Here is a 112916-nt window from a genome sequence, read left to right as displayed (position 1 = left end):
CCCGATACCTCGCTGCTCGTCCTCGACGCGGCGATCGGACAGGGCGCGAAAGAGCAGGCCCAGCAGTTCGACGAGTCGATCGGCATCGACGGCGTCGTCATCACGAAGTTAGACGGGACGGCGAAAGGTGGCGGCGCGCTGACTGCCGTCGACCAGACCGATTCCTCGATCGCCTTCCTCGGGACCGGCGAGGAGGTCCAAGACGTCGAGCGCTTCGAGCCCGACGGCTTCATCTCGCGGCTGCTCGGCATGGGCGACCTCTCCCAACTGGCCGAGCGCGTCGAGCGCGCGATGGAGCAGACCGACATGGAGGAAGAGGACTGGGACCCCGAGGACATGCTGCAGGGCCAGTTCACCTTAAACGACATGCAAAAGCAGATGGAGGCGATGAACAACATGGGGCCGCTCGATCAGGTCATGGACATGATCCCCGGGCTCGGCGGCGGGATCAAGGACCAACTCCCCGAGGACGCCATGGACGTCACCCAAGAGCGGATGCAGACGTTTACGGTGATCATGGACTCGATGACCGAGGCCGAAAAGGAGTATCCGAAGGCCATCGGTGCGAACCAGATCCAACGCATCGCCCGCGGGTCGGGGACCGAGGAAGAACAGGTCCGCGAGCTGCTCCAGCAGTACAAGATGATGGAGCGCACGATGAAGCAGTTCCAGGGGATGGGTTCCGAACAGGAGATGCAGCGCATGATGCAGCAGATGCAACAGGGCGGCGGTGGCGGAGGCGGCGGCATGGGCGGTATGGGTCCGTTCGGGTGAGCTACCGCCCGTTTTCGACTCGAGGCATCGACCTCTCTTTCACCTCGAGCGCACAGTCCGGTCGCGCCGAGTGACACTCGCTGTGCCACTACGTTAATGCACCTCTAGACGTACCCTCGAGTAGGAATGAACCGTCGACAGTATCTCGCTCGGACCGGCGCGGCCGGCGCGAGCACCGGACTTCTCGCGGGACTCGCCGGCTGCCTCGACGACCTCGGCGGGTCGTCCGAGACGAACGACGCCGACACCGGCGACGCCGGCAGCCGGACCGGCGAACGCGCGCTCGATCGGGCCGCCGGCAGGCTGAACGAGGCCGCCCAACCGCTGGACGAACTCGGCGACCTCGAGGACCCCGAAACGGTCGAATTCGATCCCGAGGAACCGCGGACGGGGATCGCCGACGCCAGAGACCACCTCGAGACCGCCGAGTCCGAACTGGGCGACGACCGGCGGGCCGACATCGACACGCTCCGAGCGTACGCGGACGCCCTCGAGGGGCTGGTCGCCGTCACGGCGACGGTCACCGACGAAGGGATCTCCGCGGACATCGAGGAGGTCACCGCAGCGATCGAAAACGAGGGCGATATCGAGGGCGCGAGCGAGACCGTCGGCGAGCGCCACACCGAGATCGCCGACGCCCACGAGCGCTGGGACGAGGCGAACGCGACGATCCAGAACCTCGACGGCGACAGACTCAACGATCTGGCGGGCATCGATATCGCCGACTTGGAGACGGGAGCCGCCACTCTCGGCGATGTCGTCACCTCGCTCGAGACGCTCGCCGCGGCCTACGACGCGACGCTGGACCCCGACGAGGGGTACGGCGCGCTCGAGCAGGGGCGAGACGACTTCGAAAACGGCGCGTACGAGGACGCACAGGCGGCGTTCGAAACCGCCGACTCGACGTTCTCGACGGCACACCAGCAACTCGAGGACGGCACGGCGAACGCGCCCGACGGACTCACGGGCCATTTCGACACGGCGGAGTGTCAGACCCGACACCTGCGGGATGCAGCGTCGGCGTTCGCCGAGGCGGCGGGGGCCGCGACCGAGGGTGACGCGGTCACTGCGAAACGCCGGAAGGACGACGGCGAAACCGCTCTCGACGATGTCGGGAACTGTACGAGCTAATCGCTATCGAGGCTCCGCAGTATCGTCCCGAGGCGACGCTCGAGCCGAACTGGAACGGAGACCACCGATTCGAAACAGTCGACGAGAAACGCAGCCACGCGCAACCGATAACCCGAGCCGATTCAGGCGTCGACCGGCCGCCCGTCCTCCGTCGGCGGCGCGATGTGGTCGACGTACTCCTCGAGGGTGGGCTCCTCGACGCGGACCCGAACGGCGATCTCGCCGAGTTCGTCCGGCTTTCCGACCGAGAAGTTCACGTACTCCTCGAAGGCCGCCTGCTTTTTCAGCGCGAAGGTGAAGGTGTCGCCCTCGCGGTTGGCGAAGAACTCGCCGCGGGCGGTATCGAGGATCTCCTGTTTGTGGAGCAGTTCCGAGAAGTGATCGAGCGCGTGGGCTTCGCCCCTGACCTCGCCGAACTCCTCCTCGAGGTCGGCGTTGGGGAAGATGTTCGCCACGGCGTCGATCACGCGGTCCGTGACCTCGGTGTCGTAGACCGGGGCCGTGATTTCGACGTCGACGCGGTAGATCTCGCTCATGAGTCAGCATCCGCTTCGGCGGGTTTCCGTCCATCGGTTCCGTTCCGAACGATCGCGCGGATTCGCTCGTGGAAGGCCTCGAGCGAATCGGTGTTCTCGACGACGACGTCGGCGCGGTCCATCGCGTCGTCCATCCCGAAGCCGCGTTCGCGCTCGTCGCGAGCGGCCAGCCCCTCGCCGCCGTCGGCCTCGTTCGCGTCCCGGCCGCGCTCGTCGATCCGCTCGGCCCGGGTCTCGAAGGGAGCCTCGATACTGACCAGCGTGAACGCGTCGCCGAACCGCTCCTCGAAGACGTCGACCTCGGTGTCCGAGCGGATGCCGTCGACCAGCACCGTCTCGTGGGTCTCGAGGCGGTCCTCGATCATCGGCAGCGACCGCTCGGCGATCGCCGCCGGGCCGTTCTCCTCGCGCAGCGCCTGCGCGACCGTCCCGTGATCCTTCGCGGGGTCGAGCCCGCGGTCGGCCGTCTCCTGGCGGACGACGTCGCCCATCGTCACCACCGGGATCCCGTCCTCGCGTGCGACGGTGGCGGCCTCGCCCTTGCCGCTCCCGGGGAGTCCCACCGTTCCGATGACGTGCATCGAGTCCACGTACCGGCGAGACGTGCATAAACGCTGTGCTCGCCGTTCACCGTTTCCGAGTGGGCGTCGGGGATCGTCTCCCGCGTGTCTCGAGCACCGCTTCCGACGCGCTCGTCGTTTCCCTCTCCGTTGTCTCGCTGCAACGGTTTCGCAACGATTGTTGCGTGTCGCATTTCGGGTCGAACCGCCGCTCGAGACGGGATCTGCGGGACTGGAGCCCGCTCGAGGCGGCTCGCCTTACCTGTCGGCTATCGGTCGCCGCTCCGGTCGATTTCACGCGCCGAAACGGTGGTCGCGTCGGCAACGATTCGTGCAATCGTCGGAACTCGAGCCAATCCGAGTGAATTCGAACTGATCGCCGAAACGGACTCTCGGCGTTATGTGGTCGTCCGTTGCCGAGACAGGTGTCGCATCATGACAGACACGAATCTCAACAGGCGTCGATTCACGGCCGGGCTCGGTGCCGGGCTGGTCGCTGCGGTCGCGGGATGTATGGACCAAGGAAGCGACGAGTCGTCAGAGAACTCCGACGACGGAAACGGCGACGATCTCGGCTCCGATGGCGGTGGCGAGTCCGACGGCGGCGCGGGCGGCGACACCGACGGCGGAACCGGCAACGAGACGGACACCGAGTCCGATGACGGCATGGGTGAGACCGGCAACGAATCCGACGACGGAATGGGCGACGCGGGTAACGAGTCCGACAGCGAGACCGGCAACGAGACCGACAGCGAGACGAGCGATGGCACGGACACCGAATCGGACGACACTGACAACACCAGTAGCGACGAGGATTCGACCGTCGAGTTCTGACGGTCGGCAGTGACGGTCACGCTCAGGGGCACCTTCTTTTTTCAGCGCGTCTCACACAGCGGTGACTTCCGCCCGGAGTGGTGTCCTTCGATCGGTTCTGCAACCCGCTGCGAACCGTGACCGGAAATCCCAACCGCTTATGCCGTTCCGTCGTGGATTTCGACTCGAGGGCACGTAGCTCAGTCCGGAAAGAGCGTCGGACTTCTAATCCGACGGTCGTGGGTTCAAATCCCATCGTGCCCGCTCGCTGTCGCGAACACTCCGTGAGCGACAGCAGTACAATGAGATGGGATTTGAACGAGACGAGTCGCGCGCAGCGTCGCGAGCACGTCTCGTCGTTGTTCATAATCCCATCGCCGATTCCTTTCACTTCGAATATCGCCCGCGAAGAACAGTGCTGACCTCCAGTTCGACGAAAATGGCGATCCTCGGCAGATACAGATCGATACGATTTGCTTCCGACTGAAGTAGGATAGCTTCGAGAACGTCACGACGATCGCCAGCGAAGCCCTCGAAAAGTGGTCGAAGTCGGGGAACGATCCGACGGCACTGCGTGGGATCGAGTTGACCTAGAAGACTCCTGGCGGTGGGACCGAATCCGGATTCGTCGGTGCGATCGCAGATCACTGAAGCGGCCTGCATAGTGCAACGCTCTCGTTTTCGCTCTTTTCTGCAAGTTCGCTTGGACAATAGCCCCGCTTCGACAACTCTGCTTGTAGCCAGCGGCTCGAGTGCGGGGTCGGCACGGCCATCGCACCGCAACGCCTGCGGGGTCGTTTTGTGCTTCGCGCGAACTCCCCTTGACGGGTGTCTCCAAGGGGACAGCGCCAAAAAGTTATAGCGCTCCGCTTCCGCACGCAGATCTCCAGTTAAAGCATACGAAATGAAGGTCGGATCATCCCCTTCAACGTCGATAAATAGCGAGTTTCACAACTCCAATGTATTAGCAAAACAGATAGTATTGAGTGATAATGGTTCAACTGAATGATGGACGATGAATATTAAAGATCTCAAATCAATTATTGAGTCTGGTGAAGGAAAGAAGATAGAGTTTAAAAGTTCAGAAGTTATTCGGAATCCCGATTCCAAAAATCGATATAAGATAGCTAAGGAAACTGTAGCATTAGCAAATCGAAGTGGTGGATATCTCGTTTTTGGGATTGATGATGAGTCTAACGAGTTGGAAGAATTGAATATAATTGCAGACAAAGCCAGAGAAACAATATCGAGTGTGCTGTCTGATAAATGTAGCCCACCGATTGATTTTGAATGTAACTATTTTGACAAGGAACTTGATGATGAATACCAGGCATTTGTTATTGAAATTGATCCGAAAAAACAGATTCCTCATGCTGTAGTTGATAATTCTGGTGTAGATATTCGAAAGCGGGAATACAGAATCCGTGCTGGTGAGGATAGTCGACTGATTACAGATTCTGAACTCTATTCCTTATTCAGTGGGGAAACAGGACAAAAATTTGAAAGCGGTAGCGCGATCCACCTCCCGGTTAGTACTACTACACACAACATCGAATGTCCTGACCCTTATCCCGAAGGTTATCTCTCATTCAAAACATTCCTCTCCGAAGTATCGGATGAAGAATGGCGACAGATAATGAATGGTGGCGATAGAGAGTCTACAGAGTCTCGAATCCAACGGTTCATCTCAGAAATATTCCCGTTTGCAGCATTATATTCGATTCCAGTTGATTATTGGGTATATTGTGTCGAGGATGAATATGGTTCTGAAGATTTGAGTAAAATGTTCTCGTATTTTGATGAAATTGTGTTATCTGACATAGATCACGACCCAGATGATTTATTAAATGACCCAGATTTAGTCATGTCTGATATAGAAATAGACCCCTTCACAATCTTAGATCAAAACCCTCTCTATAGGAGTCTTCATGTCCCGGAAGGAACAGATCTTGAGATAACACGCATAGACCAATACAATACAGCATTAGAATTTGAAAAAGGGGATCTGATAGAAGGCCATTTTACCTTTTCAGGTTCTCCTGTCGAACCTAAACAAGGAATAGACGAATCACATCCTCTATCAGGCCTAGTTGAAGGGAATGATATCCTCTCCTGTCAACTATCCACTTGGATAGAATGTGAATATGGGTATCCTGATGTCGAGGACCCACATCTCCGAGAAAATAAAATATTTGTCGAGAGTATCCACGAAACGTTAGACCAGCAATGGGATTGGAGTCGGTGTATTTCTGAGGAACCTTCGATAGATCATCGAATCGAATATAAATTGGAAGAGATTGATAGAAAGGTGGCCGACATCTTACAAGACAATTAGCCGAAATTATTCCTCTCTCGGGGGTTGTACGTCGACATAATCCGTTTCCCGAATATGAACACAAGCCGCGACTCGTCGTGTGCATATCGATGAGAGGCGATCGAATGTGCAACTGACTTCTACAACTGTAATAAGAAAGCAGTTGTGAGTGCCTGCGACGACGTTCCGAAGTTCGTCCAAGCGTCCCGCCAAGTCCTCGAGCGCGACGACCTCACCTTCGAGCAACGACGGGAGATCGCTGCGACACTGTCGACGCGAACAGGATCGTTCGAAGTAAACCCAAACAGCAGCGTTGACACCGAGTAGCCAACTTCTGATCCAGAATTAGGTGTTGGTGACAGATATCGTTCTGTGACGGATGATACTCGAGAGTACATATTTAATAGTCAACTTCTGGAAAGTTATATGGTAACATGGAACGTGCTCGCGAGGTATGGTGACCTATGAGCGGTACTCGAATCTAAGTGACTTGCCACGCCGATACCGGAAACGAGCAAAATCGAAGATGTTCGATGATGAGACATTCGTACAGGCAATCGATACGAAAAGCGGTCGGATCCGCTCAAAACACAATCCGAAGCTTATCCTTACGGATAACCGTATTATCCGTCTCAAATCAGGAATGGTCCGTTCTGAGAGTGAAGATTACCAATTGGCTGAAATCACAAGTATCCAGTTCAACCGGGGAATGCGAACAAGCAAGATCAAACTACAGGGGTCCGCTATTGACGACGATTACAAGGTAACGAAGCGGCTTGGCCAACCCTTCACGAGTGCGGTCCGAGAGCAAATGGCTAATAAACAAACCCAATAGGAAAGCGGATAACTGGTTAGAAGATCGAATCTAGTTCCTGAGATACCTATTGAACGCCGGTTCTCCCTCGACCCGTGAGAGACGACCGTCTGCCGTCCGCCCTCGAGCGGTCGACTCCCTCCTTCGTCGCCGCGCACTCGAGAGCACAGAAGTATCACACGACGGACACCCGTCCCAGAATACCTTGTCATTTCGAAAGGTTCCGATACACTAATGTCGGCCACTAACGTTAAATAGAATGTCGGCAGAGCCGACCAATGGCATCACAGGGGATATGGGGGACACGGATCATCGCCACGCGACGATCACCATCCCTGCTGCCGACGTGTACACCCTTTCGATACCCGAAAGCTGCCCGGAAGCGACTGCTATCGCCTCGAGCGAGCCACCACCCCTCACTCGAGCGAAACCTCCTCGCCATTGACTGCCGGACGACACATTCAGGCCGACGATACAACCCGTTGCACCTCCTTTTGCCCGTATGGACGACACGGACCTCGGGTCGGCCGTCTACACCGGCCCCGCCGCGACGGCCGAACCGGAGACGTACTCCGAGCAGGCGCGCCGGCGCGCCGAAACCGAACGCGAGGCCATCGAGTGGGCCGTCGCCGAACTCGAGTCGCTGATCGCCGACGCCGACGTCGACCTCGAGCCGCTGCTCGAGTATGCGCGGCGGAGTCAGGAGAGCCTCCCCAGCCGGCATCTGCGAGCCTACGAGGCGATGGCCGAGACGCTCGACGTCGATCCGGACGTCTACGAGGTCTACGCGCTCGCGTACAGCGACCTCTGTGACGAACTGGCCGACGAACCGGCCGCCGATCCATCCCGCGGGTGTACGAACGCGCTCGTGTCGCCGCCGCGGACCGGCCGGGACGGCTCGCTCGTGCTCAAGAACCGCGACATCGCGGGGCGGGGTGCCCGGCCCAAATCGATCGTCGAACAGCCGCCGATCGACGACTACCACGGCTTTCTCACGGTCGACACCTGCGGCACGGTCATGCTCTACAAGGGCGTCAACGATCGGGGGCTGGTCGCGGCGAACACCTACATCGATGCGAACCGGGACGATATCGAACTCGAGGACCAGTACCGAAACGGCACGGTCATCCGGCGGGTACTCGAGGAGTGTGCCACCGTCGCGGACGCCCGGACGCTGCTCGAGTCGATCCCGACGCGACAGCTGATGGCCCAGACGCTGTTTTTGGCCGACGAAACCGATGCCGTCTTGCTCGAGGTAAACCCCCTCGAGGAGCGGATCGCGGTCGACGACGGGGACGCCGTCACCCGGACGAACCACTTCGTGCAGTCGCGGTCGGCCGAGACCGAGAGTTCGCGCCGCCGGCGGCGGCGAGCGGTAGACCTACTCGCGGACGGCGGCGACGAGATCGACCGCGAGTCCCTCTGGCGGTTCGCGGCGGATCACGCGAACGGCCCGGGCGATAAGTCGATCTGCCGGCATCCGGAACCGGAAACGGACGACTACGCCTTCGGCCAGCTCACGACCGCGAGCGCGGCGGTGTTCGAGGGCGGGTCGCCGACGGTCGAGGTCGCGATGGGCAACCCCTGCGAGACCGAGCCGACGCGGTGTTCGTTCGGCGACGAGGTTCCGATGGCGCTGCGGACTGGCGACCGGTGGCTCGAGCGGCTGCGATCGGACCGCGAGGTCCCGTCGAATCGCTGACCGAGCGGGGGCTCTCCGCGTCGGCGTCGCTCTGGACTAGCTTCGATGAGCTGACCGCTATTTCACCACGGAAATCTGGGAATCTCGTCGCTGATCGTCAGGCCCGGACGCGGCGCTGCTCGAGGTCGGCCTCGAGCTGATCGGCAGCCCGAAGTCGCAACTGCTTCGCGCGCCGCTCGGAGAGCCGATCGTCGGGCATGCGGTCGACGAGCGGATCGTACTCCGCGGGCGTAACGCCGAGTCCGCGCAGGTAGTTTCGAACCGCGGGGTTCTCGAGCCCGTCGCGGATGGCCGCGTCAGTGATCGACTCGACGGTCTCGAAGTCGGGGAGGGAGAGCGGTTCGCCGGCCGCGTTCGAATCGATGATCGCGTCCGACCGACTGGGCGAGTCCGACCCGCCGATGACCGTCCCGCAGTCGTCCGCGCGGGTGACGATCGACCGCACTTCTTCTGCGAGCCGGAGCACCTGACTCGGCAGAGCCGCGTCGGGCGATCGCCACTCGACCGTCGGCATCGCCTCTCGCAACCGGACCGGGTTCCACGCCGCCTCGTAGGGACTGAACTCGTCTTCGACAGTTCCCGGGGCGACGCCGCGCTCGAGCGCGCGCTCGCGAAACGAGTCGAAGTCGTCCTCGAGTCGCTGCTCCCACTCGGCGACGCTGTCGACGTAGGGCTGAAGCTGGCCCTGTTCGGGACAGGCCGCGTAACACGAGCGCCGGTAGAGGTACGGACGGGCGCACTCGAGGATGCGTTCGCCGCGGTGGTGGGCGGCGCTGGTGACCAGCGAGAATGCCGGATCGATCGCGGTCAGGGCGTTGAGTTGGTCGGCGACGTTCGACTGTTCGAAGTGGATATGCGTCCCGGCACAGACGCGGGCGTCGTCGAAGGCGGGCCCGACGATCCGCCGCTGGAGGTCGGTGCTCTCCTTCTCGCGGTAGGGGATGTCGTCGGGGGAGGCGTACAGCGGCGTCGCCAGCGGGACGAGTCGCTTGTCCTGCTCGCGTGCCGCGTCGACGACGCGACCGATCCGACCGCGGAACTCCTCGCGGAGCTCGGCCATCGACTGGCAGGGGGTTGTCTTGATCTCGAGCATCGGCTCGACGAACTCGGGATCGACCTGATCCGAAACGTCGAGCAGTGTGTCGGGCGGGACGAGATCGCCGTCGGTATCGACGACCCAGTACTCCACCTCGAGGCTTGTGTTCATGGATGTCTCTCTGGAGCGTGGCGAACGGCCCTCGAGCAAGCCGTCACTGGGCCGTGACTGGCGGACGGCGGTCGGCGACCGAACCCCAGACAGAGGGGCGGGGTCACCGGGTCGCCCGCCGGCAGTTCTCTCGTTGGATGTGATCGTAGGGCCGACCCGAGCGAATGAATTGAGCCTGCGTGCGCAGGTCGTGTGATCCGGTCACAGCGTGACTACGGCCGTCCGCTCGGATCACGGTACGTTCAGGTCCACTAACATCGATGTCACCCGGTTGCTCGAGGGTTGCTACTGGATTGATACTTCTGTGGTAACATCGTGTAACTACATGAGCGACGAAGCGACTGCGGACGATGCGTCAGTGATCGTTGTCGGCGGCGGCCCCGCCGGACTGAGTGCGGCTCTCTTCGCCCGGAAGAACGGACTCGAGACGACCGTTTTCGACACGGACGAGACGTGGATGCACAAGGCCCACCTGTTCAACTACCTCGGCATCGGCTCGGTCGGCGGCAGCGAGTTCATGGCCACGGCCCGCCAGCAGGTCGACGACTTCGGCGTCGACCGACGACAGGGCGAAGCCGTGACCGCCGTCAGCGAGGCCGGCGACGGCTTCGCGGTCGAGACCGAGGAGGACCAGTACGAGGCCGACTTCGTCGTCCTCGCGACGGGTGCGAACCGCGAACTCGCGGAGGACCTCGGCTGTGAGCTCGCCGAGGACGGCACCGTCGACGTCGGCGTCGAGATGGAGACCAGCGTCGAGGGCGCGTACGCGACCGGCGCGATGGTCCGTCCCGAGGAGTGGCAGGCCGCGATCGCCGTCGGCGACGGCGCCGCCGCAGCACTCAACATCCTCTCGGACATTAAGGGCGAACACTACCACGACTTCGACGTTCCCGCGGACGCCGAGCGCGTCTTCGGCGAACACGTCGCGGAGTAATCGCGGCGACGACCCGCGATCGAGCAGCGCCGACCCACCACCGATTCGATTCACCATGTCTAACGAACCCACCAACCCAGTCACGCCCGAACTGCCCGACAGCCCCGTCCACACGAGGGGGACCGACCACATCACCATCTGGGGGAGCAACGAGGCGGACACGATCGAGTTCTACCAGGATATCCTCGGGATGCCGCTGGTCCTTCGCCAGCCGAACCTCGACGATCCCTCCCAGACCCACCTCTTCTTCGACACGGGCGACGGGCGCATCCTGACGTTCTTCGTCAGCGACGACCGGCCGTCGAACCGCCGCGGGCAGCGCGGGGGCACCGGTGCCGTCCACCACCTCTGTTTCAGCATCGACCCCGACGAGTACGAGGACACGATGGAGGCGCTCGAGGAGGCGGGCCACCAGTACAACGTCTTCGACCGGGGGATCTTCCACTCGATCTACACCACGGACAACAACGGCCTCGTCATCGAACTCTCGACGGACAAGTACGAATTCCCCGACGAGCGACGCGGCGAAGTGCTTGCGAAGGCACAGGAACTCCGCGAGGCAGATGGGGCCGAGTACGCCAAGGACGAACACCTCCGCGGCGCGATCGAGGCGCTCGGCATCGAACTCGTCGAACACGATCTCCCCGAGGCCAGCGCCGGCGTCGGTGGTGTCGAATGAGCGCCGACGACCGCGTCGACGGCCCCCACCAGAACCAGCAACTCGTCACGGGCGGGACCGACCTCGCGGACGCCGAGGCGGCGCTCGTGCTCACCCACGGCCGCGGCGCGACCGCCCGCGGGATGATCCAGATGGCCGGCGAGATCCATCGGGACGGCGTCGCTCTCCTCGCCCCGCAGGCCGCTCGCCAGACGTGGTACCCGAACTCGTTTCTCGCGCCGGTCGAGCGCAACGAGCCCGGCCGTTCCTCGGGCCTGCAGGCGATCAGCGACGCGATCGCCGAGGCCAACGACGCCGGTATCCCGACCGAGCGGATCATGCTCGTCGGCTTCTCGCAGGGCGCGTGTCTCGCCAGCGAGTACCTCGCGCGAAACCCGCGGCGCTACGGCGGCCTCGCCGCCTTCTCCGGCGGGCTCATCGGCGAGGACCTCGACGACGACTATCCCGGCGACCTCGAGGAGACCCCGGTTTTCCTCGGCTGTAGCGACGTCGATCCGCACATCCCCGAGGAACGGGTCCACGATACGGCCGCCGTCCTCGAAGACATGAACGCCGACGTAACGAAGCGCCTCTACGAGGGGATGGGCCACGGCATCAACGAGGACGAAATGGAGTACGTCTCCGGCATGGTCGCCGAATTGGTGGACTGACCGCGACCTCCCACCGACTCAGCGCATTACCGTGACCGGGACGGGCGAGCGACGGACGATCGTTTCGGCGACGCTGCCGAGCAGGACCCTCGAGAGCCCCGACCGGCCGTGGCTTCCGATGACGATGTGATCGATGTCGTTGTCCTCTGCGAAGCGAACGACTTCGCGCGCGGGTTTCCCGACCGCGGTCTCGGTCCGAAAGTCGCGATCGGGATCGCTGATGATCGACGCGATTTCCTCGGGCAGTTCCGTCGAGACCTCCTCTTCGCGGTCCCGGAGCCACTCCTGTGCGGCCATGATCCCGGCTCCCGTCGACCCGTCCGCGGCCTCGATGACGCGCAACAACACGATCTCGTCGTCGGGATACGTCGTGAACGCGTGTTCGACCGCCTTCTGTGCGGGTTCCGAGCCGTCGTATGCGACGAGGATCGCCATACGTGTAACTAGTCTTTCACGACTATAAATCCGACCGGTAGTGAGCGGCCACTCACGACGGCTCGAGTCGATCGCGCCCCGTTAGTGGCGGAGAACCGGTTCCGATTGCTTCTGTTGCTCGGCGTGGATGTACCACAGGAATTCGTCGACCTGATCGCCGCTCGAGATGGTTAAGGAGAACGAGGCGGACCCGCTTGCAGACACCGCCAAGACCTGTCGGCGACGATAGTACGCGTATCCGATACTCGCGGCCCCGATGAGGAGGAAGAGGACGCCCGCATCACTCGTGTCCGAAAGGACGCCGGATAGTCCGATGAGCGCGGCGATGGAACCCAATATCAGGGCCGGGAGATTGAGTTTCGTCCCGTATTCGACCGAACTGATTTTCTCGAGGGGGATGTACTGGAAGTTGAACCCGCCCCCGACCTCGGTCTGTTGAATCAGTCGCTCGTCCGTGAGATACCACGTCGTAACTCCGAACCCGAACAGGGACTTGATCCAGTTCAGGAGACCCCGCGGACGGAACGAGAGTTGGTACGAAATCTCCTCGCTGTTCGTCATGTACCGTTGCACGCGGTCGGTACTCTGTGACATATCTCAGACTCGAACTGGTCAGTGAAGGAGATTGTGGCCGGTTTAGGTCGGGCTGGTCGGGAAAGCGGTACGCTTCGGCGATACGTCCCGGTTTCTCAATCGCCGTCTCGCCTCCATCGATGAGCGAATCACTCCGACCTTTTCGACTAGGCTTGCTCTCCGTTCGCTCCCGCTCGCGCAAAAACTTCGATGAAAAAGGCTGCTCGCTCGCGGTCGTTACTCTTCGAAGCCGTCCTCGAACCGGAACGTCCCAGTTCGAACTTTTTCCGCTCGGGTAGCTCACTCCGTTCGCTACCACTCGCGCAAAAACTTCGATGAAAAAGGCTGCTCGCTCGCGGTCGTTACTCCTCGAACCCGTCTTCGAACCGGAACGTTCCGTTCCGCTGGACGACCTCGCCGTCGACTTCGATGTACGAATCCTCACTCATGTCGACGATCATATCGACGTGGACCGCGGAGTCGTTGGCCTCGTTGCCCTCGCCGACGGTGTCGTCGTAGGCGCGGCCGACGGCCATGTGGACGGTATCGCCCATCTTCTCGTCGAACAGCATGTTGTAGGTGAACTGGTCGATGTCGCGGTTCATTCCGATGCCCAGTTCGCCGAGCCGGCGCGCGCCGTCGTCGGTGTTGAGGACTTCCGTGAGGACGTCCTCGTTTTTCACCGCCGAGTGGGAGACGACTTCGCCGCCCTCGAACTCGAGGTACACGTCCGTGATCTCCCGGCCCTGATGGTACAGCGGCATGTCGAACAGCACCTCGCCCTCGACGCTGTCGGGCTGTGGGGCGGTGAAGACCTCGCCGCCGGGGAGGTTGTGTTCGCCGTGGTCGTTGAGCGTCGGGTTGTTCTCGACGGACATCGTCACGTCCGTGGTGTCGCCGCTGACGATGCGGACCTCCTCGGCGGGGTCCATGATCTCGACCATGTTCTCCTGGTGTTCGCGCTGTGCGTCCCAGTCCTTGTTGACGGCGTCCCAGACGAAGTTCTCGTAGCCCTCCGTGCTCATCTCGGCGAGCTGGGCGTTGGCCGGCGCGGGGAACTGCGTGAGACACCAGCGCTTCGAGAGCCGGTCCTCGAGGATCGGGCGCTGGGCCTGCTGGTAGGCCGCGCTGGTCTCGGGGTCGACGTCGCTGGTCTGGGTGGCGTTGTCCGTCGCCCGAATGGCGATGTAGACATCCGTGTTCTGAATGAGCGCGAGTTCGTGTTCGGGGGTCTCGAACTCGCCATCGGACGACCGGAGGTACGCGCGCTGGCTGCGCTTTCCGGTCCGCTGGCTCGTGGTGACGGGATTCGCGCCGTGTTCGCCGATCACTTCGTGGAGCGCAACGACCAGGTCCTCGGCGACCGGGTGGGCGTCGACGACGACGTTGTCGCCCTCCTCGAGGTCGACCGAGTGGTTGGCGATGATCTGGGCGTGTTCGCGGATTCGCGGGTCCATGCCCCGGTATTGATCGGGGGAGGAAAAAACGGTTCGTAATGGAGAACCCGCCGACCGAGGGCGGGTCGGCGGTCGCCGACCCCGTCAGTCGGCGACCCACCCGTAGTCGTCGGCTTCGGCTGCGGAGTCGTCGCCGAATCCGTCAGTCGAGGCCGTGCCCTCGTCTTCGATCTCTTCACGGAAGAACGAGACCGTCGCAGCGGTCAGGACGAGCGACAGCGGGGCCGAGACACACAGCGCGAGCAGGAAGCCCGCGCCGCCGGCGCTTACGAGCAGGGAGAGCATCAGCGAGGCGGCGACCGCCGCGACGAGGTGCCAGAGCCCGAAGCTGAGGACCTGCCCGCCCGCCGTCGTGAGGTCGGCCGACCGGCGAAACGCCTCGAGCAGCGACGCGTCGGCCGCGACGAACAGGAACGGGACGGGATAGAAGACGTAGCTGAGGGCGATGATCACCGGAATCGCGAGCAGGATAAGCGGCGGCGCGAGCACGAACAGCGGGAAGACGAGCAGAAACGCGCCGGCGACGACGAGATTGTACAGGATGTATCGGGGCGCATAGGTCGCCACGCACGCGCCGACGGCGATCGGCTCGCCGCGGAGCCGCCGGTCGATTCCGCCGACGTACGCCGCCATCAGGATTCCCGAGAGCGTCACGTACGCGACGATCGCGAGTCCGATCCAGCCCAGCATTCCCATGCTGAGGGCCTCGAGGGGCATCTCGACGGTGCCGACGGCCGTCTCGATCGTCACGTCGGTGCCGCCGGCTCCGGTCGACCCGAACGAACCCGTCGAGCCGCCGGTCGGTTCCGGTTCGCCGGGTCCCCCGCCGAACGGCTCCCCGTACCCGGACCGCGTGGTCACTGCGGGCGGCTCCGGCGGGTCGGCCAACTGCCAGAGGGTCACGAGCGGCGTCGGAAAGGTGAACTCGAGGTTGATCGAGAACCCGTGCCCGGTCGGACCGAGCGCCCGCCGCACCTTCTCGAACTCGAGCACCGCGGCGAACAGGGGGACCGAGGCGAACAGCCAGAGATCGTCGAACCGATCGAGGACGCGGGAGACGTGGCGCGCGAACGGGTTCGAACGCTCGGCACCAGCGCCGTCGGCTGCCGGCGGCGGGTCGTCGTCCGGCGGCGATCCGAAACCGGGATCGGGAACCATACGTCGCCGTACTCATGACGCTCTATTGAACGTTTTCGTCTGTAGAGTTGTCGTCGCTCGAGGACGGCGATACTGGCCGCTCGGCGAGATGTCGATCGACCCCCGCCGCAGAGACGGCGGGCTCTTTTACCCTCGTGACGGTATCGATACGCGTGATCGACCTTCGCTCAGATACCGTGACGAAACCGGACGAGGCGATGCGCGAGGCCGCCGCGACCGCCGCGGTCGGCGACGATGTCTACGGCGAGGACCCGACGGTGAACGACCTCGAGGCCCGGATCGCCGACCGGCTGGGAACCGAGGCGGCGCTGTACTTCCCGACGGGGACGATGGCGAACCAGACCGCCGCGCGGGTACATACCGAGCGCGGACAGGAGGTGCTTGCCGACCGCCAGAGCCACGTCGTCAAGTACGAACTCGGCGGGCTGGCACAGCACGCGGGACTGCAGGTGCGGATGCTCGACGCCGACCGCGGGGTTCCCTCGCCCGAGCGGGTCGCGGCGGCGACCGTCGCGGAAGACCTGCACCGACCCGGGACTGGCCTGCTCTGTCTCGAGAACACGCACAACGCCCGCGGCGGGCTGGCGATCGATCCCGAGAGAATCGCCGCCGCGGCGACGGTGGCACGCGAGCGCGATGTCGCGGTCCACCTCGACGGCGCGCGCCTGTTCAACGCCGCGACGGCGCTCGAGGTTCCGGTCACGGACCTCACGGAGCCCGTCGACTCGGTCATGGTCTCGCTCTCGAAGGGATTGGGTGCGCCCGTCGGCTCGATGCTCGCGGGCAGCGAGGAGTTCATCGAGCGGGCCCGCCGCACGCGCAAGCTACTCGGCGGCGGGATGCGCCAAGCCGGGATTCTCGCGGGCCCCGCGCTCGAGGCCCTCGAGAACGTCGACGACCTCGAGACGGATCACGAAAACGCGCGCCTGTTGGCGGACGGAATCGACGGCGTCGACGGGTTCGACGCACAAGAGCCGGAGACGAACATCGTCCTCGCAGATGTTTCCGGAACGGGACTCGAGCCGGCGACGGTCGTCGAGCGACTCCGCGAGCGGGACGTGCTGGCGACCCAGTTCGGCCCGACGACGGTCCGGTTCTGTACGCACCGAGATGTCGCTCGCGAGGATATCGATGCGGCGCTCGAGCGACTCGAGGACGCGTTCGACTGACGGCTCGGTCGCTGGTTACCGGTCGCCGCGCATTCCGTCGCGGAACTCGAGGACGGTCCGGCGCACGAGGAGATAGCCGAAGAAGACGAGCGACAGCAGGATCACGACGACCGCGATGATGACGGGGTCGTCGGGGATGAGACCGATGATGGGATCCAGCATACGTCGCGGCTACACTGTCAGTGTGGTTAACCGTTTCGACCACGATCGGTCGCCCCCGTGCCGGCGTCTCACGACCGAAACGGTAACTAAAACCGGTCTTTCAGCTTGCGCTGACTATAACGTCGCCCGGCGTCTCGACTGCAATAGGCCTCGATCGCCTCCCCACCACCGATTCGAGGATCACCCTCGAGATCGAGGCCACCGTCCCCGACGATCACCCCTCCACCCACCCGATCGCGCGGCCGCTCGTGCCCGTTCCCGTCTGACAGTCTGGCTCGACGCGGGCGGCCGAAACCGATCGATACCGATCGCCGATCCGCCGGTCCCCGCTGGCGCTGCTGCTCGTTCCGTCGCTCTCTTCACACCGACTCGACACGTTCTCCTCGAGAGTCCCCGCCGAGCTACGCCGTCGGCACGTCGAACGCCTCGAGCACCGTCCCGTCCGGCTCGCGAATCTCGCCCTCGAGGGCCTCCTCGCCATCATCGCCCTCCTCGAGCACGGCAAAGCCCGGTCGATTGCCGCGCGGATCGGCGTGGCTGCCGGGATTGAGCAGGACGGTCTCGTCGGTCTCGACGACCGTCGGCCGGTGGGTGTGACCGGAGACGACGACGTCCGCCCCTCGCGAGCGGCCGAACATCGCGAGCCCCGTCTCGCCGCCGTCCCGCCGGTGCGTGACGGCGAACCGGACGCCGCCCGCCTCGACGACGCGAGCCGTCGGCAGGCGGTCCCGAACCGCCGCGCTGTCGGCGTTTCCGTGGACGGCAAACAGGCGGTCGCATTCCGATTGGAACGCCTCGAGCGCCGCCTCGCTCGTGAAATCGCCGGCGTGGATGACGGTGTCCGCTTCCCGGGCCGCGGTCAGCGCATCGCACTCGAGTTCGTGGTCCCGGCCGCTGTGCGTATCGGAGAAGATCGCGATCATAGTCGCCGTTTGCCTGCCACTGACAGGTTCCTTTCGGATGCGGTCGCCGCGGCCGTCCGGACCGGGGTCGGGAACGGTGCCGACCGGCCCCGGATCGGGTCCGAACCGGCTCTAGAACGGCTTACACTTTAGGACCGCCGGTTCGTAGTCCTCGTCGATGGCCAGTAGTACCTCCGTCGTCCTCGCCGCGCTGTTCGCGAACGGCGCGATCGCGATTCTGAAGTTCGGTGGCTTCGCGCTGACTGGGAGTCCCGCCATGCTGTCGGAGACGTATCACTCCATCTCGGACACGGGAAACCAGATCTTCCTGCTGATCGGGATCAAATACGGGGCACAGGAGGCGACCCGCGAACATCCGTTCGGCCACGGGAAAGCGCAGTTCTTCTACAGCCTCCTCGTGAGCGTCATGCTGTTCGGGATCGCCGGCTGGGAGAGCGCTCGCCACGGCTACAGTGCGCTGCAAGAGGGGGACGTCCACCGCGCCAGCGAGGATATCACGCTGCTTGGCGCACAGTTCGACCCGATCCTCGTCAACTACACCGTGTTGCTCGGCGCGATCGCCTTCGAGTCCTACGCGCTCTGGAAGGCCTATCAGGGAATCAGCCGCCAGATGGACGAGCACGGCTGGACGAGCCTCCGCGAGGCGTTCAGCAAGACCAGCGACGTGACGACCCTGACCGCGCTCACCGAGGACTCCATCGCGCTCGCCGGTGCGGGAATCGCCCTCTTCGGTGTCTACCTCTCCCGGACCACCGGAAACCCGATGTACGACGCCGGCTCCGCCCTGCTGATCGGGATCATGCTCATGGGATTCGCGATCGCGCTCGCCTGGGAGAACAAGCGACTCATCCTCGGTGAGAGCCTCTCGAAATCCGCCGAGGACGAACTGCGACGGATCGTCGCCGACGCTGACGGCGTGGCCGAACTCGTCGATTTCCGGACCGTCTACTTCGGGGCCGAGGAACTGCTTGTCACCGCGGACGTGGCGTTCGACCCCGGACTCGACACGGCGACGATCGACGACCGAATCACCGAGATCGAACGCGCGTTACGAGCCCACGACGATCAGGTACAGAAGGTCTACATCGAGCCCGAAACCTGATCGGCCGGATTCGGTTCTGATCGCACTACGTCGCCGAATCGCCGCTCTCCTCGTCCGTGTCGTCGTACCCCGCGACGACCGTCGTTCCCGGCGGCCGATCGTTCAAGACCGACGTGACCGTCGTCTCCCCCAAGTCCACCGTCGACTCGAGCGGCTCCCAGCCGTCGTCCGCGTCGACGGCGACCGCCACGTCCGTCGGACTCGCGCCGGGGGGAAGCCGGGACGGATCGTAGACGAGCGCGATCCGGACGGCTTCGATCGCCTTCAGTTCCTCGCACGCGACGAGGTCGACGGGATCGCCGAGGGCGTCGACCGGCGGTTCGCGCCCGCTTTTCGCGAGACCGAACGCGTCGGGAACGACGCCCGCCACGAGTTCGACGCGAGCCCCCGCCTGCTCGAGCGTGTATTCGGCGACGCTGCTGGAATCGTATCCCGGAATGGCCATACCGGGGGCAGGCACTCGAGACACATGTCCCTGTACCGCGCGTTCGCCGGCCGGTGGACCCCGCCGTCGCCGGCCAGTTTTTAAGGGCAGACCGAATCGAGACGAATCCTTTTATCGTAGCGCGAACCTATCATACGCTGTGTCCGAGACAGCCGGGTACATGCGCTTTTTCCCGTACGAGCAGCCGTACGAGAACCAGCGCGAGGCGATGGACCGCATCCACAACTCCCTCCATCGGGGGCAGAACGTCCTCTTCGAGGGGGCCTGCGGGACCGGCAAGACCCTCTCGTCGCTGGTCCCCGCGCTCGAGATCGCTCGCGAGCAGGACAAGACGGTCGTCATCACGACCAACGTCCACCAGCAGATGCGCCAGTTCGTCGCCGAAGCCCGCGCGATCACCCGCGAGGAGTCCATCCGCGCGGTCGTCTTCAAGGGGAAGTCCTCGATGTGTCACATCGATGTCGGCTACGAGGAGTGTCAGGCACTCCGCGATAATACGCGCGCCGTCGTCGACGCCGAGCAGGACCGCGACCAACTCGAGCGCCGCCAGCGCGAACTCCTCGCCGAGAGCCAAGACGGCGACGGCTCGGCGGCCGACGCTCGCTCGGCGGTGATGGACGAACTCGAGGACATCGAGGAGCGACTCGAGGAGTTAGAAGACCAGAACGTCTGTGACTACTACCGCAACAATCTCACGCAGGATACGGACGACTTCTTCGGCTGGCTCTTCGAGGACGTCCGCACGCCGGACGATATTTACGACTACGCCGAACAACAGCAGTTCTGCGGCTACGAACTCCTGAAAGAGGGGATCGAGGGCGTCGATCTGGTCGTCTGTAACTACCATCACCTGCTGGATTCGACCATTCGAGAGCAGTTCTTCCGGTGGCTCGGCCGCGATCCGGAGGACGTGATCGCCGTCTTCGACGAGGCCCACAACGTCGAGGACGCCGCCCGCGAGCACGCGACCCGGACCTGCTCCGAGCGGACCTTCGACTCCGCGCTCGACGAGTTGGCCGATACCGACGACCCGCGCTCGGAGGACGCCGCGAACGTCCTCTCGGCGTTTCACCGCGCGCTCGTCGAGACCTACGAGGACTCCTTTGGCTTCGGCGACCGCGAGTCGATCCCCGAGAACTGGTCCGACGTGCCGATCGCCAACGAGGACCGCAAGGACGACCTCACGCTCGAGTTCCTGCAACGGTACTCCGGCAGCGGGATCGACGACGACCTCGAGGCCGCGATGCAGCTGGGACAGGAACTCGACGAGCAGTACGAGGAAGCCTACCGCGAGGGTGAGACGGCGACGCGAACTGAGTGTCAGACCCTGCAGGCAGCCGGCTTCGTCAGCGCGTGGATGGCCGAGGGCTCGGCGGAGGGGCTCTACCCGGTCGTCTCCGTCACCCGGGACGCCGGCACCGACGAGATCTACGGGCGCGCGGAGCTGTACTCCTGTCTCCCGCGGCAGGTGACCGGCCAACTGTTCGACGAAATCTACGCGACCGTCCTCATGAGCGCGACTATCCAGCCGTTCGATGTCACCGAGAACGTGCTCGGACTCGAGGACGCGGTGACGATGGCCTACGGCCTCCAGTTCCCCGAGGAGAACCGCCGGACCTACGCCGTCGAAACGCCGCCGCTCTTCTCCTCGGATCGGGACGATCCCGCGGTTCAGGAGGACGTGACCGAGACGATTCACGACGCCGTCCGGATGACCCCGGGCAACACGCTCGCGTTCTTCCCCAACTACGGCGAGGCGAGTCGGTACGCCGACCGACTCGAGCGCCGCAGCGACCGGACGGTCTATCTGGACGAGCCGGGCGAGTCCGTCGAGGACCTCCGGAAACAGTTCGTCGCGGACGACGATGCGGTGCTCTGTACCTCGCTGTGGGGGACCCTCGCGGAGGGGGTGAGCTTCGACGGCGACGACGCCCACACGGTGCTGGTCGTCGGCGTCCCGTATCCGCATCTGGACGACCGCGCCGAGGCGGTCCAGGAGGCCTACGACGCGGCCTTCGACGGCACCGACACCGGCTGGCGCTACGCCGTCGAGATCCCGACGGTCCGCAAGACCAGACAGGCGCTGGGGCGGGTCATCCGCTCGCCGGAGGAGGTCGGCGTCCGTGCGCTCCTCGATCGGCGCTACTCGCGGTCGGCGAAGTCGGATCTGGGCAGGTACAGCGTCAACGGGACCTTCCCGCACGAGGAACGCGAGGAACTGATCGACATCGCGCCGGACAAACTCAAGTTCGCGATGCTCAACTTCTACGGCGGCCACGACGAGTACGACGGCGAACCGCCGGCACCGTAGGCTCGAGTTCGAATTCAGTCGTCGCCCGACGCTTTCTGCTGCTCCCACGCGTCGTAGCCGCCGGCCATGCTCGCGACCCGCTCGGCGTCGCCGTACTCCTCGATGAGCCGTGCGGCTTGGACCGAGGTCTGGCCGATGTAACAGTAGACGACCACGTCGTCGGCCCAGTCTCGGTCGACGACGGTCTCCTCGAGTTCGTCGACGGTGACGTGCTCGGCCTCGGGGAGGTGGCCCTCGGCGTAGTCCTCGTCGTCGCGGATGTCGATGAGGTCGAACTCCGCGTCGCGCTCGATTCGTTCGCGGACCGTCTCGGGGGTAAATTCTTCGACCATTATCGTTTCCGGAGGTAGATGCGGTAGACCGCGTCGCCGCTGCGCCAGACCCGCGCGTCGGCGTCGTCGCCGACGGCTCGCGGCACGTTCTCGGTACAGGGGACGTGATCGGTCTCTTGGACGAGCAGGTCGCCCGACTCGATCTGTTGGAGCCCCTTCTTGGCCTCGACCTGCGGGTACGGACAGACCTCGCCCATCATGTCCTGGACGAGGTCCGCCTCCTCGAGGAGTTCTTCGGCTTGGTCGTCGCTCAGTTCGTCCGGTGCGTCGGTAACGTCGTCGATGGATGGCATTGTCTCGTGTCTCTGTTGTCGCGGTTTGTAGTTGGCGAACGATTCGATCTCAGATCGCACAGCCGACTTCGCGGTAGATCCAGTGGGTCATCACGTAGACGCCGGCGACGATGCCGACCGCCGCGATGAAGGAGTGGACCGAGAGCTCCGCGATGCCGGAGTAGATGTTCCCGATGTTACAGCCGGGCGCGAGTCGCGATCCGGTGCCCATCATCAGGCCGCCGACGACGGCGTTCGGTAGCCGCCGGCGCTTCGGGACCCGAACCGAGAAGTCCCCGCTCCAGAGGGCGGCGAGGAACGCGCCGACGATGACGAACCCGATCATCACCATGTCGACGGTTACCCCGACACCCTGGCCCTGAAACAGGACCGAACCCCAGTAGTCGAACGAGCCCGCGTCGACGCCGACCTGCGAGAGGAGGTAACCGGTCCAGCGGGCCTCGGGACCCGTGACGCCGACGATCGAGACTTGGCTGAACCAGAGCACCGCGGCGGCGGTGATCCCGAGCGCGGCGGTGCGGGGGTCCCACGGCTGCTTGCTCGAGGCGATGGGATGTCGCCACGCCCGGGCAAGACCGCGGAAATACGTTGCCGTTCCGCGGACGAACCCGCGGAGGCCGACGACGGGCGCGAGCAGCGCCGTCGGGTTGAGTTGCGCCACGTCCGCCCGCTCGCTGAACTCGGCGGCGCTCGCCGAGCGCCCGACCAGCGTGGCGTAGACGAGGACGGCGGCGGTCGCGACCCCGAGCGCGAGGAGGCTCGCCGGGACCGACGTGAGTTCGAACAGGCTCGCTCCGGTCCCGAACGTGAGCCCCTTGAAGTACGTGCTCTCGAGCGTCGGGAAGGCGACGGTGAAGCCGGCGTAGCCGACGCCCATGAACAGCAGCGTGAGCCAGAACTGCAGGTACCCCTCGCCGGCGCGGTAGAGCGTGCCGCTGGCACAGCCGCCGGCGTAGGTCATCCCGACCCCGAAGATGAAGCCGCCGACGAGGCCCGTCAGCCCCCAGTCGGGCGTCCAGAATCCCTGATAGTAGCCGAATTGGTAGGCGATACCCCAGAAGACCATCGTCAGAAGCGTCGCGGCGAGCACGCCCTTCGTGACCCGGGAGTCCTTGTAAGCGAAGAAGTCCCGGAAGGCGTTGACGAAACAGAACCGCCCCTTCTGGAGAAAGGCTCCGAGGGCGATTCCGACGATCGCTGCGACGAGTAGCGTTGAGACCACACCGATGCCAAGGGCCTCGACGACTTAACCCGCGGCCAGCCGGACGACGCTACCCCGACCGTTGACGCGCTCGATCCCCGACGACGGCGGATCTGTCGCCAGAGCAAGCCGCTATTGCGGAACGACCGCTGTAGTCGGTCGCGGAGATAGCAGCGGTATTTGCAGCCGCCGAAACCGCGTCAGGCCCGGAGGTTTCGCCCCGCTGTCAGTACTCCCAGGACACGGGCGCTAGGCTGGCAGCGAGACGCGACTCACCGGCAGCTTGTACGTCCCGTCCCAGAACTCGAGTTCGCTGACCGTCCACCGGATCGGCTCGATCTCGCGGCTGGCCAGTCGCTTCGCGGTCTCGAGGTCGCCGCCGCGGGCGAGGGTCACGTGCGGGACGTAGTCGCTCCCCTCGAGTCCCTCGACGGTCTCGAAGGCCTCGGTGAGTTCGGCGTGAATCCCCTCGAGTCCGGGGCTCTCGACGGCGAGGTAGACGACCGGTGCCGAGCCCAGCGGCGGGTCGTCGAAGTAGTCGATGCCCGTGATTTCGGCTTCGACGGCGGGGGAGCCCTCGAGCGCGCGGTGGGCGCGGTGCTGGAGCTGTGCGACGTGGTCGGCCTCGCCGAGTCGCTTGAGCAGACACGAATGGTCCTCGCGGACGGTCTCGAATCCGATGAGGTCGGGATGGAGCCGGTTCGCGAGCTGGCGAACGCGACCGGGGACCGGAACGTTGACGCTGTACACTTCGGTCGGTATAGGGCCAGTATCGCTATCAGTCTGGTGGTCTCGCGAGCCGAACGGCCGCCGCGGCCCGTCTCAGAGCTGGTCGAGCAACCAGAGGACGATCAGGACGGCGATCGCGAGCTGGACGAGTATAAAGAACGGACCGAGCAGCCCCGCGATACTACCGATTATCGCCTCGAGCACCTCGAGGACGAGCAAAACGGCGATTAGACCGAGGACGATTTTCAGGAGCGTTTCGACCTCGAGTTCGCCGCGCGTATCGGACATACGTTCACGTACGGCTGACTGTTTGAAAAACACGTCGCTACCGCGGTCGGAAAGACCTATTTAGACGGCTACGGCATGTCATGGTAATGGACGTGAGGGGGTTGCGAGCCCTGATCTGCGTGCTCGTGGTGGTTGCGTGTTCGTTCGCGTTCGTTCCGGCCGCGACCGCTGGTGTGGCGGACAACGGTGTCCAGCGAGCGGCGCTACAGGCCGATTCGGGCGGTGAACAGACCGATACGAACGAAAGCCCGCAACTCGAGGACGCCGATGAGATCCACATCGACGTCTTCATCGCCGAGGACGGATCGGCGCGGGTGACCGTCGACTATCAGTTCCATCTCTACGGGGAGAACAGTTCCGCGCCGCAGTGGGAGCCGCTGTCTGAAAACATCTCCGACGACCCGGACCAGTACGTCGCCGCGGAGCGGACGAAGTGGAACGATACTCTCACCGACGGCATCAACGCGACTAATCGGGAGATGGAACTCTCGAACATGTCGATCACGACGGAGACGGACACCGCACCGCGGGAGGTCGGCCACGCGGTCGTCACCTTCGATTGGTCCGACTTCGCGCTGGTCGAACTGAACCGAATCGAGGCCGGGACCGCGCTGTCCGGACTCACGCTCGAGGAGGGGACGTCGCTGCAGTTCCGCTGGCCCGAGGGGTATTCTATCCACGAGAGCGAGGGGACACCGCAGGTACAACCGTCGCCGGACGACCGATCCAACAGTTCGGTCACGTGGACGGACGAGTTGAACACGCCCGACGGCGGGCCACAGGTCGTCCTGATCAAGAACGACACCGTGAACGCGGATCCGGCGACGACCGACGAGGGGCCGGCGATGCCGTGGGTAATCGTCGTCTTGGCCCTCGCGTTGCTCGCGACGGTCGGCGTCGCCGGCTGGTTGCTCGGGCGCGATCGCTCCGGCGGCGGGGCCGCCGGCGCCGAACCGCAGACCGCACGCCGGGCCGACGGCTCACCCGAACCCGAGCCGAACGGGGCCAACGGTCCCCCGACGGAACTGCTGAGCAACGAGGAGCGAGTCCTGCGCCTGCTCGAGGAACGCGGCGGTCGAATCAAACAACAGGCCGTCGTCTCGGAGCTGGGGTGGACCGAGGCCAAGACGAGTCAGGTCGTCGGCGAACTGCGCGAAAACGACGAGATCGAAGTGTTCCGGATCGGCCGGGAGAACGTGCTGTCGTTGCCCGACGAGGAGTAGGCCGGGATCCGATCGTCCCGTTTCCGTTGCTAGATCTCGATCACCATCTCCCCGGGAGCGACCGAACGCCGCGCTGACGACGGGAGCGCGCGATGTAGCAGGATTTAATACTGTGGCTTCGTAGGTTCATCACAATGAGCCAGTCCGTCGGCACCGTGGTCGCCGTTCCCGGTACCGACGGGTCCGTCGCTCGGCGGCGGCCGCGGCGACTCCGACCGGGCCTTTGAGCCCGCACTATACTACTCCCCTTGTTCCGGTTCGTTTCATCGTTCCCGAAACCCCAGTATTTTCGGCCAGCGACCGCTCTGCCGTTTATTTCCGAAACTAAAACCAGTGAACTTAAGACTCTCCTTTGGCTTCACTCGAGTACGACATGACACGCGTTGCACTCGCGTTCTCGGGCGGCCTGGACACGACGGTCTGTGTCCCGCTACTCGAGGAGGAATACGGATACGACGACGTAATCGGCGTCACGGTCGACGTCGGCCAGCCGGCAGAAGAGTTCGACGAAGCCGAAGAGACCGCCGACGCGCTCGGCCTTGACCACTACGTCGTCGACGCGCGGGAGGAATTCGCTCAACTCTGTCTCGAGAGCGTTCGCGCGAACGCGACCTATCAGGGCTACCCGCTGGGAACGGCGCTCGCCCGTCCCGTGATCGCGGAAGCGATCCTCGAGGTCGCCGAGGAACAGGACTGTACCGGTATCGCCCACGGCTGTACGGGCAAGGGCAACGACCAACTGCGCTTCGAGGCCGTCTGGCGCAGCTCGGATCTGGAAGTCATCGCCCCCGTGCGCGAACTCGGCCTGACCCGCGAGTGGGAACAGGAGTACGCCGCCGAGCGCGACCTGCCCGTCGAGGGCGGCAGCGGCGGCGACTGGTCGATCGACACCAACATCTGGAGCCGCTCGGTCGAGGGCGACGACCTCGAGGACCCGAACTACGTCCCGCCGACGGAGATCTACGAGTGGACCGACAACCCCTCGGACGAGACCGAGGAGATCGAAATCGCCTTCGAGAACGGCTACCCCGTCGCCGTCGACGGCGAGGAGTACGAGCCGGTCGCACTCATCGAGTACCTCAACGAACTCGCCGGCAGCTACGGCGTGGGTCGTACTGACATGATGGAAGACCGCATGCTCGGGCTGAAGGTCCGCGAGAACTACGAGCACCCCGGCGCGACGACGCTGCTCAACGCCCACGAGGCCCTCGAGGGCCTCGTCCTCACCCAAGAGGAGCGCCAGTTCAAACAACAGATCGACCAGCAGTGGTCCCAGAAGGGCTACGAGGGCCTGATCGACGCCCCGCTCGTCAGCGCGCTCGAGGGCTTCATCGACGAGACCCAGAAGCGCGTCACCGGCACCGTCACGATCCGCTTCGAAGGCGGGCAGGCCCGCCCGGTCGCCCGCGACAGCAAGTTCGCGGCCTACTCGGCCGAGCACGCCTCCTTCGACACGGAGACGGTCGGGAAGATCAAGCAGGAAGACGCCACCGGCGTCGCGAAGTACCACGGCTTCCAGCGCCGCCTCGCGAACGAGGCGATCGCCGCCAACGCCGACGAGGAAGTCGAACTCGCGACCGACGGCAGCGGCGACGAGGACGAGGCGTAACGATGACCGAGGAGAGTGCTCACGACGGGTCCGAACTCGAGTCGGACGTCGCTACCGACGGCGGTTCCGACGATGAGAGCGTTGTCCGCCGGGACCGTTTCAGCGGCGGCCCCGCCCGGAGCTTCCTCTCCTCGCTCGCAGCGGACGAACGGATCTTCGAGGCCGACCTCGAGGTCGACCGCGCACACACGGTCATGCTCGCCGAACAGGACATCATCGCGGACGATGTCGCGGGGCAGATCCTGACCGCCATCGACGCGATCGAGGTCGACGGCCACGACTCCCTGCCCGACGGCGAGGACGTCCACGAGGCCATCGAAACGGCCGTCATCGAGCGCATCGGCGCCGAGGGCGGCAAGATGCACACCGCGCGCTCGCGCAACGACGAGGTCGCGGCCTGCATCCGGTATCGCCTGCGCGACGACCTTCTCGAGGCCATCGAGACGACGCTCGCGCTGCGCGAGTCGCTGGCAGCCGTCGCCGACGAACACCGGGACACGATCATGCCCGGTTACACCCACCTCCAGCCCGCCCAGCCGACCACCGTGGCCCACTGGGCGCTGGCCTACGAGGGGGCCGTTCGCCGCGACACCGAGCGCCTGCTCGCGGCCTACGACCGGGTCAACGAGTCGCCGCTCGGCGGTGCCGCCTTCGCGGGCACGACGTTCGATATCGACCGCGAGCGCACCGCGGACCTGCTCGGCTTCGAGGGCGTCGTCGAGAACTCGATGGACGCCGCCTCGAGTCGGGACTTCCTGCTCGAGGCGACCCAAGCGCTGTCGACGCACGCGACGACGCTGTCGGGGCTCGCGGAGGACGTGATCATCTTCGCGAACCGCGGGTTCGTCGATCTGGCGGACGACTACTCCTCGACGTCGTCGATCATGCCCCAGAAGAAGAATCCCGACACGCTGGAACTCGTCCGCGCGGTCGCGGGCGATGCGGCGGGCGGGGTACAGGGACTGACGACGACGCTGAAGGGACTGCCCCGCGCGTACAACCGCGACTTACAGCGGGCGACGACCCACGCGTGGGAAACCGTCGACGCCGTGACGGAGGCGAGCGAGGTCGCGGCGGGCGCGGTCGCGACGGCCGACTGGAACGAGGAGGCGCTGGCCGCGGCGGCCGGCGAGGGCTTCTCGACGGCGACCGGCGTCGCGGACCTGCTCGCGGCGAACGGACTGCCGTTCCGCACCGCCCACGAACTCGTGGCGATCGCTGCGGAAAACGGGGCGGACTACGATGCGCTCGAGTCCGCCGCCCAGGAGGTACTCGGCGAGTCGGTCGAGGCCCACGTCGACCCCGCGGCCGTCGAGGACGCGCTCGACCCCGCGAAAAGCGTCGCGAGCCGCGACTCGCAGGGCGGTCCCGCGCCCGAGGCGGTCGCCGCCCAACTCGAGTCGGCCCGCGAGGCGCTCGCGGCCGACGAGGAAGCGCTCGCGAACACGACAAACGCGCTCGAGGCGGCCCACGAGACGCTCCGCTCGGTGGTGAACGGCTATGTCTGAGCCGGTGGCTCGAGCGGTCCGGCGATCCCCGCGAGGGGATAATATACCGACTTCATGATATGTCGAACTGATATAGCGGGATAGTAGGGTTCTCGGTCCGTTAGAGTCGAGTGCGGAAGTATAATTTTGCTGTTAAGTTCGAAGGCTTTAAGGGATCCCGGCACCCACGTGCGAGTACAATGACCGAATGCGTCGAGTGTGGGGCTGAGGTGTCCCTGCACGACGATCTGGAAGTCGGAGAGATCATCGACTGTACGACCTGCGGTGCCGAGCTCGAAGTCGTCGATACCGAGCCGCCGGTCCTCGAGCAGGCCCCCGAGCTGGAAGAGGACTGGGGTGAGTGACCTTGCAGACGGCTGGGATACTGCCGTCCCCCGCCGCGACGCTCCGCGGAGCGCGTAGCTCCGGGGCCCCCAATCAGAGGTGGCTCGCGTGAACGTAGGAATACTCTACTCACGGATTCGCAAGGACGAGAAGCTCCTGTTGAGCGAGCTTCGCGACCGCGATCACGAGGTCACGAAGATCGACGTCCGCAAGCAGACCTTCGACATCAGCGAGGTCCCCGCGGCGTTCGCGGACCTCGACATCGTCGTCGACCGCTGTCTCGCCACGAGCCGGAGCCTGTACGCCACGCAGTTCTTCGAGGCCTACGGCATCCCCGTGGTCAACAGCCACGAGACCGCGGACATCTGTGCGGACAAGGTGAAAAACAGCCTCGCGCTCGAGAAGGCGGGCGTGCCCACCCCCGCGACGAAGGTCGCCTTCACCAAGGAGACCGCGATGGAGGCCATCGAGGAGTTCGGCTATCCCTGTGTGCTCAAACCCGTCGTGGGCTCGTGGGGTCGCCTGATGGCCAAGATCGACTCCGAGTCGGCCGCCGAGGCCATCTTGGAGCACAAGGCGACGCTCGGCCACTACGAGCACAAGGTGTTCTACATCCAGGAGTTCGTCGAGAAGCCGGGCCGCGACATTCGCGTGCTCGCGGTCGACGGCGAGCCCATCGCCGCGATGGTCCGCTCGTCGGACCACTGGATCACGAACGCCGCCAAGGGTGCGGAGACGAACGTCTTCGACCTCGACGACGAGGCGATCGAACTCGTCGAGAAGGCCAGCGACGCCGTCGGCGGCGGCCTGCTCGGCGTGGACCTCATGGAAACTGCCGATTCGTACACCGTCCACGAGGTCAACCACACCGTCGAGTTCAAAGCGCTCGACGAGGCCGTCGAGACCGACATCGCCGGCACCGTCGTCGACTGGCTCGAGGCGAAAGCCAAAGCCGCGGATCCGGACCTCGAGGTGACCGCCTGATGGCGATCAGTACCGAGACTGGGGCCGACGCAAACGCCGAGACGGTCACTGCGACCGTCATCGGCGGTTCCGGATTCACGGGTGGCGAGTTGCTGCGATTGCTCGCCGGCCATCCGAACTTCGCGATCGCGGAGGTCACCAGCCGATCGAAGGCAGGCAAGAGCGTCGGGTCCGTCCACCCGCCGTTGCGCGGGTCGGACCTGCGCTTTACCGAACCCGACGACCTCGAGTCGGTCGATGTCCTGTTCGCGGCGACGCCACACGGCGTCTCCATGGGCCAGATCGACGAATTCTTCGAGGTCGCGGACACGGTCGTCGACCTCTCGGCGGACTTCCGCCTCGAGAGCGAGGCCCAGTACGAGGAGTGGTACGACGGTCACGAGGCACCCGAATACCTCGAGAAAGCCGAGTATGCGCTTCCCGAAATCAACCGGGAAAACCTCGAGGGTGCGGAACTCATCGCGGGCGGCGGCTGTAACGCCACCGCGACGATCCTCGGGCTCTACCCGCTGTTCGAACACGACATCCTCGAGGGCGGCGAGCAGATCGTCGTCGACGTGAAAGTCGGCTCCTCCGAAGGAGGCGCCGGCGGCGGCGAGGCCTCCTCGCATCCGGAACGGTCGGGCGTCGTTCGTCCCTACGCGCCGACCGGGCACCGCCACGAGGCCGAGATCGAGCAGTTCCTCGACACCTCGGTGGCGTTTACCTGCCACGCCGTAGATATGATCCGCGGTGCGAGCGCGACGAACCACGTCTTCCCGTCGGGACCGGTCTCGAAGGGCGACCTCTGGCAGGCCTACCGCGGCTGCTACGAGGACGAGCCGTTCGTCCGCATGGCCGCGGGCGGCTCCGGCGTCTACCGCTACCCCGAACCGAAAGCGGTCGCCGGCACGAACCTCGCCGAGGTCGGCTTCGAACTCGACCCGTCGAACAAGCGCGTCGTCGTCTTCTCGGCCATCGACAACATGATGAAAGGCTCCGCGGGACAGGCGGTCCACGCCGCAAACGTCGCGCTGGGTCTCGAGGAGACGGCCGGACTCGAGTTTACGGGGCTCCACCCCGTGGGGGCACCCTGAGATGACCACTGTGGTCAAGATCGGCGGCGCACGCGCCGTCGATCCCGAAGGCGCTCTCGCCGACGTGGCGAGCCTCGTCGAGGACGGCGAGGACGTCGTTCTGACTCACGGCGGCTCGACCGCCGTCGACGAGACACTCGAAGACCTCGGCGAGGAGCCGACCTACGTCGAGACCCCCGGTGGCGTCGTCGGGCGCTTCACCGACGAGCGCACGATGGACGTCTTCAAGATGGTGATGCCCGGCAAGCTCAACACCGATCTGGTCGAGAGCTTACAGAACGAGGGCGTCGACGCGGTCGGCCTCTCGGGCACCGACGGCAAACTGCTCGAGGGCAAGCGCAAGTCCGCCGTCCGCGTGAAAGAGGACGGCAAGAAGAAGATCAAGCGCGGCGACCACTCGGGCACGATCGAGTCCGTGAATGCGGACCTGCTCGAGACGGTCCTCGCGGGCGGCTACACGCCCGTCGTCTCCGTCCCGGTCCTCGGGAAGGAGAAGTCCGGCGGCTACACGGCGGTCAACGCCGACGCCGACCGCGCCGCGGCAGCGATCGCGGGCGCGCTCGAGGCCGATCTGGTCGTCCTCACGGATGTTTCGGGAATCTACGAGGACCCCGACGACGAGTCGACCAAGATCGATTCGGCCGCGACCCCCGAGGAGTTCGAGGCCGTCAAGACGGCCGCGGAAGGGTTCATGACGAAGAAGGTCATGGCCGCCGAGGAAGCACTCGAGGGCGGCGCGGCGTCAGTGATCGTCGCGACCGCCAACGCCGACGACCCGATCAGTAGCGCGCTCGCGGGCGAGGGCACGACCCTTGAGCCCGGCGTACTCGCGGACGAAACCGACGCGGAAACGGAGGCAGCAGAATGAGCGATCTCGACTTCGTCTCCGGCAGCAAGCCGATCGGACTCGAGCGCGGCGAAGGGCCGTACCTCTACACCGCCGACGGGACGGAGTACCTCGACGCGGGCGCGAGCTTCGCCTGCACGCCGCTGGGCCACTCCCATCCCGCCGTCGTCGATGCGGTACAGGAGCAAGTCGGCGAACTGACGTTCGTCGATTCCTCCTATCCGGTCCAGTCGCGCGAGGACGCCTACGCCTCGTTCGTCGCGTCGACGCCCGACGGCCTCGAGTCCGCCTGGTTCTGCAACTCCGGGACCGAGGCCAACGAGGCCGCCTTGAAGTTCGCCCGCTCGGCGACCGGCGAGTCGAAGATCGTCGCCGCGACCCGCTCGTTCCACGGGCGCACCATGGGCGCGCTCGCGGCCACCTGGAAGGACAAGTACAAGAAGCCCTACGAGCCCCTGGCCGGCGATGTCGAGTTCGTCCCCTACGGCGACGACGAGGAGCTCGCCGAGGCCGTCGACGACGAGACGGCGGCCGTCATCCTCGAGCCGATTCAGGGCGAAGGCGGGATCAACGTCCCGCCCGCGGGCTACCTCGAGACCGCCCGCGAGTGCACCGAGGAGGCCGGCGCGGCGCTGGTCTTCGACGAGGTCCAGACCGGCATGGGCCGCACGGGCTCGATGTGGGCCTGCCAGAACGCGGGCGTCACGCCCGACGTGCTGACGACGGCGAAAGGACTCGGCAACGGCCTGCCCGTCGGCGCGGTCGCGGTGCGGGACTGGATCGCCGACGGCGCGGCCTCGCACAACGCCACGTTCAGCGGCGGCCCCGTCGTCGCCGCGGCGGTCCACGCGACCGTCTCGACGCTGGTCGAGGAGGAGTGGCCCGCCCACGCCGCCGAGATGGGCGACTATCTCACGTCGGAACTCGAGTCCGCGCTGGGCGATTCGGTCCGCGAGGTCCGCGGCGACGGACTGCTCGTCGGCATCGAGTTGAAACGCGGCGCGAACCGCGTCGCCCGCGATCTGGCGATGAACGAGCAGGTACTGGCGCTGCCCGCGGGTCGGACCGTCCTGCGGCTGCTGCCGCCGCTCGTGATCGACGAGGCGGAGGCGGACCGTCTCGTGGACGCGCTGACCGCGGTCGTCGCACCCGATACCGAATCATGACCACGAGCTCGAGCGAACCGATGGACGTAACGGCCGCGGACGCCCGGGAGCTGCTGATCGATCTCGTTTCGATCCCCTCGCCCACCCGCGAGGAACGCGAGGCGGCCAAACGCCTCGTGGACTTCTTCGAGGCCCACGACCGGGAGGTCTGGATCGACGCGGTCGGGAACGTCCGCGCGCCGGCGGACGACGCCGTGTTGCTGACCTCGCACATCGACACCGTGCCGGGGGACATCCCCGTCGAGGTCGAGGAGACCGGCGACGACGAGGTCCTCTGGGGTCGCGGCAGCGTCGACGCGACTGGGCCGCTGGCCGCGATGGCGGCCGCCGCCGTCCGCACCGGCGTCTCCTTCGTCGGCGTCGTCGGCGAGGAAATCGACTCGAAAGGGTCGCGCTACCTGGTCGACGACCGCGAGCAGTCGCCGGCTGCCGTCGTCAACGGCGAGCCCTCGGGCGCCGACGGGATCACGCTCGGCTACCGCGGCCTGATCGCCGGCACCTACGTCGCGACCAGCGAGTCCGGCCACACGTCCCGGCCGGATCCGAACGCGATCCAACACGCCGTCCGCTGGTGGTCGGCCGTCGAGGAGTACTTCGAGGGCGACGAGTACGAACCGGTCTTCGAGCAGGTGACGACCAAGCCGGTCGACATCGAGGGTGGCGTCAGCGACGACGGCCTCTCCGTCGAGGCGACGATGGACGTCCAGTTGCGCGTGCCGCCGGCCCTCGACGTCGGAACCGTCCGCGAAGCCGCGGAGGCCGAACTCGAGGTCGGGACCGTGACCTGGAAGGACAAGGTCCCGCCGGTGATGATGAGTTCGCGAACCGAGGTCGCGCGGGCGTTTCGCGTCGCCATCCGGAAGGAAGGCGGCGACCCCCGCCTCGTGCGAAAGACCGGAACGAGCGACATGAACATCTACGCCGGGGCCTGGGACTGTCCGATGGTCACCTACGGGCCGGGCAACTCGGACCTCGATCACGCGCCCGACGAACGACTGCCGCTGTCGGAGTTCGACCAGTCGGTATCGGTCCTCGAGCGCGTCGCACGCACGCTCAGTGAGTAATCGAATTTTCAGACGAGTTATCAGACCATGACAACAGTAACGAACGAGACGCAGCCGAGACATTTCCTCGATGTCGATGACCTCTCCGAGGCAGAACTGCTCGCAGTGCTGGACAGAGCCGACGAGTACAAACGCGCCGTCGAAGCCGGCGAGGACCACGCCGATCTGTCCGGGCAGACCCTCGGGATGCTCTTCCAGAAAGCGAGTACCCGTACCCGGGTCTCCTTCGAGACCGGCATGACCCAACTCGGCGGGCACGCGATCTTCCTCGGGGAAGACGACATTCAACTCGGCCGGGGCGAACCGCTGAAAGACACCTCGCGTGCGCTCTCGCGGTACGTCGACGCCGTGATGGCCCGCGTGTTCAAACACGAGAACGTCGAGGTACTCGCGGAGTACTCCTCGGTACCGATCGTCAACGGGCTCACCGACGACGCCCACCCCTGCCAGACGCTCGCGGACCTGCTGACGATCCGCGAACACGAGGGCGGGTTCGAGGACGTGTCGGCGGTCTGGATCGGCGACGGCAACAACGTCGCCCAGTCCTTCGCGCTCGGCTGTGCGCTGACCGATATCGACCTGACGATCGCGACGCCTGAGGGGTACGAAGTCGACGGCGCGGTCCTCGAGCGGGCCCGCGAACTGGGCGGCGATCCGACGGTCACGACCGACCCCGTCGAGGCGGCCACCGACGCCGACGTCATCTACACGGACGTCTGGATCTCGATGGGACAGGAGGACGAACGCGACGTCCGCATGAACGACTTCGAGGGCTTCCAGGTCTGTTCGGACCTGCTCGAGCACGCCCCCGAGGCCTCGGTCATGCACTGTCTGCCGGCCCACCGCGGCGAGGAGATCACCGACGACGTTATCGAGGGCGAACGTTCGATCGTCTTCGATCAGGCGGAAAACCGACTCCACGCCCAGAAGGCGCTGTTGAGTTGGCTGCTCGAGTAATCGGCACAAGCGAGCACGAGATCACAGCGGAACCGATACTCGAGGCCGTCGCTTCTGACGGCGACAGTGTACGACTGGGTGACGTGACGGCGACCCGCTCGCTGCGACGGCCCACCGTCAAATCCACTCACTTTTTCCCCTTTGCGGCCTTCCCGACTGACAATGAGTCTCAGTCTCTCGGCCGACCAGCCGGAAGAACCCGCCGACGCCGACGACGGCGTCTGGCTCGAGTGCATCGACTGCGGCGAGACGTTCGCACCGTTCGACGACGTCCGCTACACCTGCGACGAGTGCGATAGCCTGCTCGAGGTCCGCTACGCCGACCTCCCCACCTTCGACGACTTCGAGGGACAGGGCGTCTGGCGGTACGCCGACGCGCTCCCCTTCGAGGCCGGCGTCTCGATTCAGGAGGGTGCGACGCCGCTGTACGAGGTGCCGTCCCTCGAGGACGAGATCGGCGTCGAGGCCCTGCGGATCAAACACGAGGGGATGAACCCCACGGGCTCGTTCAAGGACCGCGGGATGACCGTCGGCGTGCGGGTCGCGACGGAACTCGGTGTCGGCCGACTCGCCTGTGCGTCGACCGGAAACACCAGCGCCGCGCTGGCCGCCTACGGCTCCCGCGGCGGGATGCAGACGCTCGTCCTCCTCCCCGCCGGCAAGGTCGCCGCGGGGAAAATCGCGCAGGCGAGCCTCCACGGCGCACGCATTCTCGAGGTCGACGGCAACTTCGACGCCTGTCTCGACATCGTCCAGGAACTCGCGGGACAGGGCGAGGCCTACCTGCTGAACTCGCTGAACCCCTTCCGACTCGAGGGCCAGAAGACGATCGGCCTCGAGATCCTCGAGGGCTTCCTCGCGGACTACGATACCGTGCCGGACCGGATCGTGCTGCCGGTCGGCAACGCGGGCAACACGTCGGCGCTGTACAAGGCATTCCGCGAACTCGTGCAGGCCGGCGAACTCGCGGAAGACGACGTGCCGAAGCTGACCGGCGTGCAGGCCGAGGGGGCCGCGCCGATGGTCGAGGCCATCGAGAACGGCGCCGACGAGGTCCGCCGCTGGGAGGACGTCGAGACCCGCGCGACCGCGATCCGGATCGGGAACCCCGTTAACGCGCCGAAGGCCTTGCCCGGCATTCGCGAGACGGACGGCACAGCCGTCGCCGTTTCCGACGAGGAAATCACCGAGGCCCAACGCGATATCGCGGCCGAAGGGATCGGGGTCGAACCCGCTTCGGCGGCCTCGATCGCCGGCCTGCGGAAACTCCGCGACGAGGGGATCGTCACCGACGACGAGCACGTCGCCTGTCTCACCACCGGCCACCTGCTCAAGGATCCCGACGCCGCGGCCGCCGCCGGCAGCGAACCGGAACCCGTGCCGGCCGACACCGAGGGCGTGCTCGAGCACCTCGCGAGCGAGGAGTAATCGGCTCGGATCGATAGAGCCGACAGCCTTCTCGAGCAACCTTCGAAAACGTCGTTCGGCGTCTGCCCCGCGTCGGACGCGTCTGACGCCCGACTGACTGACCTTTTTCCGAACCTGTGTGGTAGTCTGTCTCGAGCCATGTCCGCCGAGCAACGAGGCCCCACTCCCGTCCGTTCCGTCGACGACCGGACCCGGAGCTCCCCGCACCTGACTCCCGGGTCGAACGACCGAACCAGCAGTCCCCTGCGACGACCCGCTGCCGGTTTGGATCGACGAGAACCGCCGCTTTCCTACCGAATCGAACGCACGCGACTCCTCGCCCGGATCGCCGCGCTCGAGTGTGCGTTAGAAACGAGCGAGCATCGCCGACAGACCGTCATCGATCGGTACGAACGGCTCTTGGCCGATCGGGACGACTCGTCCGAGTCGTCACCCGACATGTCGGACTCGCAGTCGCGGTCCCTGCTGGCGCAGTTGATCGATCGGTAGCCGCCCGCCCGTTCGCTTCGCCTTCCCGTTCCTTCCCGACTCCCAACAGTTTATATACTAAGGGGAGACAACTGAATATAGAGAACAATAGCCAATGGCAGATACCGATTCGTCTGCGATCTGCCCCGAGTGTGACGGCAGATTACGGAGGAGGGGTACCGAAACCGTCTGCGAAGAATGTGGACTTATCTCCGCCGAGGATGCGATCGATCACGGTCCCGAATGGCGGTCGTTCGAAGACGACGACACCGACCGGCGACGAACCGGTGCACCGCTCACTCGCTCGAGACACGACCGGGGACTCTCGACGGAAATCGGCTACGGCTCCGGTTCCGACTCGAGCTACAGTTCGCGGCTCACCGGTCGAAAACGCCGCCAGATCGCCAGGTTGCGTCGGGAGCACAATCGCGCTCGAATCTCGTCGAAAGCCGAACGGAATCAGGTCTACGGGTTCGCCGAAATCAGGCGGATCACCGCGTTGCTCTCGCTACCGGACTCCGCCAGAGAACAGGCCTGTGCTCTCTTCGAATCCGCCCAGTCCGAGGGGCTCTTTCAGGGCCGCTCGCTCGAAGGGTTCGCCGCCGCCGCGATCTACGCGATCTGTCGAACCCGATCGGTCGCCCGCACGAGCGAGGAGATCGCCGGGGTCGCTCGCGCCGACGCCGACGAACTCAGCGTCGCCTACGACGCTTTGAACCGCGATCTCGGTCTCCCGACGGGGCCGATCGACCCCACGCAGTACCTGCCGCGATACGCCTCGAAACTCGAGGTCGGAACCGCCGTCGAACGCCGCGCGAGCGAACACGTCGCCGATCTACTCGAGGCGGGGAAAGTCGTCGGCCGCAATCCAAGCGGCGTCGCCGCGGCCTGTCTCTACAAGGCCGCCGGTGAGCGCGAGGAGTGGCCGACGGTAACCCAAGCGAGGGCCGCCGATGTCGCCGACGTGGCAGCGGTGACGATTCGGTCGACCGTTACCGCACTGCGAGAACTCTGAGAGACGGTTCTGGGAACGCTCTCAGTCGCACGGGGTTGTGGATCGCTATCTATAGTGGGCCGCTTAGTGACTAATCGGTCTCCTTCGATTAGACTACAGACCAGTTCTCGCTTTCACAGTATCGTCTACGGAAACCTCAGTGCTCGTGGCTGAATTATCGGAAGATAGCACATCTCTGCAGGTGCTCGAACAGCATATTGTGGCTTGATCCATCCGGAATCGAATTCACGCTATCGTTACAAATTATAAAAATTTAAATTCTATCAAATACCGGTTGATAACGGAGACATGAATAAAAACCGACTTGCCGCCCTTTCCATCACGGTGCTCGTACTCGTCTCCACCGTCGGACTCAGTGGCGTTACCGTCGCAGAGAGCGATCACCATCGCCTCCAAGACGACCCCATCACCGAGTCCATTTCGAATCAGGAGACGAACGAAACGACTCACGGAACGTTCACCGGGACGGTCACTGACGAAGACGGTGACCCGATACCGGGAGCCACAATTTACTCAATCGGCACGTTTATCGTGGACGTGGATGCCGACGGAGCGTTCGAGATCGATCTCGCGCCCGGTGAGTACAACGTAACTGTCGCAACGGACAATTCCTCTCTCCACACCGATGAGACAGTAACGATCGAGGAAAACGAGACGACGAGACGAAACTTCACGCTCAATACCTCGGCTATCGACGAACCACCGACGGGAACGCTCACCGGCACGATCACCGACGAAGACGGTGATCCGATATCGAAAAGTAGAGTCAGTTCACCCGCTACGTTCGTCGTCAATCCGAACGACGACGGCGAGTTCGAGATTGACCTCGAGCCCGGCGAGTATAACATAACCGCAACAGCATATGAGATAGACCCCAGTATCGATGATACCGTAACCATCGAGGAAGGCGAGACGACGAGACGGAACTTTACGTTCAACACCTCAGCGACCAGCGAAACGCCGGCCAACGAGACTGTCAAGAGTAGCGTCAATACCGACAACGAAACGAATGATGAAACCGAAACTGATACCGATTCCGGCGATGAGAACGAGACCAGTGGGGATAGCGTTCCCGGATTCGGTGTGACGGCGACCCTCGTTGCAGTTCTCGGCGCGTGCTTGGTCTTGCGTCGGTCCTGACGACCGCCCAACCTTTTTTGCTACCGACAGCCATCGGCTGTGGCCGCGTTGTTCTCGAGTAAACCGACGACTCCCACCTGAGTGGGCACAGAGCAGCTACGTCGTTCGGAGCGTGTCCGTACTCGGCTCGTAGACCTCGCCTTTCTGTTTGAGCTTGTCGATCTCGTGTTCGGCCTTGGAGTGGTCCATCCCGATCTCCTCGGCCCGCTCCATGACGATATCGACTGGTGCGCCGTCGTCGTACTCCTCCTCGATATCGCCGATCAGCTGTTTGAGGTTCTTGATCCGATCGCGCTGGGACTTCGAGGTCCCGGCCTCGACGATGTCCGCGTCGAATTCGCCGGTCTCGGGATCGACCCCGACATCTTGCAGACACGAGCGCACGATCTCGATGACCCGCTCGGCGTCGCTCTGCTCGACCGTATCCGACAGCCGAACGCGGGCGCTCGCCTCCGAGAGTCGAACTAGCGCCTCGAGTTTTCGGGCCGTCACCGGCACCGCCGCGTCCTCGTCGGTCCCCTTCGATCGCAGATCGACGTAGAAGTCCCGGATCGCGTTGCGGGCCGCCTCGGTCATCCGCGGGTGGCAGTTCTGTTTCGAGTACGCGATGTACTTCCGCAGGAGCTCCGCGTCGATCTCCGGATCGACCTGATCGGTCATCTCGTCGATCTCGCCCTGACTGACCTCGAGTTGGTTCATCTCCTCGCGCTGGGTGGTCAACTCGCCAGCGTAGTTGGTCGTGATGATGTGTTCCGCGAGGTTGCGGTCTTTCTCCTCGTCGGGCGTGTCCGTGACCGTAAAGATCAGATCGAACCGCGAGATCAGCGCCGGCTCGAGGTCGATCTGCTCGCTGATCGGTTCGTACTGGTCGAAGCGGCCGTACTTAGGGTTTGCTGCGCCGAGCAGCGAACAGCGGGACTTGAGCGTGGCGTTGATCCCCGCCTTCGAGACCGAAATCTTCTGTTGCTCTAAGGCCTCGTGCATTGCCGATCTGTCCTCGGAGTTGTGGACGACCATTCCGTTCGCGACAAAATTGTGTGTTCCCTCGACGGTGAGGTCATATACTCGCGGCTCCGCCCGCCGCTCGATTTCTCCGAGCAGTTCTGCGATTCGCTGCCGTTTCGTCTCGAGCAGCCGGTCACAGACGGAGCGGACGGTATCGAAGTTTCCGATGTCGACGGTCCCGGTGAACCACCGTGAGACCGTCGACCCCGCGACATCCATCTCCGTTGCGACTTGCTGGAACGAAATTCCGTACGCTTCCAGTTGGTTCCGAAGTCCCTCCCACGTTTCGGCTGTCTCGTCGGTCTCGATTATCGACCGTGCTCGTTCCTGGACTGAATCGATGGTCTTTGCTCCGATTTCATCGGCAAGCCGTTGTTCGAGTACGTTTACTCTGGTATCGGTGTGATCTCGTGACGCTATCGATCGAACGTCCGCTACGCGACGCCACTTCACGTCGGCGTTGATGAGGTTCCGGAGCGGTTCAAGATCGACGGACGCCGGCGTGGCGAGCAGCTCCCGTAGCCGTCGTCGGATTCGTTCCCGAAGTTCGGTATCGCTTCCCCACTGAGTCGATAGATGCGACTGGGAGAACGAGAGTTCCGCCGCTAGCTCCTGCTGTGAGACGTGGTATCGCTCGCGGAGTTCCTCGAGGCGCGCCCAAGACGTCTTGGACGCGAGTTCGTCGTACTGTTCGTTCGCAGTCGATTTCCTGTCTTCGAACGTCTCGAGAATCCGTTCCGAAAGCCGCAGTGATGCGTTCGCATCGCCGTTCTCGAAGTTACAGTAGGTGGAGTCGTTGTCGAGACCGCATTCGGATTGATGGAGACGAAGTGCACCGCGTGCCTGTTCGAACAACTCTCCACATTCCGGGAGTACGTCTAAGATCGTCCGGGTCCCGGTCGTTCGTTCGCTTGCTCGTTCCAGCGCGTGCTGTTTGCGCTCGAGAGTGAATCCGATATGCCGTTCGAAGGCCTCTAACGATCGATCGGACGTGATTGCGAGGACGAACAGATCCCGATTGTCTTCGTATGTTCGCGTTTGGATCTGACTCGAGATACCGAACTCGAGCAGGAGCATTTTCGTCCCGAGTAACAGCTCGTAGCTCGATGAATGGATCTTGACGGCGCGTTCGTCGACCGTTCCCTCCGAATCTGCGAGGGCGCGGACGAACGCGGCTTTCGTTTCTCTGGATGCTTGGGTAACCGTCTCCGGAAGTCGTTTTCCGTCGTACGTCTCGAGGTTTGCACCCGCGTCGAGAAGTTCGTCGATGTACTGTTTTCCGTGGACGCGGACCGTTTCGACACCGTCGTCGCGTTGTTCACTCGGGTGACGAACGGGCTGTGTATCGAACGCGTCCGTACAGGCCTCCTCGAAATCCCGCAGGAGTTCTGCTTCTTGGTTCGTAAAGCGGAAGCCGTAGCTTCCATCCTCTCGGTTGTAGATGACGTTTCCATCACCGGCGATATACCCTAGAACGGCACCGTGAGCGGCGGTTAGACACTCGATATTTGACTCACTCTCGGAAGCCGGCAACACGCTAACACCGCCGTCCATGACCGCCGCCGGAATCGTTCGAGGAACGTACACCCAATCGCCCTCGCTGAGGTGCTGGGCTTGGCGTTCTTCCCGTTTGCCGTCCTCCAGAACGAAGAACGGATGGTCAGCCGTCGTCGCTAACTGTTCTCCACTCTCTAGTTCGATTTCACGGAGTTCATCCGGTGCGTCGTATTCGTGGATCGCGAGGACGTCGCGTTTGGTTATCTTCCCGTCATCGGTCATCGTCTGGACATCCATATCGACATCTCGGATCGTCCGGCCGTTCTCGAGTGATTCGATCGAACCGTCGGTAACCGATTCGTGTGCGAGTTCACGAATCGGTTTGATGCCGTCACCGGTGTGGACAAGTGTGTCTCCAGTGACACACCGCATCTTGTCCAGTTCGTCGATGGCCGCGATCCCCTGATCGGCGAGGACGAGCGCACCGGCCTCGAGACTCCACTGCTGGCCGTCGCCGAAGTCGTCGCGAACCGCCGCGGCCGTCAGCCCCGCCGATGACGACCCCTTCCCGGAGGTGTAGACGGACCGCGGTGCAATATTTTCGATATACCCTAGCATCTGACTCTTTCCGGTACCAGGATCCCCGATCAGGAGCATGTGCAGGTCGCCGCGGATCCGCGAGCCGTCGGGCAACTGCTTCGTCACGCCGGAGAACAGTTGGAGGATCATCGCGAGTTTCTCCTGATCGTAGCCGTAGATCGAGGGCGCGATGGAGGCGACCATCTGCTCGTAGACGGCATCTCGGTTCGAAATTTCGTAGATCGCCTTCTTGTCCTCCTCGGTGATGTCCATGTCCTCGAACTGCTCTTCGTCGATTTCGACGGACATCCCCTCCATGTAGAAGTCGAAGACGGGCGACTTCTCCTGTTGGTCGCCCTGTTGCTCGAGTCGGAGGACGCCGGTCGCGGAGACGTGGTCGCCGGGGGTGACTTCGCCGGTGATGTCGTCTTCGATGTTGATGTCCAGCGCCTGCGGGGTCTCGCCGCCGCGGAGCCCTTCGGGGCTCTCCTGAATGCGGAGTTTCTGCGAGTCGACGAACTCGGACTGATCGAAGTTGACCCGGAAGGGGCCTTGCCGTTCACAGCCCTGACACTCGTGGGGTTCCTGAAAGTCGCCGCTGGACTGGGGGACGCGGCTAAGGGTGCCACAGAGCTGGCATTCGAAGGCGGCCTCCTCGATTTTCGGGCGGACATCGGTTGCCTTGCGGACGATGCCGTGGACCTGCACGAGGGAGTTCATGTCCCGGGCGCGGATCTCCCGGATCTCGGGGGACTCCGTTTCGGGGAGGTTCCGGACTCGAACGTGGGCCTGCCCGAGGCTCACGTCGATCGGAAGGTCGTACAGCCGCAGCGCCTCCTCGGCGTAGCGCTGGAGCTGTTCGGGCTGGTTGATGAAGTCGTCGGCGAGGTCGGGATCGAACCGGTAGAGGTCCTGCCAATCGATGTGCAGCGAGCGTTGCTCGTTGGGATACTGCTGGGCAAGCTGCTTGATCTCGTTGTCGTAATAGTTGCGGAAGAACTGCTCGAAAGAGTCGACGAGTTCGGAATTTCCCGCTTGCGCCATTGCACTCTCCTAGGACTGCCATCGGGTATAAATGGTCGTATACCGGGGCGAAACTGATTCACCGGTCGTTCGAACGGCGGCGAGTCGCGTCTCGACGACCGAGTGTGATGCTCGGACTCGAGTCGCTCGCGGTCGCGGTCACAGTCGCAGTTGCTGCTCGGAGCGGCTGCGACTCGAGAAACCGTTGTGACCACGCACAGTCATCAGCGAGAAACCGGTCGATTTCGGGCCGCGTCGACCCGGTCCCTGTTTACCGGGTCGCTGCGGAGTCCGACACGCCGTGTCCCGTATTCCCGTCGGCCGGGTACGTGTCCACAGACGTACTTTCCGTTCCGACGTAATGTAGCCACGGCCAATCTGTTTTGGGCGAGTTCCTCGAGCGAGCGGAAGCGGCCGTGCCGGCGTCGTTCAGGTATCGTTGTACTCGCCATCGCCCAGCGTATCGGCCGCAACGCCAAGCGTTGCGATCGATCGGAACGCTTCTTCGACGGTCAGATCGACCTCGTGGACCTTCTCGGTGGGCATGTGCATCACGTAGCCGTTCGTGGCCGGGTTCGGTGCCAGCGGCACCATGATCGTCACCATCTCGTCTTCGCCCGCACTGGCTTCGACGACGGGTGGTGTCTCCGCGGTGAGAAAGCCGAGCATGTACGCTCCCTCGTGGGGGAATTCGACGAGTTTCACGTCCTGGAACTGATTCGTGTCGTCGTCGAGCAGGAGTTTGCTGGCCCGTCGAACGCTCTCGTAGACCGTGCTGACGCCGGGAATCGTCTCCATCGTCGCGTGGACGCGCTCGGAGATGTACTTCCCGGGAGTGTGCTCGGCGATGATGCCGACAAGCAGGAAGAACCCGACCACGGACAGCAGCGTCGCGAACTGAATGATCGGAACCGGCGGCTCGTTGGGCCAGACGTACGTCACGCCGGTTATCACCGGCGAGAGCACGCCGAGGATGAAATCGAGCACGACGAGCACGACGAGCAGCGTGGCGACCAGCGGAATCGTGATCACGATCCCGTTGATGAGCCACCGCTGAAATCTCGAGACGGAGTCGGCCATGTGGTCTGACAATCGGGATGAGTCCGAAACCGTTGGGCTTGCGGGCGGACTCGTCGCCGACCTCTCGCGGGAACGGCGTGTTAGTCGGTACCGTAACGGGTGTCCGTCTCCGAGTCCCGTCTCCTCTCTCGACGACAGGTACCTCGAGTATCGCAGCAAGAGACAGTTCCGGCAGCGTCTCATACCGGCATTCGATTCAGTTTCGTTGAAGCGTCGTTCGATATCGCCGCCGCTCGGGCCGAACACCGCTCGACTCGGCGGATCGAGCAGCGGGTATCACGCCGGACACCTTCACACTTTGGAGCGACAGTGATAGCCGCGTAGGGGCATCATTTAGATCCTATGTCAACCCAATCCGATCAGACGCGAGCCGCGGTCCGATGCGAGAGCTGTGGTGCAATTCTCGTCGCTGAGATCGAGCCGGACGGCTCCGTCCGCCCGCTCGGGACGAGCGAAGACTGCGTCTGCGGTGACGGCACCTTCGCGCGACTCGAGCAGCCCGCTGCGTCCATCCAGTGAGCGATCCGTGGTCCGTCGAGCGGCGTGAGCAGGTCTCGAGTCGCTCGAGTCCGGACAGCGATTTCTCGATGTTGTCCGAAGTGACTGTCCGTCTGGACGACACCGGTTGTCGGTGGACGATCGGCGACGTCAATCGGCACTGCCGATCGCTGTATCGTTCGTCCGCTGAATGATAACTAGCCACAACTTAGCTGGTATCGGATCGAATAGTGAAGATACTCGAACCACTCGTGCATATATGGCCCTGAATGTCCTATTCTAGGCGAGTATGTATAGCAATTACTCCGACGATAAGCTTTATTGTTGTACGTACGCTAATCGGTTATGAGGTGATGAAAACGAATACCGAACCCACCCCGACCACAAGTGACTCCCTGTGGCTATTGTGACCATACGTCTGTGCGACCCCTGCCATGGCGCACATCGGACGATTGCTGTTTCCGCCACCGATATACCTCGATCCTCGGCGTTCGTTTTTACGCAGTCGATAGCGCGGTAGTGATACTACACACAATACGCGGTCATTCTACCCGATATCTGGGATAGAACCGTACCTGTCTGTTCGCGCTGCACTCACGTATCGAGTTTCGTAGACGGACGCCGAGAGATGGCGGATGCCGATCGCCGTTGGACGGAGGTCGTGTCCGTGTCCGATCCCGGAAGCGCTGCCGGCGGTCAGAGCGACCGATTCGGCGAACTCTTCCGCGCGCTCGCCGGATCGCGGCATGGTCACAGCAACGTCCCCTCGATGACGTTCCGGACGGCGTCTCGACGACGAAATCGGGCGGCACCACACGCTTCCGAAACTGCACGCCGCGAACGTCCTCGAGTACGACCGTCGTTCGAGCCAACTCGTCTATCGGGATCCGCCGGAGTTAGTCGAACACTGCCTCGACTACTGTATGGACCGAGACATACCCGTCTGATACGGCGTAGCGGGTACTTACAGCGCCGCTGCGGACCTGACGTGAGTCTGTCCGCGATCAGTCGTCGGATTGGCGGCCGCCGACATCTTCCGGGTCGCCGCCCTGTCCCTCGAGCTGGCCGGGCGTCGGGTGAACGTCCGCGTTCACCTCCTCGGGATCGGCGTCGAGCGGTGAGATACGGACGCTCGTCACCTTGTACTGCGGGATGAACGATGTCGGGTCGAGTTCGTGCTGGGTGAGCTTGTTGATCGCTCCCTGCGGGAAGTGCATCGGGATGAAGACGACACCGGGATCGGAGGTGTCCTCGACGGTGGCCTTCACGACGATCTCGCCCTGTCGCGACTCGACGCGGACGTACTCCTCATTTTCGACGCCCAACTCGTCGGCCATCTCGGGGTGGATCGTCACGAAGCTCTCCGGGACGTGATCCATCAGCGTCCCGACCCGGCGGGTCATCGTGCCCGTGTGCCAGTGGTACAGCACTCGCCCGGACGAGAGCGTGAGCGGGTACTCCTCGTCCGGCATGTCCGGCGGCTTGGCGTAGTCGGCGGGGACGAACCGCGCTTTGCCGTCCTCGAAGTTGAACTCGTCCTCGTAGAGGTAGGGGGTGCCGGGGTCGTCCTCGTCGAAACAGGGCCACTGGATCCCCTTCGTCTCCTCCTCGAGTCGGTCGTAGGTGACGCCGCCGTAGATGGGGACGAGGTCGTTGATCTCGTCCATCACGTCGGCCGGACCGTCGTAGTTCCAGTCGTAGCCGAACCGGCGGGCGAGCTGGATGAGAATCTCCTGGTCCGGTTTCGCCTTTCCGGGCGAGTCGACCGCGGGACGGACGCGCTGGATGCGCCGTTCGGTGTTCGTGAACGTGCCCGACTTCTCGGCGGCGGAGGCGGCCGGGAGGACGACATCGGCGTACTCGGCCGACTCGGTCAGGAAGATGTCCTGGACGGCGAGGAAGTCGACCTTCGCCAGCGCCTGCTCGGCGTTGTCGAGGTCCGGCTCCGAGAGGACCGGATTTTCGCCCATGATGAACATCCCGCGGAGGTCCCCGTCGTTGATGGCGTGGAACTGCTCCGGGAGACGGAGGCCGACGTCGTTCGGCGGGCGCTCGCCCCACTCGTCCTCGAACTTCTGGAGAACCTCCTCGTCGCCGAGGTCCTGATACCCCGGGAGCGTGTGCGGCGCCGGTCCCATGTCGCCCCCGCCGCCCTGGACGTTGTTCTGTCCGCGGAACGCCGAGAGTCCGGCGCGGGGCTTGCCGAGGTTGCCCGTCACCAGCGCGAGGTCGGCGATGGCCAGCACGTTCCGCGTGCCGGTGGTGTGCTGGGTCAGCCCCATCGCCCAGCCGAAGATGCAGGTGTCGGCGGTGGCGATGGTCTCCGCGGCCGTCTTCAGTTCCTCGGCGGGGACGGCCGTCAGCTCCTCGACCTGCTCGGGCGTGAACGGCTCGACCTTCTCGACCAGTTCGTCGAAGTGTTTCGTTCGCTCCTCGATGAACGCCTCGTCGTGGAGGTCGTTCTCGATGATGTACCGGATCATCCCGTTGATCCAGGCCACGTCCTCGCCGGGCGTCGTCCGGATGTACTGGTCGGCGTGCTCGGCCAGCCCCATCTCGCGCGGATCGATGACGATGAGATCCGCCCCGTCGCGAACGTTCTGCTTGATCCGCGTCGCGAGGACGGGGTGGGACTCGGTCGTGTTCGAGCCGGTGATGAGATAGCAGTCGGTCTCCCCGATGTCCTCGTTGATCCGGTTGGTCATCGCGCCGTAGCCGACCGTCTGCTGGAGGGCCGCGACCGTCGAAGAGTGACAGAGCCGCGCGCAGTTGTCGACGTGGGGCGTCCCGAGCACCTGCCGGGCGAACTTCTGGTTGAGGAAGTTCTCCTCGTTGGTCGTCTTCGACGAGGAGATGACCGAGAGGGACTCGCTGCCGTGTTCCTCTCGGATCTCGGAGAGGCCCTCGTAGACGCGCTCGAGGGCTTCCCTCCACGACGCCTCGCGGAACCCGTCGCGTCCGACCGGGCCGTCGCCCGCGTCTTCTTTCCGGACCAGCGGGGTCTCGAGGCGGTCGTCGGCGTCCACGTAGTCGTAGCCGAACTTCCCTTTCACGCAGGTCGAGAAATCGTTGGCCGGCGTCGACTCGGGGTCTGCGGGTCGGACGCCGAGTATCTCGCCGTCCTTGCCGTAGAGTTCGAAGCGACAGCCCACCGCGCAGTAGTTGCAAGTGGTCTCGGCCTTCGTGACCCGCGAGAGGCGCGCGTCGCCGACGGTCGTCGCGACGTCGAACAACCGTCCGGCCGGCATCGCCTCGCTGGCGACCCCCTCGGCGACGTGTTCGGCCCCTTTGATCGCCCGATCGCCGGCCTGCTTCAGGCTGTCGCTCGCCCGTCGTTTCGTGTCCCCGGCGCGCGCCTTCGCTTTCGCCATGTAGCGGGCGACGCCCGACAGGTCCTCGACCTCGGCCCCGCTCGCCTCCCGTTCGCGCCGCCCGTCTGGTACGTCGCGGTTCGGTGCCTCCGTCTGATCGGCCGTCTCCGCCTTCGGGCTCTCGAGGACCTTCCCGACGGAGTTCTCCTGCGTGAATCCGGGCAGCGGCAGCGTCGCGGCGTCGACCAGCCCCTGCTCGACCAGCGAGCCGGTGGGACAGACGGTGGCGCAGTGACCGCAGGAGACGCAGGTGGACTCGTCGAACGTCTCCTCGTCGTTCTGGAAGGCGATGCGGGTCTCGTCGGCGTTGCCCTCCATGCGGAGGACGCCCTCGACCTGCACGTCGTTGCAGGCGTCGACGCAGCGGTTACAGAGGATGCACTTGTTGCGGTCGATCTGGATGGCCGGCGAGGTGTCGTCGAGTGGTTCGTACTCGTCGCGGTCCTCGAAGACGCCCCACCGGGGCTCTTCGACGCCCTGTTGGATGGACGCGTCTTGGAGTTCACAGCGGCCGTTCTGTCCGCACGTCGTACAGCGCAGGTTGTGTCCCGACAGTTGGAGGTCGAGGTTCACGTCCCGCGCCTCGGCCGCGGCGTCCTCGTCGGTCCGGACCGTGAGGTCGTCCTCGGCCGGGAACGAACAGGCCGGCACGAGCCCGTGTTCGTCCGTGTGGACCGTACAGGTCCGACACTCGCCGCGGGGACCGATGTCGTCCGCCTGTTCCGTCTCCCGGTCGTAGTAACAGAGCGCGGCGAGCTCGTCGGCCGGTTCCGTCGACTCGATCGCGTCGATGATCGTCGACCCCGGCGGTACCGCGACGGGCGTGCCGTCGATCGTGAGGTGAGTCATCCGGTCCCCGTCGGTGCCCACGTCGGGGTCGTTTGCCGTCCCGGTCTCGAACTGTTCGGTGAGAGGGGTACTCGGCCGCGGATCGGACACGTCCGGCACCGAGGGGAGTCGTTCGACGGCGGTCGGCCGCCGCTCGGTCTCCGCGTCGTCGACGTGACTCGCCGGGTCCTCGCCGCTCATCGTTTCCCCCCGGCCTCGCACTCGCCGCTGGGACAGCGCCCCTCGGCGTGAGCGGTCACTTCCGTCTCGAACTCGCGCATCCCCGTGACGGCCGGGCGGACCGCCGAGCGGCCGAACTCGCAGATGCTCGTCTCGCCCATCACGCGGGACAGTTCGCGAATCTTCGCGTCCTCGTATGCGCCGTCGTAGACGTCTCGAAGCATCTCCGTGAGCTGGATCGTTCCCTGCCGGCAGGTGACACAGCGACCGCAGTTCTCCTCCTTCGCGAATCGGGCCCGCCGACCCGCCGTCGCGAGGACGCACCGCCCCTCGTTCAGCAGTTCGACCACGCCCTCCGTCCCGAGTCCCGCCCCCTCGAGGGCGGGCGCTGACGGGGACTGGGAGAGCGACCGGGTAAACCCGCCGAACTGGCCGCCGACGCAGGCCATCTTGAACCGCCCCTCGAGGTCGACGGCCTCGCGCACGTCCTCGAGACTCCCGCCGGTCGGCAGCTCCACGGTCGCCGTCGCATCGACGTCACCGGTCGCGGTGAGGAGGCGAGTGCCGGGATCGGCGTCGTCGGCGTCGAACTCCTCGGGATGGAGCATCGCACGCCGGACCTGCGCCATCGTTCGCGGCGTGTGGACGACGGTCGGCCGCCCGTAGAGCCCGTGTTCGGTCGGCGAAGGCGGGCGGAGACGGGCCTCGAGCCGGTCGTTGCCCTCCATCGCCTCGAGGGCCATCGTCGGCTCGCCGGCGATGTACCGGTTCGGTCCGACAACGACCTCCGGCCGCGCCGCGCGACCGAGTCGGTCCTCGGCCGTCTCCGCGACGTTGCGCGCGGCTTCGTGGACGCGCTCGCGCGCCTGATCGTCGGCCTCGTTACAGTAGACGACGACATCGTCGGCCCCGATCAGTTCCCCGACGGCCAGCGCCCCGTCGAGTACCTCACCCGGCGCGGCCTCGAGCAGGAGACGATCGGTCTCGTTGCGATCGTCGCTGTCGTTGGCGTTGACGACGACGACCGGCGCTTGTGCGTCGTCGGCCGTCGTTCCGCCGCCGTCCCCGCTCTCGGCTGCCTCGCGGGCGAGGTCCCACTCGGCGGCGATGGGATCGTCGGCGCTCCAGTCCCCCCGGCCGCGGCCCCGGATTCCGATTTCGCGGACGCGACCTCGCGCCGCCTCCGGCCGCTCGGTCGCCAGTTCGGCCGCCGACTCGTCGGGCACCGCCGCGGGGTCGACCCAGCCACACCGGCCGAGGACGCGCCGCCGGCCCACGGAGAGCGGCCCGTCGTCCGGCGTCGGAAGCGACGCCGGCTCTGATCCGTGTTCGACGACCGCCGCCGCGCCGTCGGTCGGCAGCCCACCCCGCTCGAGCGTCTCGACCAGCGACTCGAGCCGTCCCGCGACCGGTGCCGGATGGAACGCCGTCCGTCCGTCGCGAGTCAGCAGGACGAGCGGTTCGTGACTCCGGACCCCGGTCGGTCCCATCTCGAGGACGCGAGCGTCGGTCGCCGCCGCCCGAATCTCGTCGAGCGCGCGCTGTGCCCGCCGTTCGCGCCGCGACCCCGCCGCGACGCGGACCGCGGGCGCTCCGTCCGCCGCACTGCTCCGTTCGCTCATTACCTGCGAGTCCCACAACCCGCCATGAAAAGCTACGGGTGGGGTTGGCAGGTTCCGGCCGGTCGAGGGCTCTCAGAAGGGTGGCTCGAGTCCCGGCTCGTTGCGCCGACGGAGCCGATACACGAGCGCGACGAGGAGGGCGGCTCCCGCGAGGAGTACCGGTTGTAACAGTCGCCTTCTCCGGCGCGTCTCGGATCGCTCGTTCTTCGACTGCTGCGTTCGGTCTCCGATCATGCGTTCCCGTTTGCTAGCGTTGTGGATAGTCCTTTTCGGGGCTTTCGCTCGAGGATGAGGTCGTCGCGCTCGAGGACTTGGCGGGACGTTTGGGCGACCTTCGGAACGTCGTCGCAGGCACTCACCACTGCTTTCGTCTTGTTACAGTCGTCGAAGTCAGTTGCACGTTCGATCGCATCTCGTCGGTATGTGTAGTCGCTGTCGGTTCTGATTCGCATACTCGTACACACGAGCCCCGAAATCCTCGTTTTTCCGGCTCACTGAACGGCCCCATTTCGGTCCACAATCGCCGGAACGTATCACCCATCCAGAGACGAACGGCGACCCGAACAACGGATCGACTCGAGATATGCTCACGAGGAGTCGCAACTCGTGTGCATATTCGGGAAACAGATTCTGCCGACGTACAACCCCAAGGAGGGAAGTTTCCTTCTTACGAGTCACCATTCGAATCTATTTTGCTCAGGTACATCTGATCGCTAATTTCATCAATAAAGGCACAGAGGAGGTTATATTGGTTAATTATATGCCCTAAGTCGTCGACATCTTGTACTAACACCCGATTTGCATGCATTGTCTTGTTCCTCAGATCGCGTATCTCGGAAAGAACTTCTTCTGGATCAAGCGCTCGTAAGTCTCCAAGTTCTTCTACTTCAGAAAAATCATCAATTTGTTTCTCAGTCTCAAACCCACATGCTGTCGCAAGCGTCCGAGAATCACTGACTAGATTTTCCATATCTTTTAGGCCTAAAAACTCTGAGATATGTACTTCAGCATCTGTATTCCTATTTTGTTCCCAAGCCCGTTCTGCCGCTCGGCCTACCGCTTCTGTAAGATCCTCTGAACGGGGGTATTCTTCTTTAATTTCCCCGGCGATTGATTTCTCAAATTCTGCTATAATTGGGTAAAAATGCTCTCTTATTTTTCTCTTGTTTAACTCTGATAGAGTTATAATACCGTAACGCTTCTCAGAACTCAATTGAAATTCTTCCTGTACTGAGGGGAATTGTTCTACAATTCCTTCATAAGATAGTGCCTTTTCTGGCTCGTTGTTCAATTGAGCTATATCTTGTTCATCATCTGACTCTTCAAAAATATGGAACTCATGGTTGTGATAATGGTCCACCAACAGGAATGGATATTCATATATGCGATGAAATATTGGCAAGATCTCCTCATATGGTCCGATAACCATCTCTTCATCTAATTCGAATGTACAATCTTCCTCAAGATCGATGTATTTACGAGCAGATGGGACTGGGGCAAACCGATCATTCCTCGCTTTGTACTTATATAGATCTTCTTCAACTGATTCAGGGTCTAATACATCTATGTCTTCACAAATTTCATTTGAGAATGTAGTTTTCCCTTGAGTCACTGGAACATTTGTCTTAAGGACTATATCTTTTCCATCAATTTTGCGCATCATAATTTAATATCTCAATAATTACTGGTCTCGATGGCGCAGTGCACCTTCCGGGACGGTATAAGTAGTAGTACCAGATTTGAGATCACCATCTATGAGTACAAGATCGTGAATCCGGTATACTGGATCAGATTTGCTAACTTTCTCACCGTAGTGTTCTGAGAGAGTCGTAGCGGTACCGTCAGGGAGTCGTGTTTCAAACTCGCCAGCCGAAACATCCAATATCTCAAGAATTATCCCAGCATAGGGATCTGCATCATATCCCGGTGGAGATTCAGTTATTACGATATCCTTTTCTGCGTATGCAGGTTCTTTCATGTCCGTTAGAATCTACTATATACCAATCTATCATAATTATGGTGGTTGGAGATACGGTGATAGAATGTTTGCGCGTCCTACGTAGGTATCAGGAGGTGGAACAGTGAATTTGTTACTTGAGAGTTAGCTATAAGTGTTCTCTCAGTTGACCCCTATTTCATCTGCTTCAACTGGAGATCTGCGTGCGGCGGCAGGGGTGGGGCGCTGTAATTTTTTGGCGCTGTCCCCTCGGGGACACCCGCCAAGGGGGCTTTCGCGCGAAGCGCGAAACCGACCCGCAGCCGTTGCGGCACGATCGTGCCGCCGACCCCGCCCTCGAGGGATCGACTACTACTTAGGTTTCAGACGCAGCGGTGGTAGTCAAGCAAACGTGCAGAAATGAGTGGGAACGACAGTATAGCCATTATCTGGGCCGCTTCAGCGATCGGCGACCGCGCCGACGAATCCGGATTCGGTCCCACCGCCGGGAGTCTTCCAGGTCAACTCAGTGCCGCAGAGTGCCGTCGGATCTCGTCGAGATCATTGACGGTCGCACCGCCGTCGGTCGCGACCGTCTCGATCACATCCCGGGTGATCTCACCCATGTCTCGCAGCGTCGTCAGCAACAGGTGGTCCGACTTCGCCTCGAGGCGCGGCGTCGGGTCTTCGGAGAGTTCGACGGGACTATCGTGAGCGACGATGTCGAAGTGATCGTCTGCGACGGACACGCCGCTGCCGTCGGGCCCGACCGTCATCGTCACCGAAAACGCGCCGAAATTGCTCCGTAAGGTGAGCATTACAGTGGTAGCACTTCGACTCAGCGGAGCGCTGGGAGACCACCACCGACGGTATCGCCACCCTCCGTTAGCGGCCGCTAAGTGGTGTGAAAACGGTCCGAGCAAAACGGCAACAGCAGCCGCTTTGCTTTTATACGGTATGGGGTTGCCCGGATTTGAACCAATGGAAGACGGTCGCTCTCGCTTCGCTCGAGCGCTGCGACTTCCGAGGTTCAAATCCGGGCTCTTTCCGATTCCTGCTGCTCGCGGTTTTGCTCGCAGCAGTAATATGGGATCGCCCGGATTTGAACCGGGGTCACGGGCACCCAAGGCCCGAAGTATACCAAGCTAACCCACGATCCCGTACCCACCCTACCGCGCGCACATCATAAAGGGTTTCGTTACGAACCGAACGGTTTTCCCGGATGCTGTGGTAGCGCCGGCTATGACCGGCCTCGAGATCCTGCTGTTAGTCATCGTGCTCGTGCTCGTCCTCGCCGCGGCACAGCTCGTCCGGGCGGTCAGTCCCTTCATCGTCAACGCGGTGGTCGGGCTGGTGGTGCTGTACGTCGCGCAGGTCGTCTTCGGGCTCGGGATCGTCGTGACGCCGATCGTGATCGCGATCGTCGCGATCGGCGGCGTCCCGGGCTCGGTGCTCGTCCTCGCGCTGTCGCTGTTCGGTGTCGCGTTCGTACCCTAAGCGCCGCCGACTCACTTCCCGAGCGTCTGTGCGATATCCTCGTCGGTCGCTTCGGTCACCGGGTCCGAATCCGGCCCGAGTGCGATCGCCGGGTCCTCGTCCCACTCGGCCAGCAGTTCGGCGACCTCTTCGTCGGTCGCTTCCGGGAGCGAGTCGTCGGTAGCGTCGTCGGCGACGACCTCGTCGAAGATCGTGCCGAAGGTAGAGACGACACGATCCTCGTGACGCGTCGGATCGAAGTGGAAGTGGGCGTAGGCGTCGACGCTCGAGAGCCGGTTCGTGAGGACGTGCGTGAACTGGAACACGTCCTTCGGCGAGGCGTGCCGGAGGAGGGCGTCGAGCGAGTCGAAACAGACCGTGATGTCCTCGTCGGAGTCGGCCCAGTGCTTGCAAAAGCGGCTCACGGCGACGCCGATCTCCGAGAGGTCGGTCGGGTCGGTCACCGAGTCGGTGACGACCGGCCCGGTGAAGTCCGGCACCGGCTCGCCGCCGTCGGTCAGGACGTTCCCGACGGTGAGCAGCCCGCGTTTCCCGTCGATCGTCTCCTCGTCCGGCCGGTCCGGCTCCTCGTCCGCGAAGGTCACCGTCAGATGGGCCGTGCCGCCGTCGTCGTGACACAGCTCCTCGCAGGCGGCCGACTCGTCACAGCTCGGGTGGACGAGCAGGACGTTCGCCGGCGGATCGATCGCGGCTGGCGTACTCGGTTCCATAGTGACAGTCTCGGGGACGTCCCCGCGTTGGACACCGGTTGGTTCCTCTCGCTCTTTACCGTTCCGGCCGCCGACAGGTCAGTAAAAACGGTTGTGGCCGCGAAACGGGTCGCCATCGATCGGTCCCGATTCGATCTGAACCGAGCGTTACAAATCGGTATCGCGAAGCTCGAGGTCCGCGACGAGTTCGTAGGGGTGGGCGTCCTTCCGGATGCCGTCGAGGATCATGAAGGCCTGTCCGGGCTCCAAGAAGTGTTCGGTGACGACCTGACCCAGCGGCGTGGGCTCGAAGCCGTCGATGAAGTCGTACTCGAGGAGTTTCCCGATGGCGTGTTTCGTGGGGACCTCGCCGAGCATGCGGTCGTTGAGCGCCTTCGCGGCCTTGCCGCCGACCGTGATGTTCGCGAGCGTTTCCTCGACGGCGGCGGCCTCGTCGTAGTGGGTCATGACCGACTCCATCTCCCCTTTGAGTAGCTTGAAGGCGACCTCGTCTTCGGTCATCTCCATCGAGTTGTGGTAGGCCGTGTCCGGCTCGACGAGGACGTACACCGTCCCCTTGTCGTGGTAGTCGGGCCGGCCCGCGCGGCCGAGCATCTGGTGGAACTCCTGGACCGAGAGCCACTCGATCCCCATTGCCAGCGAGTCGAAGATCACCTGCGAGGCGGGGAAGTCGACCCCCGCCGCGAGCGCGGCGGTCGTGACGACCGCGGACAGTTCCTGCTCGCCGAACTTCCGTTCGACCTCCTTCCGGCGCTTGTAGTCGAGGCCGGCGTGGTAGGGCGCGGCCGAGTAATCGAGTTTCCGCGAAATCTCGTGACAGCGCCGCCGGGAGTTGGTGAAGATGATCGTCTGGCCGCGATACCCCTTCGAGGACTCGCTGTCGAACTCGCGTCTGACGAGCTTGTTCTCGACGCGGACCTTCTCCTGGCCGTCCGCGAAGGTGACGTGGCGCTCGATCGGCACCGGTCGTTCTTCGAACTCGATGAGCGTCGCCTCGAGAGCCTCCGTGAGCTGTTCGGGATTGCCGACGGTCGCCGAGAGGTAGACCCACTGTGCGCCGCCGTAGTCGTCACGGCGCTTCGCCCGCTGTTCGCAGGTGTACTTGAGCCGCGAGATCAGCCCGTCGAGTCGGTGGCCCCGGTCTTCCTCCTTGAGCGTGTGGACCTCGTCGATGACGACGGTTCCGATGTCGCCCATGTCCTTGCCCGTCCGCAGGGCGTGGTCGATCCCCTCGTAGGTGCCGACGATGACGTCGGCGTTGGGGTCGAACCGCTCGCCCTCGTCGGCGACCCGGCTCGCGCCCACGCGGATGGAGACGTCGACGAGGTGGCCGTACTCGTCCTGAAAGTCCTCGTACTTCTGGTTCGCAAGCGCCACGAGGGGGACGAGAAAGAGCATCGTCCCCTTGTTGTTCAACACGCGGTTGATCCCGGCCAGTTCGCCGACGAGGGTCTTCCCGGTCGCCGTCGCGGAGACGACCAACTGGTCGTCCCCGTCGAAAAGGCCGTGCTCGACGGAGAGGCTCTGGACCGGCAGCAGGGTATCGAACCGGTCCTCGAGCAGGTTCTGGAGCCCCGGATGCAGGTTCAGCGAGTCGGTGCGGACGGGCTCGACCTCGTCGGTCGTCGCCGAAATCGTATCGAACTTCGTCAGATCGGGATCCAGCTGGCCCTTGAGCAGGTTGACGATCCGCTCGAGATCCTGGACCTCCATCATGAGGTCCTCGAGTCGTTCCTTTGCGGCACCCGATACCGCACCGCCGCCCGAAAACGACAGTTGGCGCTCGAGTTCCTGCCGGGCGCAGTCCCGACAGATCCAGTCGTTGTCGTCCTTGACGGCGGTCTCGGTCGTGATCGGCGAGTATCGGCCCGCGGAGGCGCAGTAGCGACAGGTCCTGACGGTCTTTGCCTTGTCCTCGAGCTGGTAGCCCTCGAGCATCTCCCGTAGATCCCGTCGTCCGGCGGCGGAGGTCTGTTCGGAGATGCGGATCCGCTTCGCTCGGCGGGCGAGTTCGACGAACTCGTCGGGCTGGCGCGGCTCCTCGCTCGAGCCCTGCTTCAGCCGGAACTTGGCGGGGCGGGGGCCGGCCGAGGTTTCGGAGAGTCCGAGTTTCGCGCGGAACAGCCGTTTGCCGTCACGTTCGACGACGACGAGGTAGTCGTCGCCCGTTTCGTGACAGAATATCGTTTCGACCTGCTGGACCTGCTTCGACACGAACCCCACTAGGATGGGACGGTATTTCAGCGGTTCGGACTGCGCTGACCCGCCGACCGATCGCCGTCCGCTCGGCGGCCGGATCGGTATCTAACCGTACCGGTATCGAGCGATAATTGTGGTCTATAGCAGTATATACCGCTCTTAGCGACTTACATACGAGGGTGGTCGAATTTCCAACTCGATGGGTCCGAATCCGTGGGAGGGAATTCCGGGTGTTCGTCGCAGCTACGCGTTGCGATTCCTCGCTGCGCTCGTCGTCATCGTCCTCATCGTGGGGCTGTTCGGCGGCAGTATCTACGCACACACCGGCAACGAACTCCAGTCCGACGTCGAATCGCAGCTCGTCACCGATGCGGAGCAGGACGCGAACCGGCTCGACATCTGGTTCACGTCGACCGAACGGTATCTGGGATCGCTGCCCCGATCGACGGCGTTTCGCAACGACGAGCGGGTCGCGATCGCCAACTCCTTACACCGGGTGACCGACCGGACCGCGTTCGAGGGGGCATACTACGTCGACACTGAGACGGGGACCGTGCACGCGAACGCCGGCGCGAACGAAATCATCGCCGACGACACCACTCTCAGTGCCACAGTTGAAGAACACGTTTCGGCTGCAACGGCCGACGGGTCACAGGTCGTCTTCTCCGAGCCGTTCGAGACCGAGGACGGTCGGCCCGCGATGCTGGCCGTCAGCGAGGTCCCGGGTGAGTCCGACCACGCCGTCGTCGGGCTGGTCGACCTCGAGTCGCTGTCCCGATACATGATCGGCACCGACGAGACGGCCGACGTCATCGTCACCGACGAGGACGGAACCGTGGTCCTCGCCGAGGACCACTCGCTGCTGCTCGAAGACGATGTCCTCGAGTCGAGCGAGACCGCGGCCGAATCCGGGACGACCTCGCTCGAGGAAGATGACGGCGAGACCGTCGTCGGTTACGCGGCCGTCGGGAACGAAGGCTGGACACTGACGACCCGCGTCCCCGCCTCGGAGGCCTACGCGCTCCAGTCGAGCATCTCGAACTGGATCCTTGCGATGCTCGCCGTCACCTTCGGCGGCATGCTCGTGCTCGGCCTGACGGTCGGCCGGAACACCGCCGGTGAATTGCGGTCGCTCTCCGCCCGCGCGGCGGCGATCGAGGACGGTGAACTCGACGATCCCGTCGAGTCGGAGCGACACGACGAACTCGGCGATCTCCACCGGTCGATCGACCGGATGCGCCGGTCGCTGCGCGACCGTCTCGAGGAGGCCGAAACGGCCCGCGCGGAGGCCGAACAGGCACGGTCCGAGTCCGAGCAGTTCTCCCGCCACCTCGAGCGGATGGCCGACGAGTACGGCGAGACGATGCGGGCCTGCGCCGCGGGCGATCTCACGCGGCGACTCGAGTCCGACGCCGAGAGTGAGGCCATGGAGACGGTCGCCGCCGAGTTCAACGAGATGATGGACGACATCGAGGCGACGGTGGCCGCGGCGCGGGCCTTCGCCGACGCGGTCGACGAGACGGCCGATTCGACGGCCGAGGGCGTCGTCGAGGTGCGGTCGGCCTCCGAACAGGTGACCACGTCGATCCAGCAGATCGCCGACGGGGCGGAGCGCCAGAGCGACCAGTTCGCCGCGATCAGCACCGAGATCGACGACCTCTCGACGACGACCGAACAGATCGCCGCGACCGCCTCGCAGGTCGCGTCTCTCGCGGAGCGGACTGCCACGACGAGCGCGGACGCCCGCGAGTCCGCCCGCCGTGCGATCGACGGCATGAACGCTATCGAGGACGAGGCCGACGAGGCCGTCGCAGAAGTGACGCGGCTCGAGGACGAGATCGACGCGATCGACGACCTCCTCGAGTTCATCGGCGACGTGACCGAGCAGACGAACATGCTCGCGCTCAACGCGAGCATCGAGGCCGCGCGCTCGAGTCCGGGGGACGCGGAGTTCACCGCGGTCGCCGATCAGGTCAAGTCGCTCGCCGAGGACACCCAAGAGGCGGCGACGACCATCGAGGAACGGCTCGAGCGGGTCAGCACCCGAACCGAGCGGGTCGCGACCGTGGTTCGGGAGACGGACGACCGGATCGCGGACCACCGCAGCGCGGTCGAGTCCTCGGTCGCGGCCCTCGAGGAGATTTCGGCGTTCGCCGAGGAGACCAACGACGGGGTTCAGGAGATTTCGGCGGCGACCCAACAGCAGGCCGGCGCGACCCAAGAGGTCGTGACCATGACCGAGGACGTGACGGCGATCAGCGAGGAGACCAGCGCCGAGGCCGAGACGGTCGCGGCGGCCGCCGAAGAACAGACCTCGTCGCTCGTCGAAGTGTCCCACACCGCCACGTCGCTGTCCGACCGTGCGCGAGATCTCTCCGACGCGCTGTCGTCCTTCGAGGTCTCGAGCGAGCCGTCTCAGCCGGTCGCCCCCGCAGCGGGCGAGACCGAGGGGGATCTCTTCGCTGCGGCCGACGGTGACGATGACGACGAAAGTGAACACGCCGACTCGGCGGCTCCGAGCAGCGGTTCCGACTGAGCCGCGAGGGCGGTCGCTCGGTATCCAGAAGCGTTCGCTTTCGGGGTGGAAACGCGCTCGGCCGCTCGAGCGCCGGTCGCGCTCGAGTGCGAGCGGGCCGTTCAGAAGTCGCCGTTGACGATGTCGCTGACTTCCTGTGGGTCAAACAGGGCATCCTCGACGCCGTAGAGCTGCTGGGCCAACCGCTGAGTGGCGACGAGGTTGATGATCGGGCCCTGATAGAACGGGAGCGTCTTGGAGATGTTGCCGTTCTGGACGGCCGTCAGTTCCCGACCGACGTTGTGGTTTTCCATCGGTTCGACGAAGTTCTGCTGGAACTCCTCCTCGGTGAGGTAGTTCTCGGTTCGAAGCAGGATATACTCCGGGTCGACCTCGAGGAGCGTCTCGTAGTCGACCCCTCCGCGAGTGGCGTGGAAGTCCTTGACGTCGGAGTTCGCGAGCGCGTCCTCGACGCCGAGGTCCCGCAGGTGTTTGTAACTCGTCGACTCGTCGATGACGTAGGGGAGGAACGAGTCGTCCTCTATCTGCGGGTACAGGACTGCAGCCTCAGGGCGGTCGCCCGAGGGAACGACGGTCTCGAGTTCCGACTGGAACTCGTCGTGCAACGTCTCGAACTGGTCGTAGCGTTCCTGTTCCTGAAAGACTTCGGCGAGTTTCTCGAAGGCCTCGTACATCGTGAGGTAGTCGTAGTCCTGATGCCACGAGTAGTCCCGAGAGGTGATACTGTTCCCGAAGAACGGCGTCCCCGTCGCTTCGACCTGCTCGATGTCGTCGTCGCTCCAGTCGGCCCGTCCCTTGAGGAATCTCGGATCCATGACGAAGAGATCCACTTCCTCGGCAAGGTTCAGGAACTCTTCGCGCGTCAGCTCGTCGTCCCAGAGCGAACCGATCTCGTCCGGATCGACGCTCACGTCGGGAATATCTTCGTAATACCCCGTATGGAGCCGCCGCGTGAGATAGAGGTCCGACGGCGGTTCCTGACCCAGTGCGATCCCCATGTCGGCCCAATCCGCGGTGCCGGCGGCCCACGTCTGGGGCACCGACTCGAACTCGACATCGCCGACCGGTTGCATCGAGACCGTGTACGGATCGACGTCCTCGCTGTCGTCGTTGTCCGATCCGTCACCGCTGATACAGCCGGCCAGTGCGCTCACGCCCGCGATGGTCCCGCTCGTTCGAAGCACGTTGCGTCGCGTCCACGTCCGTTCGTCACTCATTATCTTTAGGCTAGCCTAAAACAACAAAAGTATTCCGCATCCGATCGCGACGGCGGCTCGACCCGCTCGAGCGCTACTGATCGCCGATGACGATATCGGGGACGGCCCGTCGGTCGAACAACCCCTCGTCGCCGAACTCGTCCGGGTAGATACCCCGCGCCGATCGTTGAGTTGGTAGAGATGGATGGTCGGTCATGCCGTCGTAGACGATGCGATCGTCCTAAACGGCGCTACGTCCGGCTCTCCGGCAGCGCTCGCTTGGGCAGCACCTGCAGTTCGGGCTCGTACGTGACCGTCGCCTCGACGCCGAAGACGTCGGCGAGCAACTGCTCGGTCACGACCTCTTCGGGCGGCCCCCAGTCGTAGAGTTTGCCGTCGCGCATCGCGACCAGATAGTCCGCGAAGCGGGCCGCCTGCGAGATGTCGTGGAGGATGACGGCGACGGTAACGCCTTTCTCCTCGTTGAGTTGGCGGATCGTCTCGAGGACCCGGAACTGGTGGTGGACGTCGAGGAACGTGGTCGGCTCGTCGAGCAGGAGGACGTCGGTGTCCTGTGCCAGTACCATCGCGATCCAGGCCAACTGCTTTTGCCCGCCGCTCAGTTGGCCGAGTTCGGTGTCCCGGATCTCCTCGATTCCCGCCAGTTCGATCGCCCGTTCGACCGCCTGATGATCCGCTTCGCTGACGCCGTCGAAGAAGCCCCGATGCGGGTAGCGACCGTGATAGACGAGGTCTTCGACGGAGATCGAGCTGAGCGAGTCGTTCTCCTGTGAGAGGACGCCCAGTTCGCGCGCCAATTCCTTCCGATCGAAGGTGTCGAGGTCCTCGCCGTGGATCTGCACCGACCCCGTATCCGGCTCGAGGTGGTTCGAGAGCGCTTTGAGAAGCGTACTCTTGCCGCTGCCGTTCGGGCCGACGAGGGCGGTCACCGCCTCCTCGGGAACGTCGAGGCGAGCGCAGTCGACGATCGTCTCCTCGCTCGTCGGATAACTGAGCTCGAGACCGTCGCCGACCAGTGCGCTGTCGATCGCGACGCCGTTGTCGTCCGTGATCCGCTCCCGTTCTCGGTTCGTGTCCTGCTGTGTGCGTGACATTATAGCTCACCCATCGATTGCTGCTTTCGCATCAGATAGAGGAAGTACGGGCCGCCGATCAGCCCGGTGACGACGCCGACCGGAATCTGGGTCCCGCCGAGTGCGAGCCGCGCGCCCACGTCGGCGGTCACCATCAGTGCGGGACCGGCAAAGAGACAGCCGACCATCAGCCGTCGGTAATCCCCGCCTACCGTGTTCCGGACGATGTGGGGGACGACGAGGCCGAAGAAGCTGACGACGCCGGCGACGGCGATCGCGACGCTGGCGGCCAAGATGGCGACGGCCGAGAGGAAAAACCGGACTCGTTCGACGCGCATGCCGAGCGATCGCGCGGTGCTCTCGCCCAGCATGAGGACGTTCAACTGTCGTGCGCCGGCGAGCGCGATCGCGATCGCGACGGCCGCCGGCAGGATCGCGATCCGGACCTCTCCCCAGCCGGTGCCGGTGAGCGATCCCGTGAGCCAGGCGATCGCCGTCTGGACGACGCCCAGATCGTCCGCGAAGAAGAACAGTCCCTGCTGGAGCGACTGGAAGACCATGTTGACGATCACGCCCGCGAGCACGAGCCGGACGGGGTTCGTGCCGCCCTTCCAGGCGATCGTGTAGACGATCACGAACGCGATCGTGCCGCCTAACGCGGCGATCAGCGGGAGGAAGGGAGCGAGCCCGCTGAAGACGACGAGCGTCGCCAGCACGGCGAACCCGGCCCCGGAGCTGACTCCCAGCACGAAGGGACTCGCCAGTTCGTTCCGCGTCACGGCCTGAAAGATCGCTCCGGAGATCGCGAGCGTCGCACCGGCGATGATTCCGACGAACACCCGCGGTAGCCGGAGGTTCCAGATGACGATGCTGCCGGTGCTCATCTCCGGCAGTTCGGTTCCGAACAGGAACGCCGACCACGCGTTGAGGTTGAAGACCACCGCGGGGTTGAAGACGGCCTTCCAGGCCTCGACGAACGTCATCGAGTACTCGCCGAAACTCACCTGTATCAGTCCGGCGATGACGGTAACGATCGTACTTCCGAGACAGAAGAGGACGAGCGTCCCCGTGACCCATCCCTCTCGCTCCCGGGCTGACCCGTGCCCATCGACCGACTGCGCTTCTCCCATCGTCATTTAGGTAGCCCTAAAAAGCGTATAGTAGTTGCGGTTGCGAGACGATATGGCAACGAGCGACGTGGCGGCGGGGCCGATACGCCGAGACAGCATCAGCGCGCGTATACGGTCTCCTATCCTGCGAACGCCGTTACTCGAGCAGCTCGATTTCGTCGTCGCCGTTGGGGACCGCACAGATGAACGCGCCCGGTTCCTCGCCCTCGTTGCGGTACCAGTGAACCGTCCCGGCAGGGATCAACAGCGAGTCGCCGGGCTCGACCGCGTGTTCTTCATCGCTGATCCCGACCGTGTACTCGCCCGCGAGGACGTACTGCTCGTGTTCGACGTCGTTCGTGTGTTTCGGCACTTCTGCGCCGGGCTCGAGGACGAACCGCCGGATCGCGAAGTTCGGCGCACCGTGATCGTCGGCGATCAAAACGCCCTTCTCGAGGCCGTCGGCGGCGTCGACCGTCTCGTACTCGATTTCGTCGCCGCGGCGAAGCAGTGGCTCGGTCATACTGCGAGTCGGTGCCGAAGTCACAAAACCGTCCGGGTCGCCGAACGCTGACCCCACTGGGAAGCGACGGTCCGTCGCTCGAGCGCAGTCGAGTCAGGGCCTTCGAACGGCCAGCGCAAGGAACACGACTCCGAAACAGCCCGCAAGCAGAGCGACGTACAAGAGGATCACGAGCGCGTCGCCGCCCCGCTCGAGGCCGAGGGACGTAGCACCGACCGCACCGGCGAGCGCGCCGACGCCGAAGACGACGAGGACGACGCGTTCGACCCGGCTCTGCTGGTCCGTCGACTCCGTTTCACGCGTGGCGGCATCGAATGGCGGTTTCGCGTTCTCGTATGCGTCACGGGGCATCACGACGGACGGCGGTGCCGTCACGCCCCTCGTCTTGGTGGCGTATGACGGTCGGAGAACGACGGTTTCGACGGCCGAGATACGGAAGGCGCGAACGGCCGCGAGCTCCTCGAGCGTGAACGACTGGCCGTTTACGCGGACCGTTCCCGTCTCCGGATCGATCTGCCCGCGGGACGTGAGCAGCCATGTCACGGTTCCCGTCCCGACCGGAATCACCACGAATCCCGCCAGCAGCACCTTCGGGACCGTCGCGATCACCCCGATGATCGCGACAGCGCCGACGAGGACGCTCGTCGCCAGCCGGGACAGGCTCAGCCGATCGTACCCTGCACGCACCAGCCAGTTGCGAACCGCGGATCGCGTCGTTCGGTCCTCGAGCAGCGGGAGGAGATAGAGCAGCGAGAACGGGCCGCCGATCAGCAGGAGCAGGGCGAACACTGCGACCCCTTCGTAAGCCCCGCTCGCGACGGAGAGGACGACACCCATGATGACGAAGCCGGCGACCAGGACCGCCAGTCCGCCGAAAAACCCTACCTGTACGTACCGGCAGAGACGGCCGGCCGTCGACGCCGACGCGCTGCGTGACCACGTGACCGCGCTGGGGCGATCCACCACGTGGCGCCCTTCGTGTCATCAGGATATAAACTCCCGCTTGGGAACTACTGTTATTTCAAAATCATCCTGTGGTGCTACCGGCGATGCGGTCGTATTGGGTGGGTAACCGATCACCGTCAGTAGCGACGGCGCTGTCGCTCAGGGGTAGTAAAATACTGCAGTCAAGTGCCGATACCGTTACGAATTCCGCTTTACAGGCGCTCGACGTTCGTCGCGCGCGGGCCCTTGGGGGCCTGCTCGATGTCGAACTCGAGCTCCTGTCCTTCTTCCAGGTCCGGGCCGCCGATGTCTTCCATGTGGAAGAACACGTCGTCGTCCGCGTCCTCAGTCTCGATGAATCCGTAGCCGCCAGTGTCGTTGAAGAAATCAACGGTTCCTTTCGCCATTGCTTCTAAAGAGAAGCGCCGAAAAGTCATAAACCCTCCGAATCGGGTTCTCCCCTGCTACTGGCCCGCTCGAGCCGGTATCTGTGGGCAATGCGGTCTCAAATACTGTCGCCGTCCTCCAGTCGCTGGATCGAGATCGCGATGAAGTAGACGAGCATGAACAGGAAGAACCCGCCCGAGAGCCCGACGAGTTCGACGGTTCCGACGCCCCCGGGGTTGAACACGGCGAAGGCCGCCATTCCGACGACGAACACCGCGATGATGAAGACACCGACGGCGTAGTAGAAGGCGATATCCGACTCGAGGCGTTCTCGCATGTGTCTCCCTTTCGGCTCCCGGTATAAGTATTCGAAGCCTTGGGAGCCGAAGTATCTTATAGCTGCCACGGCCAACGGGAGCGTATGGCGGACTACGACCTCGACGCGGTCGACCGGGAGATCCTCTATGCGCTCCAAGAGGAGGCGCGAAACCTCTCCTCGAGCGAGATCGCCGACCGGACCGACGCCTCCTCGAGTACGGTCCGCAAGCGCATTCAGCGACTGGAGTCGGAAGGGGTCATCAAGGGGTACAGCGCGAACATCGATTACACGAAGTCCGGCTATCCGATCCGGATGCTGCTTTTCTGTACGGCGCCGATTCCCGAACGCGGGGAGTACATCGACGACCTGCTCGAGATCTCGGGGGTCGTCTCGGTGCAGGAACTGATCACGGGCGAACAGAACCTCCTCGTGACGGTCGTCGTCGAAAACGACAGGGACGTCACCCCGATCGCACAGCAGCTCGCGGACATGGGACTGACGATCACGGACGAAGTACTCGTTCGCAGCCACCAATCGACCTCGTTCGACGAGTTTTCCTCCCGCTGATATCGTGGGCGACAGTCTCCCGGCACCGCGTCGCTGACGGTACGAGACGCCGCTCGTTTTCCTGTTCGTTGGGTACAGCCGCTCTATGCACCATCCACAGATATGTAATGGTATAACATGACGTTCGAATTTGGCGATATTCGAACGAATTGTTCGAACCAAAGGCTATAATAACCGCTCTGTTCATATGTGGGGTATAGACGACCAGTTGGGCAATTGTTGCCGCGAACGACACGTCACGACGGGAGACGGTGACGGGCTGGTCGCCGCTACGACACATGACCGAGGACACAGCAACGATCGACGACGACATCGCACCGCGCCCCGAACCGACGCCGCCGAGTTCGGCCGTCCCTCGAGCGTCGACCTGGACGGTCTGGACGCTCTTCGTCGCCAGTCTCGGCGTCCTCGCGCTGGCGATCCGGGGCGGAGCCGGCTGGGAGGTCTCGACGCTCCTGCGGATCGACGGGCTGACCGCGGTCATGTGGGTCGTAGTCACGTTCTTCAGCGGGATCGTCCACAGCTACTCGCGGCGCTACATGGCCGGCGACAGCGACCTCGAGCGGTTCTTCGGTCGCGTCTTCGGCTTTACCCTCGCCGTCATGACGATGACCGCGGCGAACCACGTCGCGCTGTTCGTGGTCGCGTGGCTGGCGATGGGCCTGCTGATGGCCGGGCTCATCGGTCACGTTCGCGACTGGCCGCAGGCCCGGGCCGCCGGCCGCATCGCCCGCCGCTACTTCCTCGCCAGCACCGCGTTACTCGCCGGCTCCGTGGCGCTGCTCGTCTGGGCGACCGGTGCGACCACGCTCACCGGCCTGCTTGAAGGTCTCGAGGGCGTCTCGCCGACGGTCGGGCTCGTCGCCGCCGCGGGGATCGTCCTCGCGGCGATCATCCAGTCTGCGCTCTTGCCGTTCCACGGCTGGCTGCTGTCGTCGATGACCGCGCCGACGCCGGCCTCCGCCCTGATGCACGCCGGGTTCGTCAACGCGGGCGGGATCCTGCTGACGCGGTTCGCGCCGCTGATCGGGGACCAACTGGTGATCATGTCGGCGATCGTCCTCGTCGGCGCGGTCAGCGCCCTGCTCGGACAGGCGATGATCCTCGTCCAGACGGACGTCAAACGCAAGCTCGGCAGTTCGACGATCGCCCAGATGGGCTTTATGATACTGCAGTGCGGGCTCGGCTTCTTCGCCGCCGCGATCGCCCACCTCATCCTGCACGGCTTCTACAAGGCGTACCTCTTCCTCTCGTCGGGAGCGGGCGTCGAGCGCGCGGCCCCGAAGGACGCGGGCCACACTGAACTGGGCTTCTCGGGGATTGCCGTCAGCCTCGTGACGGCCGTCGGCGGCGGCGTCCTGTTCGGCGTCCTCACCGGGAAGGCGACGAGTCTGACGCTGAACAGCGGCACCATCCTGACGCTTGTCGTGGTCCTGACGACGCTGACCGCGGCCCGAGACATCCTCCAGCGGTCGACCCTGCCGACGGCGGTCCGGTTCGTCAGCGTCCCGCTGATCGTCCTGACCGCGATCGGCGGCTACGCCGTCGCGTTCAACGCCGTCTCGTCGATGCTCTCGGGCGTCCCGATGACCCACGTTTCGACCGAGATGACCCCCGTCCACTACCTCGTCGTCGCCCTCTTTATCGGCGCGTATCTCGCGGCGGAACTGGGATGGCTCCGCTCGAGCGAACGCCTCTACGTCGCCTTGCTGAACGTCTCGCAACCCGACCCGTCGACCGTTCTCACCAGTACGGAGGAATACAATGACGCGTAAGGAATCCGACGACGCCCGTCGCATCGAGGAACACATCGACAGCGCGGCCGAACGCATCGGCTCGGTCTGGCCGCTGCACTCGTTCGTCACGGCAAACCCCCTTTCGGGGTTCGAGGACGAGTCGTTCCACCGGGCCGTCGCCGAGGCCGAGGACCTGTTCGGCGGGCGGGGGTATCCCCACCCGTCGGTCTTCCGCCGCGCGTGGGAGTCGGGCCGGATCGATGCCGACACGCTCCGGGTCGAACTCGAGGCGCACGGGATCGACCGCGATCCCGAGACGCTCCTCGAGGCGATGGCCGAGGCCGAGTCGGAACGCACCGCCGCCGAGCCCGACGACGCGACCGAAGCCGTCGATCGGGTCCTCTCGAAGTGGCTCGCGGCCTTCCTCGACGAGGGACAGGCCAAGTGGCCGATGCCCAACCGCGAGGACGGGTTCTATCGGGCGTGGCGCACGGTGGCTCCCCACGACGCTGACATCCCGGGCTGTGACGACGCCGACGACCTCCCGGCGACGGCGCTCGAGGCCCTCGAGTCGGCACTCGGCGACTACCCCGAGGAGCGCTGGGACGAGATCCTCGAAGCGCACCTCGCCGCCCTCCCGGGCTGGAGCGGGTTCATCAAGCAGCGGACCGACGACGACGTCGATCCGTGGCAGGAGGCGTACCCGATCACGCTGGCTCAGTACCTCGCGGTGCGGCTCACGCTCGCAGACCTGCTTGACGCGCCGATCGACCTCGCCGAGGTCTCCGAGACCGCCCAATCGGATGCGGACGGCGACGACGTTCCCCTGCCCGAGATCTGGCTGACCGCGTGGGAGAAGAGTTATCGCGAGCGGCTCCTCGACGGGATCGACGACTCGGTGACCGAGCCCGGCGACGCTGCCGCCGACCGGCCGGCCGCCCAACTCGTGTTCTGTATCGACACGCGCTCGGAGGTGATCCGCCGCCACATCGAGGCCCAAGGCCCCTACGAGACCCACGGCTACGCGGGTTTTTTCGGCGTCCCGATGCGCCACCGGGGCCACGAGGCCGCGGCCGACACCGACGCCTGTCCGCCGATCGTCGACCCCGAACACCGGATCGTCGATCGGCCCGACGACGCCGAGGCGGCCGCCGATCGCGACCGCTGGACCGGGCTCGCCACGGCGGTCCGCAAACACTTCAAAACGCTCAAATCGAACCTCGTCGCCGCCTTTACCTTCGTCGAGGGGGCCGGCAGCGCCTACGGCTCGGCGATGACCGCGCGGACGCTGTCGCCGTCGTCGATCGCGACACTCGAGTCCGCCCTCGAGGACCGCGTCCCGAGCGTCCCCGAGGTCGCCGCACCCGCCGTCGACTACGACGCGTACGACGACCACGATCACGCCGACCACGACCTCCCGCAGGGGATGAGCCACGAGGCGAAGGTCGAGTACGCACAGACCGCCTTCGAACTCATGGGCTGGACGGAGTTCGCTCGACTGGTCGTCTTCGCGGGCCACGCAAGCGAGACGACGAACAACCCCTTCGACTCGAGTCTGGACTGCGGGGCCTGCGCCGGCAACCCCGGCGGCCCCAACGCCCGCGTGCTCGCGGCGATCTGTAACGACGAGGACGTGCAGGCCGAACTGCGCGAGCGCGGGATCGACATCCCCGAGGACACCGTCTTCCTCGCGGGCGAACACAACACGACGACCGACCAGATCTCCCTCTTCGACGATTCGGTGCCCGAGAGCCACCGCGCGGACCTCGAGTCCCTGCGCGAGGACCTCGACCGCGCCCGTGCCGGGGCCGCGGCCGAGCGCACCGCATCGGTCGAGAGCGAGGCGGCCGTCGACGAGGTCGAGCGCAAGGCGGCCGACTGGGCCGAAACCCGCCCCGAGTGGGGGCTGGCCGGCAACGCCTCCTTCGTCATCGGACCGCGCGAACTGACCGCCGACCGGAACCTCGACGGCCGCGCGTTCCTCCACTCCTACGACTGGACGACCGACCCCGACGGCGACGCCCTCGAGGCGATCTTCACGGGCCCGCTCGTGGTCACCCAGTGGATCAACAACCAGTACTACTTCGCGACGGTCGACAACGCCGCCTACGGGAGCGGCTCGAAGGTCACCCAGAACCCGGTCGGCAACGTCGGCGTCGTCCAGGGCAACGGCGGCGACCTCCTGACCGGCCTCCCGCTGCAGTCGCTCAAGCGCGACGACGAGCGCCCCTTCCACCAGCCGCTGCGGCTGACCGCGGTGATCCACGCGCCGGTCGAGCGCGTGACCGAGATCCTCCGCGAGCACGAGGACGTCCGTACGCTGCTCGACAAGGGCTGGATCGGCGATCTGACCGTCGTCGATCCCGAGCAGGACAACGAGGCGTTCCACTACGCGGGCGAGCTCGAGTGGGCGAGCGAGACGGCGGACGCGACGGTCCCGGAACCGACGACGCCGGTCGCGGAGTCGGCGGCCGACGACTGACCGGTCGACGGTCAGTCGGTCGAGACCTCGCCGCCGTACAGCAGGCTCTTCACCGTCGATTCGTAGCCGTCCGGCACCAGCTCGATGAGCGCGTCGGGGTCGGTTTCCCCGTCGACGCTGACGAGGTAGGTCCGGCCGGGGCGGTCGCCGTAGACGCCCTGAAAGTCGTAGACGAAGCCGTAGACTGAAGCAGTGTCTGGGATCTCGTCGGCCTCGCACAGCGAGCGGGCCTGATAGCCGACGTTGTATTCGACGAGTTGGTTGACGACGGTATCGGCGTTGGCGTCGCGGTCGATCAGGCTGCTCTCGAGGGCCTCCTCGACGACGGGGACGAGCATATCGACCCACTTGTCGACGCCCTGCGGCCCCGGTGGCTCCGCGCCGGCCGCGACGTGGTAGGCCGCGGTGACGGCCCCACAGCCGGTGTGGCCCACGACGGCCACGGCGTCGGTGCCGGTGTGGTGGATCGGATAGAGGACGCCGCCGTCGATGATCCGCTCGCCGTCGTCTTCGTCCCAGACCTGATTGCCGATGTTGCTCGGCGTAAAGATCGCACCCGGCCGATCGATCCCCCACATCCCCTCGTGGGAGACCCGCGAGTCGGAACAACAGACCGCGACCGCGGTCGGGTGCTGGCCGGTCTGGACGTCCGCGAAGTACTCATCGGGCAGGGACTCGACGTGGCGCCGGTTCCCGGCGAGGAGCCGCTCGAGAGTACTGCGATCGGTTCCCATACTCGACCTACACGAACGGTGAAGAAAAAGGTTCGAGCCCGCCGGTCCTCTAGGGGAAGACGGCTGTCGACCGCGCCGGCGTCCCGAGGTTCCGCGAGGCAAATCTTCACCCGTGGGCGGGTTCATGTACGCGTATGGCAGAAACCAGACAGTGGCGACTCGCCAGCCGCCCCGTCGGCGAACCGACCACGGAGAACTTCGAACTCGTGACTGTCGACCGGCCCGAGCCGGACGACGGCGAGGTCCTCGTCAAGACGCTGTACCAGTCAGTCGACCCGTACATGCGCGGGCGAATGCGTGATGCGGAGTCGTACGCCGAGCCGTGGGACGTCGGCGATCCGATGCAGGCCGGCGTCGTCGGGGAAGTCCTCGAGTCCGAAGCCGACGCGTTCGCGGCAGGCGATGTCGTCACCGGCGACCTCTATTGGGCGGAACACGCGGTCGCCGACGCGGACGAACTCCAGCGAGTGAACCCCGAACTCGGGCCGATCTCGACGGCCCTCGGCGTCCTCGGCATGCCCGGCGTGACGGCGTTCTGGGGACTGCTCGATGTCGGCGACCCGAACCCCGGCGACACCGTCGTCGTCTCCGCCGCCGCGGGCGCGGTCGGCTCCGTCGTCGGCCAGCTCGCCCGGATCAACGGCGCTCGGGTGGTCGGCACCGCCGGTAGCGACGAGAAGACCGAGTGGCTCACCGAGGAACTCGGCTTCGACGCCGCGATCAACTACAAGGAGACCGACGACCTCGGCAGTGCGATGGCCGAGGCCTGTCCCGACGGGATCGATGTCTACTTCGACAACGTCGGCGGCCCGATCACCGACGCCGTCTGGCCCCGGCTGAACGTCCACTCGAGGGTCGCGGTCTGTGGCCAGATCGCGCTGTACAACGAGACCGAGGTGCCGACCGGTCCCCGAAAGCTCGCCAAACTCATCGAAACCCGCGCGAAAGTCGAGGGCCTCCTCGTCGGCGACTATCAGGATCGCTGGGGCGAGGCGCTTCAGCGCCTCTCGAAGTTCGTGCAGGAAGACGAGATCCGCTACCGCGAGAACGTCGTCGAGGGCTTCGAGAACGCGCCCGACGCGTTCCTCGGGCTGTTCGAAGGCGAGAACATCGGCAAGCAACTGGTCAAGGTCGCCGAGCGCGGCGACTGACCGCTCGGTCTCGAGTTCGAGGGTCGCCGACCGCTCCGACCGTTCCTCAATCGGTCAGCCCGTAGCCCGTTTTGAACAGGTAGACGTCGATTCCCAGAACGAGGAGCGTACACGCCGTGAGCACCGCGAGCGAGGCGAGCGGCGCGAAGTCCGTGTAGGGTTCGGGGAGGACGCCGACCGAGATCAGGTCCGAGTAGCCCAGCAGGCCGAACCGGACGCTGTCGACCATATAGACCATCGGATTGAGCAGGGAGAGGTTCACCTGCCACGCCTGCTCGAACGTCCCGAGCGAGTAGAAGACCGCGCCGAAGAACACCAGCGGGCGGAGGATGAACTGGTTCATCACGGTCAGATCGTCGAAGTCTCGAGCGACGAGCCCGCCGATGATCCCGAACCCGGCAAACAGCGACGTGATGACGACCATGGTGGCGACGAGATAGAGGCCGTGCTTGATGCTGATCGGCACGAACAGCCGGCCGACGACGGCGATGATGACGCCGACGATGAGTCCTCGGACCGCGCTGGCACCGACGTAGGCGACGACCATCTCGACGTAGGACAGCGGCGAGGTCAAGGTCTCGTGGATATATTCGTTCCACCTGCCGTGGAAGATCGAGAACGAGGCGTTCTCGAAGGCGTTGGAAATCGCGCCGAGCACGACGAGACCGGGCACGATGAAGAGGATGTAATCGAAGCCCGCGATCTGGTCGATCCGGCCGCCGAGGATCAGCCCGAAGACGGCGAAGTAGAGCACGTTCGTGATCGCCGGCGGCATGAACGTGTTCTTGGGCCGGCGGACGAACCGCAGTATCTCCCGCCGGAAGAGCGCGCGAAAGCCGACCGACAGCATCAGGCGACACCCTCCTGTTCGCGCTCGGTTTCGCGTCCGTCGGTCGCGGTCTCGCCGTCGTCCGAACTCTCCGCTGACGACCGCGTTACCGTCCGATCCTCGCTGCGGGTGAGATCGACGAAGATCTCCTCGAGCGACGTGCGCGTGATCTCGAGGTCGGCGATCTCGTGGCCCATCGCCTCGAGGTCGTTGAGCAACCGCGGCGCGGTCGAGCCGCCGTCGTCGACGCGGACCTCGAGCCGCTCCCCGGACACCGTCGTTTCGTGTGCGTAGGCGCCGAGATCGGGCGCGCTGGCGGGAGCCGACTCGAGGCGGACGGCGATGGTGTCGGTGCCGCGTCCCTTCAGTTCGTCCGGGGTCGCGACGGTCACCTTCCGGCCCTCGTTCATGATCGCCACGCGGTCACAGAGTCGTTCTGCCTCCTCGATGTAGTGCGTCGTGAGGAGAATCGTCGTCCCCTCCTCGTTGAGTTCGGTGACGAGTTCCCAGAGGTCGTGGCGCAGTTGGACGTCGACGCCGGCGGTCGGCTCGTCCAAGATGAGCAGATCCGGCTCGGTGACGAGGGCTCGAGCGAGCAGGAGCCGGCGTTTCATCCCGCCGGAGAGCCAGTCGAAGCGCTCGTCGCGCTTGTCGTAGATCCCGACCCGCTTGAGCACCTCGTCGGCTCGTTCGGCGGCTTCGCTCTCGGGCACGCCGTGATAGCCGGCCTTGTGCTTCAACACTTCCCGAATAGAGAAGAACCGGTCGACGTTGAACTCCTGGGGTGCGAGGCCGATCGCGTCGCGGGCCTGCTGGTAGTCCTCCTCGACGTCGTAGCCGAAGACCCGCGCGTCGCCGCCGGTCTTGCGGACCAGGCCGACCAGCGTGTTGATAAAGGTCGTCTTCCCTGCGCCGTTGGGTCCGAGCAGGCCGAAGAATTCGCCCTCCTCGACGGTCAGCGACAGCTCTTGGAGGGCGCGCAAATCACCGTACTCCTTCACGAGGTCGACGGTCTCGATGGCCGGTGGCATCGCCGAATCGTCGGCCCCGGCCGCGGTTAAGAATGTTGGTCTCGGCACTCGAGTCGGCCGTTACTGCCGGTATCGATTCTCACACTACCTCGGGGACTCAGTCCGCGGTTCGCGGTCGGCCCGACGGCGCGATCGCACCGCTTTGCTGGACGATGTCGAAGGCGGTCATCACGTCGGTCCGCGAGATCAGTCCGACGAGATCGTCGTCGTCGACGACGAGTAGCCGACCGATATTGTGCTCTCGCATCCGCTCGATCGCGGTCATGGCGTCCGAATCGGGCGAGATCGTCCGCAGATCCCTCGTCATCACGTCGTCGACGGTGTAGGCGTCGCGCTCGACCGGATCGATCTCGCGGGCGTCGCTCAGCGTCACGAGCCCGACGAGCCGCTCGCCCTCGAACGCGTTGGTGTCGATGACCGGATAGCCGGTGTGGCGCTCCGTGAACATCCGCTGGATCAACGTCGCGACCGTCGTGTCGGGCTCGACGGTGTGGAGCTCGCTCGCCGGCGTCATGATGTCGCCGACGGTGACGTCCTGAAAGGCCGCCTTCATCGTCACCTGCTGGGCCTCGCTCGAGGCGGCGATGTAGACGAAGAAGGCGACGCCGATCAGAAGCGGGTTGAACGTGACGAACAGCCCGAACAGCCCCATGCCGACCGCGAAGAGCTTGCCGACGCTCGCGGCCTGTTGGGTCGCCCGCGCGTACGGTTGGTTACGGGCCAGCAGCGCTCGCAGCACTCGCCCGCCGTCCATCGGGAAAGCGGGTACCATGTTGAAGATAGCGAGGGCGACGTTCAACACGGCGAGATAGCCGAGGACGAACCGCACGCCGCTGAGACTCTCGGGAGTGACGACGAAGAGCAGGTACGATCCGACGCCGACCAGTACGCTGACGATGGGACCGGCGACGGCGATGTTGAGTTCCTGTCGCCAGTCTTCGGGCATCTCCGAGAAGGCGGCGATCCCGCCGAACAGCCAGAGCGTGATCGATTCGATCGGAAACCCGTACCGCTGGGCGGTCAGCGAGTGGCCGAGTTCGTGGAGCACGACGCCGACGAACAGGCCGACCGCGGCGGCCAACCCGAGTAGCCACGGCATCGCGCCGCCGGTGATCGCGCCGACGTCGATTCCGGCCATCAACCCCTCGTTCAGTATCGTCGCGACGCCCTCGATCTGGACCCCGATGAGATACGCGAACAGCGGGAGCACCAGCAGGAACGTCAGGTCCAGTTTGATCGGGATCCCGAACAGGGACCCGATCCGAAAACTCCTCATGGGAACCCGTTTCGGCGGCGGAACCTTAAACACGCCGCCGAGATGCGAGTTCGACCGCGAATTCGCGTGCCCGAATCGCGTCCTCCGTCGCTCGCGTTCACTCTCATGCGGCATATATACACAATAATATCTACTAGCGTCTATATACCCACTCTCCCATAGGCTTATACACGAGTTCGTGGTCGCCGTTCGTACGATGTTGCGAGACGCGCAGACGACCGATCGACTCGACCAGCTGCCGACCGAACTCGACTCCGCCCAGAGCAAACTCGTCTATCTCTCCCTCGAGGCGACCGGCGGAGCGACGACCGCGGACCTGAGCCGGCTGCTGAACATGCAGAAACTCACGATTCTGAGCGTGCTCTCCTCGCTCGAGAGCGAGGGGCTGATCGAGCAGTCCGACGCCGAATACGTCCCCGCGAACTGAGTTCCGGTTACGGTCAGTCACCGACTGTCGGCGGAACGGACTCGACGCGGCGCTTCGAAGCCTTTATCCGCTCGGTGGGCTTCCGTTTTCGTAAGTAACCACCATGTCCGACAAACCTGCCTCCATGTACCGGGAGATCAGTAAGCCGGCCTACACGCGCCGCGAATACATTACTGGCATCCCCGGATCGAAGATCGCACAGCACAAGATGGGCGACGCTCAGGCGAACGCCGAGGACTACCCCGTCCAGATCAGCCTGATCACCGAGGAAGAGGTCCAGATCCGCCACGGGAGCCTCGAGGCCTCGCGCCTTTCGGCGAACCGTCACATGCTGAAAAACGCCGGCGAGAACAACTACAAGATGGTCCTGCGCAAGTTCCCCCACCACGTCATCCGGGAGAACAAGCAGGCGACGGGTGCGGGTGCGGACCGTGTGTCCGACGGGATGCGACAGGCCTTCGGGAAGATCGTCGGCACCGCCGCTCGCATCGACGCCGGCGAGCGCATCTTCACCATCTGGTGTGACGTCGACGACGCCGAGTTCGCCAAGGACGCGCTTCGGCGCTCCTACAACAAGATCTCGCCGCCGTGTCGCGTCGTCGTCGAGCGCGGCGAAGAAGAGCTGATCGCATAACGAAATTTTACGCTGCGGCCTATCGCGGTCGCAAACCGCTGCGACCGCGATGTCCCTCGGTAAAATTTCGATCAAAAGCACTCCTCCTTCCGTTCACTCGTCCTTCCAGTCCTCGCTCACATCAGTCGTCGGCCCGCTCGCTCAGCCGTCGGCTTCGCTCGCGGTCTATAGTCGGATAAACGCCTGCCCTCCCCCGTTGAGCGGAAGCTTTGCTTCCGCGATGCTCGGAAGAGCAAGCTCTTCCGTAGGGTCGCGGGCACCTCGCAGCGCTCGGTGCCCGCTCCCGGCCGTTCCGTCTCGATTTCGGATTGCTGTCTCGAGCACCTTTTTGCTCGTCTCCTCCCGAGTACCGGATATGATCGATCTCGCGGTTGCGAACGACAAGGAGACGTTCGAGCGGATGGGGGAGCCGCTGGCCGAGCGGGGGATACGGGTTCATCACGTGCCCGTGCGCGAGCGCACGGTCGCGCTCGACGACCCGCCGTGGGAGCCCGACGCGTACGATGTCGGCTTCGTCTACCCCGGCCGGCTCATGGAGGGTGGGGTCGCCGACGCCTTGCTCGAGGTGCCGTGGCTCAACGATCACGAGACGGTGCTGACCTCGCGGAACAAAGCCGAGGTGCTGGCGCGGCTCGGGCGGGCCGAGCTGCCGGTCCCGAAATCGGTCTATGTCTCTAACGATGTCGGAGCGGACGAGTTGGCCGATGTCTTCGAGCGGTTCGAGCCGCCGGTCGTGGTCAAGCCCAACTCGACGACGCGGGGGGTCGGCGTCGCGAAGGCCCACGACCTCGATTCCTTCCTCGGCATCTGTGACTACCTTTCGCTGGTCCACGACTACAAGGCGACGGGCGACCAGTCGTTTCTCGTCCAGGAGTACCTCCCGAACGCCACCGACTATCGCGTGATGATACTCGAGGGGGAGTACGTCGGCGCGGTCGAGCGCCGGCTACCCGACACGGCGGTCAGCGAGGGCCAGTGGAAACACAACGTCCACCGCGGCGCGGAGGCGACGGGCGTCGAGTTGCCCGATGAGTACCGCGAGTTGGCCGAGCGGGTTGGGGCGGCGCTCGAGATCCCGTTCCTCGGCGTCGACCTGCTCGAGACGGGCGACCGGCTGGTGATAAACGAGACGAACGCACGGCCGACGATCGACGAGGAGACGAAGTACGAACCGGACTTCTACGACCGGCTGGCGGCCGCGATACGCACCGCTGCGGGGGACCGGTAGTCGGAAAACCGACGACCGCGACGGCCCGACTACTCGAGGCTGATGTCCGAGGACTGTTCGGCGCGATCGAAGACGACTTCGAGGACGCCGTTGTTGTAGGTCGCGGATGCGGTGTGTTCGTTGACGCGGGTCGGCAGCGAGACGCGCTCGTCGTACTGGCGGTGTTCGCTTTCGGCGGAGATAGTCAGCGTCTTGCCGTCGCACTCGAGTTCGATGTTGTCCTTCTCGACGCCGGGGAGGTCCGCGACGACGCGGACCTCCTCGTCGGTCTCGTGGATGTCGACGTGGGTGTCCATCCCGAAGCCGTTGTCGACGCTGCTCGAGGAGTCGAAATTGACGTTGCCGTCCGCGCCGCTCATCATCTCGTTCATCATTCGTTCGATTTCGCGGAACAGATCGTCGAAGGGTTCGTCGCGGTCGTCTCGGCGCATGGGGGTGTCTAGGGTATCGCGTGGCAAAAACTTTCTGTCGCTGCTATACGATTCGAGAACCGGCATCCCGTCTGCGGTTCTCGAAACGGGCCGTTTGTCCGGCGCTCGGCTCGAGCGGCGTGAGAACGGAACCGGGACGATTTCGCGAAACCGGACGGAATCAACCGCACGAAACGAGACTGCGAAGCGCGCGAGACCCTCTACAGCCCGATTCCGAGGGACTCGTTGGTCGTTTCGATGCTCTCCTCGGCGTCGGCGGCACCGGTCACGGCGCGGATGGCGTCGACGTTCTCCGGAACCACGTCGCTCTCTTGGTGGATGCCCTGGAACAGGTAGAAGTCCCGTCCTTCGGTCGAGACGGACTCCTCCCAGATGCAGTTCTCCCAGATGTCGCCCCGCGGCCGACCCGCGTCGAGGGCGTACTCCTTGAGCTTCCCGCTGCCGTCGATGTCCATCCGCTCGGGGATCAGGAACAGCCGCGACTCGTCGGCGAACAGATCGCGGACCTCGGCGGCGTCGACCTCCTCCTCGAGCGTGACGTTGAGACTGTGCATGTGCATCAGCGTCGCGGGCACCTTCATCCCGAGCGTGTCGATGTCCAGATCGGGGAAGATGGTCTCGACGTCCGGCCCGTGGTGGGAGGGAATCGTCACCGGGTTCGGGAGGATGTCGTTGATCGGCCCGCGAGAGGTCTGGCCGGGGTCGCCGCCGCGCCGGACGAGCGTCGCGCGGACCTTCTCGACGCCGTATTCCTCGCGCAGCGGCGCGATGACTCGGGAGAGGCCGGTCGTGTTACAGGAGACGACGCGGACGTGGTCGGCGTCGACGGCGTTCTCGAAGTTCGAGCGCGCGTTGAAGCTCACGTCGACGAGGTCGGCGTCCTCGCCGCCCTGATAGAGCGCGGGCGTGTCGTGCTCCTCGTAGAGGTCCTTGTTCTCGGCCCCGATGCCCGAGGGCGTGGCGTCGACGACGACATCGGCGTCGGCGACGAGGTCGTCGACCGGCCCAGCGATATCGAGACCGGCTTCGGCGAACAGCTCCTCGCGTTCCTCGACGGCCGCGTAGAGCGAGAATCCCTTGTCGATGGCCGTCTCGGCCTCGAAGTTCGGGCGCGTCTTCGCGACGCCCAGCACCTCCATGTCGGGCTGTTGCCGGACGGCGTCCGCGACGCGCTTGCCGATCGTGCCGTAGCCGTTGATGGCGACCTGTTGCATGTACCGGGAGTGACTCACCGAGCGGGATAATCGTTTCGAGGCCTCTCAGCGGATATTCACTCGAATCGGAGTTCTCACTCGGTCTCGAGCCCGATCTCGACATTTAGTCGCACGGATCTCGAGCCGGCGACTCGAGCCGCCGCTCCCGTCGCTGGCACCCTCACGGAGAAACCGGCAGAGCGACCGGGATCGCGACCGAAGGTAAGACATATCGGCCCGCTCGCCGCACACGAACGTATGACAGCACTTCGAGCCGCGGCCGAGACGGCGGTCCGCCAATGTCTGAATCTCGAGGGGGAGGAGTCGTGTGCGGTCGTTACGGACGACGAGCGCGAACCGATCGGGGAGGCGATCTACGAGGTTGCGAGCGAGATCACCGACGACGCCGTGATCGTCCGCTATCCGCCGGGCGAGACCCACGGCAGCGAGCCACCGGAACCCGTCGCGGCCGCGATGGCCGCGGCTGACGTGGTCCTCGCGCCGACGACCAAGAGCCTGAGTCACACTCGCGCCCGGACCGAGGCAAACGAGGCCGGTGCGCGGGTCGCGACGCTCCCGGGGATCACCGAGGACGTCTTCACGACCGGGCTGGCAGCCGACTACGAGTCGATCGCGGCCCACTGCGAGGCGGTCCGCGAGCAGGTCGCCGGGGCGGACGAGATTCGGGTGACGACCGACGCCGGAACCGACATCACGTTCGGCGTCGCGGACCGCGAGTGGCTCTCCGATACCGGCATCGTCCACGAACCCGGCGAGATGTCGAACCTCCCCGCGGGGGAGGTCTTCATCAGCCCCGAGACCGCCGACGGCACCTTCGTCATCGATGGCACAATGCGGCCCCACGGGCTGCTCGAGGACGGTCACCGGCTCACCTTCGAGGTCGAGGACGGCCTCGTCACGCACATCTCGGACGACGAGATCCGTGAAACGGTCGAGAACGCGGCCGCAGACGTCGGCGACGCCGCGTACAACCTCGCGGAACTCGGCATCGGTACGAACGTCGCCGTCACTGAACTCGTCGGCTCGGTCCTGTTAGACGAGAAAGCGGGGGGTACCGTCCACATCGCCATCGGCGATAACGCGGGAATCGGTGGCGAGACGGAGGCGCCGATCCACCTCGACGGCATCCTGCGCGAGCCGACAGTGTACGCCGACGGCGACCCCATCGAACTGCCGACGCCGAACTCCGACTAATCGGAACGCGCTCTCTCAGCGTCTCTCGAGTGAATTCGGTCTCGAGCCGGAGAAGTCATCATATCGGCTCGTCTAACACATCAGTATTCCTGTCTGAACCTGGTAGATTCAAGTAGAGGCATTGTCTGAGTGAGTACGATGAGCGACACTCGAGGGTACGATATCGAGGGCATCGAACTCACGGACGACCGTTACACGGTCGAACAGGGCTTTATTCGAAACAAGTACCGAGCGCTCGACCGCGACGGGAACGTCGTCCTCCGGGGGAAACAGAAGATGCTGAAGATGAAAGAGGAGTTCCCCTTCGTCGACGCCGACGGCGACGAGGTGTTCACGGTCAAAGCCGGCGGTATCATCGACGTGGCGGGGAACTACGTCCTCACCGACGCCCGAACCGGCGAGGATCTGATCATTCTGGACAACGACTACTCGCTGCTCCAGGACACGTGGAAGATCCGCGACGCGACGACCGAGGAGAAACTGGCCGAGATCAACTCTCGCGGCGCGCTGGTGACGCTGGCCCGGAACGTCGTTCCGTTCGGCGGCTGGATCCCCCACAAGTACGAGATCACCGACCAGACGGGCGATCACGTCGGCTCGATCGACGGCCAGTTCTCGCTGCGGGACCGCTACGAGATCGTCATCGACGACGCCAGCTCCGTCCCGAAAGAGCCCATCGTCGCCGCGGCGATGGTCATCGACGCGATTCAGGGGAACTAACCGCGTCTCACGCCCGCTTCCCGAACCGAACCCAATGCAGTCTGTCGGTTCGGTCGACAGTCGAGGATCGCAGGCGGCGACGACCGGTTCAATCGGCTTTTAGGTGCGTAGCCGCTACGATGGGTTATGAGCGAAATCCCGGATCGGGTTCCGACGCCCTGTCCTTCGTGCTCGCCGGACCTCGAGACGGTCCACGAGGTACTCACGGAAGGCGGCGGTACCCTCACCGTTCGGTGCAGCGAGTGTAGTCACGTTCACAAAGTCCAGCCCGACCGCGAGAGCGAGGTCACCCTCGACGTGGTCGTCTCGCAGGGCGGCGAGTCCTTTACGGCGAACGTCACCACGCCCGAAGACGAGACGATCGAGGTCGGCGACGAGTTCATCCTCGAGACCGAGGAAGTGCTCTCGACGGTCCGCGTGACGAGCGTCGAACTCGACGGCCAGAAGCGAGTCGAGGAGGCTTCCGCCGACGAGATCGAGACCGTCTGGACCCGCGAGGTCGACAACGTCGGCGTCAACGTCACCGTCCATCCCCAAGACGGCTCGAGAGACGACAGCCGGAGCATCACCGTCCACGTCCCCGGCGACTACGAGTTCGAGGTCGGCGCGGTCGAGTCCTTCGGCGACGACGAGTTCGAGATCGACGCCTTCGTCGTCCGCGGCGACGCCGAGGGCTACCGACGGGACCGCTTCGACGAGGGCGGCGACACCGCCTTCGCGAAGGACGTCAAGCGCGTCTACGCCTACGACGAGCAGAGCAGCGCCTGGTCTGCGTGGTAAGCGGTTCTCCCGGTTTCTGACACCGCCCCGTATTTGCCGCCCGGTACCATACGGTTCTCGAGCGCGTACTCGATCCACCCATGTTTGACAGTTCCAATAGCGACGAGGCTCCACGCCAGCGGATGATCGAGACCGTCGCGCCGCGCGTGGACGACGACCGCGTCCTCGAGGCGCTCGAGGCGGTCCCACGCCACGAGTTCGTCCCGCCCGACCGCCGGGACAAGGCCTACGCTGACCGCCCGCTGCCGATCGGCGACGGCCAGACGATTAGCGCGCCGCACATGGTCGCGATCATGGCCGATCTGCTCGCGGTCGCCCCCGGCGACGACGTCCTCGAGATCGGGACCGGCTGTGGCTATCACGCCGCGGTCACGGCGGAACTGGTCGGCGACGAGGGCGTCTACACTGTCGAATACAGCGAGGAACTGGCCGATCGGGCCCGCGACCGACTCGGGGAACTCGGCTACGACGGCGTCTCGGTCCGCGCCGGCGACGGCCGCGAGGGATGGCCCGACCGCGCGCCCTACGACGCGGCCTACTTTACCTGCGCGGCGTCTTCCGTTCCCGATCCCGTCGTCGAGCAGGTCAGAACCGGCGGTCAGATCCTCGCACCGATCGGGACCGGCATCGGGAGTCAGCGACTCGTCAGCGCCACGAAGCGGGCGGACGGCTCGCTCGAGCGGACCGAGCACGGCGGCGTTCGGTTCGTGGAGATGCGGGGGTAGGTCGGCGCTGCGACGCCGCCGACTCGAGCCCCGTCGTGGGTGACCGCGCAAGCGCGTCATTCATAACAGCCGCCCCGATAGCTGGGATATGGACCCCGCGGTACTGCGAGAGGATATGGTCGACGGCCTCGAGTCCCCACCGAGGGACATCCTCGCGGACGAGGATCTCGCCGTCGCGATGCGCGACGTGCCTCGCCACGCGTTCATCGACGAGGAACGGACGGCCTACGCGGACCGCGACCACGAGGCGCTCGGCACCCGCGTCCTCGCGCCGCGGACGGTGGCGCGACTGCTGCAGGCCCTCTCCCTCGAGGACGACCAGTCGGTACTGATCGTCGGCGTCGGCGTCGGCTACACCGCCGCCGTGGCGGCCGAAATCGTCGGCGAGACGAACGTCCACGCCGTCGACATCTCCCGGCCGCTCGTCGTCGAAGCGCGAGGGAATCTCGCCGAAGCTGGCTACGACGGCGTCCTCGTCGACCGTCGCGACGGCGCGGACGGCCTGCCCGAATACGCGCCGTTCGACCGCATTCTCCTCGAGGCCGCCGCCGTCGATCCGCCTCGCGCGCTGCTCGAGCAGTTGGCCGACGGCGGGCAACTGGTCTTTCCGCGCGGCACCCACCAGCAGCGCCTCGAGGCCGTCTCGGCCGACGGCGAGACCGATCGGTTCGACGCCGTTTCGTTCGATCCGCTGTTGGTCGAGGGCGAACAGTCGGGTGCCGTCGAGCGCAACCGAATGGCCCGCGAGGATCGCGAACGCGCACAGCGACGCGCCGAATCCCGCCGCGGCTGGGAACAGGACTGGATCGAGTGGGACGAGACAATCGACCGGCAGTCCCAACGGAGCCGATCACAGTAGCACAGCCGCTCTCTGGCGAGTGTGAGAGCGAGAGTCACGTTCGGAGCCGGTTCTGACGAGTACTTTTCGATGGATTCCGTCCAGAAGACGCCAGTCCCGACGACTGGCGTTTCTCGAGCGCACAGCAGACCGTCGTCTCAACGGGTATCGCGACGGACCGATGCCACTCACAGTTTCAGTGCGTCGGAAAGTGGGGGTGGGGGAAAGGGGGGTGGCGACAGTCTGTCTCAGATCGCCACTTACGGGTACACACTGGTGGGGGTTAAACGTAATTTCTAATGCTTTAGTGGCGTTTGACGAGTGGTACTAATCAATTAGTACCTACTCGCCCAATTTGCTACGGTAATCGCTTTCCGATACCCATAGTAACTCAGCCGACGCGTGAGATCGATAGCGGATCACGCGCTCATCGCGCTCTCGAGACCGCAGTGACGATTGTCCCGAACCACAGGTACTCGGTTCACGAATCGGTCGCGGGACCCATCGTCTCAGTCTCGGTCGCCAGCCGCGGCTGTCCGGGTTTCGCTACCGAGGCCTCGAGCGGATCGAAGAGAACGCCGTCGCTATCGGAAATCGGTTCGGAAAGGGGTTGGGGATGAGGGTGGCGACGAGTGGTTTCAGATCGCCACTATTCGGTAGGAACCGATGCGAAATAAGAATACGTCCTACCTGTTTGTAGCCGCTTCCCTCACGGTACTACTTACGTAGAATACCCGTCGAAGGCCAGCGTCACGAGTTTCCGCTCGGCCGCCCGCAAGTGGTAGTGATACGTCGGCGGCGACACGCCGAGCGCGTCCGCGAGATCCTCGCCGGTACTCTCTCGGGGCCACTCGAAGAAGCCGCTGTAGTGCGCCGCCTGTAACGCCTCGAACTGCTTGTCGGTGAGCCGCTCCGCGAGGTAGGCATCGAGCCGCCGCGCCGATCGCGTGTGCGTCGTCTCCCGTTTCGCCACCAGTTCCGTCTCGGGGTACTCCGCCTCGATCGCCTCGACCAGCGACCGCGTCTCGACGCCCTGTGGCACCTCGAGGACGAGCGTCGAGGCACCGTCTTCGGCCGTCGCCAGCCGTATCTGGACGTCGTAGGTCCGCAACACGTCGAGGAACGGGGTCGACGTGACCGTGAGTTCGAACAGCGTCTCTTCGTCACCGTCGGACACCACCGACAGCGTCTCGATCGACGCCCACTCGGCCTCGAGGTCGGTGAGCGACGCCGTCGCCGGCGCGCTGACGAACAGGACGATCCCGTCTTCGCCGCGATCGATGACGCCCTCGAGCGTGATCGGGGCCGCCGTCTCGACGTACGCCGAGAGTCGATTGAGCAGCAGCCGCGAATCCCCCACGGCGAGCTCGAGTTCGAGGCGACTGTCGGTCACCATCGCCCGCGTCCGCTCGACCGACCGGATCGCGTGCCCGGTCGTCTCCCCGAGTTCAGCCAGTACCTCCCGCTCGCTCTCGCCGACCGAATCGGCCCCCGAGACGTGGACCACCAGCGCGCCGTACCGGCGGTCGTCGGCGATCAGCGGAATTCCGAGCACCGTCTGATAGCCGTAGGTCAACGCCGCTTTGCGCCGTGATTCCCAGCGGTCGTCCTCGAGGACGTCGCGTACCAGTTGCACCCGCCCGGTCTCGAGCGTCTCGCGGGCCAGCGTGATCTCGGGCGCGCACGCGCCGTCGCCGCGGATCCGGTCGATGTAGGCCGCGTCGATCCCGGACCAAGCGGTCGGTGCGGGCGGCTCGTCGTCGTCCGCGGCGATCCAGGCGAAGCGATACCGGTCCGTCTCGGCGAGGCGATCGCACACCGTCTCCTCGATCGCCGCGCGCGTCGACGCCTGCGCGATCCCGTGATTGATCTCCCGGACGATCTCGTTGGTGTGGTTGAGCCGCGTCAGCTCCTCGTTTTGCCGGGTCAGGGTGCGATCGTGATCCCGAAGCAACTGCTCGCGCTCGGCCCGATCCAGTGCGGCCTCGGTGTTGGCCGCCAGAATGTGCAACAGTTCGATCATCGTCTCGTCGAACCCGTCGACCTCCTCGCGGCCTGCGACCAGGACGCCGTGGGTCCCGAGCGGAACGATCAGCTCGCTCCGGCTCACCGTCTCGGCGGGCTCGATGCCGTCCTCCAGCGGTGTCGATGCCCCCGCGCCGTCCTCGCGAGTCACGTCCTCGTAGTAGGCGCTCTCGCCCTCCGAAAACGCCGCCCAGACCAGTCCTTCGCCCCGCTCGAAGGTCTGCTCCGGATCGTCCAGTTCGGAGGATCGCCCCGTCGAGGCCGCGTGCTCGAGGCTGCCGGCCGTCGGCTCGAACGCGTAGGCCGCGGCGACCGTCACGTCGAGGATCTCGCCCGCCGTTTCGACCGCCGACCGATAGATCTCGTCTTTGGTCTCCGCCCGCATCAGGTCCCGCGTCGTCTCGTGTAACGTCGTCAACGTCCGCTCGTAGCGGCGCTCGCTCTCGCGGAGTTCCGTTTCCGTGCGGTACTGCGCGACGGCGTTCGTGATCTGATTCGCCAGCAACGCGTACTGCTTCTTCCCCGACTCCTTCTGGAGGTACTGGGTGACGCCCGCCGCGATCGCCTCGCTTGCGATCTCCTCCGATCCCCGCCCCGTAAACAGGATGAAAGGCAGATCGGGATCGTCCTCGCGAACGCGCTCTAACAGCTCGAGCCCCGTCATCTCCGGCATCTCGTAATCGCTGACGATACAGTCGACATCGCGGCGCTCGAGTACGTCACGCGCCGCCGTGCCGTCCGTCGCCGTCTCGGCGACGATCGAATCGCGCTCTCGCTCGAGCATCTCTCCGGCGAGATCGGCGAACCCCGGTTCGTTATCGACGACGAGTACGGTGATCGGTTCCGTCATTGATCTGAATTCCCACGCGAGCGTTTCCTGACGTACTGATGAGGAGTGACTAAACGATTAGCATTCGACTATCATCCGTTCGAATTACCTAGTCGTCTCGTTTGGGCCGGATTCGGGAGTGCACGGGATACAGCCGTCGAATTCGTAGTCCATCGCCCAGTTTATCGATGGGTGATCTATTTCGGACTCGAACCGAAGTTCCATCTTCTGTCCCGTTGCGTCGGCCGCACGGATCCAGTAAAACTGCTCGTTTTCAGGATAATAGACCAGAAACGCGTCGACCAACCCGTGATACGTCTCTTCGTGATAGGTACCGTCTTTCGTCGTCTGTGAATGCGTGTTGAATCGGAGCGTTTCCGGTTTATTCGACCACCCTGTTTTGCACTGAATTCGGTACAGGGCGGTCCCGTCGTCGACGATCAAACCGTACTTGTCGTTATCGCCAAACGGAATCGAGACGCTGTAGCCGGACGCGATGAGTTCGGAAATCGCTCTCGCTTCGGTTTCGTCGCCGACCGCTTTCGAGTTCCGCATATCGAGATACGCCGCGGGATCGGGTAAGAACAATTGGGCGGCAAACCAGTCGTAGCGGTGCTGTTCTAGCTGCAGTTTTGTTGAAACCACCGCTTACTTCGCTCACGGAGTGCCGCTTCGCCTTCATACCGCCGTACGCAACGCTCACCGGTTTGATCTTCGAAAAAGCGCCCGAGGCGGGATTTGAACCCGCGTCACAACCGTGACAGGGTTGTATGATGGGCCACTACACCACCCGGGCTTGCAACTCTTGGTTTCCCGGTCACGGTATTAAGGGTTTTGTTCCGGGATCGTTTGGACGGTTCAGTGACAGAAACTGGTCCATCAGGCCGAATCATTTCCGAGCAGCATCCACGATTTTGTGCGTTCGAGATTGCATCATCACATCGACAACTCAGCATAGTCGGAGCGAATATTCTTCCCGGTGAGAATACGAGATGCGACGTTTTCATTGTCCATTCCGATCACGGACTCTTCTCGTCGGTACAGTATTCACTCGAGGAATTGCGTCGACAGAAAACGCCCGAGGCGGGATTTGAACCCGCGTCACAACCGTGACAGGGTTGTATGATGGGCCACTACACCACCCGGGCTCCATCACATCGTTGCCCGCTACTGGTATTAAGGCTTTTCAATTAAACGCCGTATGGTACGGGCAGCCTCCCCGTGATTATCGGCTCGAGCCGGTCACAGCCCACTGACCTATGACACCGAACCCCACGACCCACAAGGAATATAACTGAGAACCGGATACTCTCGAGTGTGATCGACGGTTCCGGTCAGGTTCGCCCGGCCGGGTAGCCCTGCTTGTGCGTCGAGTTAGTAACCGTTAAATGCCTCCCGCCGCTACCTGCCTGTAGTATCTCGTGACAGCCGCTTCTCTCCCAATAGCCGACACGCACACCCACACACACACCAATACATGGTAGACGTAAGCCAACACGAACTGGTTCCGGAGCACACCATCCTCGAGGAGGAGGCCCTCGAGGAGGTGCTCGAGGAATACGATATCGACCGTACAGATTTACCGAAGATCAAGCGCAACGATGCCGCGCTGCCGGACGACGCAGAGCGCGGCGACGTAATCAAGATCGTTCGCGACTCGCGGACGACCGAGCAGTCAGTCGTCTATCGATACGTGGTGGAATAAATGGCAATGGAACTCAACCGCGACAAACGACGAGAGATCTCGCGCGAATACTTCTCGAAGGAACGGATCGCCGAACATCACTACCGCTCGTTCAACGCCTTCCTCAACCGGGGGATGCAGGAGGTCGTCGACGAGAAGGCGACGATCGACACGGATATCGGCGACAAGGAAGGCGAGGAACCGGTCCACGTCGAACTGGGCGACGTCCGCGTCGTCACGCCCCGCGTTCGGGAGGCCGACGGCTCCGAGGAACTGCTGTACCCACAGGAGGCCCGACTCCGAAACATCACCTACTCCGCGCCGGTGTTCATGGAGATGTCCATCGTCAAGGGCGAGGAGGGCGACCAGCGGGTCGTCGACTCGACCGAGACGAAGATCGGCCGGATGCCGATCATGGTCGGCTCCGACAAGTGTAACATCGCCGGCTTCTCCGACGAGGAACTGATCGAGATCGGCGAGGACCCCGCCGACCCCGGCGGCTACTTCATCGTCAACGGCTCCGAGCGAGTCCTGATGACCAGCGAGGACCTCGCACCGAACAAGATCCTCGCGGAGTACGACAGCAAGTACGGCGACGAGATTCAGGTCGCAAAGACCTTCTCGCAGCGCCGTGGCTACCGTGCGCTGGTGCTGTGTGAACGGAACCGCGAAGGGCTGCTCGAGGTCTCGTTCCCGTCGGTCTCGGGATCGATCAACTTCGTCACCCTCGTGCGTGCACTCGGACTCGAGAGCGACGAGGAGATCGTTCACAAGGTCTCGAACGATCCCGAGGTCGTCAAGTACATGCTGGAAAACCTCGAGGAAGCGGAGGTCCAGACCGAGGAGGGGGCCATCGAGGAACTCGGGAAACGCGTCGCCTCCGGCCAGGGGAAAAACTACCAGCTCAAGCGGGCGAACTACGTCATCGACCGCTATCTGCTGCCACACCTCCACGAGGACGGCGTCGAGGAGGAAGACGTGCGGATCAACAAGGCCCACTACCTCTGTCGGATGGCCGAGGCCTGTTTCGAACTCGCACTCGGTCGGCGCGAGTCCGACGACAAGGACCACTACGCGAACAAGCGCCTGAAGGTCAGCGGCGACCTGATGAAGGACCTGTTCCGGACCGCGCTGAACAAGCTGGCGCGGGACGTGAAATACCAGCTCGAGCGTGCGAACATGCGTAACCGACAGCTCTCGGTGAACACGGTCGTCCGCTCGGACGTCCTGACCGAGCGCCTCGAGCACCCGATCGCGACGGGGAACTGGGTCGGCGGCCGCTCCGGCGTGAGCCAGCTGGTCGACCGAACGGACTTCATGGGCGTTCTCTCGCACCTGCGTCGGCTTCGCAGCCCGCTTTCGCGCTCGCAGCCACACTTCGAAGCGCGGGACCTGCACGCGACCCAGTGGGGTCGCATCGGGCCGTCGGAGACGCCGGAGGGACCGAACTGCGGACTGGTGAAGAACTTCGCGCAGTCGATGGAGCTCTCCCAGAACGTCGAGGACGAACAGGAACTCAAACGCGAACTGGCATCCATGGGGGTCGAGGGCATTCCCGGCCTCGAGGGTATCGAACGAACGGCGGCCTCAGGGGACGACTAAATCATGAGCAGCCAACAACGAGAGGCGAAAGTCTACGTCAACGGATCGCTGGTGGGGACACACCCCGATCCGCACGAACTGGCAGAACAGATCCGGGAAGCGCGACGCATCGGCGACGTCAGCGAGATGGTCAACGTCTCGGTGAAAGATCGCACCCGCGAAGTGATCGTCAACGCCGACGCGGGACGGGCCCGACGACCGCTGCTGGTCGTCGAGGACGGCGAGCCACGCATCTCCGATCAGGAGATGGACGCGCTCCGAGAGGGCGACCTCGAGTTCGAGGATCTGGTCGATCACGGCTACATCGAGTTCATCGACGCCGAGGAGGAAGAGGACATCCTCGTCGCCGTCGACGAAGACGATCTGACCGAGAAACACACCCACCTCGAGATCGACCCGTCGCTGATCTTCTCGATCGGTGCGGGGATGATTCCGTATCCCGAGCACAACGCCTCGCCCCGCATTACGATGGGGGCAGGGATGATCAAGCAGTCGCTGGGGCTGCCGAGCGCGAACTACCGCATTCGACCGGACACGCGCCAGCACCTGCTGCACTACCCGCAGCTCTCGATGGTCAAGACCCAGACCACCGAACAGATCGGTTACGACGAGCGGCCGGCGGCACAGAACTTCGTCGTCGCCGTGATGAGCTACGAAGGGTTCAACATCGAGGACGCGCTGGTCATGAACAAGGCCAGCGTCGAACGCGCGCTCGCCCGCTCGCACTTCTTCCGCACCTACGAGGGCGAGGAACGCCGCTACCCCGGCGGACAGGAAGACCGCTTCGAGATCCCCTCACAGGACGTCCGCGGTGCCCGCGGCGAGGAAGCGTACAACCACCTCGACGAGGACGGCCTCGTCAACCCCGAGACGACGGTCGACGAGAACAGCGTCCTGCTCGGGAAGACGAGCCCGCCACGATTCCTCGAGGAGCCCGACGACATGGGCGGTCTCTCGCCCCAGAAACGGCGTGAGACCTCCGTTACCATGCGATCCGGGGAATCCGGAATCGTCGACACCGTCACGCTCATGGAGGGCGAGGACGGCTCGAAGCTCTCGAAGGTCTCGGTGCGCGACGAGCGGATCCCCGAGCTCGGGGACAAGTTCGCATCGCGACACGGACAGAAGGGTGTCGTCGGCCACCTCGCACCCCAAGAGGACATGCCCTTCACCGAGGGGGGCGTCGTTCCGGACCTCATCGTCAACCCACACGCGCTGCCATCGCGGATGACGGTCGGTCACATCCTCGAGATGATCGGCGGCAAACTCGGTGCGATGGAGGGTCGCCGCGTCGACGGGACGCCGTTCCTCGGCGAGGACGAGGACGAACTCCGTGGCGGACTCGAGGAGTCCGGCTTCGATTCGGCCGGCAAGGAGACCATGTACTCCGGCGTCACCGGCGAGAAGATCGAGGCCGAGATCTTCGTCGGCGTCATTTTCTACCAGAAGCTCTACCACATGGTCTCGAACAAGCTGCACGCCCGCTCGCGCGGGCCGGTGCAGGTGCTGACCCGGCAGCCGACGGAGGGGCGCGCCCGCGAGGGCGGACTCCGTATCGGGGAGATGGAACGCGACGTGTTCATCGGTCACGGGGCCGCGATGACGCTGAAGGAACGACTCCTCGACGAGTCCGACCGCGAGTTCATCCACGTCTGTGCGAACTGCGGGATGAGCGCGGTCGAGAACGTCGAACAACGGCGTGTCTACTGTCCGAACTGCGACGAGGAAACCGATATCCACGAGATCGAGATGAGTTACGCCTTCAAGCTCCTGTTAGACGAGATGAAGGCCCTGGGTATCGCACCGCGACTCGAACTGGAGGACGCCGTCTAAACCATGCAAGACACGACACCAAAAGACATCGGACAACTTTCCTTCGGGCTCATGGAGCCCGAGGAGTACCGGGAGATGAGCGCGACGAAGATCATCACCGCCGACACCTACGACGACGACGGGTTCCCCATCGACATGGGGCTGATGGACCCGCGTCTCGGCGTGATCGACCCCGGCCTCGAGTGCAAGACCTGCGGCAAGCACTCGGGTTCGTGTAACGGCCACTTCGGTCACATCGAACTGGCCGCACCCGTCATCCACGTCGGCTTTACGAAACTCATCCGGCGGCTCCTGCGAGGGACCTGTCGGGAGTGTTCGAAGCTCCTCCTCACCGAGGACGAACGCGACGAGTTCCGCGACCAGCTCACGGAATCCCGGAAGCTGAGCCGCGATCTCAACGACGTGACGAAGGCGGCGATCCGGCAGGCCCGCAAGAAGGACCGGTGTCCGTTCTGTGGCGAAGTCCAGTACGACATCGACCACGAGAAGCCGACCACCTACTACGAGGTCCAGCAGGTCCTCACGAGCGAGTACTCCCAGCGCATCGCCGGTGCGATGCAAGGCGACGAGGAGGAAGGCGTCGAGCGAACGACGCCGGACGAACTCGCCGAGCAAACGGAGATCGAACTCACTCGAGTCAACGAGATCCTCTCGGGCTCGTTCCGCCCGCGGGAGAGCCAGCGCAAGGCTATCGAGAAGGCCCTCGATATCGACCTGACCGAGGAGGACACGAACAAGCTGATGCCGAGCGACATCCGGGACTGGTTCGAAAACATCCCGGACGAGGACATCGAGGTACTGGGGATCAACCCCGAACGCTCCCGTCCCGAGTGGATGATCCTCACCGTCCTTCCGGTACCGCCGGTCACCGCGCGACCGTCGATCACGCTGGATAACGGCCAGCGCTCCGAGGACGACCTGACCCACAAGCTGGTCGACATCATCCGGATCAACCAGCGGTTCATGGAGAACCGCGAGGCGGGTGCGCCCCAGCTGATCATCGAGGACCTCTGGGAACTGCTCCAGTACCACGTCACCACCTTCATGGACAACGAGATCTCGGGGACGCCGCCGGCGCGACACCGCTCCGGCCGGCCGCTCAAGACTCTCTCCCAGCGGCTCAAGGGCAAGGAGGGTCGCTTCCGGGGTTCGCTCTCGGGCAAGCGCGTGAACTTCTCCGCCCGAACCGTCATCTCGCCGGACCCGACCCTCTCGCTGAACGAGGTCGGGGTCCCGGACCGCGTGGCAAAGGAGATGACCCAGACGATGAACGTCACCGAGCGCAACGTCGCGGACGCCCGCCGGTTCGTCTCGAACGGCCCCGAGGGCCACCCCGGCGCGAACTACGTCCGACGACCGGACGGTCGCCGGCTGAAGGTGACCGAGAAGAACTGCGAACAGCTCGCCGAGAAGGTCGAGGCCGGCTGGGAGGTCAACCGCCACCTCATCGACGGCGACATCGTCATCTTCAACCGCCAGCCGTCGCTCCACCGGATGTCGATCATGGCCCACGAGGTCGTGGTCATGCCGTACAAGACGTTCCGGCTGAACACCGTCGTCTGTCCGCCGTACAACGCCGACTTCGACGGCGACGAGATGAACATGCACGCGCTCCAGAACGAGGAGGCCCGCGCCGAAGCGCGCGTCCTCATGCGTGTCCAAGAGCAGATGCTCTCGCCGCGGTTCGGCGAGAACATCATCGGGGCCATTCAGGACCACATCAGCGGGATGTACCTCCTGACCCACGACAACCCCCGGTTCAACGAGACGCAGGCACTGGACCTGCTCCGTGCCACCCGGATCGACGAACTGCCCGAACCCAGCGGCATCGACGACGAGGGCGAGCCGTTCTGGACCGGGTACGACGTCTTCTCCGAACTGCTGCCAGACGATCTGAACCTCGAGTTCACCGGCACCGTCGGCGACGAGGTCGTCGTCGAGGACGGCCAGTTGCTCAAGGGGACGATCGCCGAGGACGAGGTCGGCGAGTTCGGCGGCGAGATCGTCGACACGATCACGAAGGTCTACGGCAACACCCGCGCCCGGATCTTCGTCAACGAGGTTTCGACGCTGGCGATGCGTGCCATCATGCACTTCGGGTTCTCGATCGGGATCGACGACGAGACCATCCCCGGCGAGGCACAGGACCGCATCGACGAGACCATCGAGGACGCGAACGACCGCGTCGAAGAGCTGATCGAGGCCTACGAGAACAACGAACTCGAGAGCCTGCCCGGTCGGACCCTCGACGAGACCCTCGAGATGAAGATCATGCAGACGCTCTCGCGTGCCCGCGACAACGCGGGGAACATCGCTGACGAGCACTTCGACGACGACAACCCGGCCGTCGTCATGGCGGACTCCGGTGCCCGCGGATCGATGCTCAACCTGACCCAGATGGCCGGTGCAGTCGGCCAGCAGGCGGTTCGGGGCGAGCGGATCAACCGCGGTTACGAGGACCGCACCCTCTCTCACTACGAGCCTAACGACCTCTCGGCCGAGGCACACGGTTTCGTCGAGAACTCCTACACGAGCGGGCTCACGCCGCGGGAGTTCTTCTTCCACGCGATGGGTGGTCGCGAGGGCCTGGTCGACACGGCGGTCCGGACCTCCAAGTCCGGGTACCTGCAGCGGCGGCTGATCAACGCCCTCTCCGAACTCGAGACGCAGTACGACGGCACGGTCCGGGACACCTCGGACACGATCGTTCAGTTCGAGTTCGGTGAGGACGGCACCTCGCCGGTCAAGGTCTCCTCCGACGAGGACAACGACATCGACGTCGAGCACATCGCCAGCCGCGTGCTCGACTCCGAGTTCGACTCGGCCGAGGAGCGAGAGGAGTTCCTCGGGTCCAGACCGCGACCGACGAACCTCTCGGAACACGCCGACGACCGACTGACCGAGGGTACGGAGGTGACCTCCGATGACTAACGTCGAGTACGCCGTCGACGACGACACGATCGCGGTCGTCGAGGACACCGACCTTCCCCGCCGGCTCAAAGACGAGGTCTACGAGACGCTCGAGGCCCGCGATGGCGCGACGGTCGAGGAGGCCGACGAACTCGCGAAGGCCGTCGAGACTCGCTATCTCGACACGCGCGTCGACCCGCTCGACCCCGTCGGGACGGTCTCGGCCCAATCGATCGGCGAACCCGGAACGCAGCTGACGATGAACACGTTCCACTACGCCGGCGTCGCGGAGATCGACGTGACCCAGGGGCTGCCCCGGCTGATCGAGCTGGTCGACGCTCGGAAGACCCCGGACACGCCGATGATGACCGTCTACCTCGAGGGCGAGTACGCGACCGAACGCGAGAAGGCCCACGAGGTCGTCTGGAACATCGAGGCGACCCAGATTCTCGCACTGGGCGACGTCTCGACGAACGTCGCGGACATGCGCGTCCAGATCTCGCTCAACGAGGACACGCTTCAGGAACGGATGATCACGGCCGAGGAGGTCGCCGAGATCATCGAGGACTCGCTCGGCGTGAGTACGGTCCAGCAGGGAGCCCGGATCGAATTCGGCCCCGAAGAGCCGTCCTACCGCGATCTCCTCCAACTCGTCGAGGAGCTCCGCGACATCACGTTCAAGGGAATCGAGGAGGTCTCGCGGGTCGTCATCCGCCGCGAGGAACTCGATAACGGCAACGAGGAGTTCGTCCTCTACACCGAGGGATCGGCCTTCGGGGATGCCCTCGAGATCGAGGGCGTCGACGCCTCGCGGACGACGTGTAACAACATCCACGAGATCCACCGCGAACTCGGGATCGAGGCCGCCCGCGAAGCCATCATCGAGGAAACGAACAACACGCTCGCCGAACAGGGGCTCGACGACGTGAACGTTCGGCACCTGATGTTGGTCGCGGATATGATGACCAACCGCGGCGAGATCGAGTCGATCGGTCGCCACGGCATCTCGGGCTCGAAGGAGTCCGTCCTCGCCCGCGCGGCGTTCGAGGTGACGGTCAATCACCTGCTCAACGCCGCGATCCACGGTGAGGTCGACGAACTCGACGGCGTGACGGAGAACGTCATCGTCGGCAAGCCGATCAAGCTCGGGACCGGCGACGTCGACCTCCGGATGGGATCGACCACTTCCGGTAGCAGTCAGGCCGACTGATCGATGGGCGTTACCCTCGATGACGACGCCCGTCGATATCTCGCCGCCTTCGAGGACGTGACGGGTGTCGACGGCCGGGACTGTCTCGTCACCGAGGGCGGTGACAGGCTCTTGATCGTCGTCGAACGCGGCGGCATGGGCGAGGCGATCGGCCCCGGCGGCCGCACGGTCGAGCGACTCGAGGACCGAGTCAACGCACGGGTCCGCTTCGTCGAAGGGGCGGACACGGCCGAGGCGTTCGTCGCGAACCTCCTCGCGCCCGCGGCGGTGTACAACGTCACGATCAGCGAGAACAACGATACCGTCGCCTACGTCGAAGTCGCGGAAGACGACCACGGCGTCGCGATCGGTACGAACGGGCGGACGATCGACGCTGCCCGAACGCTCGCGGCGCGCCATTTCGGGATCGACGACGTACAGCTGATCTGAGCGTTCGTTCTCCCCTCTTCGTTACCGTCCGCCGATACACAACGCTTGGTTAGTGACTGGAAGCTGAGATGCTGTGCGACCAGTGATCGGTTTCACCTCGACGCGGTAGCGCCTTCTTGCGAGTCTGTCCTCCCATTTCCGCTCGAGACTATCATAACCAAACCAATAAACGGACGCCACCTAGAACGAATTCGTATGACGGGTACGGAGACACAATCTGCTGACGAGCGAGACGTAGACGAACTCGATATCGCACCGGAAGACGGGTGGAACGCACTGTATCTCGACGGGGAGTGGGTTCCCGCTGGCGACCGCGACTCGATCGATGTCGAAAACCCCGCGAGGCGGACGACCGTGACCACGGTGCCATCGGGAACCGAGGACGATGTCGACGAGGCGTACGCCGTCGCGGCGGCAGCCCAAGAGGAGTGGGCTGAGCGACCGCCACAGGAGCGAGCCGCGATCGTCTCCGAGGCCTGTGAGTTACTCGGCGAGTACGCCGCCGACCTCGAGACGCTGTTCGCGGTCGAGTGCGGCGGCGTCCAACTGAAGGCTGGCTTCGAGACCCAGCTCGCACAGGGGACGATGGAGGTCGGTGCCGGGCTGGCGATGCGCGACGGCGGCCGCCGCAAGGATTCGGTCACGCCGGGCAAGGAGAACCTGCTCGTGCGCGAACCGGCCGGCGTCGTCGGCGTCATCACGCCGTGGAACTTCCCGCTGTATCTCTCCAGTCGTGTCGTCGCGCCAGCCATCGCGCTGGGCAACAGCGTCGTGCTAAAGCCCGACGAGCACACTCCGCTGACGGGCGGGCTCGTGCTTGCGAAGGTCTTCGAGGAGGCCGGTCTTCCCGAGGGCGTCCTGAACGTCGTCCCCGGATACGGCCACGAAATCGGCGATCACTTCTCGGGCCACGACGTTCCGTCGGTGATGTCGTTTACCGGCTCCTCGGAAGTCGGACGCGGCGTCGGTCAGCGCGCCGTCGGCTCGTACACGGAGCCCGCACTGGAACTGGGCGGCAACAACGCTCACGTCGTGCTCGAAGACGCCGACCTCGAGCGGGCGATCGACGCCGGCGCGTTCGGGTCGTTCACCCATCAGGGCCAGGAGTGTATCTCAATCAATCGTCACCTCGTTCACGAGTCGCTGTACGACGAGTACGTGGCCGGACTGGCCGACCGCGCCGAGCAGCTCCCCATCGGCGATCCGCTCGAGGAAGGGACTCTCGTCGGACCGGTGATCAACGAGAGCCAGCGCGACAAGATCGTCGGCTTCGTCGAGGAGTCGGTCGAGCGCGGTGCGACGGTCGAGACCGGCGGGAGCCACGACGACCTGTTCGTCGAACCGACGGTGCTATCGGACGTCTCCAGTGACATGCCGGTCGCCTGCAACGAGCACTTCGGACCGGTCGCGCCGGTTATCCCATTCGAGAACGACGAGGAAGCGATCCGTATCGCCAACGACACCGAGTACGGTCTCTCGGGATCCGTTCACTCGACGGACGTGGCTCGAGCGCGCGACGTGGCTGACGCGATGGAGACGGGCATGGTCCACATCAACGATCAGCCGTTAAACGACGAGCCACACGTCGCGTTCGGCGGCGTCGGCGCGTCAGGGATGGGGCGGTACAACGACGAGTGGATCATGGATACCCTGACGACGCTGAAGTGGATCTCGATCCAGCGCGAGCCGCGGGAGTACCCGTACTGACCCTGGGTTCGACACCCTTGAGGCCGGAGAGCTGTTCGAGACTGATTATCCGTTGTGACGGGGGCGCGATCAGATCCAGTCGACGCGATACTTACAGTGTTGCCCGCCGTCCGATCGACACTGGTCGCCGACTTCTTCGACCTCGACGGGACTGTCGGCGAACTTTCTGGCGACCCCTTGAATGAGTCCCTTATCGAACTCGCACGGATAGGGGTTCTCACAGGTCATCACGCCTTCGGTTTCCCCGTCCAGCTGGAACTCGTAGGACCCGATCCCGCTGCCGCGGTGGTTTTGGTGGTAGGCCTGATCGATCCCTCGTAACGCGTTCTCGACGTCGGAGAGCTCCGGCGGGAATTCGACGTGCTCGGGGACGTTCTGTCCCATGTTTCGCATCCTAACCCCGCCGTACTCGTCACGCATATCGTACAACATGGCCAGCGGAATGGCGAGCGGATACCACTCTTCGGGCTCGATGTCCTCGAGTCCGTGTTCGGCGAGTTTGTTGGTGATCTGTTTTCCGACGAACGACGAGACCGATTCGCCCGCGGCGATATACGACACGGGACTCCGTCCGATCACTTCCGCGTCCTCGAGCGATCCGTCGTAGCCGATTCGGTCGTTCACGGCGGGTAATTCGGTCCCGGACTGGGACTCTTCGTCGCCGCCCCCGAGTAGTCGGTTGAGCCAAGATGAGGTGATTAATACTGTATTGATCGTATTCATAACGAGTGCAGAATCTCAGCCGTATAACTAATATCCTCTTGTTACTGTTCGGTATGATATCAAGCTGTCAGTGTTCGGGAGACGATTTGCTGTCCGTGGGACCCCTGTGTCTCGGTCGATGGATCAGATCGAAGACGACAGTTTCCGATTCGACGTACCAATCGGAATCGCGGTCGATTGCTTGTCCGGAGCAGTCTGCATCCATGAGACTCGAGAACGGCAAGTCAGCGATCGAACGAAATGATCGCCGAATCACCCGCTCTCCCTATAATTCCGCACTTTCGGCTGGGTTCCGGACAGGAGACTGCAGCGGACAGTCCGAGAGCTGTCGTGCGGTGGTGAAACCGTCTCATATCCCTTCGTTGACCCTGATCGACCGTTCTCGAGCCGTAACGCCGGATCGAAACAGGTCGCTTAAGTGCCTTCGACGGATAGCGGCCCCTATGGCAAACGGCAAATACGCCGCGCGCAAGCTCAAGAAGGACCGCCAGAATCAGCGGTGGTCCGACTCGGACTACGCGCGCCGCGCCCGTGGACTTCGCGAGAAGTCCGACCCGCTCGAGGGCGCACCTCAGGCTCGCGGTATCGTACTCGAAAAGGTCGGCATCGAAGCCAAACAGCCCAACTCGGCGATCCGAAAGTGCGTCCGAGTGCAGCTGATCAAAAACGGGAAGCAGGTCACCGCGTTCTGTCCCGGTGACGGTGCGATCTCGTTCATCGACGAACACGACGAAGTCACCATCGCCGGCATCGGTGGGGCGAAGGGTCGTGCGATGGGTGACCTCTCCGGTGTCAACTACAAGGTCGACAAGGTCAACGGCGTCGCGCTGAAGGAACTCGTTCGCGGGAACGCGGAGAAACCGGTGCGATAATCATGGCTGCAGAAGATCAACCAGATCCGGACGCGCCGGCCGGTGGTGCAGACGTTTCGGCGAAGCTCTTCGGCACGTGGGACCTCGTCGAGATCGAGTACGCCGACCCCTCGACCGAGCGCTACATCACGGTCTCGCCCGTCGCTCACACCGCGGGTCGCCACGCCAGCAAACAGTTCAAGAAGTCCGAGATCTCTATCGTCGAGCGCTTCATCAACCGCTTGATGCAGACCGAGGAGAACACGGGCAAGAAACAGCAGTCGCTCAACTACGTCCGCGACGCCTTCGACATCATCAACGAGCGCACCGAGGACAACCCCATTCAGGTGCTCGTCACGGCAGTCGAGAACGCGGCCCCGCGGGAGGAGACCGTCCGCCTGAAATACGGTGGCATCTCGGTCCCGAAGGCCGTCGACGTCGCGCCCCAGCGCCGCGTCGACCAGGCGCTGAAGTTCCTCGCGGAGGGCGTCTACAACGACTCGTTCAAGACGACGACCGACGTCGAAGAGGCCATCGCCCGCCAACTCATCGGCGCGGCCAACTACGACGTCCAGACCTACGCGGTCAGTCAGAAAGAAGAGAAAGAACGCGTCGCGGCGGCCGCCCGCTAAGCGGAGCGTCTTTCGGTTGTTTTCTCTCGAGGTTGCGGCTCGCTATCGACATTTCCAGCCGTCGGTCCGACTCGCGGTCGAGAACCGATGCTTCGAGCGCCGACTCAAGGAGTATCGATCCCTTCCGGAACCGTCACTTACTGAGCGGGGATGAATCAGCTGTGCAGTCGGATAGATAAACACTCAATTTTGACGATACTTATATCCGGGACGACAATGACAGTGGCTGACACGTCATGTCCGACGACTCTACGCGGCTCGAGTTGGACCGCCGATCGCTGTTGCAACGCGCGAGCGCGACGTCGTCGCTCGCACTCGTCGGGACGGCCGGCGTTGCCGCCCGCGACCACGACCGGCACGACCGATCGGCGGACGAGACCGTGCTCACCGAACTCGCCGTCGAGACGGACGGGCACCCGGCGGTCGAACGCGCATCCGTCACGTTCCTTCGGCGCGGTCGACAGAACGTCGTTCGCGGGGAGATCGAAGCCAGTCACGAGATCGACGCGTCCGAGACGCGCAGCGACGCCGATCTCACGAAAGTCAGTCACTCCCTCTCGCTCGAGCCGGACTCGATTCGACCCGACAGCGACGAGACGACGTGGAGCGACGCGATCATCGCCGATCTCGGTTCGGATGCGGTCGCGCTCGAGCGGGACGTAGACACCGTGGACCCGGCCGAGCGGTTCGACGGTACCGACCGCGATCAGACGGGGCAGGTCAGTACGCAGGGGCTCGACGAGCCGGCCTTCGAACACCTCGGCGACGCGGTGACGGCAGTCGAGACGAGCTCGAGCGAGTGTGGGCCGCTCTGTCGGACCAATCTGGTGGTCGATATCGACCGAAGCGACGCGACGGACTATTCCATCGCGGACTCGACCGGCCGCTTCGAAACGGTGGACGGCTCCACGTGCGACGGCGAGGAGTTCGGCGATCGGTTCCCCTGTGCGGAGATTCCGTCGCTCTATGACTGTTCGATCCCGGACGCGTTCAACACCACGTGGCACACCGACGACCGGGACTACGACCGCACGTCCGCCGCCGCCGACTACTACAACACCGACTTCCCCGTCATCCCGGAGACGAGGGTCTCACACTCCCAGTCCACGAGCGTGTCGGGAACGACGCTCGAGGTCAGCGGGCACTGGGAACACTCCGGGACGCTCGGCTTCAGAACTGCGATCAGGTACCTCCTCAAAGGCGGCGTCACCGCGATGTACTACTGAGACGGGCAGTCGGATGTGCGATCGGCGTCCGATTCGTCGGTCGCCGTCGGCTCGTCGGTCGCGCAGGGTCAGGCCATCGGCGGTTCCCGCCGCCGAGTCAGTCCGCGGCGCGACTCCCGCCGCCGACGTAGGAGCGCGTCGCGTCGACGAGCACCTGCCGATACGTGCTCGTGTCGGGTTCCCGTGCGAGCTCCCGAAACCGGCGTTTGAACCCGTCGAAGTCGATTTCCGGGGCGTCCATCGCGGCCGCGTGCGCGAGATCGTACAGCCGGTGGTCCTCGTCGACCAGATCGTGTCGCTCGGCGAGTGCGAGCGCGAAGGCCGCGTTCACCGCCGTGATCTCGGGATCTGCGCTCGCGGAGAGTCGCTCGAATCCCGGTCTGGGCGGCGTCTCCGGCCGGTCGGCGACGGCCGCTGCGAGACTCGACTCGAGGAAGGAGAGCAGCTTCTCGCCGGGGCCGACCGAGAGCGTGATGTCGTCGGCGTAGATGTCTTTCATGTGGTTCGCGATCTGGTAGCAGTGTGAGAGCTTGCGCCGCTCGACGCTCTTCCCGGCCAGCGCGAGGTAGAGAACCTCTTCGGTGGACTGGGTGTGGGAGGGATGTTGTTGTTCGTGGCGGGCCATGTGGGCGAACTCGTGGAGGGCAAGTTCACGGGCCATCGCCGACGAGGCGGCCTGCCTCGAGATGTTCAGCACGTGGCGGTCGTCGTAGTGGGCGGCCCACGTCCGCTCGTCGGGGTCGTCCCGCAGGCGGACGTGGACCGGCAGCGAGAGGTCCTGTTCGGTTTCGAAGAGGTCGCGGGCGCTGAGGAATGGAGAAGTCGGTCCCGGTCCCTGTACGCGAATATCCATGTGTAGCAGTACCAAGAGTCCGACGGGATTTGACTCTTTTGTGCGGTTGCACGGAACCGAACCGTTCTCCACCTGCCGGGGACTCCCGGTCGTCAGCGGAGACCGGTTCCCGTCCGGTCGTCGACAGGGTTCGTCGTCACTGGGACCGCGGCACCGACCAACTCGCGAGGATTTCCCCTTCGACTCGCCAGCCGACGAAGAGCCGTCCGCCGTAGTCGTCCTCGGTCAGATCGACCGTGACGGAATCGCCCGCTTCGACGGTCTGCTCGTTCGATAGCTCGGGCCAGTTGAGCGTTCGTCTATTGACGACGATATCGAGTTCCGCGGCGGGTATCGAATCACCGCCCGTGTGCTGGACGGTCGCGGTATCGAGAGTACGATCGAATTCGATCTCGAACGACGCGTCCGGGACGCGACTCGTCTCCTCCGGAAGCGTCTCGGCGTGGAGCACGGTCGGTCCGGGCGTCCACACGATTCGGAGGTCCGACCCCGGGTCGGCGTCGCCGACCGAGACGCTCGCGGTGTGGCCCGCCTGCACCTCGTCGGCGCTCGAGAGTACGCCGAAGGGAATCGTCCGAGTCCGCCCACCGGTCTCGATCCGCACCTCGAGTTCGTCGGCGGGGATCGAATCGCCGGAAGTGTGCGTGATTTCCGCCGTGTCGCCGTCGATTTCGACCTCGAACCTCGCCTTGGGGCCCGACCGCTCGTCGCCGGAGTCGGTCCCCTCCGCGGTGTGTTCCACCTCGTACGTGAGTACGACCCCGTCTTGCGTGGCCGACGGCTCGTCGACCCGCTCGAGAACGGGGAGGTCAGCGGCCAATCCGTCGGGGTCCTCGACGGGCTCGTCGGTGATCACGGTTGCCCGGTAGCGGCTGCCCGATTCGCCCGCGTCGACGCTAAAGCCGGCGGCTTCGACCGACGGCGTGTCGGTCCCGTCGCCGCTCGAGGGTTCGAACAGCGATTCGGCGCGGCCCTGCAACGTCGGCGCGCCGAAAACGACCGCCCGCTCGTCCTGCCGACGCAGGAGTCGCGCGGCAGTCTCGTCGCCCTCGTGGAGCCGCGTCGCGGTCCCCGCTCGCGCGTCGATCATCGCCTCGACGATGTCGCGACCGGTCGCCTCACGATCCGCGCTGGCGCTCCCGACGAGGTACGTCGCGGGAGTGCCGTCGCCGATCGCGACGGCGTACTCCTCGTCGAAGTACACGTCGTGGGACGCGTACGTTTCCGTTTCCACGCCGTCTTCGTCGGTGATCGCGTCCTCGAGTTCCGACCGCATCGTCGCCGGGTCGAACCCGTCTACGACGGCGAGCCCGAACGCGGTTCGGTCCTCGCGGTAATCGATCGAGACGGCGTGATCGATGCCGTCGAACTGCTCGTTGTTGACGTAGGTGACCGTCTCGATCGCCCAGTCGACGTTCCGAGACGGCAGTTCGCGACTCGAGTCCTCGAACCGGTCGTCGACGTACGTGTAGGTGTACGACCCCATCCCGACCGTCTCGGGCGCGTACAACCAACTGTGAAACGCCGGCAACGCCGGCCCCTCGTCACCGTCGCCGTCGTCGGTCTCGTCCTCACTCAACCCGGGTATGTCGCCCGTACACCCGGCTATCCCCACGCTTCCCGCTGCGATACCCCCCGCAAGGAACGCCCGTCGGCTCGAGTCCACCATGTCATCCTGCGTTTCTGTCACAGATTGATGAATGTTGTTACCGGTGTCGGGCTTCAACCGCCGTCTTCGACCCGAACGCCGGTGATCGATCGCGACCTCGGCGGTCGCGGCGGATCGTGGCGGTCCGACCGGTCTCGGAATTATGAGAACCGTTCACTCACTCAAACTGGATATTCAAACGCTCGGACCGGAAAGAACGACGAAATCCGGCGGCGACGAAACACTACCCTTTTGACCCCGCTGGCGGTATTGGGGGGTATATGGGCCGACGCAAGAAGATCGTCCAAGAGTGTGAACGGCTGATGGACGACCCGGAGAACATCCGGAACATCGCCATCGCCGCTCACGTTGACCACGGAAAAACGACCCTTACGGACAACCTCCTGGCTGGTGCCGGCATGATCTCCGACGAGACTGCCGGCGAGCAGCTCGCGATGGACACCGAAGAGGACGAACAGGAACGCGGGATCACCATCGACGCGGCCAACGTTTCGATGACCCACGAGTACGAGGATCAGAACCACCTGATCAACCTCATCGACACGCCGGGCCACGTCGACTTCGGTGGCGACGTCACGCGAGCGATGCGCGCCGTCGACGGTGCGCTCGTCGTCGTCGACGCCGTCGAAGGGGCCATGCCCCAGACCGAGACGGTGCTGCGACAGGCACTGCGCGAGGGCGTCAAGCCGACCCTGTTCATCAACAAGGTCGACCGCCTCATCTCCGAACTCCAGGAAGGACCCGAGGAGATGCAGGAGCGACTCCTCTCGGTCATCCGCGACGTAAACGAGCTCATCCGCGGAATGACCGAGGACATGGACGACATCGACGACTGGACCGTTTCAGTCGAAGAGGGAACCGTCGGCTTCGGTTCCGCACTCTACAAGTGGGGCGTCTCCATGCCCTCGATGCAGCGCACCGGCATGGACTTCGCCGAGATCATGGAACTCGAGCGCGCCGACAAGCGCCAGGAGCTCCACGAGCGGACGCCGCTGTCGGACGTCGTGCTCGACATGGTCTGTGAGCACTTCCCGAACCCGATCAACGCCCAGCCCCGTCGTATCCCACGGGTCTGGCGTGGTGACGACGAGTCCGATATCGCCGAACAGATGCGTCTGGTCGACGAGGACGGCGAAGTCGTCCTGATGGTCACCGACATCGCGATGGACCCCCACGCGGGCGAAGTCGCCTCCGGCCGCGTCTTCTCGGGGACCCTCGAGAAGGGCCAGGAGCTGTACGTCTCCGGGACCGCGGGCAAGAACCGCATCCAGTCCGTCGGCGTCTACATGGGTGGCGAGCGCGAGGAAGTGGACGAAGTTCCCGCCGGGAACATCGCCGCCGTCACCGGACTCAAGGACGCGATCGCCGGCTCGACCGTCTCGAGCGTCGAGATGACGCCGTTCGAGTCGATCGAGCACATCTCCGAGCCGGTCATTACGAAGTCCGTCGAGGCGAAGAACATGGACGACCTGCCGAAGCTGATCGAGACGCTTCGACAAGTCTCCAAGGAAGACCCGACGATCCAGATCAACATCAACGAGGACACCGGCGAGCACCTGATCTCCGGGCAGGGTGAGCTTCACCTCGAGGTCATCACCCAGCGTATCGAGAAGAATCAGGGAATCCCGGTCAACACCGGCGAACCGATCGTCGTCTACCGCGAGCAGCCCCAGCAGGCGAGCGACCAGGTCGAGGGTATCTCGCCGAACCGCCACAACCGCTTCTACATCTCCATCGAGCCGATGAACGACGAGCTCGTGGAGACGATCCAGCGGGGCGAGGCCTCGATGGACATGCCCGAGCAGGACCGTCGTGAGGCCCTGCAGGACGCCGGCATGGACAAGGACGACTCCCAGGAAGTCGAGCACATCCACGGGACCAACATCCTCATCGACGACACGAAGGGTATCCAGCACCTGAACGAGACGATGGAACTCGTCATCGAGGGGCTCGAGGAGGCCCTCGATAACGGTCCGCTGGCTAACGAGCCGGTACAGGGGTCGCTCATCCGTCTGCACGACGCCCGACTCCACGAGGACACCATCCACCGCGGTCCGGCACAGGTCATCCCCGCGACCCGCGAGGCCGTCCACAAGTCGCTGATCGACGGCAAGATCAAGATGCTCGAGCCGATGCAGGACGTCCGTATCGACGTGCCCAACGACCACATGGGCGCCGCCTCGGGCGAGATTCAGGGCCGTCGTGGCCGCGTCGACGACATGTATCAGGAAGGCGATCTGATGGTCGTCGAGGGTATCGCGCCCGTCGGCGAGATGATCGGCTTCGCGAGCGACATCCGCTCCGCGACCGAGGGCCGTGCCTCCTGGAACACCGAGAACGCCGGCTTCGAGGTCATGTCCGACTCGCTCCAGCGCGACAAGATCATGGAGATCCGCGAGCGCAAGGGCATGAAGCTCGAGCTGCCGCCGAGCATCGACTACATCTAAACGCCGTTCTCACCGCTTTTCTTCGGGTGCGCTCGCTGCCGGGCACTGCTCGGAGAACAGCCGTCTCGCGAACGCGTTGTGAGACGCTTTCCGTCTTCTTTCGATCGTCACTGAGCGGTGGTTCGCCTCGGTACGTCGTCACGCCGTCAGCACCTTCATGAAGAAGGGGAGTATGACGAAGAAGACCAGCAACGCGAGCCACCACGAGAACAGTACGAACGCACCGACGACGAACAGCACGCCGATGACCGAGGCGAGGACCTTCTGACGGAGATCGATGTACATACCCGTAGATCCGAGTTCACCACTATAATCGTTCTCGTTGACAGAATCGGACGATCCGCGAAACGACGCCCCAGTCTACTCCCGCTCGCCTGCACCGAGCGCGCTCTCACCGACCTTTTCGTGCCCTTCGATGACCTCTTTTCCGCCCATGTACGGCTGCAGCGGCTCGGGGATGGTCACCGTGCCGTCCTCGTTCTGGTAGTACTCGAGGATGGCGACCATGACGCGGGGAATCGCCAGTCCCGAGGCGTTCAGGGTATGCAGGTATTCGGCCGACTCGTGGCGCTCGGGCCGGTAGCGCAGGCCGGCGCGCCGGGCCTGGAAGTCCTCGAAGTTCGACGCGCTCGAGACCTCGAGCCAGCGGCCGCCCTCCTCGGGGCCGTCGTCCATGTCGTCGCCGGGAGCCCAGACCTCGATGTCGTAGGTCTTGGCGCTGGCGAAGGTCAGGTCGCCGGTACAGAGTTCGAGGATGCGGTAGGGGAGCCCGAGCCGCTCGAGGATATCCGCGGCTTCCCCGAGGAGGTTCTCGAGGCGGTCGTAGCTCTCCTCGGGCTCGACGAAGTTGACGAGTTCGACCTTGTTGAACTGGTGGACGCGGACGATCCCGCGGGTCTCGGTGCCGTGCTCGCCGGCCTCGCGCCGGAAGTTCGGCGTGTACGCCTGATGTTTGAGCGGGAGGTCGTCGTCCAGCAGAATCTCGTTTGCGTACATGTTGGTGACCGGCACCTCCGCGGTGGGACAGAGCCAGAGGTCTTCCTCCTCGTACTCCTCCTCGTTGCTCCCGCCCAGTCGGTAGGCGTCGTCGGCGAACTTCGGGAGCTGGCCGGTCCCCCGCATCGAGGCGCTCTTGACCGGCACCGGCGGGAAGAGATCGACGTAGCCCTGGTCGCGGTGGACGTCCATCATGAACTGGATCAGGGCGTGCTCGAGCTGTGCGCCTTCCCCTTTGAGGAAGTAGAAGCCGGAACCGGTCGTCTTGGCGGCGCGTTCCTCGTCGATGATGTCCAGTTCCTCGCCGAGGTCGTAGTGGGGGGTGACCTCGTCGGGCAGGTCGCGCAGGTCGTCGAAGCCCCAGCGGCGGTCCTCCTCGTTGTGGCGTTCGTCGACCCCCAGCGGGACGCTCTCGTGGGGTATCTGCGGGATCTCGAGCATCCGTTCCTGCAGTTCCTCCTGCAGTTCGGCGGCCTCGTCCTCGACGTCCTCGATTTCGGCTTTGAGTTCCCGCGACCGCTCGATGGCCTCCTCCCGCTCCTCGTCTTTCCCTTCGGCGACGAGCGTGCCGATCCGCGTTGTGATCTGGTTGCGGTCGTTGCGCAGGTCGTCACCGCGGGCTTTCAGCTCCCGCCAGCGTTCGTCGAGTTCGAGTACCTCGTCGAGATCGACGTCGGCCCCGCGGGCGTCGAGGGCGTCGCGTACCTCCTCGGGGTTCTCGCGCAGATAGGTCCGGTCGAGCATTGGTATTAGGCGTGCGTTCTTTGCGCCCGGGCAAAACCGTGTCGGAAGGCCGCGTCGTCCCATCCTCGTCCGCGGCCCGCTCGAGCGGGAAACCCTTTTTCCGCGGGCCCGCCTCTCTCGAGGTATGGATCCGCTCGAGGGCGAGACGTCGTCGGCTCCGATCGAGTACGAGCCCGTCAGCGTCAAGGACGTGCTGGTGGAGATGAAAGACACCGCCGAGCTGTTGATCGACCTCTCGTACTCGGCCGTGCTCCACCAGAGCGAGGAGCTCGCGACGGAGGTGCTCCGACTCGAAGAGCGGATGGACGTCCTCGAGCTCCGCGCGCGGATGAGCCTCTTGATGGCCGCCCGGAAGCCGGCCGACGCGGAACAGCTCGCGCCCGTGCTGGGAATCGTCGGGGCCGCGGACGGCATCAGCGACGCCGCGGGCGACATCGCGAAGATCGTCCTCGAGGACATGGGCCTGCCCGAGGCGATGCGAGCGGCGCTGCCCGACGCCGCCGAAGCACTCCTCCGGGGCGTCGTCGCGCCGGACTCGTCCTACGCCGGGCGCACCCTCGAGGACATCGACCTCGAGTCCGAGACGGGTGTGCGCGTGATCGCGCTCCGGCGGGGCAGCGACTGGCTGCTCAACCCGGGGCCGACGACCCGCGTCGAAGCCGACGACGTCGCGCTCCTCCGGGGCCCCGAGTCGGCGATCGGCAACGTCTGCGAGGAGCTGACCGGCGAGGTCTACGAGGCGCCGAGCGTCGAGACGCCCGATATCGACGACCTCGAGCGAGCCGTGGACACGATCGTCCATATGAAGGACTTCTCCGAACTGGCGGTCGATCTGGCCTACAGCAGCGTGCTGTTCGACAGCGAGGAGTTAGCCGAGGAGGTCCGCAACCTCGAGGTCGAGGTCGACGCGATGCAGTCGCGGTTCGAGGCGTGGACGCTTCGGGCGGCCGCGGACGCGGCCGATCCGGTCGTCCTGCGCGGGCTGATCCAGCTCGGCAACTGTACAGAGCGGATCAGCGACGCCGCGATCGAGATCAGCGAGGGGGTCCTTCGGGACATCGACGTTCACCCGGTCGTGCAGGTGGCCGTCCAGGAGAGCGACGAGATCATCACCCGCGTCGAGGTCGGCGAGGGGAGCGACCTCGACGGCACCGCGGTGACCGCCGGCGTTCCCGACGCCGAGTCGACGATGTCGGTGATCGCTATCCGCCGGCCCGGCGAGGGCTGGCTGCTGGTCGCGGACGCCGACGCCGAACTGCGCGGCGGTGACGTGCTCATCTCGAAGGGGACTCGCACCGCTGCAGCGGATTTCCGGAATCTGGCCGCAGCATAATCAGCACGGTTTCTGTAGTCATTCGATGGCTGATTTCGACCATCTATAGTTACTATTCACACATCTGTTAGAAATTAAAACATCGTCAACCATGGATATTCTGAAACATCTCTACATCTCGTCACTCAAAACATCAGTACTCGGTCTCTTCTTCGCTTTCGTTTAGGCAAACCACCATCATAACTGTTGATAGAATCACGATTCCGATTAGCGCTTGGGTATACACTACTGGAGAGATGCCTACTGATTTGAGTGTGCCATTTAGTCCTCCTACTGTGTATTGTATCACCATGGACATAAATAGAAACAAAAATGCTATCAATCCGATGTTGGCCCATGTGCGCCAGTGAGATAACCCACTCATACAGATTTATTCGAATACTAATAATAAAAAATCTACCCCATTTCTAATCAGATGTATCTCTGATATCCTCTAGGATACAAATCATTGGTCAGTACGGTGTGATTTTAAGTATGAAATTACACTCGAGCGAGTCGAGGACGTAGTTCGTCACGATCGCCGCAGGGGATCTCCGTAGCTGACGTTCTGACCGATAGTCAATGCGGTCTCGTGGTAGTCATCGCGGACGGCAGGCCGTCGTAAAGAGAACGCGCTCTGCATGTGCTCTCGGCGACTCAGTTCAGCACGACGATGGCGACTCCTGAGAGGACGATCACGCCGAGGATGTCACAGACGTTCGTCACCACCGGGATCGTCGTGTCGTCCGGATCCAGCCCCTGCGTATAGGAGACGTAGGTCGCGGCGATGCTGAGAACGGTCGCGATCGCGGCGAGTAGCATGCCGCTGACGACCGAGATGAGCATGAGATCGGCGAGTGCCATCGGTGCGGCGATGGTTTGACCGACGACCCACGCGATGAGTCCGAGCGCCGAGAAGATCGTGAGCGCGAGGCCCATAATCGCGATCACGTTGGTCCACAGCACCTCGTCCCGCGGATCGAACTCGAGTAAGCCCAGATGGAGTCGCGTCGAGAGCCGCGAGGAGAGGATCGCGCCGAGGTTTCCGCCCATCCCGATCATCACGGGGACGAGCACCAGCAGCGTCGGATTGGAGAGGTAGGTCTCCTCGAGTTCCTCGAGGACGTAGCCCGACCCCATCTCGAGCACCGAGAGGACGAGCAGGATGGGGAACATCGTGGCGACGATGTTGCGGATCGACCACGAGTCGAGCGAGTCGTCGGGCTCCGTCGCCGCCATCAGAAGATCCCCCCGACGACGGTGATCGCGACGAAGAGGAAGACGACGCCGAAGATGTCGCCGAGGGTGGTGACGATCGGGCCGATCAGGTTGTCGGGATCGAGCCCGTACTCGTAGCTCGCGAACACCAGCCCCAGCAGTCCGAAGATCAAGGTGACGGACGTGAGGACGCCGGAGACCAACATGATGCCGACGAGTTCGACGAGTCTGGCCGATTCGCGACCGAGAACGTGCAGAATGCCCCACGAGAGGACCGCGATGACGACCGAAATCCCGATGCCGTTGATAAAGGAGGCGGCGACGGCGTTGACCAGCCGCCGGTCCCACGAGAACTCGGGGTCGATCATCCCCTGATGGAGTCCGCTCGAGATCCGCGCCCCCATCGCGCCGTAGACGTTCCCTCGAGTCGCGAGGAAAGCCGGAAGCAACAACAGCAGTCCGGGAAACCGTTCGAACCCCGCCGTCATCCCCTCCGATCCGAGGACCGACCCCGCGAAGATCCCGCCGGCGAGACTGACTGCGAGAATCGGGAGTGACTCGCGGTAGATGCGCCACGCCTCTTGGCGAGCCTCCATAGCGTCGCTTCACGCGCCCCGAACATAAACCTACCACGGATCGGACGCGATGCGATCGCTCGAATGCGTGCGAACCACTACCGCACGTGACCGATCGCTAACGGGTCCCGACCGAGAGACGGACGGACTCGTGCGTCTCAGACGGGACCGACGGCAACGAGCGCCCACGCGACCCCGATCGCGACGAGCGAACCCGCGAGATTGGCCGCGGCGTTGCCGACCGCGAGGGCCCGGTCGCCGCGCTCGTACAACTGGAGCGTCTCGACGGAAAACGAGGAGAAGGTCGTAAACGAACCGCAGATTCCGGTGCCGACGAGCGACAGCGTCGACTCGCTCGCGCCCGCGAAGACCGCGAGCCCGAAGACGAAACTGCCGAGGACGTTGACCGCGAACGTCGGAAGCGGCAGTCGATCGCTCGAGGCCCGAGCGGAAAGCCGCTGGGAGACCCAGTATCGGAGGACTGCGCCGATCGCGCCGCCGGTGCCGACGACGTGGGCGGGTTCGGGATCGATCGCGACGAGCGCGCCGACGATCGGATCGAACGCCGTCGCACTCACGCCGTCTCACCACCGGTGGGTCGCGGATCGCCGATGCGGCGAGCGAGCGCCCGCCCCGCGAGCACGCCGATGGCTCCGAGCCCGTAGTTGGCTGCGACGATGCCGAGTAGCGCGAGCGGGGCCGACGCGAGCGCGGTCTGCAGCGCGAACGTGCTGTAGGTCGTCAGCGAGGAGAGGAAGCCGGTCGTGAAGACGAGTCGGGCCCGTGGTCCAACGTACCCCGCGTATTCGGCCTCGTAGACCAGAACGGCGAGCGCGGCGCTTCCGACGGCGTTGACGAGGACGATCGACGGCACGTCCGGGAGCGCCCCCATCGCGAAGAAACGGAGGTTCGAGCCGGCGAAGCCGCCGACGGCGATCAGTGCGAGCGTCTCGAGTCGAACGAGCGGGTGAGCGTCTGTCATGGCTGGCTGGTCGCAGGGACCGTCAGCCGACCGACGCTCGGCCCGTGCCGGCACGATGCCAGCGGGTCCGGCGTTCCTCCGGCGGTTGGATCAGGCGGGCCCCATCGCCCGGATACGGCGGTGTTCTCACAGGATCGAAATGAGCGTTGCGAAAGCCGTCCGGGCGGGCTCTCTCGGCTCGAGGCGGGGAAGGAAAAGATCCAAGGTTAGACTGGCTCTAAACCGATGCATGTCCGAAGAGGGTGGCGCGGACGGCGACGGCGGGCGGGGCGCGTTCGCGCGGGCGTCGTGGGCGAACGTCCTCGGCAACGTCGCGAAGATCGTCGCCGAGGGCGGCGCGGGGCTGGTGTTCGGAAGCGTCGCGCTGCTCGCGGACGCGGCCCACTCGCTGGCCGATCTCGTCGCCAGCGTCGTCGTCCTCGTCTGGGGCCGGAGCGCGTTCGACGAACCGGACGACACCCACCCCCACGGCCACGCCCGGATCGAACCCCTCACGGCGCTGTTCGTCGGTTCCCTCATCGCGCTGCTCGGACTGAACCTGCTCTATCGGTCTGTCCGGGGACTTATCGCCGAGCCCGACATCGAGTTCAGTGTCCTGCTCCTCGCGGCGCTCGGCTTCTCGATCGTCGACATGTATCTGGTCTATCGCTACACGATCGGGATCAACGAGCGACTGCAGTCGACCGCGCTCACGGCGCTCGCCAAGGACTGCCTGAACGACATCTACACCTCGGTCGCCGCCATCGTCGGCGTCCTCGGCGTGCTGGTCAGCTACCCGATACTCGACCCCGTCGCCGGCGGCCTCGTCAGCCTGCTGGTCGTCTATC

106 protein-coding genes, 4 tRNA genes and 1 pseudogene (2 of these 111 only partly in view) are annotated in these 112916 nt (G+C 64.3%); 57 read left to right on the top strand and 54 right to left on the bottom strand.

Annotated elements, in window-relative coordinates; translation table 11 throughout:
- Window positions 1-774 carry the 3' portion of a signal recognition particle protein Srp54 gene (locus ACT4ML_RS10415; RefSeq protein ID WP_444720802.1) on the top strand. It extends 621 nt beyond the left edge of the window, so the window shows 774 of its 1395 coding nt (coding positions 622-1395); its start codon lies beyond the left edge, outside the window; it ends in the stop codon at window positions 772-774.
- A 126-nt stretch (window positions 775-900) separates the two neighbouring features.
- Window positions 901-1905 carry a hypothetical protein gene (locus tag ACT4ML_RS10410; protein WP_444720801.1) on the top strand — a complete coding sequence of 335 codons (1005 nt, stop codon included), beginning with the start codon at window positions 901-903 and terminating at the stop codon, window positions 1903-1905.
- A 122-nt stretch (window positions 1906-2027) separates the two neighbouring features.
- Here the strand turns inward: ACT4ML_RS10410 and ACT4ML_RS10405 are convergent, their stop codons facing one another.
- On the bottom strand, window positions 2028-2441 hold the full coding sequence (locus ACT4ML_RS10405) for an RNA-binding domain-containing protein (protein ID WP_138246550.1): 414 nt from the start codon (window positions 2439-2441) through the stop codon (window positions 2028-2030).
- Window positions 2438-3022 carry an AAA family ATPase gene (locus ACT4ML_RS10400; RefSeq protein ID WP_444720800.1) on the bottom strand — a complete coding sequence of 195 codons (585 nt, stop codon included), beginning with the start codon at window positions 3020-3022 and terminating at the stop codon, window positions 2438-2440. The genes ACT4ML_RS10405 and ACT4ML_RS10400 overlap by 4 nt, the downstream gene beginning before the upstream one ends.
- 414 nt (window positions 3023-3436) lie before the next feature.
- Here ACT4ML_RS10400 and ACT4ML_RS10395 point away from each other — a divergent pair, with 414 nt between their 5' ends.
- The 6 genes from ACT4ML_RS10395 (at window position 3437) to ACT4ML_RS10370 (ending at window position 8644) form a co-directional block, all read left to right on the top strand.
- Complete coding sequence (locus ACT4ML_RS10395; RefSeq protein WP_444720799.1) at window positions 3437-3835, top strand: hypothetical protein; 399 nt, start codon at window positions 3437-3439, stop codon at window positions 3833-3835.
- A gap of 168 nt (window positions 3836-4003) precedes the next feature.
- Window positions 4004-4078: transfer RNA gene (locus ACT4ML_RS10390), tRNA-Arg, on the top strand.
- A 751-nt stretch (window positions 4079-4829) separates the two neighbouring features.
- Window positions 4830-6149: an AlbA family DNA-binding domain-containing protein gene (locus ACT4ML_RS10385; RefSeq protein WP_444720798.1), complete on the top strand. Its 1320-nt coding sequence runs from the start codon at window positions 4830-4832 to the stop codon at window positions 6147-6149.
- Window positions 6150-6248: 99 nt separating this feature from the next.
- Window positions 6249-6455, top strand: a complete 207-nt coding sequence (locus tag ACT4ML_RS10380) for a DUF7692 domain-containing protein (protein ID WP_444721147.1) — start codon at window positions 6249-6251, stop codon at window positions 6453-6455.
- 127 nt (window positions 6456-6582) lie between these two features.
- Window positions 6583-6963 (top strand): PH domain-containing protein, encoded by a 381-nt coding sequence (locus tag ACT4ML_RS10375; RefSeq protein ID WP_444720797.1) that lies wholly within the window; start codon window positions 6583-6585, stop codon window positions 6961-6963.
- A gap of 481 nt (window positions 6964-7444) precedes the next feature.
- Entirely contained in the window at window positions 7445-8644 is a 1200-nt protein-coding gene (locus ACT4ML_RS10370; RefSeq protein WP_444720796.1) for a C45 family autoproteolytic acyltransferase/hydolase, read from the top strand.
- A gap of 97 nt (window positions 8645-8741) precedes the next feature.
- Here the strand turns inward: ACT4ML_RS10370 and ACT4ML_RS10365 are convergent, their stop codons facing one another.
- Complete coding sequence (locus ACT4ML_RS10365; protein WP_444720795.1) at window positions 8742-9851, bottom strand: glutamate-cysteine ligase family protein; 1110 nt, start codon at window positions 9849-9851, stop codon at window positions 8742-8744.
- 325 nt (window positions 9852-10176) lie between these two features.
- On the opposite strand from ACT4ML_RS10365, the gene ACT4ML_RS10360 reads away from it, so the two are divergent.
- Genes ACT4ML_RS10360 through ACT4ML_RS10350 form a run of 3 tightly spaced genes read left to right on the top strand, consistent with a single transcriptional unit; the run spans window position 10177 to window position 12114 of the window.
- Entirely contained in the window at window positions 10177-10785 is a 609-nt protein-coding gene (locus tag ACT4ML_RS10360) for an NAD(P)/FAD-dependent oxidoreductase (protein WP_444720794.1), read from the top strand.
- A gap of 55 nt (window positions 10786-10840) precedes the next feature.
- Window positions 10841-11464, top strand: a complete 624-nt coding sequence (locus tag ACT4ML_RS10355; RefSeq protein WP_138246534.1) for a VOC family protein — start codon at window positions 10841-10843, stop codon at window positions 11462-11464.
- Window positions 11461-12114: an alpha/beta hydrolase gene (locus ACT4ML_RS10350; RefSeq protein ID WP_444720793.1), complete on the top strand. Its 654-nt coding sequence runs from the start codon at window positions 11461-11463 to the stop codon at window positions 12112-12114. The genes ACT4ML_RS10355 and ACT4ML_RS10350 overlap by 4 nt, the downstream gene beginning before the upstream one ends.
- Before the next feature lie 18 nt (window positions 12115-12132).
- On the opposite strand, the gene ACT4ML_RS10345 is transcribed toward ACT4ML_RS10350, so the two are convergent.
- From ACT4ML_RS10345 to ACT4ML_RS10330, 4 genes are all read right to left on the bottom strand, one after another.
- On the bottom strand, window positions 12133-12549 hold the full coding sequence (locus tag ACT4ML_RS10345) for a universal stress protein (protein WP_444720792.1): 417 nt from the start codon (window positions 12547-12549) through the stop codon (window positions 12133-12135).
- An 81-nt stretch (window positions 12550-12630) separates the two neighbouring features.
- Window positions 12631-13143: a hypothetical protein gene (locus ACT4ML_RS10340; RefSeq protein WP_444720791.1), complete on the bottom strand. Its 513-nt coding sequence runs from the start codon at window positions 13141-13143 to the stop codon at window positions 12631-12633.
- Between the two features lie 341 nt (window positions 13144-13484).
- The gene (locus ACT4ML_RS10335) at window positions 13485-14579 is read right to left on the bottom strand and encodes an aminopeptidase (RefSeq protein ID WP_444720790.1); all 1095 of its coding nucleotides are present in this window, start codon (window positions 14577-14579) and stop codon (window positions 13485-13487) included.
- Window positions 14580-14663: 84 nt separating this feature from the next.
- Window positions 14664-15737: a hypothetical protein gene (locus tag ACT4ML_RS10330; protein ID WP_444720789.1), complete on the bottom strand. Its 1074-nt coding sequence runs from the start codon at window positions 15735-15737 to the stop codon at window positions 14664-14666.
- Between the two features lie 152 nt (window positions 15738-15889).
- On the opposite strand from ACT4ML_RS10330, the gene ACT4ML_RS10325 reads away from it, so the two are divergent.
- The gene (locus ACT4ML_RS10325; RefSeq protein ID WP_444720788.1) at window positions 15890-16906 is read left to right on the top strand and encodes a threonine aldolase family protein; all 1017 of its coding nucleotides are present in this window, start codon (window positions 15890-15892) and stop codon (window positions 16904-16906) included.
- Window positions 16907-16921: 15 nt separating this feature from the next.
- Here the strand turns inward: ACT4ML_RS10325 and ACT4ML_RS10320 are convergent, their stop codons facing one another.
- Both ACT4ML_RS10320 and ACT4ML_RS10315 read right to left on the bottom strand, forming a co-directional pair.
- Window positions 16922-17068: a DUF7859 family protein gene (locus tag ACT4ML_RS10320; RefSeq protein ID WP_175416465.1), complete on the bottom strand. Its 147-nt coding sequence runs from the start codon at window positions 17066-17068 to the stop codon at window positions 16922-16924.
- 401 nt (window positions 17069-17469) lie between these two features.
- Window positions 17470-17991: a metallophosphoesterase gene (locus tag ACT4ML_RS10315; protein WP_444720787.1), complete on the bottom strand. Its 522-nt coding sequence runs from the start codon at window positions 17989-17991 to the stop codon at window positions 17470-17472.
- A 157-nt stretch (window positions 17992-18148) separates the two neighbouring features.
- On the opposite strand from ACT4ML_RS10315, the gene ACT4ML_RS10310 reads away from it, so the two are divergent.
- Window positions 18149-19093 carry a cation diffusion facilitator family transporter gene (locus ACT4ML_RS10310; protein WP_444720786.1) on the top strand — a complete coding sequence of 315 codons (945 nt, stop codon included), beginning with the start codon at window positions 18149-18151 and terminating at the stop codon, window positions 19091-19093.
- A 25-nt stretch (window positions 19094-19118) separates the two neighbouring features.
- On the opposite strand, the gene ACT4ML_RS10305 is transcribed toward ACT4ML_RS10310, so the two are convergent.
- Window positions 19119-19538: a hypothetical protein gene (locus ACT4ML_RS10305; RefSeq protein WP_444720785.1), complete on the bottom strand. Its 420-nt coding sequence runs from the start codon at window positions 19536-19538 to the stop codon at window positions 19119-19121.
- A gap of 160 nt (window positions 19539-19698) precedes the next feature.
- Between ACT4ML_RS10305 and ACT4ML_RS10300 the strand changes: the two genes are divergently transcribed.
- Complete coding sequence (locus ACT4ML_RS10300) at window positions 19699-21849, top strand: ATP-dependent DNA helicase (RefSeq protein ID WP_444721146.1); 2151 nt, start codon at window positions 19699-19701, stop codon at window positions 21847-21849.
- A 14-nt stretch (window positions 21850-21863) separates the two neighbouring features.
- On the opposite strand, the gene ACT4ML_RS10295 is transcribed toward ACT4ML_RS10300, so the two are convergent.
- From ACT4ML_RS10295 to ACT4ML_RS10275, 5 genes are all read right to left on the bottom strand, one after another.
- The gene (locus ACT4ML_RS10295; protein WP_444720784.1) at window positions 21864-22181 is read right to left on the bottom strand and encodes a rhodanese-like domain-containing protein; all 318 of its coding nucleotides are present in this window, start codon (window positions 22179-22181) and stop codon (window positions 21864-21866) included.
- Entirely contained in the window at window positions 22181-22474 is a 294-nt protein-coding gene (locus ACT4ML_RS10290) for a sulfurtransferase TusA family protein (protein WP_444720783.1), read from the bottom strand. The genes ACT4ML_RS10295 and ACT4ML_RS10290 overlap by 1 nt, the downstream gene beginning before the upstream one ends.
- A gap of 49 nt (window positions 22475-22523) precedes the next feature.
- Window positions 22524-23696 carry a YeeE/YedE family protein gene (locus ACT4ML_RS10285; protein ID WP_444720782.1) on the bottom strand — a complete coding sequence of 391 codons (1173 nt, stop codon included), beginning with the start codon at window positions 23694-23696 and terminating at the stop codon, window positions 22524-22526.
- Window positions 23697-23924: 228 nt separating this feature from the next.
- Window positions 23925-24425, bottom strand: coding sequence for a 2'-5' RNA ligase family protein (locus ACT4ML_RS10280; protein WP_138246522.1), 501 nt, complete (start codon window positions 24423-24425; stop codon window positions 23925-23927).
- Between the two features lie 72 nt (window positions 24426-24497).
- The gene (locus ACT4ML_RS10275; protein WP_444720781.1) at window positions 24498-24692 is read right to left on the bottom strand and encodes a DUF7554 family protein; all 195 of its coding nucleotides are present in this window, start codon (window positions 24690-24692) and stop codon (window positions 24498-24500) included.
- A gap of 86 nt (window positions 24693-24778) precedes the next feature.
- Here ACT4ML_RS10275 and ACT4ML_RS10270 point away from each other — a divergent pair, with 86 nt between their 5' ends.
- The 14 genes from ACT4ML_RS10270 (at window position 24779) to ACT4ML_RS10205 (ending at window position 39501) form a co-directional block, all read left to right on the top strand.
- A complete protein-coding gene (locus tag ACT4ML_RS10270; RefSeq protein WP_444720780.1) occupies window positions 24779-25915 on the top strand; it encodes a helix-turn-helix transcriptional regulator in 1137 nt (378 codons plus the stop codon).
- 373 nt (window positions 25916-26288) lie between these two features.
- A complete protein-coding gene (locus tag ACT4ML_RS10265; protein WP_444720779.1) occupies window positions 26289-27524 on the top strand; it encodes an argininosuccinate synthase in 1236 nt (411 codons plus the stop codon).
- A 2-nt stretch (window positions 27525-27526) separates the two neighbouring features.
- Window positions 27527-29032, top strand: coding sequence for an argininosuccinate lyase (gene argH, locus ACT4ML_RS10260; protein WP_444720778.1), 1506 nt, complete (start codon window positions 27527-27529; stop codon window positions 29030-29032).
- Window positions 29033-29211: 179 nt separating this feature from the next.
- Window positions 29212-29376, top strand: coding sequence for a lysine biosynthesis protein LysW (gene lysW, locus ACT4ML_RS10255; RefSeq protein WP_006432226.1), 165 nt, complete (start codon window positions 29212-29214; stop codon window positions 29374-29376).
- An 88-nt stretch (window positions 29377-29464) separates the two neighbouring features.
- The gene (gene lysX / locus ACT4ML_RS10250) at window positions 29465-30340 is read left to right on the top strand and encodes a lysine biosynthesis protein LysX (protein WP_444720777.1); all 876 of its coding nucleotides are present in this window, start codon (window positions 29465-29467) and stop codon (window positions 30338-30340) included.
- Window positions 30340-31416 carry an N-acetyl-gamma-glutamyl-phosphate reductase gene (gene argC / locus ACT4ML_RS10245; protein WP_444720776.1) on the top strand — a complete coding sequence of 359 codons (1077 nt, stop codon included), beginning with the start codon at window positions 30340-30342 and terminating at the stop codon, window positions 31414-31416. The genes lysX and argC overlap by 1 nt, the downstream gene beginning before the upstream one ends.
- 1 nt (window position 31417) lies before the next feature.
- On the top strand, window positions 31418-32284 hold the full coding sequence (locus ACT4ML_RS10240; RefSeq protein ID WP_444720775.1) for an acetylglutamate/acetylaminoadipate kinase: 867 nt from the start codon (window positions 31418-31420) through the stop codon (window positions 32282-32284).
- Complete coding sequence (locus tag ACT4ML_RS10235) at window positions 32281-33429, top strand: aspartate aminotransferase family protein (RefSeq protein ID WP_444720774.1); 1149 nt, start codon at window positions 32281-32283, stop codon at window positions 33427-33429. Before ACT4ML_RS10240 ends, ACT4ML_RS10235 begins: the two co-directional genes overlap by 4 nt.
- Window positions 33426-34493, top strand: a complete 1068-nt coding sequence (locus ACT4ML_RS10230) for a [LysW]-lysine hydrolase (RefSeq protein ID WP_444720773.1) — start codon at window positions 33426-33428, stop codon at window positions 34491-34493. Before ACT4ML_RS10235 ends, ACT4ML_RS10230 begins: the two co-directional genes overlap by 4 nt.
- 27 nt (window positions 34494-34520) lie before the next feature.
- Window positions 34521-35450, top strand: coding sequence for an ornithine carbamoyltransferase (gene argF, locus ACT4ML_RS10225; RefSeq protein ID WP_444720772.1), 930 nt, complete (start codon window positions 34521-34523; stop codon window positions 35448-35450).
- A 162-nt stretch (window positions 35451-35612) separates the two neighbouring features.
- On the top strand, window positions 35613-36878 hold the full coding sequence (thrC, locus tag ACT4ML_RS10220) for a threonine synthase (protein WP_444720771.1): 1266 nt from the start codon (window positions 35613-35615) through the stop codon (window positions 36876-36878).
- 264 nt (window positions 36879-37142) lie between these two features.
- Complete coding sequence (locus ACT4ML_RS10215; protein ID WP_444720770.1) at window positions 37143-37367, top strand: hypothetical protein; 225 nt, start codon at window positions 37143-37145, stop codon at window positions 37365-37367.
- Window positions 37368-37461: 94 nt separating this feature from the next.
- Complete coding sequence (locus ACT4ML_RS10210) at window positions 37462-38361, top strand: transcription initiation factor IIB (protein WP_444720769.1); 900 nt, start codon at window positions 37462-37464, stop codon at window positions 38359-38361.
- 288 nt (window positions 38362-38649) lie between these two features.
- Window positions 38650-39501, top strand: a complete 852-nt coding sequence (locus tag ACT4ML_RS10205) for a carboxypeptidase regulatory-like domain-containing protein (RefSeq protein WP_444720768.1) — start codon at window positions 38650-38652, stop codon at window positions 39499-39501.
- Window positions 39502-39597: 96 nt separating this feature from the next.
- Here ACT4ML_RS10205 and ACT4ML_RS10200 read toward each other — a convergent pair whose 3' ends face one another.
- A complete protein-coding gene (locus ACT4ML_RS10200; RefSeq protein ID WP_444720767.1) occupies window positions 39598-43626 on the bottom strand; it encodes an LAGLIDADG family homing endonuclease in 4029 nt (1342 codons plus the stop codon).
- 408 nt (window positions 43627-44034) lie between these two features.
- Window positions 44035-44685 (bottom strand): DUF502 domain-containing protein, encoded by a 651-nt coding sequence (locus tag ACT4ML_RS10195; RefSeq protein WP_444720766.1) that lies wholly within the window; start codon window positions 44683-44685, stop codon window positions 44035-44037.
- Window positions 44686-45027: 342 nt separating this feature from the next.
- On the opposite strand from ACT4ML_RS10195, the gene ACT4ML_RS10190 reads away from it, so the two are divergent.
- The gene (locus ACT4ML_RS10190) at window positions 45028-45204 is read left to right on the top strand and encodes a hypothetical protein (RefSeq protein WP_444720765.1); all 177 of its coding nucleotides are present in this window, start codon (window positions 45028-45030) and stop codon (window positions 45202-45204) included.
- Between the two features lie 983 nt (window positions 45205-46187).
- On the opposite strand, the gene fdhF is transcribed toward ACT4ML_RS10190, so the two are convergent.
- Window positions 46188-49583, bottom strand: coding sequence for a formate dehydrogenase subunit alpha (gene fdhF, locus ACT4ML_RS10185; protein WP_444720764.1), 3396 nt, complete (start codon window positions 49581-49583; stop codon window positions 46188-46190).
- Window positions 49580-51184, bottom strand: a complete 1605-nt coding sequence (locus ACT4ML_RS10180) for an NADH-ubiquinone oxidoreductase-F iron-sulfur binding region domain-containing protein (protein ID WP_444720763.1) — start codon at window positions 51182-51184, stop codon at window positions 49580-49582. Before ACT4ML_RS10180 ends, fdhF begins: the two co-directional genes overlap by 4 nt.
- Window positions 51185-51208: 24 nt before the next feature.
- Between ACT4ML_RS10180 and ACT4ML_RS10175 the strand changes: the two genes are divergently transcribed.
- Window positions 51209-51352 (top strand): hypothetical protein, encoded by a 144-nt coding sequence (locus ACT4ML_RS10175; RefSeq protein ID WP_444720762.1) that lies wholly within the window; start codon window positions 51209-51211, stop codon window positions 51350-51352.
- Between the two features lie 62 nt (window positions 51353-51414).
- Here ACT4ML_RS10175 and ACT4ML_RS10170 read toward each other — a convergent pair whose 3' ends face one another.
- The 6 genes and pseudogenes from ACT4ML_RS10170 to ACT4ML_RS10145 form a co-directional block, all read right to left on the bottom strand.
- On the bottom strand, window positions 51415-51636 hold the full coding sequence (locus tag ACT4ML_RS10170) for a DUF7692 domain-containing protein (protein ID WP_444720761.1): 222 nt from the start codon (window positions 51634-51636) through the stop codon (window positions 51415-51417).
- A 215-nt stretch (window positions 51637-51851) separates the two neighbouring features.
- The gene (locus ACT4ML_RS10165; RefSeq protein ID WP_444720760.1) at window positions 51852-52847 is read right to left on the bottom strand and encodes a hypothetical protein; all 996 of its coding nucleotides are present in this window, start codon (window positions 52845-52847) and stop codon (window positions 51852-51854) included.
- An 18-nt stretch (window positions 52848-52865) separates the two neighbouring features.
- Window positions 52866-53162 carry a hypothetical protein gene (locus ACT4ML_RS10160; RefSeq protein WP_444720759.1) on the bottom strand — a complete coding sequence of 99 codons (297 nt, stop codon included), beginning with the start codon at window positions 53160-53162 and terminating at the stop codon, window positions 52866-52868.
- A gap of 485 nt (window positions 53163-53647) precedes the next feature.
- Window positions 53648-53890, bottom strand: a pseudogene (locus tag ACT4ML_RS10155) (DNA-binding protein); the annotation flags it as partial.
- Entirely contained in the window at window positions 53826-53981 is a 156-nt protein-coding gene (locus tag ACT4ML_RS10150; RefSeq protein WP_444721145.1) for a DUF7563 family protein, read from the bottom strand. The pseudogene ACT4ML_RS10155 and the gene ACT4ML_RS10150, both read right to left, overlap by 65 nt.
- A gap of 226 nt (window positions 53982-54207) precedes the next feature.
- Window positions 54208-54280, bottom strand: a tRNA-Pro gene (locus ACT4ML_RS10145).
- A gap of 82 nt (window positions 54281-54362) precedes the next feature.
- Here ACT4ML_RS10145 and ACT4ML_RS10140 point away from each other — a divergent pair.
- Window positions 54363-54617, top strand: coding sequence for a pro-sigmaK processing inhibitor BofA family protein (locus tag ACT4ML_RS10140; protein ID WP_444720758.1), 255 nt, complete (start codon window positions 54363-54365; stop codon window positions 54615-54617).
- Window positions 54618-54628: 11 nt separating this feature from the next.
- Here the strand turns inward: ACT4ML_RS10140 and ACT4ML_RS10135 are convergent, their stop codons facing one another.
- Together ACT4ML_RS10135 and ACT4ML_RS10130 are read right to left on the bottom strand one after the other, a co-directional pair.
- Entirely contained in the window at window positions 54629-55327 is a 699-nt protein-coding gene (locus ACT4ML_RS10135; RefSeq protein ID WP_444720757.1) for a DUF7504 family protein, read from the bottom strand.
- Between the two features lie 147 nt (window positions 55328-55474).
- On the bottom strand, window positions 55475-57541 hold the full coding sequence (locus ACT4ML_RS10130) for a DEAD/DEAH box helicase (protein WP_444720756.1): 2067 nt from the start codon (window positions 57539-57541) through the stop codon (window positions 55475-55477).
- A gap of 184 nt (window positions 57542-57725) precedes the next feature.
- Here ACT4ML_RS10130 and ACT4ML_RS10125 point away from each other — a divergent pair, with 184 nt between their 5' ends.
- Entirely contained in the window at window positions 57726-60062 is a 2337-nt protein-coding gene (locus ACT4ML_RS10125; RefSeq protein ID WP_444720755.1) for a methyl-accepting chemotaxis protein, read from the top strand.
- A gap of 101 nt (window positions 60063-60163) precedes the next feature.
- Here the strand turns inward: ACT4ML_RS10125 and ACT4ML_RS10120 are convergent, their stop codons facing one another.
- The 8 genes from ACT4ML_RS10120 to ACT4ML_RS10085 all read right to left on the bottom strand — a co-directional run bounded on the left by ACT4ML_RS10120 (window position 60164) and on the right by ACT4ML_RS10085 (window position 65653).
- Window positions 60164-61279, bottom strand: a complete 1116-nt coding sequence (locus tag ACT4ML_RS10120) for an ABC transporter substrate-binding protein (RefSeq protein WP_444720754.1) — start codon at window positions 61277-61279, stop codon at window positions 60164-60166.
- Window positions 61280-61352: 73 nt separating this feature from the next.
- Entirely contained in the window at window positions 61353-61475 is a 123-nt protein-coding gene (locus tag ACT4ML_RS10115) for a hypothetical protein (RefSeq protein WP_444720753.1), read from the bottom strand.
- Between the two features lie 34 nt (window positions 61476-61509).
- A complete protein-coding gene (locus tag ACT4ML_RS10110; protein WP_444720752.1) occupies window positions 61510-62373 on the bottom strand; it encodes an ABC transporter ATP-binding protein in 864 nt (287 codons plus the stop codon).
- Entirely contained in the window at window positions 62373-63482 is a 1110-nt protein-coding gene (locus ACT4ML_RS10105) for a FecCD family ABC transporter permease (RefSeq protein WP_444720751.1), read from the bottom strand. Before ACT4ML_RS10105 ends, ACT4ML_RS10110 begins: the two co-directional genes overlap by 1 nt.
- A gap of 136 nt (window positions 63483-63618) precedes the next feature.
- Window positions 63619-63984, bottom strand: coding sequence for a cupin domain-containing protein (locus ACT4ML_RS10100; protein ID WP_444720750.1), 366 nt, complete (start codon window positions 63982-63984; stop codon window positions 63619-63621).
- A 93-nt stretch (window positions 63985-64077) separates the two neighbouring features.
- The gene (locus tag ACT4ML_RS10095; RefSeq protein ID WP_444720749.1) at window positions 64078-64950 is read right to left on the bottom strand and encodes a hypothetical protein; all 873 of its coding nucleotides are present in this window, start codon (window positions 64948-64950) and stop codon (window positions 64078-64080) included.
- 191 nt (window positions 64951-65141) lie between these two features.
- On the bottom strand, window positions 65142-65336 hold the full coding sequence (locus tag ACT4ML_RS10090) for a cold-shock protein (protein ID WP_005554588.1): 195 nt from the start codon (window positions 65334-65336) through the stop codon (window positions 65142-65144).
- Window positions 65337-65434: 98 nt separating this feature from the next.
- Window positions 65435-65653, bottom strand: coding sequence for a hypothetical protein (locus ACT4ML_RS10085; protein ID WP_444720748.1), 219 nt, complete (start codon window positions 65651-65653; stop codon window positions 65435-65437).
- Between the two features lie 84 nt (window positions 65654-65737).
- Here ACT4ML_RS10085 and ACT4ML_RS10080 point away from each other — a divergent pair, with 84 nt between their 5' ends.
- From ACT4ML_RS10080 to ACT4ML_RS10070, 3 genes are all read left to right on the top strand, one after another.
- Window positions 65738-66202, top strand: a complete 465-nt coding sequence (locus tag ACT4ML_RS10080) for an Lrp/AsnC family transcriptional regulator (RefSeq protein ID WP_006432260.1) — start codon at window positions 65738-65740, stop codon at window positions 66200-66202.
- A gap of 278 nt (window positions 66203-66480) precedes the next feature.
- Window positions 66481-67977 carry a proton-conducting transporter transmembrane domain-containing protein gene (locus ACT4ML_RS10075; RefSeq protein WP_444720747.1) on the top strand — a complete coding sequence of 499 codons (1497 nt, stop codon included), beginning with the start codon at window positions 66481-66483 and terminating at the stop codon, window positions 67975-67977.
- Entirely contained in the window at window positions 67967-70420 is a 2454-nt protein-coding gene (locus ACT4ML_RS10070) for a DUF2309 domain-containing protein (RefSeq protein ID WP_444720746.1), read from the top strand. Before ACT4ML_RS10075 ends, ACT4ML_RS10070 begins: the two co-directional genes overlap by 11 nt.
- 11 nt (window positions 70421-70431) lie before the next feature.
- Here the strand turns inward: ACT4ML_RS10070 and ACT4ML_RS10065 are convergent, their stop codons facing one another.
- Window positions 70432-71154, bottom strand: coding sequence for a carbonic anhydrase (locus ACT4ML_RS10065; protein WP_444720745.1), 723 nt, complete (start codon window positions 71152-71154; stop codon window positions 70432-70434).
- A gap of 134 nt (window positions 71155-71288) precedes the next feature.
- Here ACT4ML_RS10065 and ACT4ML_RS10060 point away from each other — a divergent pair, with 134 nt between their 5' ends.
- On the top strand, window positions 71289-72305 hold the full coding sequence (locus tag ACT4ML_RS10060; RefSeq protein WP_444720744.1) for an NADP-dependent oxidoreductase: 1017 nt from the start codon (window positions 71289-71291) through the stop codon (window positions 72303-72305).
- Between the two features lie 46 nt (window positions 72306-72351).
- On the opposite strand, the gene ACT4ML_RS10055 is transcribed toward ACT4ML_RS10060, so the two are convergent.
- From ACT4ML_RS10055 to ACT4ML_RS10045, 3 genes are all read right to left on the bottom strand, one after another.
- The gene (locus ACT4ML_RS10055) at window positions 72352-73155 is read right to left on the bottom strand and encodes an ABC transporter permease (RefSeq protein ID WP_444720743.1); all 804 of its coding nucleotides are present in this window, start codon (window positions 73153-73155) and stop codon (window positions 72352-72354) included.
- Window positions 73155-74165, bottom strand: a complete 1011-nt coding sequence (locus tag ACT4ML_RS10050) for an ATP-binding cassette domain-containing protein (RefSeq protein ID WP_444720742.1) — start codon at window positions 74163-74165, stop codon at window positions 73155-73157. Before ACT4ML_RS10050 ends, ACT4ML_RS10055 begins: the two co-directional genes overlap by 1 nt.
- 97 nt (window positions 74166-74262) lie before the next feature.
- Window positions 74263-75441: a CBS domain-containing protein gene (locus ACT4ML_RS10045; RefSeq protein WP_444720741.1), complete on the bottom strand. Its 1179-nt coding sequence runs from the start codon at window positions 75439-75441 to the stop codon at window positions 74263-74265.
- A gap of 196 nt (window positions 75442-75637) precedes the next feature.
- Between ACT4ML_RS10045 and ACT4ML_RS10040 the strand changes: the two genes are divergently transcribed.
- From ACT4ML_RS10040 to ACT4ML_RS10030, 3 genes are all read left to right on the top strand, one after another.
- The gene (locus ACT4ML_RS10040) at window positions 75638-75868 is read left to right on the top strand and encodes a MarR family transcriptional regulator (RefSeq protein WP_444720740.1); all 231 of its coding nucleotides are present in this window, start codon (window positions 75638-75640) and stop codon (window positions 75866-75868) included.
- A 103-nt stretch (window positions 75869-75971) separates the two neighbouring features.
- A complete protein-coding gene (locus ACT4ML_RS10035) occupies window positions 75972-76502 on the top strand; it encodes a 50S ribosomal protein L16 (RefSeq protein WP_444720739.1) in 531 nt (176 codons plus the stop codon).
- Window positions 76503-76857: 355 nt separating this feature from the next.
- Window positions 76858-77730 carry an ATP-grasp domain-containing protein gene (locus ACT4ML_RS10030; RefSeq protein WP_444720738.1) on the top strand — a complete coding sequence of 291 codons (873 nt, stop codon included), beginning with the start codon at window positions 76858-76860 and terminating at the stop codon, window positions 77728-77730.
- A 29-nt stretch (window positions 77731-77759) separates the two neighbouring features.
- Here the strand turns inward: ACT4ML_RS10030 and ACT4ML_RS10025 are convergent, their stop codons facing one another.
- Both ACT4ML_RS10025 and ACT4ML_RS10020 read right to left on the bottom strand, forming a co-directional pair.
- The gene (locus ACT4ML_RS10025) at window positions 77760-78161 is read right to left on the bottom strand and encodes an Hsp20/alpha crystallin family protein (protein ID WP_138246482.1); all 402 of its coding nucleotides are present in this window, start codon (window positions 78159-78161) and stop codon (window positions 77760-77762) included.
- A gap of 200 nt (window positions 78162-78361) precedes the next feature.
- Window positions 78362-79375: a type II glyceraldehyde-3-phosphate dehydrogenase gene (locus ACT4ML_RS10020; protein WP_444720737.1), complete on the bottom strand. Its 1014-nt coding sequence runs from the start codon at window positions 79373-79375 to the stop codon at window positions 78362-78364.
- A gap of 237 nt (window positions 79376-79612) precedes the next feature.
- Here ACT4ML_RS10020 and ACT4ML_RS10015 point away from each other — a divergent pair, with 237 nt between their 5' ends.
- The 5 genes from ACT4ML_RS10015 to ACT4ML_RS09995 all read left to right on the top strand — a co-directional run bounded on the left by ACT4ML_RS10015 (window position 79613) and on the right by ACT4ML_RS09995 (window position 83653).
- Window positions 79613-80569 carry an aminopeptidase gene (locus ACT4ML_RS10015; RefSeq protein WP_444720736.1) on the top strand — a complete coding sequence of 319 codons (957 nt, stop codon included), beginning with the start codon at window positions 79613-79615 and terminating at the stop codon, window positions 80567-80569.
- Between the two features lie 138 nt (window positions 80570-80707).
- A complete protein-coding gene (locus tag ACT4ML_RS10010; RefSeq protein ID WP_444720735.1) occupies window positions 80708-81289 on the top strand; it encodes an LURP-one-related/scramblase family protein in 582 nt (193 codons plus the stop codon).
- A 126-nt stretch (window positions 81290-81415) separates the two neighbouring features.
- Window positions 81416-82069 carry an HVO_0476 family zinc finger protein gene (locus tag ACT4ML_RS10005; protein WP_444720734.1) on the top strand — a complete coding sequence of 218 codons (654 nt, stop codon included), beginning with the start codon at window positions 81416-81418 and terminating at the stop codon, window positions 82067-82069.
- Between the two features lie 80 nt (window positions 82070-82149).
- The gene (locus ACT4ML_RS10000; RefSeq protein WP_444720733.1) at window positions 82150-82794 is read left to right on the top strand and encodes a protein-L-isoaspartate(D-aspartate) O-methyltransferase; all 645 of its coding nucleotides are present in this window, start codon (window positions 82150-82152) and stop codon (window positions 82792-82794) included.
- A gap of 88 nt (window positions 82795-82882) precedes the next feature.
- Entirely contained in the window at window positions 82883-83653 is a 771-nt protein-coding gene (locus ACT4ML_RS09995) for a protein-L-isoaspartate O-methyltransferase family protein (protein ID WP_444720732.1), read from the top strand.
- Between the two features lie 700 nt (window positions 83654-84353).
- On the opposite strand, the gene ACT4ML_RS09990 is transcribed toward ACT4ML_RS09995, so the two are convergent.
- The 4 genes from ACT4ML_RS09990 to ACT4ML_RS09975 form a co-directional block, all read right to left on the bottom strand.
- Window positions 84354-86507, bottom strand: a complete 2154-nt coding sequence (locus tag ACT4ML_RS09990; protein WP_444720731.1) for a bacterio-opsin activator domain-containing protein — start codon at window positions 86505-86507, stop codon at window positions 84354-84356.
- 84 nt (window positions 86508-86591) lie between these two features.
- Entirely contained in the window at window positions 86592-87041 is a 450-nt protein-coding gene (locus ACT4ML_RS09985; protein WP_444720730.1) for a group I intron-associated PD-(D/E)XK endonuclease, read from the bottom strand.
- Window positions 87042-87209: 168 nt separating this feature from the next.
- Window positions 87210-87282: transfer RNA gene (locus ACT4ML_RS09980), tRNA-Asp, on the bottom strand.
- A 279-nt stretch (window positions 87283-87561) separates the two neighbouring features.
- A tRNA-Asp gene (locus ACT4ML_RS09975) sits at window positions 87562-87634 on the bottom strand.
- Between the two features lie 329 nt (window positions 87635-87963).
- Here ACT4ML_RS09975 and ACT4ML_RS09970 point away from each other — a divergent pair.
- From ACT4ML_RS09970 to ACT4ML_RS09940, 7 genes are all read left to right on the top strand, one after another.
- On the top strand, window positions 87964-88191 hold the full coding sequence (locus tag ACT4ML_RS09970; RefSeq protein WP_444720729.1) for a DNA-directed RNA polymerase subunit H: 228 nt from the start codon (window positions 87964-87966) through the stop codon (window positions 88189-88191).
- Entirely contained in the window at window positions 88192-89772 is a 1581-nt protein-coding gene (locus ACT4ML_RS09965; RefSeq protein ID WP_444720728.1) for a DNA-directed RNA polymerase subunit B'', read from the top strand.
- A gap of 3 nt (window positions 89773-89775) precedes the next feature.
- On the top strand, window positions 89776-91605 hold the full coding sequence (gene rpoB, locus ACT4ML_RS09960) for a DNA-directed RNA polymerase subunit B (RefSeq protein ID WP_444720727.1): 1830 nt from the start codon (window positions 89776-89778) through the stop codon (window positions 91603-91605).
- Window positions 91606-91608: 3 nt separating this feature from the next.
- Complete coding sequence (locus ACT4ML_RS09955) at window positions 91609-94536, top strand: DNA-directed RNA polymerase subunit A' (protein ID WP_444720726.1); 2928 nt, start codon at window positions 91609-91611, stop codon at window positions 94534-94536.
- Complete coding sequence (gene rpoA2, locus ACT4ML_RS09950) at window positions 94529-95725, top strand: DNA-directed RNA polymerase subunit A'' (RefSeq protein ID WP_444720725.1); 1197 nt, start codon at window positions 94529-94531, stop codon at window positions 95723-95725. The genes ACT4ML_RS09955 and rpoA2 overlap by 8 nt, the downstream gene beginning before the upstream one ends.
- 3 nt (window positions 95726-95728) lie before the next feature.
- A complete protein-coding gene (locus ACT4ML_RS09945; RefSeq protein WP_444720724.1) occupies window positions 95729-96154 on the top strand; it encodes a NusA-like transcription termination signal-binding factor in 426 nt (141 codons plus the stop codon).
- Between the two features lie 195 nt (window positions 96155-96349).
- Window positions 96350-97861 (top strand): aldehyde dehydrogenase family protein, encoded by a 1512-nt coding sequence (locus tag ACT4ML_RS09940; RefSeq protein WP_444720723.1) that lies wholly within the window; start codon window positions 96350-96352, stop codon window positions 97859-97861.
- Window positions 97862-97930: 69 nt separating this feature from the next.
- Here ACT4ML_RS09940 and ACT4ML_RS09935 read toward each other — a convergent pair whose 3' ends face one another.
- Entirely contained in the window at window positions 97931-98584 is a 654-nt protein-coding gene (locus tag ACT4ML_RS09935; RefSeq protein ID WP_444720722.1) for a 4-vinyl reductase, read from the bottom strand.
- Window positions 98585-99027: 443 nt separating this feature from the next.
- Here ACT4ML_RS09935 and ACT4ML_RS09930 point away from each other — a divergent pair, with 443 nt between their 5' ends.
- From ACT4ML_RS09930 to ACT4ML_RS09920, 3 genes are all read left to right on the top strand, one after another.
- On the top strand, window positions 99028-99456 hold the full coding sequence (locus ACT4ML_RS09930; RefSeq protein ID WP_004267302.1) for a 30S ribosomal protein S12: 429 nt from the start codon (window positions 99028-99030) through the stop codon (window positions 99454-99456).
- 2 nt (window positions 99457-99458) lie between these two features.
- Window positions 99459-100067 (top strand): 30S ribosomal protein S7, encoded by a 609-nt coding sequence (locus ACT4ML_RS09925; RefSeq protein WP_006432288.1) that lies wholly within the window; start codon window positions 99459-99461, stop codon window positions 100065-100067.
- Window positions 100068-100303: 236 nt separating this feature from the next.
- On the top strand, window positions 100304-101293 hold the full coding sequence (locus ACT4ML_RS09920; protein WP_444720721.1) for a hypothetical protein: 990 nt from the start codon (window positions 100304-100306) through the stop codon (window positions 101291-101293).
- Window positions 101294-101390: 97 nt separating this feature from the next.
- Here ACT4ML_RS09920 and ACT4ML_RS09915 read toward each other — a convergent pair whose 3' ends face one another.
- On the bottom strand, window positions 101391-102146 hold the full coding sequence (locus ACT4ML_RS09915; RefSeq protein WP_444720720.1) for a DUF5781 family protein: 756 nt from the start codon (window positions 102144-102146) through the stop codon (window positions 101391-101393).
- 136 nt (window positions 102147-102282) lie between these two features.
- A complete protein-coding gene (locus tag ACT4ML_RS09910; protein WP_444720719.1) occupies window positions 102283-103815 on the bottom strand; it encodes a hypothetical protein in 1533 nt (510 codons plus the stop codon).
- A 260-nt stretch (window positions 103816-104075) separates the two neighbouring features.
- Here ACT4ML_RS09910 and ACT4ML_RS09905 point away from each other — a divergent pair, with 260 nt between their 5' ends.
- Entirely contained in the window at window positions 104076-106262 is a 2187-nt protein-coding gene (locus ACT4ML_RS09905) for an elongation factor EF-2 (protein ID WP_444720718.1), read from the top strand.
- 138 nt (window positions 106263-106400) lie between these two features.
- Here ACT4ML_RS09905 and ACT4ML_RS09900 read toward each other — a convergent pair whose 3' ends face one another.
- The gene (locus ACT4ML_RS09900) at window positions 106401-106547 is read right to left on the bottom strand and encodes a hypothetical protein (protein ID WP_175416462.1); all 147 of its coding nucleotides are present in this window, start codon (window positions 106545-106547) and stop codon (window positions 106401-106403) included.
- A 75-nt stretch (window positions 106548-106622) separates the two neighbouring features.
- Window positions 106623-108002: a serine--tRNA ligase gene (gene serS / locus ACT4ML_RS09895; protein WP_444720717.1), complete on the bottom strand. Its 1380-nt coding sequence runs from the start codon at window positions 108000-108002 to the stop codon at window positions 106623-106625.
- 124 nt (window positions 108003-108126) lie between these two features.
- Here serS and ACT4ML_RS09890 point away from each other — a divergent pair, with 124 nt between their 5' ends.
- A complete protein-coding gene (locus ACT4ML_RS09890; protein WP_444720716.1) occupies window positions 108127-109335 on the top strand; it encodes a potassium channel family protein in 1209 nt (402 codons plus the stop codon).
- Between the two features lie 636 nt (window positions 109336-109971).
- Here the strand turns inward: ACT4ML_RS09890 and ACT4ML_RS09885 are convergent.
- From ACT4ML_RS09885 to ACT4ML_RS09870, 4 genes are all read right to left on the bottom strand, one after another.
- A complete protein-coding gene (locus ACT4ML_RS09885) occupies window positions 109972-110553 on the bottom strand; it encodes a magnesium transporter (protein ID WP_444720715.1) in 582 nt (193 codons plus the stop codon).
- Window positions 110553-111128, bottom strand: a complete 576-nt coding sequence (locus ACT4ML_RS09880) for a magnesium transporter (RefSeq protein WP_444720714.1) — start codon at window positions 111126-111128, stop codon at window positions 110553-110555. Before ACT4ML_RS09880 ends, ACT4ML_RS09885 begins: the two co-directional genes overlap by 1 nt.
- A 137-nt stretch (window positions 111129-111265) precedes the next feature.
- Complete coding sequence (crcB, locus tag ACT4ML_RS09875; protein WP_444720713.1) at window positions 111266-111685, bottom strand: fluoride efflux transporter CrcB; 420 nt, start codon at window positions 111683-111685, stop codon at window positions 111266-111268.
- Complete coding sequence (locus ACT4ML_RS09870) at window positions 111682-112089, bottom strand: CrcB family protein (protein WP_444720712.1); 408 nt, start codon at window positions 112087-112089, stop codon at window positions 111682-111684. Before ACT4ML_RS09870 ends, crcB begins: the two co-directional genes overlap by 4 nt.
- 229 nt (window positions 112090-112318) lie before the next feature.
- Between ACT4ML_RS09870 and ACT4ML_RS09865 the strand changes: the two genes are divergently transcribed.
- A protein-coding gene (locus ACT4ML_RS09865) for a cation diffusion facilitator family transporter (RefSeq protein WP_444720711.1) crosses the window boundary here: on the top strand, window positions 112319-112916 show its 5' portion. 323 nt of this gene lie beyond the right edge of the window; only the first 598 of its 921 coding nucleotides appear in the window; its start codon is at window positions 112319-112321; the stop codon falls past the right edge of the window.

This window comes from Natrinema sp. LN54 (assembly GCF_052439245.1).
Taxonomy (GTDB): domain Archaea; phylum Halobacteriota; class Halobacteria; order Halobacteriales; family Natrialbaceae; genus Natrinema; species Natrinema versiforme_A.
Note: the sequence above shows the minus strand (reverse complement) of the source record. Positions and strands in the feature narration are given on the sequence as shown.

Bases quoted from the DNA above. Each gene is read 5' to 3' on its own strand.
- ACT4ML_RS09900 (WP_175416462.1), bottom strand. From the start codon at position 106,547: ATGTACATCGATCTCCGTCAGAAGGTCCTCGCCTCGGTCATCGGCGTG.
- argF (WP_444720772.1), top strand. From the start codon at position 34,521: ATGACAACAGTAACGAACGAGACGCAGCCGAGACATTTCCTCGATGTC.
- ACT4ML_RS10065 (WP_444720745.1), bottom strand. From the start codon at position 71,154: ATGGGAACCGATCGCAGTACTCTCGAGCGGCTCCTCGCCGGGAACCGG.
- ACT4ML_RS10340 (WP_444720791.1), bottom strand. From the start codon at position 13,143: ATGTCACAGAGTACCGACCGCGTGCAACGGTACATGACGAACAGCGAG.
- ACT4ML_RS10110 (WP_444720752.1), bottom strand. From the start codon at position 62,373: ATGTCACGCACACAGCAGGACACGAACCGAGAACGGGAGCGGATCACG.
- fdhF (WP_444720764.1), bottom strand. From the start codon at position 49,583: ATGAGCGGCGAGGACCCGGCGAGTCACGTCGACGACGCGGAGACCGAG.
- ACT4ML_RS10235 (WP_444720774.1), top strand. From the start codon at position 32,281: ATGAGCGATCTCGACTTCGTCTCCGGCAGCAAGCCGATCGGACTCGAG.
- ACT4ML_RS10320 (WP_175416465.1), bottom strand. From the start codon at position 17,068: ATGCTGGATCCCATCATCGGTCTCATCCCCGACGACCCCGTCATCATC.
- ACT4ML_RS09915 (WP_444720720.1), bottom strand. From the start codon at position 102,146: ATGGATATTCGCGTACAGGGACCGGGACCGACTTCTCCATTCCTCAGC.
- ACT4ML_RS09930 (WP_004267302.1), top strand. From the start codon at position 99,028: ATGGCAAACGGCAAATACGCCGCGCGCAAGCTCAAGAAGGACCGCCAG.
- ACT4ML_RS10405 (WP_138246550.1), bottom strand. From the start codon at position 2,441: ATGAGCGAGATCTACCGCGTCGACGTCGAAATCACGGCCCCGGTCTAC.
- ACT4ML_RS10290 (WP_444720783.1), bottom strand. From the start codon at position 22,474: ATGCCATCCATCGACGACGTTACCGACGCACCGGACGAACTGAGCGAC.
- ACT4ML_RS10000 (WP_444720733.1), top strand. From the start codon at position 82,150: ATGTTTGACAGTTCCAATAGCGACGAGGCTCCACGCCAGCGGATGATC.
- ACT4ML_RS10055 (WP_444720743.1), bottom strand. From the start codon at position 73,155: ATGCTGTCGGTCGGCTTTCGCGCGCTCTTCCGGCGGGAGATACTGCGG.
- ACT4ML_RS10410 (WP_444720801.1), top strand. From the start codon at position 901: ATGAACCGTCGACAGTATCTCGCTCGGACCGGCGCGGCCGGCGCGAGC.
- argC (WP_444720776.1), top strand. From the start codon at position 30,340: ATGGCGATCAGTACCGAGACTGGGGCCGACGCAAACGCCGAGACGGTC.
- ACT4ML_RS09910 (WP_444720719.1), bottom strand. From the start codon at position 103,815: ATGGTGGACTCGAGCCGACGGGCGTTCCTTGCGGGGGGTATCGCAGCG.
- ACT4ML_RS10295 (WP_444720784.1), bottom strand. From the start codon at position 22,181: ATGGTCGAAGAATTTACCCCCGAGACGGTCCGCGAACGAATCGAGCGC.
- ACT4ML_RS10020 (WP_444720737.1), bottom strand. From the start codon at position 79,375: ATGCAACAGGTCGCCATCAACGGCTACGGCACGATCGGCAAGCGCGTC.
- ACT4ML_RS09970 (WP_444720729.1), top strand. From the start codon at position 87,964: ATGGTAGACGTAAGCCAACACGAACTGGTTCCGGAGCACACCATCCTC.
- ACT4ML_RS10370 (WP_444720796.1), top strand. From the start codon at position 7,445: ATGGACGACACGGACCTCGGGTCGGCCGTCTACACCGGCCCCGCCGCG.
- ACT4ML_RS10030 (WP_444720738.1), top strand. From the start codon at position 76,858: ATGATCGATCTCGCGGTTGCGAACGACAAGGAGACGTTCGAGCGGATG.
- ACT4ML_RS10365 (WP_444720795.1), bottom strand. From the start codon at position 9,851: ATGAACACAAGCCTCGAGGTGGAGTACTGGGTCGTCGATACCGACGGC.
- ACT4ML_RS10160 (WP_444720759.1), bottom strand. From the start codon at position 53,162: ATGAAAGAACCTGCATACGCAGAAAAGGATATCGTAATAACTGAATCT.
- ACT4ML_RS09920 (WP_444720721.1), top strand. From the start codon at position 100,304: ATGTCCGACGACTCTACGCGGCTCGAGTTGGACCGCCGATCGCTGTTG.
- lysW (WP_006432226.1), top strand. From the start codon at position 29,212: ATGACCGAATGCGTCGAGTGTGGGGCTGAGGTGTCCCTGCACGACGAT.
- ACT4ML_RS10070 (WP_444720746.1), top strand. From the start codon at position 67,967: ATGACGCGTAAGGAATCCGACGACGCCCGTCGCATCGAGGAACACATC.
- ACT4ML_RS10060 (WP_444720744.1), top strand. From the start codon at position 71,289: ATGGCAGAAACCAGACAGTGGCGACTCGCCAGCCGCCCCGTCGGCGAA.
- ACT4ML_RS10090 (WP_005554588.1), bottom strand. From the start codon at position 65,336: ATGGCGAAAGGAACCGTTGATTTCTTCAACGACACTGGCGGCTACGGA.
- ACT4ML_RS10265 (WP_444720779.1), top strand. From the start codon at position 26,289: ATGACACGCGTTGCACTCGCGTTCTCGGGCGGCCTGGACACGACGGTC.
- ACT4ML_RS10400 (WP_444720800.1), bottom strand. From the start codon at position 3,022: ATGCACGTCATCGGAACGGTGGGACTCCCCGGGAGCGGCAAGGGCGAG.
- ACT4ML_RS10115 (WP_444720753.1), bottom strand. From the start codon at position 61,475: ATGACCGACCATCCATCTCTACCAACTCAACGATCGGCGCGGGGTATC.
- ACT4ML_RS10300 (WP_444721146.1), top strand. From the start codon at position 19,699: ATGCGCTTTTTCCCGTACGAGCAGCCGTACGAGAACCAGCGCGAGGCG.
- ACT4ML_RS09990 (WP_444720731.1), bottom strand. From the start codon at position 86,507: ATGACGGAACCGATCACCGTACTCGTCGTCGATAACGAACCGGGGTTC.
- ACT4ML_RS10045 (WP_444720741.1), bottom strand. From the start codon at position 75,441: ATGAGGAGTTTTCGGATCGGGTCCCTGTTCGGGATCCCGATCAAACTG.
- ACT4ML_RS10305 (WP_444720785.1), bottom strand. From the start codon at position 19,538: ATGGCCATTCCGGGATACGATTCCAGCAGCGTCGCCGAATACACGCTC.
- ACT4ML_RS10100 (WP_444720750.1), bottom strand. From the start codon at position 63,984: ATGACCGAGCCACTGCTTCGCCGCGGCGACGAAATCGAGTACGAGACG.
- ACT4ML_RS10375 (WP_444720797.1), top strand. From the start codon at position 6,583: ATGGTGACCTATGAGCGGTACTCGAATCTAAGTGACTTGCCACGCCGA.
- thrC (WP_444720771.1), top strand. From the start codon at position 35,613: ATGAGTCTCAGTCTCTCGGCCGACCAGCCGGAAGAACCCGCCGACGCC.
- ACT4ML_RS10210 (WP_444720769.1), top strand. From the start codon at position 37,462: ATGGCAGATACCGATTCGTCTGCGATCTGCCCCGAGTGTGACGGCAGA.
- ACT4ML_RS10005 (WP_444720734.1), top strand. From the start codon at position 81,416: ATGAGCGAAATCCCGGATCGGGTTCCGACGCCCTGTCCTTCGTGCTCG.
- ACT4ML_RS10230 (WP_444720773.1), top strand. From the start codon at position 33,426: ATGACCACGAGCTCGAGCGAACCGATGGACGTAACGGCCGCGGACGCC.
- ACT4ML_RS10085 (WP_444720748.1), bottom strand. From the start codon at position 65,653: ATGCGAGAACGCCTCGAGTCGGATATCGCCTTCTACTACGCCGTCGGT.
- ACT4ML_RS09935 (WP_444720722.1), bottom strand. From the start codon at position 98,584: ATGAATACGATCAATACAGTATTAATCACCTCATCTTGGCTCAACCGA.
- ACT4ML_RS09985 (WP_444720730.1), bottom strand. From the start codon at position 87,041: ATGCGGAACTCGAAAGCGGTCGGCGACGAAACCGAAGCGAGAGCGATT.
- ACT4ML_RS10180 (WP_444720763.1), bottom strand. From the start codon at position 51,184: ATGAGCGAACGGAGCAGTGCGGCGGACGGAGCGCCCGCGGTCCGCGTC.
- ACT4ML_RS10275 (WP_444720781.1), bottom strand. From the start codon at position 24,692: ATGTCCGATACGCGCGGCGAACTCGAGGTCGAAACGCTCCTGAAAATC.
- ACT4ML_RS09965 (WP_444720728.1), top strand. From the start codon at position 88,192: ATGGCAATGGAACTCAACCGCGACAAACGACGAGAGATCTCGCGCGAA.
- ACT4ML_RS10355 (WP_138246534.1), top strand. From the start codon at position 10,841: ATGTCTAACGAACCCACCAACCCAGTCACGCCCGAACTGCCCGACAGC.
- ACT4ML_RS09905 (WP_444720718.1), top strand. From the start codon at position 104,076: ATGGGCCGACGCAAGAAGATCGTCCAAGAGTGTGAACGGCTGATGGAC.
- ACT4ML_RS10360 (WP_444720794.1), top strand. From the start codon at position 10,177: ATGAGCGACGAAGCGACTGCGGACGATGCGTCAGTGATCGTTGTCGGC.
- ACT4ML_RS10140 (WP_444720758.1), top strand. From the start codon at position 54,363: ATGACCGGCCTCGAGATCCTGCTGTTAGTCATCGTGCTCGTGCTCGTC.
- rpoB (WP_444720727.1), top strand. From the start codon at position 89,776: ATGAGCAGCCAACAACGAGAGGCGAAAGTCTACGTCAACGGATCGCTG.
- ACT4ML_RS10200 (WP_444720767.1), bottom strand. From the start codon at position 43,626: ATGGCGCAAGCGGGAAATTCCGAACTCGTCGACTCTTTCGAGCAGTTC.
- serS (WP_444720717.1), bottom strand. From the start codon at position 108,002: ATGCTCGACCGGACCTATCTGCGCGAGAACCCCGAGGAGGTACGCGAC.
- ACT4ML_RS10240 (WP_444720775.1), top strand. From the start codon at position 31,418: ATGACCACTGTGGTCAAGATCGGCGGCGCACGCGCCGTCGATCCCGAA.
- ACT4ML_RS09940 (WP_444720723.1), top strand. From the start codon at position 96,350: ATGACGGGTACGGAGACACAATCTGCTGACGAGCGAGACGTAGACGAA.
- ACT4ML_RS10345 (WP_444720792.1), bottom strand. From the start codon at position 12,549: ATGGCGATCCTCGTCGCATACGACGGCTCGGAACCCGCACAGAAGGCG.
- ACT4ML_RS09945 (WP_444720724.1), top strand. From the start codon at position 95,729: ATGGGCGTTACCCTCGATGACGACGCCCGTCGATATCTCGCCGCCTTC.
- ACT4ML_RS10075 (WP_444720747.1), top strand. From the start codon at position 66,481: ATGACCGAGGACACAGCAACGATCGACGACGACATCGCACCGCGCCCC.
- ACT4ML_RS09995 (WP_444720732.1), top strand. From the start codon at position 82,883: ATGGACCCCGCGGTACTGCGAGAGGATATGGTCGACGGCCTCGAGTCC.
- ACT4ML_RS10270 (WP_444720780.1), top strand. From the start codon at position 24,779: ATGGACGTGAGGGGGTTGCGAGCCCTGATCTGCGTGCTCGTGGTGGTT.
- argH (WP_444720778.1), top strand. From the start codon at position 27,527: ATGACCGAGGAGAGTGCTCACGACGGGTCCGAACTCGAGTCGGACGTC.
- ACT4ML_RS10125 (WP_444720755.1), top strand. From the start codon at position 57,726: ATGGGTCCGAATCCGTGGGAGGGAATTCCGGGTGTTCGTCGCAGCTAC.
- ACT4ML_RS10105 (WP_444720751.1), bottom strand. From the start codon at position 63,482: ATGGGAGAAGCGCAGTCGGTCGATGGGCACGGGTCAGCCCGGGAGCGA.
- ACT4ML_RS09885 (WP_444720715.1), bottom strand. From the start codon at position 110,553: ATGGCGGCGACGGAGCCCGACGACTCGCTCGACTCGTGGTCGATCCGC.
- ACT4ML_RS10165 (WP_444720760.1), bottom strand. From the start codon at position 52,847: ATGATGCGCAAAATTGATGGAAAAGATATAGTCCTTAAGACAAATGTT.
- ACT4ML_RS10040 (WP_444720740.1), top strand. From the start codon at position 75,638: ATGTTGCGAGACGCGCAGACGACCGATCGACTCGACCAGCTGCCGACC.
- ACT4ML_RS10310 (WP_444720786.1), top strand. From the start codon at position 18,149: ATGGCCAGTAGTACCTCCGTCGTCCTCGCCGCGCTGTTCGCGAACGGC.
- ACT4ML_RS10120 (WP_444720754.1), bottom strand. From the start codon at position 61,279: ATGAGTGACGAACGGACGTGGACGCGACGCAACGTGCTTCGAACGAGC.
- ACT4ML_RS10315 (WP_444720787.1), bottom strand. From the start codon at position 17,991: ATGATCGCGATCTTCTCCGATACGCACAGCGGCCGGGACCACGAACTC.
- ACT4ML_RS10350 (WP_444720793.1), top strand. From the start codon at position 11,461: ATGAGCGCCGACGACCGCGTCGACGGCCCCCACCAGAACCAGCAACTC.
- ACT4ML_RS10010 (WP_444720735.1), top strand. From the start codon at position 80,708: ATGAGCGACACTCGAGGGTACGATATCGAGGGCATCGAACTCACGGAC.
- ACT4ML_RS10205 (WP_444720768.1), top strand. From the start codon at position 38,650: ATGAATAAAAACCGACTTGCCGCCCTTTCCATCACGGTGCTCGTACTC.
- ACT4ML_RS10195 (WP_444720766.1), bottom strand. From the start codon at position 44,685: ATGGCCGACTCCGTCTCGAGATTTCAGCGGTGGCTCATCAACGGGATC.
- ACT4ML_RS09955 (WP_444720726.1), top strand. From the start codon at position 91,609: ATGCAAGACACGACACCAAAAGACATCGGACAACTTTCCTTCGGGCTC.
- ACT4ML_RS10015 (WP_444720736.1), top strand. From the start codon at position 79,613: ATGACAGCACTTCGAGCCGCGGCCGAGACGGCGGTCCGCCAATGTCTG.
- rpoA2 (WP_444720725.1), top strand. From the start codon at position 94,529: ATGACTAACGTCGAGTACGCCGTCGACGACGACACGATCGCGGTCGTC.
- ACT4ML_RS10335 (WP_444720790.1), bottom strand. From the start codon at position 14,579: ATGGACCCGCGAATCCGCGAACACGCCCAGATCATCGCCAACCACTCG.
- ACT4ML_RS10035 (WP_444720739.1), top strand. From the start codon at position 75,972: ATGTCCGACAAACCTGCCTCCATGTACCGGGAGATCAGTAAGCCGGCC.
- ACT4ML_RS10135 (WP_444720757.1), bottom strand. From the start codon at position 55,327: ATGGAACCGAGTACGCCAGCCGCGATCGATCCGCCGGCGAACGTCCTG.
- ACT4ML_RS09890 (WP_444720716.1), top strand. From the start codon at position 108,127: ATGGATCCGCTCGAGGGCGAGACGTCGTCGGCTCCGATCGAGTACGAG.
- ACT4ML_RS09870 (WP_444720712.1), bottom strand. From the start codon at position 112,089: ATGACAGACGCTCACCCGCTCGTTCGACTCGAGACGCTCGCACTGATC.
- ACT4ML_RS09925 (WP_006432288.1), top strand. From the start codon at position 99,459: ATGGCTGCAGAAGATCAACCAGATCCGGACGCGCCGGCCGGTGGTGCA.
- ACT4ML_RS09880 (WP_444720714.1), bottom strand. From the start codon at position 111,128: ATGGAGGCTCGCCAAGAGGCGTGGCGCATCTACCGCGAGTCACTCCCG.
- ACT4ML_RS10385 (WP_444720798.1), top strand. From the start codon at position 4,830: ATGAATATTAAAGATCTCAAATCAATTATTGAGTCTGGTGAAGGAAAG.
- ACT4ML_RS10025 (WP_138246482.1), bottom strand. From the start codon at position 78,161: ATGCGCCGAGACGACCGCGACGAACCCTTCGACGATCTGTTCCGCGAA.
- ACT4ML_RS10395 (WP_444720799.1), top strand. From the start codon at position 3,437: ATGACAGACACGAATCTCAACAGGCGTCGATTCACGGCCGGGCTCGGT.
- ACT4ML_RS10170 (WP_444720761.1), bottom strand. From the start codon at position 51,636: ATGCGAATCAGAACCGACAGCGACTACACATACCGACGAGATGCGATC.
- ACT4ML_RS10080 (WP_006432260.1), top strand. From the start codon at position 65,738: ATGGCGGACTACGACCTCGACGCGGTCGACCGGGAGATCCTCTATGCG.
- ACT4ML_RS10050 (WP_444720742.1), bottom strand. From the start codon at position 74,165: ATGCCACCGGCCATCGAGACCGTCGACCTCGTGAAGGAGTACGGTGAT.
- ACT4ML_RS10330 (WP_444720789.1), bottom strand. From the start codon at position 15,737: ATGGTTCCCGATCCCGGTTTCGGATCGCCGCCGGACGACGACCCGCCG.
- ACT4ML_RS10175 (WP_444720762.1), top strand. From the start codon at position 51,209: ATGAAAAGCTACGGGTGGGGTTGGCAGGTTCCGGCCGGTCGAGGGCTC.
- ACT4ML_RS10190 (WP_444720765.1), top strand. From the start codon at position 45,028: ATGTCAACCCAATCCGATCAGACGCGAGCCGCGGTCCGATGCGAGAGC.